Below are 91,784 nucleotides of genomic sequence, written 5' to 3' on the forward strand. Positions count from 1 at the left end.
GTTACGGAGTAACCCTAATACGATGATAATACGGGTAAAACTGGTCATCATCAGCAACATTGCGGGGATAAAACCCAGCAAGGTTAAAAACAGCAAAGTTTGAACGGGTAACGACCAAGATTGACCACCATCGGCTAATGTATGGCTGATCACGGCAGGTAATGCCGCAGAGGCAGATTGTGGCAGAACAAGTAACAGAGCGCTGATAATGGCAGCAGATTTTAAAGGTGACATAGGCGCTTCCGGTTACTGTTTTTCAGGTGCCACAGCGTTAGCAGCATCCTGTTTTTTCTTGAAAATCGACTGAAACGTTAACGGTTCAGAGGCAAAGTTCACTACATCGTTTTCCAATGGTGCAGGGTACTGGTGCAGCAAATTCACGAATTGTGATGTGACGCCCAGCACTAAATATTCGTTATTCACTTCCACCACGACAACGCGCTCTTTGCCACCGAGAGTACAACGACCTTTCACATTAATCAGTTGCTGCTTAACAAGTGGATTACGTCCAAACCCAAACGTTTTAAACAGCCACGCACCCAGCAAGATCAGTAAAATAATCCCACCAAGTGCGCCTGAAATCTGCGCTAAGCTATCATTTTGGTTGATAGCTTGTGCGGAGTGACCTTCGCTGTTGACGGTGCTGGTCAAAAAAGGTTTTTGAGTGTGCGCCGAATCAATTTGTGAAGGTGGTGTCTGCAAGGACACCTCGGTTTGTAAAGATACCGCTGTTTCGTCAGGCATTTCTAGCGGCTCAAGCGGCGCATACGTTCTGATGGCGTGATGATGTCAGTGATACGAATACCATAATTGTCAGACACCACGACCACTTCACCTTGAGCAATTAAATAACCGTTGATCAAAATATCCAGTGGTTCGCCTGCTAAACCATCTAAAGAAACCACCGAACCTTGAGACAGGCTCAGTAATTTTTTAATCGTCATTTTAGTGCGACCCAGTTCCACCGATAGGCGAACAGGAATATCCATGATCATATCGACATCAGATAACTGATTTAACGGGTTTTGTCCGTCGAAATTATCGAAATTTTGCATACCTGCGGAGGCGGATTCCGCTTGTTTTTGCTGTTCCAGCGCCTCAGCCCACAGATCCTCTTCATTGTGGTTGGTTGATGCATCAAGAGAATTCTTCGCCTCACTCATTGGTACTTTCCTCATCTAGAGTGTTTAAAACAGGATTAATCAAATGTTCCACACGCAGCGCATACTGGCCATTTTGGGTACCGTATTGACTGGTTAATACGGGTACGCCATCAACATTGACGATAAGACGGTCAGGTTTCTCGATAGGGAGGACATCCCCTTTTTGCAATTGCAGTAAACGAGAAATACGCAGCGGGATCTCAACCAAATTGGCAATCAGTTCAAGTTCTGAACGTTTTACTTGCGTGACTAAATTGGTTACCCACGCTTCATTTTCTTGATGCCCTTGCTCCATTGGTGGGTTAATTAACCGCTCACGCAATGGCTCAATCATGGCAATAGGAATACAGATACTGAACTCACCGACGGTATTACCAATTTCCACTAAGAACGGGGTCGTAACCACGATATCGTTCGGGGAAGTGGTGATGTTGGTGAATTTAACTTGGATTTCAGAGCGCACATACTCGACTTCAACGTCCGCAATCGGCTTCCACGCATCACGGTAAGCGCCTAAAGCCAGCTTCAGCATACGGTTGATAATGCGTTGTTCTGTATTGGTAAACTCTTTACCTTCCGAACGAACAGGGAATCGACCATCTCCCCCAAACAGGTTATCCACGGCGATGTACACTAACGCAGGTTCGAAAGTGAACAGTGCGGTACCACGAAGCGGTGGCATGTGGATCAAGTTCAGGTTGGTTGGAACTGGCAAGTTACGCGCAAATTCATGATAAGGTTCGATTTTGATGGCGCCAACCGTAATATCCGGGCTGCGGCGCAACATGTTAAATAACCCCATACGGAACTGACGGGCAAAACGCTCATTAATAATTTCCAAGGACTGCATACGTTCACGAAATACCCGACGTTGGGTATTCGGGTCATAAGGGCGAACATTGTCTTTGTCTTGGAGATCCGTTGATGGCTGGTTACTTGATGGCGCATCATCATTGAGTAGCGCATCAATTTCAGCCTGAGATAAAATATTATCGCTCATGGGTCTTACCGCAGAATAAAAGTAGTAAATAACACGTCTGAAATATCCTGATCAGGATCACCTGGGATCAGGGTAGGGGTAAGTGTCCCTTTAATATCTTTCATTAATTGCAACTTACCCTCGTTAGTACCCATATTTTTAGATTGCTGTTCTGACAGCAATAACAGTAGGCGGCTACGTACTTCTGGTAGGTATTCATGAAGCTGCTTACGCGACTTTTCATTCGCTAGACGTAAGGTGATGTGGATATAGAGCACGCGATCTGCCGCATTGTTTACCCCTGGTAGGTTAACGGTAAACGGTTCTAACTCCATAAAAATCGGTTGAGGCATATTTGGGCGTTTTTCTTCCCCATTTGCAGTCTCCTGCGCCTCTTGTTTTGTCGTCCACCAGCTGTAACCACCGAAACCTGCACCGGCTAAGGCAATGAGGGCAAACAGCAAAATTAACCCTTTGTTCGAACGTTTAGATTGATTGCGTGAAGACGACATGTTGCAAAATTCCTGTTGTAAATGCCAAACCCATACGGAGTTTTATACTTTATGATCTCTAGCATTATCCCTAGATTGGGAAGAGTTAAAGGAGTGAAAAACGAAACAAAAAGGCGGTAACTCGACGCTTTAGACTTGAAATTACCGCCATTAGATTATTTCTTAGGCAAAGGTGTTAATTCCGCCTTGATGTGTTGGCAATTTAACTCCACTCACGCTGGCATGAGATTCACTGATGCCCACCGCGCCCATTGATGAATGGGTTGGCTGAATTTGCCCATCATGTTGGCGAGATTGCTGATCAGCGTTTGATTGACCGCTAAAATTATCTTGCCCCACGGAGCCTTGAGCTAAATGAATACCACTTTCCTGCAATGCACTGCGCAGGACTGGCATCATGCTTTCCATCGCAGCACGAACATGGCTATGTGGAGAAACAAAGTGCATCACGGCTTGATTATCTTCGATACGCAAATGCACATTGAGGGAACCTAACTCTTCAGGATGTAAGCGAATTTGCGCTTGAGAAACCCCTTGGCGAGAGAAAAACAGCATTTGCTGGCTAAGTTGTTGCTGCCAAGCTTCAGTACCAAACGGCACAGCAAAGTTCATGGTTGGCGTTGGCATCGCAGGTGTTGCTGTTGGCATTGGTGTGGCAGATGGTGTTGCCATAATGCCTGCAACATGGGTTACCGTCGGTGTTGCGGTGTTGCTAAATGCGCCGCTTTCAGCTTGAACACTAAAAGCCCCTTTAGCGCTATTTTGCAGATTCTGGGTATTTTCAGCTGTCGCATTGGCGATTTGTGACAGAGATTCTGTGCTTGGAGCTTTTTTACCCAGCGATAGCGCATCTTGATTCAGATCTTTCGTTGGGATTGCGCGTGGATTATCCAACGCAAATAGAGCCTGATCGCGACGTTCACCCACTTCTTTTTTGCCCATTAAAGCGAGCGTCGGTTCATCGGCTTCCCCGGTGAGCTGCAATTGCGCTCCAGCCAAGGTTTTATCATCAAATGGCGTTACGTTACGTGCCACATCCGTCAGTTGTTGCAGCGTTTGTGTGAACGGAGTTGCAGAGGGTTTCTCCGCGCTGGTTTGCGGGTTAGCAGCTGCTTGAATACGCTCATCCATCGCTTGTTTTAATTGGCTGATTAAGGCTTGTTCATCGCCTTGTTTACCTGTTAATAGCTCCGCTTGCAGTGGTGATTGTGCATTAAGATCACGACGGAAATTCAGCTGTGCTAAGGTATTTTCAGCTTGTTGTTTTTGAGCTAACTGATTTTGAATGGATTCTTTTTCAGCTAACTGATTTTCTGTGGTTGCGATTTTGTCCGTTGCTAATGGCGCGTTAGTGGATTTTTCTGAGTTGGCTGTAGCTGCATCAGATTGTTTTTGCTCACTGATCTGTTGGTTCAAAGGCGTTTCGTTAGCACTGCCATTGAGCACAGGGGCGCTATCGCCGTTTTTTTCTGGCGATTGCTGGTTTTCAAGCATGGCCTGAAAAGGGACGGCAGGCGCTTGGTTTTCATCAATTTGCTTGTCTCGCGGCTGTTCCTTCGCGGTGTTAGCGGTAGGGGTGACCGGCAACAGGTTTGCATTGACGTCCATTTATTGGGTTCTCCGTAAAGTCGCGCGTTGAGCAAATTCATCCATCTGCTTTTGCTCTAAGCGATTTTGACGTTGGTTTTGCGTGTGTTCAGCACGCTGGATCAGGGTATCGAACGCATTGACGCGTTGCTGTTTTTCTTGCCAATGACGATTGGCGTCACTGACGCGCTGTTCCCAGAGTGTTAATTGCTGTTGTTGCTGCTCGATAGTCAGTTCTAAAGTCACAAGAAATTGCTGATAGTTCTGCCATTTGTCCGAGTCCATACCCGTGTGCAATGTTTGGTTTAATTTCTGCCGATATTCCGACTGATAGTTTTCCAACATGTGCAACTGCTCCGCCATTTGTGTGTGCGTTTGGCGAACTTGAGCAAGGACTTTAGCCGCTTCCTCTGAGGCATCTTCTGCTAAGCTCAGTAAGGTCGCTAATGCATGACTATTGGACATCGCATTCCTCGTTATTCATTGGGAACAACATGAGCCAGTTGTTCACAAGCGGTTTGATAATCACAACGTTCATCAATATCTTGCTGTAAAAACTTCGACATTCTTGGGTAATACTGAATTGCGGTATCGAGCATTGGATCGCTGCCCATGGCATAAGCGCCGACATTAATCAGGTCACGGTTGCGTTGATAGCTGGAGGTGAGCTGTTTAAAGCGCTGGATCTTACGATAATGTTCTTTGGCGATAAGCTCCGTCATGGCACGGCTAATGGACGCTTCAATATCAATGGCAGGGTAGTGCCCAGATTCTGCCAATGAACGTGACAGAACAATATGTCCATCTAAAATAGCGCGCGCGGAGTCTGCAATTGGGTCTTGTTGGTCATCCCCTTCAGTCAACACGGTATAAAAGGCGGTAATCGAGCCGCCGTTTTTCCCATTACCCGCACGCTCAACAAGGGCAGGTAATTTCGCAAAAACAGACGGTGGATAGCCTTTGGTTGCTGGGGGTTCACCAACGGCAAGCGCAATTTCACGCTGTGCCATACTGTAGCGTGTGAGTGAATCCATGATCAGCAATACGCTTTTGCCTTGGTCACGGAAATATTCCGCGATGCGGGTAGCGTAAGATGCGCCTTGCATCCGTAGTAACGGCGAAACATCCGCAGGCGCGGCAACGACAACGGCACGGTGTAGCCCTTCAGCACCTAAGATATTTTCAATAAAGTCTTTAACTTCGCGCCCACGCTCACCGATCAGCCCGACAACGATAATGTCTGCTTGAGTGAAACGCGCCATCATGCCAAGTAGCACGCTTTTACCGACGCCGGAACCTGCAAATAGCCCCATACGTTGACCACGACCGACAGTTAACAGCGAGTTAATTGCTCGTACGCCCACATCTAAAATATCGTGGATTGGCGTACGCTCCAGCGGGTTGATGGAAGGCGTGATCAGCGGCGCACGTTGTTTGGTTTCCAACGGTCCTTTGCCATCCAGCGGAGTCCCTTGGGCATCTAATACGCGCCCAAGTAACTCATTGCCGAGCGGGAGCAGGCGACTCGTTTGCCCGTCATCCCCAGAAGTCTGCGCATACACGCGCGCACCAGGGGAAATACCTTCGAGGTCGGAGAGCGGCATCAACAACATGCGAGGTCCGTTAAAGCCAACCACTTCGCAGACAACTTCGTCAGTGCCACCATTAATTATACGTTCGATATAGCAGGTGGCGCCTAAAGGCATTTTAATGCCTTCGGCTTCCATCACGAGACCGGTAATTTTGGTCAAACGTCCATAGCGGCGAACCATCGGAATGCCTTTCATGCGTGACTCTAAGTCATCAAGAGACGCTATCCAACGGCCGAGTCTCGCAGTCATGACAAGCTCTCCGGTGCATATAGACGGCATAATTCTTGCCAGCGAGTGGCGACCGTCATATCAATTTCACCATCTTCAGCGACCACGCGACAGCCACCCATATGCAGGCTTGGGTCAGCGACTAAGCGCCAGCCATTCAAGTCTAACAATGAGCCTAAGTGTTGTTCGATAAGCGCCACATGATTCGGGTTCACATGCAGTTCAGGCTGGCTCGCAAATATTGGTTTTTGTTGCATTAAATGGCTAATTTCTTCTAGCAGCGCGGTACCATCACACACGGTAGATTGCCCCAACACTTGTTTCGCAGCGGTTAGCGCGATTTGCAGTAATTTGGTAGTGACGACCGTGTCAAAGGTATCCAGCGAATAGTGAAATTCTGATAACAGTTTTTGCCATGTTTCAATCACGGGTTGCTGAAGGGCGAGGGCTTGCTCGCTCCCTTGCTGCTCACCAGAACGTAAACCTTCCGTAAAACCAGCTTGATAACCCTCTTTTTGACCTTTTTCAAAGCCTTGTTGGAAGCCCGTTTTCTGGGCATCCTCTTTGATGTTATCCAGCAGGTTTATCTGCTCGAGCACTTCTTTTGGCTCTAAGCAGGGGACTTTCGGCGTGTTCGGTTCAGGAACTTCATTCAACGGCGGGATAGCCGATGAATTCAGATCCCATTGATTAAGTTCCCGTAACTGCCAAGGCTGCCACTGCTGATTATTTTTGGATGTATTAGACATACACGTCGTCTCCACCACCAATCGCGATTTCGCCTTTTTCCATTAAACGGCGAACAATCATCAGAATAGCCTTCTGTTCGGTTTCCACTTGTGACATACGGACTGGTGCTCGAGATTCCAGATCGTCGCGAACAATCTCGGCTGCACGCGCTGCCATATTGTTGAGGAAATGGTCGCGCAGTGCTTGGTTGCTGCCTTTGAGGGCAATAACCAGCGAGTCGGTAGATACGTCTTGCAGAATGCGTTGAATGCTGCGGTTGTCCACTTCGATAAGGTTTTCGAACAGGAACATTTCGTCGATAATGCGCTGAGCCAGCTCACCATCGTAATCACGCATGGCATCGATAACGCTTTCTTCTTGCTGATTTTTCATCAGGTTGATAATTTCTGCCGCGGTTCTTATGCCACCCATTTTGCTGCGCTTGAGGTTCTGACCGTCCAGCAGGTTGTTCAGCACTTCGGTCAGCTCGGCTAATGCGGCTGGCTGAACGCCACCAAATGTTGCAATACGCAGCATAATGTCGTTACGTTGGCGCTCTTCGAACAGTTCTAAAACATCGGCCGCTAAGTTGCGTTTTAAGTGAACCAAAATTGTAGCGATGATCTGTGGATGTTCGTCACGAATAATATCGGCAACCGTTTGTGGCTCCATATAATTGAGGCTTTCGATACCAGAGGTGGTCTCTTGTTTCTCGAAAATATCTTCCAACAGGCTGGCAGCACGCTCTTCCCCAAGGGCTTTGACCAATACCGAACGCAGGTAGTCGTTGGTATTGATATTTAAGGCGGCAAACTGAATTGCCGACTCTTCAAACTCGGTGAGCACTTCCGCCAGTTCGTTGTTGGAGATTTGGCGCATGTTGGACACCGCCATACTCAACTGCTGAACTTCTTTGGGATTCAGGTGCTTAAACACTTCCGCCGCCTGATCTTCGCCGAGTGTCATCAACATTACGGCGCTTTTTTCTGTTCCAGTTAAATTCATTGGGATTTTCCTAACCACTGACGGATAACCATTGCCACGACTTGTGGGTCTTTCTCTGCCATTTCACGAATACGCTGGCTTTGAATTTCAGCGCTAACACGTTGACGAGTAAGACGGCGACGGGTTTTCTCGTCCATATCTTCACTAATTTCTTCTTCCACCACGAACGGCGCTTTGACTTGGGATGCATTAGCAATGGACATTTCAGCATCGATTTGCGCTTGTTGGGTTTTGCGATATTTCACCCACTGAGGTTTGATACCGAAGCGCCACATAAACCAAGCAATCAACGCGATTAGCAAGATTTTGCCGTAATCTAACGCTTGGCCAATCACTTGCGGGTTATTCAACAACGAAGGCTCTTCAACCACTGGCGTATCGTCAGTAAATAGGGAGTTCGTAATGTTGATTGAGTCGCCACGCTGCGCGGAATAGCCCATTGCTTCACGGGTCAGTGCATCAATTTGTTGCAACATTTCTGGTGGGAGCGGCTTCATTTCTGGGCCTTTCTCACCTTCTTGGGATTGGTAATTGACGATCACCGCAACAGACAGTCGGTCAACGACACCAATTTGGCGCTGTGTGTGACTGATTTTGCGATCCACTTCGTAGTTTGTGGTTTCATCACGCTGGGTATTGAGGGTGCCATTACGGGTATTCCCAGCAGTTTTCCCATCGGTACTTTCTTTATTAGCATCAATCGGTGCGCTCGGTGCGCTTACCGGTTGGTTCGATAATGCGCCCGGTACGCCACTTGGGCCACCGTTACTGTTTTGCAGGCTTTCGCTGTTCTGGCGAGAACGAACCGCAGCCGCATCAGGGGTTTGGTTTGGTTTGTACTCTTCAGAAGTCTGTTCAACTTTTGAAAAATCCATTTGCGCGGTGACTTGCGCGTGAATATTGGCACGACCGACTAATGGCGACAGAATATCTTCAATGCGCTCTTTAAGATGGGCTTCCATCTCTTTGGTCATTTTGATTTGTGCGCTGTTGGCAGATTGCTGGCTGTTGTCGTTGTTGGTCAGCAGGCGACCCGTTTGATCGACAATGATCACGTTGGCGGCGGTTAAGCCGGTCACGCTGCTTGAAACCATGTGGACGATAGCGCTAATTTGCCCTTCATCTAACATTCTGCCCGGTAATAAACCGACAGTGACCGAGGCGGTCGGCAGTTTTTGTTCACGGACGAATAAGGTTGGTTTAGGGATAGCTAAATGGACTCGAGCGCTTTGAACTGGGCTGAGAGATTCGATGGTACGAGACAATTCTCCTTCAAGGGCGCGCTGGTAGTTGATTTGCTCGCTAAATTGGCTGATACCAAATTGTTCTTTATCAAGCAGTTCAAAACCGGTATTTCCGCCTTTCGGTAGACCTGATTGCGCCAGTTTCAAACGTAATTCATGGACTTTATCGGCAGGCACAAGAATAGCGCTGCCGTTATCCGCGATTTGATAAGGGACGTTCATCTGGGTCAATTGACCGACAATATCGCCACCATCTTTTGCGCTAAGGTTACTCAGCAGCACACGATAGTCAGGGCTACGGAACCAGAGGAGCAGGGCGACAATAATAGATATCGCAGCAGCACCGGCAATAATTAACGGTATTTTCGGGTCGGCTTTGATGCTTTCGATCAGTGAGGCAAAACCTTTTTTGGCCTCCCCCGTATCTTTAGATGCGGTACTCATAAATATTCCCTGCTATGCAAACTAAACGGATGAATATACGTTTGGTGAAACAATCTTATTTCCCTCTTCGTAACCTCATTTTTTTACGCTGCTATTATTTATTGTCTTGATGCAATCTAATGACGGAATCAGCCTATAATTTTGGTGTTATTTATCGGCTTCAAGTAAAAAACGGTGTGGTAGGGTAGGCAAACTAAAATTCGTGACGGCAATTTTTTGCTCAATTTACCGTTCAACCGAGATTAACTGAAGAGAACAGAATGACGATTCAAGCGATTGAAGGGGTGGTTTCCCAATTAAATGTGGTGGCAACTCAAGCGGCACATAACACCAAACCCGTTGTCGAGCCGGTGGGTTTTGCCGATCACTTAGTGGCATCCGTGAACCAAATCAATGAAACCCGCGTGCAATCTGCGCAAAAAGTGCAGGATTTCACCCTCGGTAAGCCTGATGTTTCATTAAATGATGTGATGGTCGATATGCAAAAAGCTAGCCTGAGCCTGCAAATGGGTATCCAGGTGCGTAATAAGCTGGTGGCAGCGTACCAAGAGATTATGTCAATGCCGGTGTAATGTATTTATCTATTTGAATATTATGAATTAACTGCCTTGTCATTGCCTTTGTGGGGCAGTGATGGGGCATTTTTACCCAAAATAGCAATTTAGTTTACGTTATTTTCTGTCATCCTCGCTCTATCTACACCATGTATCCATCTTTGATGATGTGTATCCCATTTTCTTGACAATAAATGCAGGGTTAGCGCCCGTGTCCATCTATTTGGGTGCATTTTTTGTTGGTCGAACTCACCTAGTTGTGCTGTATGTATCGCCTTTATTTTCATTATCAGACTACAATTAGTTAAGATGACTAATTATATGGAGGAATGAAATGAAAACATTCGGCATCGTTCTTTTATTTCTAGGTATCGTTGTAGGTATACTTTCTTTTAATATGGATACAAGTATACCAACCGCTTATGGTGAAATAATCAATGATATAGGGTTGGCATTTGATCGCAGAAATTACATTATAGGCAGTGCATGCATTGCATTATTTGGTCTTTGTATCTTCTTATTTAGTAAAAAATAACCAGTATTGACTTAGTGGGTATAAAGCACTCAGCCCATCATGGGGCTGAGTGAATAGATTTTTAGCTTGCCTCTATTTTCTGCTGTTTTCCTAAGGCTATCATGCGTTTTTCTATTGTTGATAATTTTTATTCACATTTCTGAATATCAGCCATTCTATTATTATCACTCCTTGCTAATTTTAATATAACCATTTCACATTCAATATGAGGTAAATAGATAATATACTAAATTAGCATTTATTTTATAAATTCAATAATAGTGAATATTTTATGATTAATGAAATTAATAAAGAATTTGAGAATAATGATATTAATAAAGAAAGTGATGAGGATACTACAAAAAAAGGAGTGTTCTTTATATTAAATAGTAGTGGAGAAACAATTAACGCTATTGTGGTAAGTCATTATTCAGGGCTAAAAGGAAAGAAATCAACGCAAAAAATTGATAGATTACAAAATTTAGAAATGGCTGATTCTGGTTGTGAATTCATATATAAAATAATGTCAGGAAGTGATTCTGATTATTGGGATATAGACTTTAAGACACCGACAGGAAAAGTGATATCGTACAGAAAGAATGAATGTAACATCCGATATTGGGACAATGGCGTTGTTATTATTAATGTAATTAAAAACTTCAAGTTATATATAAAATTTTCAGAATCAGGTGGCTGTCATAGTTAACTTTTTAATAAAAATTGGAGGCAAATGAACAACGTAACAGAAAAGGCACTTTCAACAGACCATACTGGGTATTTCTATGTGATGAACTGTTCTTTGCAGGAACTTAAATCAGTGACTGTTACACATTCTACGGACTATCCTCATGAGATGCGTCATATTACAGCGGATTACAGTAAGATGAAGAATATGAGTACAAGTAAACTGGGATATCCATTTCCATATGAGACGGGTTTTTTATCTCACTTTGATTACTGGACTGTTGAGGTAGAAACAGCATCCGGATACAAATATAAAACCAATGACTATTTTCTTTGTAACCTAACTTACGATGATGATGGATTCGTATATATGGCTATTCTTCCTGACCTATCAGTTCATACTATGTTTTCTTATTCAACCGGGTGTGTAAATCATTTAATCAATAAATTTTAAAAATAGGATTCGCTTAATGAAGAGAAAAATAACTTTAGTAACTTGCTTATTAATTTCAAGCTTTTCTATGGCAAATCAAATTAATATAAACAAAGCATTTTCAGACAATTGTAGTACGTATCTAAACAAAGAAAAAAGAATATCAACTATCACGTTAGGTGAACAAGATGTCAATAATAAAAGGGCCTTTTTCACGATAACACTGCGAGATGGTGATACCAATACAAAGGAGATATCTGTATTAGAATCAGTTGGAAATGATTATGGTAAGGCAATGTTCCAACTCATGAATACGGCATACCTATCAAACTCAAATATTAAAATAACTGGCTGCTTAGCAAATAAAATTAGCGCAGCGTCGATATCCTATAAATAAAGGTAATTTATAGGATATCGCCAGAGGGTACTTGGATACCCTCATTATGCGTCAAGGGGCTTTATCCAGTTTTTTGACTAACCAGAGACCACTTTGCTTCATAGCGTAACCAAATAAAACACCCACAATAAGTGATGGAATAGTTAAGCGCCAATTACCTTGCGCTGCAAAGGTTGCACAGGCGCCGATAAAGGTTCCTGGAATATAGGCCAGCCACGATTTTTGGGCTTGAAAGCACATGATAAAAGCGATAATCGTGGTCACAAAGTAGCCTGCAAAATTAGGTAGGTCATGGGTGAGCTTATCGCTATGAATAATGACCAAACCCCAAGCCACACCACTGAGTGCGGTTAATGCAGTGACAAGCAATCCTTTTATACCTTCTTTGGGATAGGCAAAATACGCCGTGCAGCCTAAAAAGCCCGCCCAACTGATTAGCCCGAAGACATCAGCTACCCATGCCCATAATCCAGAAAGAATCGCGGTCGTTAATGAAAGAGAAAAAAGTAGTTTCACAATAATGGCTTTATGAATAAGTTAAGGTAATGAATTTGAGAAAGCTGAGCATTGTATAGAGGGATGTCAGGTGTTGCAATTAAATGATGAATAATAAGTGTGAAGAAAAGGTTTAATGTATGCCTAATAATGATTTGAGTGATTTAAATTTAATAGTAAGAAATTAAACAGTGGTATTGATAATTAATCGTTAAATAAAAATTAGCATCAATTTACATTGATGCTAATAAATATGACAAGAAGAATAAAGATAGTTATTGGTTCAATATCACCAACCGTAGGCAATACCGGCTCCGATAACGGCTCTATCAGAGTTATTCCAAGAAATAGAACTGCGCAGATTCAAGTTTTGCTTAACTTGATACTGAGCACCGGCTGCGATGGCGTTACCATTTTTAAAATTACCTAAGCCTAATCCGGCGCTAAAACGTGTGTTTGTGGTGTAAGGAATATTGGTCATTGCAGCAACTGAAGCAATACCAGCATTTGCATCACGAGCCGTTTGGTGGATTTTACTTTCCATTTGGTCAACTCGAGTATTTATTTGCTTGAGTTGTTGTGTTTGAAGTTTTTCTTGTTTATCGAGTTTATCAAAACGATCAATATTAAGCATTTGTTGATTACGTAAAATTAAATCAGCATGGGCTTTACTTTTTTGTTCCGCCTTTTCGATTAACTGGCTCGTAATTTGGTCATTTTCTCTAATGTCTTTATCAAGTTTTTCTATGGCTACATTCAGTTGCTGTGTGTCTTCTACATGTTTTTTGTTTGTATCATTAATTAATAAAGTTGTAATCGCTTCACGTCTAAAAATTTCATCGTCGACATACTTTTTATTTTTTACTTCACTACCATTGAGGTTCTTTTCTAGGTCAGAGATGGAACTTTGCAAATTTTTAATGGAATTTTCTTTTTCAGCTCTATTTTTAATATCATTTTTCTCTTGTTCGTTATTTTTGTGGTTTAAATTATTTACGGACGTATTTAATAAAGCAATTTCATGGTCATGACCTGCTATTTTTCCCTCTAGGTGGTCGAATTTACTTAGTGGAAAGCTTGATACAGGATCATTTGGTGTTAATGAATGAGTCGAAGGGATAAGATTGCCGTGATTCGGTTCTTTTTCTTTTAATTCAGGTATTTTTTTTATTAATGGTGAAGTAGTGTCAATAGCGTAAGTGATGACATCAACAATCGGTGTCATGGTTTTAGCCATCTCGGTATATTTATTAATATTATCACTAAATTTTTTATCACGTTCGATCTCAAGAATGTTTCTATTATCCTCATGTCGATGTTCTGGATAATCATACGGTGCATTGATAACATCTTGGTAGTCATTAGCTATTGCGAGTGACTGGGTGGATAAAGATGAGAGTATAGCGATACCAGCTGTACTAAGTAGTTTGTTTTTCATAACGAAATATCCATATGACGTAAAAAGAATAAACAACGAAACTTATATAAGTCGATGTCTATGATCGGGAAGGGAATAATAAGAGATATATTTTGGTGGGTAAAATCCGTTTTTATTTTTAATTAATTCGGGAAAATCGTGTTGGATGAAGATTAATACAATGGAATTGATGGTGGTAATATAGTGTAATTTCGGAGTGCTTTAAAGTAATTTAAAAATTAATTTTTACCAAGCTAATAACTAAGAAATAGGGGAATATTAAATAAATTCCCCAATAATTGTATGAGTTATTTTTTCACTTTATGGACGATATCAAAATATTTGGTTTTATCATCCTGTGATGGGTAGATGCGGTAAGTATACTCTTCCGGTGTCACAGTCACGTTTTCAACCACACGAGTAAACAGCACTTCACCTTTGTCATCTTTGGCCGTTAATGAACGGGTTTTACCATCTTCGCTGAATGACCAGTCACCCTGCATTTTAGGTGCACCCTCAAGGGTTAGCATCTTAAACGTGCCATCAGGGTAGTACTCTGCAAGCCCAAAGAAGTTTGCCACTTGTTTATCTGTTGCTGGCACGTCTTTTTTATCTTGATCGACAGCTTGAGTGGTTACCCAAACTTTATCAATCATAATCTCTTCATAGGCATTGGCTTTTTTGGCGCTAACAGCTTGCTTTGCAACAGGCGCCGTTGAGTTAGCTTGAGCCGTAAAAGCAGCAGTGGTGGACATCACAATCAGGGCGGCAATAATCGGTTTTAATTTCATAAGAACTCCATTTATTAAGATTAGAAATGTGAGTAACAAAATCGAACAGGTCTTCATCATTAATTAAACAGCGAGCAAAGCAAAGGTAAGAATTATGATTAAGTGTTAAAAACGTAAGCTTATGTTGGGTTATGTATTTAAAGAAAAGGGGGTATCAGCAAACAAAACTCGGCTTATCCCATGTAATTTTTCTGTTAAAAACAGTATTAAATAGAAAGTCGAAATAAAATTATAGCTAAGCTATCTAATCAGTGTTAATTCAGATTTATATTTTGGTCGGTTTACCATGTAAAATTTACAAATACTTGTTTATACGGATTGTCTTATTTTGATGAAATACATTGGATCTTACCTGTAGAACGGGGTTACACGGTGAATTTTCTGGTGATTTCAGGTGTGTTTTTTCTCAGATCATGTTATTTTTCTGTGAAAATTTCATATTCAAGTGACTTTGCCATTTTTTGCATCTTTTATACGTAAAAAAAGGGCGATACTAATTCTATAGACTTGAGTAAAAGTAATTGAATCAACAGGATTTTAGCTATGGCAGTAAGAGAAATTATTGAAATTCCAGATGAAAGATTGCGTATTCAGTGCAGTCCCGTTACGGATTTCGCAGCAGTACAAACATTGGTCGATGATTTAATTGAAACCATGTACAGCACTGATAATGGTATCGGGCTGGCGGCAACGCAAATCGCCGAAACTAAAGCCATTATGGTGATTGATATTTCGGAAGAACGTAATCAGCCAATGGTATTTATCAACCCTGAAATTATTGAGAGCGAAGGGGAGACTAGCTATCAAGAGGGTTGCTTATCCGTACCGGATGTTTACGCGGATGTGCCACGCTTTTTGCGTGTGAAGGTGAAGGCGTTTGACCGTGACGGCAAGGAGTTTGTTGTCGACAGTGATGAGTTTTTAGCGATTGTCATGCAACATGAAATTGACCATTTAAACGGTAAAGTGTTCATCGACCACTTATCCACGTTAAAGCGCAATATGTTGTTGAAAAAGCTTAAAAAGCAGCAAAGATTAAAACAGCAGTAAAAATTAAAGTAACAGCATTTCCCGTCTATTTTACGGCTTCCCGAGACCCAACAAGTGTGATTCGGGGAGCTGCTATTGTGTTCTTGGTGCCAATTGAGTTGTCCTATTAAGTTAAGCGTCAGGTGAACTGCCTGACACTTTACCGTTTACTCGAGAGGTTTAATAACCCTTGGAGCATCGGGTTGATCAAATTGGCCGTAGCTATTATTCAATACCTTTTGTTGGTCGAGCTGTTTGATTTCTTTACTTAAAAAATTCAAATGATTTTGTAAGTGTTCTTTTGTCACTCGTTCGTTTTCAATGATCTGGTGTAGTAACTGCACAAAGTCGTCAGTAATAGGTTGTTCTTGCTCATATTCTTGAGTCAAAGCCGTTAAATTCTCAACGGCAAGGACATATTCAGTTTCTCGGGAGATTAATGACTCCCATTCCCCTGATTGTGCGAGCGAAACTAAGTTTTCACTTAATATTAAGACATTACGATATATTTCAAGTAAATAGAGAGGATTTTTATTGTCCACCTGGTTATCTTTCATCCACATTTGCACCGATTTGCTGCCATGCAGAGGCGATATCGGAGAGTAATTGGTAAACTTCTTGGACATAAGTCACGTTGTTTTCTATGTTGGCGCGGAGCAATTGCCGCGTCATGTATTCATACAAACTCGCTAAATTTTCAGCAAGTTCGCCACCAGCCTCGTAATTTAGCGATTGTTTTAATCCCGTGTCAATGATGTCGATGGCTTTTGAGATTTCTTTACCCTTCTCAGCAATGTTTCCCTGCTCCATAAAAATCTCCCCCCGTTTTAGGGCACTTAAGGCCCCTTTAAACAGGATTTGGATCAGTTGATACGGGGTCGCATTGGCGATTTCACTCTCCAAACTGACCTGCTGATAGGCTTGATTAGCTTTACGTTGATACATGTGGTTAACCTAAAAGTCTGCCTAATGAACTGCTTGTGCTGTTCAGTGAACTCATCATCTTATCGAGGTTTTGGAACTGACGACGATAGATATCCATGGTGTTTTCAATTTGTTTATTGGTTTGCTCGATACGTTTATCGATGCTTTTCTTTTTCTTCTGTACGCCATCTGTGGCGTTATGCAACGTACCTTCTTTGCTATCTAAGGTCTCTTTTAAGAAATTAAAGTTTTCGGTCGCAAATCCAGTTTTTTCACCGTCACCCGCAAAGAATACTTTCACACTCGATGGGTTATCTTTTATGGCGTTATCGAGTTTTTTACTATCGATTTCTAACGTACCGTCCAGTTTTTGCTTAATCCCCATTTTATTCAGCAGGTTTAATTCGCCGCTATCTTGTGGGGTACGAACTTGGTTACGTAAGGTGCTTTGAATACCACGTAAAGTAGAGTCACCAATTAATGGACCATTGGTTTTATCCGGTGCTGTGCCTTTTTCGGTCGGGGTATATTTAGTGAGTTCTTTAGCTAAGGTTTGGAATTCATTATAGGCATCCACCCAGACTTTGATTTTCGCTTTAGCTGGCTCAATATCTTCCGAGATAATTAAATGGTCTGATTTGCCATCTTCACTCTCTTTTTTTAAAGATAGGGTTAAACCAGGGAACAGGTCTTTGGCTTCGTTAGTTTGCGACTCAAGGTCAAAACCGTCGATAGTTAATTGCGCATTCTGCGGTGGAACTTTTTGTTCCATACCACTACTGGCTTCATCAACAATCGTGACTTTACCATCGACTAAGGTTGACTCGACATTTAGCACTTTCGCTAATTTATCATCACCATCAACACTGATGCTCATACGGCTATCAGTACCTGCTTTTTTCGAGGTGACAACGAGGTGGTATTGGTTATCTTTATCTTTAATAACGGATGCAGAAACGCCTTTATCCGCTTTGTTGATGGCATCGGCAATTTCAACTAATGAGGTACTCTCATTATCGAGTTTGATAACAATCTTATCTTTTGCTTCTTTTTGAGACGGTTGGGTAATGGTGATGGTGCGTTCTTTTGCATCGCTACCCAGTAATTCTTTATTATCGCTATGACCTTTAGTGGCAATAGTTTGCGCCTTAGCCAGTTGGGTGACTTTAATATCATGTACGCCAGCAACTGCTTTACCATCGGTTTTTACATCAAAAGATTTATATTCACCACTCACTTTGGTGGTGCTGATATCTTCGTATTTCTTAAGATCTTCCGCCGCTTTTTTCAGTTTTTCTAATGAAGATTGCATCTTACCAAATGCACTGATTTGCGCATCATAGCTGGCTTTCTGTTGTGTCAGTGGGTCTAAGCGGCGTCTTTCCATTGCCTCTAATTGATCCATTTGCACATTTAAGTCTAAGTTAGCCCCGATACCGAGTGTGGATATGCCTGCCATAAATCTCTCCTGAATATAAACCCTGAAAATAAATTCGTATTTAGTCCTTTATCGGCGAATTGGGGAAAAATATTAGACTATTCGGCGAAATAATAATGGGGGGAGTTAAACCGTAAAAGGCAGGTAATTAGGCTTATTGAATAAAAATGATGAGGAAATTAACGATAAAAAAAGAATTTAATAAAAATTTTCGTGTAAAAAAAGCTGATTCCAGCGGGCTTTAGCCTCGAAATATGAAAGATTTTTATAAAAAGGGCTAAAGGGGTTTTTAGAGGCGCCGATAATGTTATTGCTGACAACATTTACCGAGTTAAGCCAGCGTGCTTAATCGACTATTAAGATAAAAAGGACATACATTATGGCACAGGTTATTAATACCAACATTCTGTCTCTGACTACTCAGAACAACTTAAACCGTTCACAAGGCGTACTGGGTACTGCGATTGAGCGTTTATCTTCTGGTTCACGTATCAACAGCGCAAAAGATGACGCTGCGGGTCAAGCAATCGCTAACCGTTTCACTGCAAACGTTAAAGGTTTAACTCAAGCAGCACGTAACGCAAACGACGGTATCTCTATCGCACAAACTGCTGAAGGTGCGGTTAACGAAATCAACGATAACTTACAACGTATTCGTGAATTGACTGTTCAAGCACAAAACGGCACTAACTCTAAGAGCGATATCGAGTCTATCAATAAAGAAGTTACCGCGCGTATGGAAGAGATCAACCGTATCTCTGAACAAACTCAGTTTAACGGCGTGAAAGTTCTTAGCGAAGATACTTCAATGAAAATTCAGGTTGGTACTAACGATTCTGAAACTATCGCTATTAACTTGAAAAAAATCGATAGTAGTGTATTAAAATTAGATAATTTCGATGCAAGTGCTAATGGTCTAGGTAAATCAATGAGTACTGCTGAAATTGGCGCGTTGAAAGGCCCTGATGCAAGTGCAAAACCAGTTACTGAAGCTGCTGCGAAAACTGCAATTGAAGCTTTGAAATTTGGCGGTAAAGATGTTGAAGGCGCCAAAGTTTATCAAAAAACTAATGACGATGGTACCGTTGATGGTAATAACGTATACGTCACAGGTAAGGTTGATGGTAAAGAAGTTACTTTTGCAACCACAATGACTATTGCGAATGGCACAACTGTTGCCACTGACCCATCAACAGTAACTTTTGGCACATTAGCTGAAGTGACCGATGTACAACAAGCTGAAATTGATGCTAAAGGTCCTCTGGGTACTTTAGACAAAGCATTAGCAACTGTTGATAGCCTGCGTTCAGACTTAGGTGCTATCCAAAACCGTATGCAGTCTACTATCAACAACCTGAACAACTCTGTTAACAACCTGAGCGCAGCACGTAGCCGTATCCAAGATGCTGATTTCGCGACAGAAGTTTCTAACATGAGCCGTGGTCAGATTCTGCAACAAGCAGGTACTGCAGTGTTAGCACAAGCTAACCAGGTTCCACAAGGTGTTCTGAGCCTGTTACGTTAATTCGTGATCGAGCTTTTTATTAAAGACCAGCTTTGCTGGTCTTTTTTTTGCCCGTTATACTTCGCGCCACAGCGTTGTTGACTTCAGTCGCTCACCCGAATCACGTACTCATGTACGCTCATCGGGATAATCTCCTTCGTCGCCTAGCTGCAACACGAATTATTTAGGGCGCGCTTTGGCATTGTTAAGGTCAAAAACAATGTCAAAGGCAAGGGCAAGGTCAAAAGAAAACGCAAAAAATAGACTCAAAAAATATTGGGCTCCATCAAATTTATTTAGGATAAAAAGAATAACGGCTGATTTAGTGCCTTACTCTGCGGATTGAAATTACGCGTAACACAGATAATGGCTACCTTTAGTTAAAACTTGAAGGGTGATTCAGGTTGTGAGTGATTTATATACTGCCGAAGGTGTCATTAATAAAAATAGCCTATGGGAGCGTTATTACCCTCTAATACGCCATGAAGCCCTGAAACTGCAAGTCCGACTTCCTGCCAGCGTTGATATCGATGACTTAATTCAAGCGGGTGGCATTGGGCTACTCCACGCATTAGAACGTTTCGACGCCTCACTAGGTGCCTCTTTTGCCACCTATGCCGTACAGCGGATCCGCGGATCCATGCTCGACGAGCTGCGTAGCCGTGACTGGGTTCCCCGTAGCGTGCGCCGCCAAGCCCGTGAAATGACCAAAGCCATTGGTGAACTTGAGCAAAGCCTTGGGCGCAGTGCCACAGAGCCTGAGATTGCCAAAGCGCTGGATATCGATTTGGCGGAATATCGCCAAGTGCTGCTAGATACCAACAATAGCCAACTGTTCTCCTACGATGAATGGCACGAAGTGCACGGGGAAAGCTGTGAGCCATCAATGGATGAAGATGATGGCGGTAACCCACTGAGTTTACTAATGGAATCCAGCCTGAAAGACCAAATCGTGGCGGCGATAGAACAATTGCCAGAGCGCGAAAAAATGGTGCTGACGCTGTATTACCAAGAAGAGCTGAATTTGAAGGAGATTGGTGCGGTGTTGGAGGTGGGGGAGTCGCGGGTGAGTCAATTACACAGCCAAGCCATTAAGCGGTTGCGCTCTAAATTGAGATCGTAGCTCGTCATACTTCGAACCACAGCGTTGTTGGCTGCTCTCAGCTACCCGAATCACATACTCATGTATGCTCATCGGGATATCTTCGCTTGCCGCCTAGCTGTGAATTCGAATTATTTAGAGCTATGGTTGGGTAAGGTCAAGGGAAAAAACCAAAACCAAGGTCAAAGGAAAAACCAAAGCCAAAGCAAAAATAAGGACGAAATTAAGAAAAAATAAAAACTAGCTTTTCATTTTGTCTAGAAAGCTTTTGGCGGAGATATGCCACGTGTTGGGGCAGGGAGTGAAGCCGAGTTTGGGGTAGGTGTTTTGGGAGTCGGGGGTGGAGCGAAAAATTAAATGACACTCGGGGGGCAATTCCTCGGCGGTTAGGCGCAGCAAATGCTTACCGACACCTTGATGGAGATACTGAGTATCTACCGCAATTTCAGAGATATAGCAGCAAAAACTAAAATCCGTGATCGCGCGAGCGAAACCCACCACCTGCTCATCCACCCAAGCACTGATCAACAAATCTGCATTATTTAACATCGAATCCAGCAACGCGACATCATCAGTGGGCACAAACGTATCCAGTGGAGATTGCTTCAATAAATTCAAAAAATCATCCACCGAAATCGAATGGTTCACTTTATAGGTGATGTGGCTATTCACTGGCTCCATGTCATTCCCTCATAAAAAAAAACGTTAATATAGTTTTAGCTCGAAATCATGAAAATTGCCTGTTTTTCTTTGTGCTTTTGTTTGAAAAAAGAAATAAGTAACGGTGAACTCCTTTTATGGATACTGTTTTGGATATCGTCCTTCCTATCAAAATAGGTTTATCCCCAATAATTTATGTCATTGTGGGAGCTACATGATGACAGTATTTTGATTTAACGCTGCTTTGATGTAATACAACATGGATGGGGATACATGAAAAAGCTGATTATCATCGTTAAATTTATTTTTTTATTTGGAATTCAAAATCAATACAGTCAAGGTGCAGGTTTACCCACAAATATAAATCGAGGAGACGTTCAGCAAGAGCAAAAAGAGCGACTTGAATCTGAATTTAATCAAAGAAATCTTCTTCAGCAGCAAAAAATTATCCAATATCAAGACAATATTATTGAAAAAGAACTTGATGCCGCATGTCAGTTTATTAAAACAATTCAATTGCAAGGGGCTAAGGCGATATCCCATAAAAATCTACGAAAAATAAATTTTCCTTATCAATCACGTTGCTTAAGCATAAATCAAATAAAAAACATTACGAATGAAATTACGAACATTTATATTAAAAAGGGTTATATCACTTCGCTTGCTTATTTACCTGAACAAGATTTAATTCATCAAATTCTTAATATTCAAGTGACTGAAGGGCGTATTGAATCTATTGATATTAATTCTCCTGAATCGAAAAAAACTCTCAACATTTAGTTTCTATGGTATTTCCAAAGCTAGTAGGAAAAATACTCAATTTACGGGATTTAGAACAAGGCTTAGAACAACTTAATCGATTGGCAACGGTAAAATACACACTAGAGATACAGCCTGGTATTCGTCAGGGTTATTCCCATGTAGTGATCCATGAACAGGCAAGTAAAATTCCAATAAGTTTGCGACTTAATCTTGATAATTCAGGAACCAATGAAACAGGGGCAGAACAGTTTTCTGGAACGTTGCTAGGGGACTCTTTAGTGGGCTTGGGGGAGCAATGGACGTTATCTGCAAATACCGATATTGACATGCGTTCTTCACACTACAGCCGGCATTTCGGGGTGAGTCTAAACTTTCCATATGGTTATTGGTCTTATCGTTATCAATTCTTTCATCAGCAATCATCGCAACTATTTACAGCGAATCATAATAAATACCCTTACAAAAGCAAAAATATACACCAACAATTTGATGCTAGTTATTTACTATATCGTGATACTTATCAACGGATAACACTACACGGTGGTTTAAAACATAAAAGAGTGCAGACACAGCTGGCGGGACAAGCACTAACTATTAGTAGCCCTACACTAGCGTCAATATTTTTTTCTCCTCAATATAGCACTGTAATTAATCAAGGTTATTTTACCTTAAATCCATCCATAGAATGGGGAACATCTGCTTTTGGTGCTGTCCCTGATCTTATTGCAGAAAAATCGCCTCGTAGCCATTACCGCAAACTCAATTTAAGTAGTAGTTACCAATATCCAATTAAAAATGATCTCAACTATTTAACTTCATTTTATAGCCAATATACCCCCGATAATTTATATGCGATTGAACGATTAAATATTGGTGGTCAGCACTCCATTCGAGGATATCAAGACCAATCTATAAATGGGAATAGTGGTTTTTATTGGCGTAATGAAATAAACAAACAGATTAATCATAAGTTTGGAGCGTTAAATCTTATTCTTGCTCTAGATTATGGCTACATTATTCCTGATAAGTATGAAATAGAGGGAGGGACCCTAACTGGGGGGGCTATGGGAATTTCCTACACAAATAATGCTCTTTCGGCATCGCTATTAATCAGTAAGCCTTTCTATTATTCTGCTGAAATAAATCCAAGCAAATGGTCGTTGTATTGGTCTATTTCATTTGATTTATAACGTTAGTTTAGGAGGAACTATGCCTAATAATATGATTTATGGGTTTAAGAATGCTATTTGTTATAGTCTGATTTTTATTTATTTAATGTTTCCCTTGCAGCCAGTGTGGGGGAATATAATTAAACCGAAAGATAAGAATATTCAAATTAATCAGCAAAAAAACGTACCGGTAATTAATGTTATTAAACCAAATAATGAAGGTGTATCTCATAATAAGTTCGAACAATTTAATGTGGGTCAGCAAGGGGCAGTTTTTAATAACTCCTTGACCAATTTCAATTCGCAGCTTGCTGGTCAAATTAGCGCCAATCCTAATTTAGTTGAAAAATCTGCGGAGCTGATTATTAGTGAGGTTGTAGGCCGTAGACATTCTCTGCTACTTGGCCGACTAGAGGTGGTTGGAAAGCCTGCGAATGTCGTGATAGCCAATCCTAATGGGATCAGCTGTGATGGATGCGGTTTTATTAATACACCAGCAATTACACTAACAACAGGGAAACCGCAATTAAACTCCTCAGGAGTCCTAAGCGCCATAGAGGTGCAAAAGGGTAACGTTATTATTGGAGCAAAAGGACTCAACGCACAAGGACAAACTTATGCTGATATTATCAGTCATGCATTGGTACTGAATGGGCAAATTAAAGCGAAAAACCTGTCGCTAACACAAGGGAATAACCGGGTTGATTTTCAACAAGGAACGATAACGTCAAGGAACAGTGAGGGGCAAACTACAGGCGTGGCGATTGACGCCAAAGCACTCGGAGGTATGTATGCGGATCAAATTCGTTTAACCAGTACCGCATCAGGTGTTGGTGTAAATTTAAGTCATATTGAAACCGCGCAAAAAAATCTGATATTAACCGTTGATGGAAAAATTACGGTAAATGGGAATATTCAATCAAATAATGACATTAATATCAGTAGCAAAGAGTTATTCGTCAATGAGAGCGCGAGATTCAATGCCAAGAATGATATTACGCTCGCGATACGGGATTTACAAAATAATGGAAAGGTGACGGCAGGTAAAGATCTACGAGTATTTGCTGACACAGTGAAAAATACGGGAGAAAACGCCCTCATTCAGGCAAAAAATAACCTTTGGATACAAAAAAATGCAGAGGGCGATTTAACTCACTCTATTGTCAATACATCAGGTGCAATTAAAACCCAGCAAGGGGATTTAATTGTTAGAGCAAAGTCATTGGCAAATACAAGAAAAACAAATGGATTATATTTTACCGCTCAAGGGAGTGATGACTCAAAATCTATTTTTGCTAATGATGTAGTGGGTAAGGAGTTTAAAAATCCGATTGTATTAAATCCAATAAAACAAGGTATAACGGATGATGGTGTCCTCTATTTTATGACGCACAATCATGATGTGCCTGTTTATGATTTTAGAACATGGGAAAACAACTATTTTGTTAATTCTGGAATTAATGACCCTAATAAAAATAGAGTGTTTTTTGAACGATTGCTCCACGGTAGTGTTCCAATATCATCTTTACCTATCATAAATTTAGGCAGTTATAAATATGCACATAGATCAATTGATAAAGCGGGTGAAATATCTTCGGGTAAAAATCTCTATATAGCAGCAAATAAATTAATTAATTATGGAAGTAAAATAAGCTCGAAAGATAATATGATATTAACAGGTGAAAATATCATAAATAGTAGTTTATTAGTTCAGAACCAGCATGAACGTTATTACCGATTTACTCCGAATGCAATGCGCAATGAACTAACATATACCAGTAGTCCAGCCATTAAGAACCAAATGATAGACTACAGTTTATCGAATTTTAGATTACCCGATGAGATTTTTGCATTACGCCAAATAGATTATCCAGTTTATGAACCGGCTAAGATAATTGCAGGTGGAAGCTTTACTGCTGATTTTTCAAAAAATGTCGATTTTAGTGATACGGTATACCCAAAGATTTTATTAGGTAATGGCTTTGTTAATGCGGTTATTAATAAGAAAGATTTTCAAAAATCTAAAGCTGGTCAGAGATACCCATCACATCGATATGCCTATTTTGATTACTACGATGATGAACCCATCATTGTAAAAGGAAAAGATAAAGAAGTTATTGAAACACAACACGATATTCTTACTGCAAAAAACATTCTTATTAATGGTGAGAATGTAAGAATTAATCACGGCATTAAGTCTGAAAAAGATACTTATATCTTCGCTAAAGAAAATATTGATTTAGATAAAGCTGAATTAAATACAAAAAATGATTTGGTTCTGTCTGCTGATAAGAGTATTGAAATTAGAAATCAGAGCCAAATAACAGCAAATGATATGCTGGCTAAATCCTCGAAAGGTAGTATTTTAATTTCAAATGATTATTATGTTAAACATTATGATGATAAAGGTTCTGAGCGAAAAGGATATGTAAATGTAAAAAATAATTTGCTATTGCAAGCAAGAGAAAATGCCATTTTCTTAGATGCAGTGATTAAGCCGTTAAACAAACTAAGTATCAGTTCGGGGGAGAATGTTCTTTTCTTAGAAAGCCATTTTAATGCTCCTAAAATTAGAGTTAAAGAGTTATGGGATAAGCAAGCATATAAAAAACGGTTTGATGATTTTTTCAAAAATAGAGGGGAAATTAAAACAGAGAAAGATTTACTGATTCAAGCAGGTAGTAATCTATATTCATCCGGATATAGCTTTCATTCAAATAATGATATTACATTTTTAAATGGCGCTAAGCTTTCAATTCGACCACGTTTTACCGCGCCAGAATTTAATTCATTCCTGTCTGATACTCTAAGTGGTTATTTTTCATCAGCGAACTTAAGTGAATTAACGCGAGTTTTTTCCCGCTCGGATATGGAGCAACTAACTCCGTCACTTTCTGCAAAAAAGAATCTCACGCTAATGAGTGCAGGGGATCTGGAAATTATTGGTGGAAAGCTTTCCAGCGGTGAAAATCTAACATTTTCATCAGGAAAACAGCTAACCCTTGATGCAATAGCATATTTCGCGTCTGATTTTCCAACACGAAGAGAATATGAAGAAAAAAGCTTAGTCACTCAGATTAAAAGTCAAAAAGATCTCATTTTAAGCTCTGGTGGTGATTTCATCAGCAGGGGGGCAACCCTTGATGCCAGTAAAAATATCACTGTTAACAGTGACAGCAATATTAAGTTTGAATCACTTGTAGAAAAAAGCCGAAAAAATAATACAGATAAACAGCATCAACATCGTTCTGAAGTTAATAGCGGAGGGGATTTAACCATACTCTCCAATGGAAGTACGTTATTTCAGGCGACAAAGCTAGCGAGCAAAGGCTCACTTGATATTGCTGCGAAAGGCGGAATTCTTTATGCGCAAGCGATGGTTGAAAGCAGCAAGTGGGAAGAAGAACGAGAGCATTGTAACCGGTTTTTAGGTATCAAATCGTGCTTCTGGGGTTCAACCTATGAAACTAAGTTAGTTCAAAGTGCCACCAATAAAGTGGCCGAGTTTTCAGCAAGTAAAGATATCAATTTATTCGCGAAAGATGACATCACGTTAGAAGCCACCCGAATTAATGCAGGTAAGAACGCCAAAATCACAAGTCAAACGGGCAAGGTGAATTTTAAAGCAGTCAAAAATGGTCATTTTGAGCAATTTCTTTCTCGTTCCAATGGATTTTTTATTACCCATCGAAATAAAGGATACAAAGAAGATACATGGGTAGCACCTTCTTTGCATTTCGGCAGCTCATTAACGGTAAATGCAGCTACAGCGGTAACGGCTGACGTTAAAGCAAAAAATGCACAAAGTTTAGAAAATACGTTGAATTTGCTGGGAGAAAGAGAAGGCACTCGATGGATTAAAACACTGAAACACCGCCCTGATGTGCAGTGGAATTTGGTTCAAGATGCCTATGACCATTGGGATTATAAAAGCCAGCAATTAAACCCAGTCGCATCTGCGTTGATTACTATCGCGGTGGTGGCGATGACGCACGGAGCTGCAACAGATTTCGCTGCATGGGCATCATCGGGCTATAGCGGTGTCACTGCATCTGCTATTTCAGGTGCAGCATACGGCGGGATGACGGCGCTTTCAACGCAAGCGGCGATCGCACTTGCTGAAAACCAAGGTGACCTATCTAAAACGTTGGATGCATTAGGTCGCAGTGAGACGGTTAAATCGATCATTGCCCAAATGGCAGTTTCTGGCGCACTCAGTGGCCTAGATACGCAAATGGGGTGGGGAACGGGGACAGGGAACGAAGCTAGATTACCTCTATTAAATGATGGGAATTGGAACAATGTAGCTCAACGTATTGCGGCACAATCTCTAGTGAGTTCAACCGTTAATACCGCTATTCAAGGTGGCAGTTTTACTGAGAATTTAAAAAGTGCATTGCTCAGTAATGTTGCCAGTCAACTCCATGCTGAAGGCGCAAAACTCATTGGTGATAACGGACAAATTTTAGGTCAATCCGGCAAAATGCTCAGCCATGCAGTAGTGGCTGGTGTTAGCGAGGAGATCAGTGGAGGGGATGCGAAAGGCGCTGTCGTTGGTGCTCTTGCGGCTGAATTAGCAGCAATATCGCTCGGTGATAATTTTATTGATGCCAAAGAATGGAAGAAAAAAGCCGATACCCAAGCGCAATTAGTGAAATTATTCGGTGGCTTTTCCGGTGCCGTTTTTACGGGGGAGCCTGGTGGCGTTTATAGTGCTGCGAACAGTGCTGAGAATACATTTCGGCATAATTATTTAGCCCATCATCAGCGTAAGTTGATGGAAAGAGAGCTTGCAGACGAACCCAGCGCACTGAAACGTGCTGCAATCCATATTAAATGGGGGCTCACCAGTAGCTCACAAGATGGGGCTTTTGCTGCTGGCGTGGTTTCTGGGGTTCCCGTTGAATTATGGGAAACCATTACAGATGTCGCAGGTGCCATCACCAATTATAAGGACACCCTCAATGGCTTACGTGCATTGCTTTCAAGCGAAACCATGTTTAGTGATATTGCGGAGGGAGAAAAGCAAGATATTCTGAATCGAATCAAATTGATAGAAACAGAATATGAAAAGGCAGGTGCTAGCGGAGCATTTAATGCAGGTTTAGAAACTGGGCAGTTAGTTACCAAAGTTGCAGGCTATGTTGTTGCTGTTAAAGGTGCGGCTAGTGTATCAGCCAATTCGGGACGTTATGTTAATGGCGTGTTGAATAGTAAGAATTCTTCACCTATTATTGATATTCGAGAAATTTATCGAATAGAACCTGACGGCAGCCGAACCTATATGGCTTTTGGTGATGGTATTTATAAGCAGGGATTCCCATTTGAGGATTATATTAGCACAGCACGTAAGCTTTCTTCCGCAGAACGCTTACCCAATAATTTCCCCGTATTTGATTATTTTACCGTGAATAAAGAAGCGATTAGCATTAAAACATTAGATACAGGGGCTAGTACTTATCAGAATCCTAATAGAATAAGATATAAATTAAATCAGTATATTGATAAAGTAGATAATTATAATGAAGGAGGGAGTTCTAGTTTTAATTTGGAGAGTGCAAATATAAGTAGCAAAACGATCGAGCTAGCAGTGCCAAGTACAACAAATATTGCTCAGTGGGATGCTATAAATAAATCAATTTTATATGCTAATAGTAAAAATATAAAATTTAATATTACGGTAGTAAAATAGGGAGGGGATACTCATGTATGATTCAGAAAGGAATATAGCAGTTCGCAGAAATGAACGATTTTATTTTATTTTTGTTTTCTCTGGGTATCACTTATTTATTAAGGATGATAAAGCGCCAGTATATTGCCTAGAAAAAGAAGTTTCAGATGAAAAGCTGGGGGAAACAATAAATTTAGCCTTTAGTCAATGTAGAACTATTCATCCATATGAAAATGAAGAATTTTATAATAAAGAAAAAATAAACGAAGACTACAAGTTATGGGTGAGTGAGCTTCTAACTAAATGTCAATTTAAAAATAAAAAAGCATTATTTTTACGAATGATGACTTGTAATTTAAAGAAGCATAACAATGAGATTTTAATAAAACCAATGTGGCATAAGAAACTAGAAATCTGGACGAGAGATGGCTTTACCGATGATGACAATATTATTTTACCCCAAACAGTGTCGAATGAAGAGTTAGGCAAAGCGGTAAAAGAAGGTATGTCCCGGTGCCGAAATAGTGTTTAGCATTATTTATTTTTAAATAATTAATGTACATTAAGCCTTCTTTTTCAGGGAAGGCTTGTCCTTTTAACGAAATAAGTTAAGTATTTTAAAAAGTTATCGAATAGAGCCTGACGGCAGCCGAACCTATATGGCTTTTGGTGATGGTATTTATAAGTAGGGATTCCCATTTGAGGATTATATTAGCACAGCACGTAAGCTTTTTTCCGCAGAGTGCTTACCCAATAATTTCCTCGTATTTGATTATTTTACCGTGAATAAAGAAGCGATTAGCGTTAAAACATTAGATACAGGGGCAAGTACTTATCAGAATCCTAATAGAATAATTAAGCAAATTAAGCAAATTAAGCAAATTAAGCAAATTAAGCAAATTAAGCAAATTAACAAATATACAGATTCAGTATTTGACTTCAAAGAGCATAAGTTATTAGCTTTTTATTTGGAAAGTAAAAATATAAAATCTAAAACAATAGAGTTAGCTGTTCCAGAAAAAACAACCATAGAACAATGGAATGCAATTAATACGGCGATCTTATATGGAGCTGAAAAAACATACTTATTAAAATTACCGTTGTTAAATGAGAGGTTAAAAATGATGGGGGAGATAGCCGAAGACGCACATGTTTCTATATACCGTAATGAGTATTTCTATTTTATCAAAACACTATCGTGGTTTAACTTACTTGTGTATGACTATACAGTACCAGTGTCTTATTTAGCTGTAGATGTTGATAATGTAAAATTAGGCGAAGTTATAAAAGAGTTATTGAAAAAGTCGAATAAATATGACATTAGAGCAAGTGAAACACCAATAAGCAGAGATGGTGTAATTAATGCTTATAATCAATGGGTTAAAGAAGCTTGCCATAAATGTAATTTAAAGACAAAACGTCAGTTTTTCAAAAATATGTCAAGTTGCAACATTGTATTTGAAAGAGGATTGTTTTTAATAAAACCTATGCTGCATAAAAAATTAGAACTTTGGTCTGGTGATGGTTTTACCGATGATGATAATATTATTTTGCCCCAAACAGTGTCGAATGAAGAGTTAGGCAAAGCGGTAAAAGAAGGCATGTCTCGGTGCCGAAATAGCGTTTAGTATCATTTTGTCCAGTGTATTTAATTTTTAATTCAACCTTCTTTTAGCGGACTTGCAAGCTTATTTTGTTGCGCTTTGTGACGGGATATGCTTAATGGTCGAGCCATTGGTAATGAAGACCTCTTAGATAGAGAAAAATTAAAAGTATAAATAATCACTATGGGTATTAATAGGCATTTAATCAATTGATTTTATATCTAATTATTCATAACTGCTTAATAAGCAATGAAATTTGAAAATTTAAAATATATTTAATACTCTTATGTGTAGTAAGTGCATATAATGCCAAATTATGCATTTACAGTAGGTATCCATATGTTTAAAAAGGTTATTGTTGTCTTTTTTCTTGTTTTCTGTGCTCCTTTTGGCTTTGCCACCGACTTGTCATTTAAAGAAAAATCACCCGTTGATCGCCTATATCATGAAAACTACCAAGGAATGGACTCACTGCGGGAAGAGCAGAAGTTCAAATTTGACCCGAAATTAAAAATTGCCCAGCAAGATCGTAGCTACCAATCGCTACTCGAACAGCGGGATGAAGATGAAAAATCCTTGCTCAATCACATCCGCCCTTGTGATATTAACCCGACGGCGGCAGGCTGTCCGGGGCATTTATCGTGGATGAACAACCCGCGCGAGCTTCAATCCATGCTAGAGCAAAAATATCAGAATGAATAATTAGTATTCTCTGGGTTGCAAACAAAAGGCGCTATTGGGCGCCTTTTGCATTGTTTAAATAATCAGCTTTCTATTAATTTCCTTCGGGAAAGGTCAATGTCGCCCCCGGTGCTTCGCGGCTTAAATGAATAAAATTCAAATGCTTCTCATATTGGTCGAGAATATCGCTGATCACCTGTTCTTTGGTGTAGTCCATTAAATCGTTAGCTTGGGTGCCTTCCCACAAGTAAGTTTCAAGGCGGTAATAGTGGGATTTACCGGAGCGAGCACGGTAGGTAAAGCTTGGCACCGTATAGCGACGAGGCCAAATTTGGTAGATAAAGCTTTGCTCTTCTTCTAAATCGACCACTAACTCTAAATGGTTAAGTCGCTCTTCTTCGGCAAGAGGGTGGATCGCAAATTCCACCTTAGCGCCACGTAATTCCAGCTCTTTCGCCACATCTTGCATCGCAGGAATACAGACTAAATCTAACATCCGTTGGGTATAGGTGGTGCCGGGGAAATTCATCACGCGTCCCAAACGCTGTTTCCATTTAATCGGCTCGTTACCGTACAGCGGCGCAGGGGCGTTGGTATTAATGGCACTGACGCGGCGATAATCTTCAAACCGCAATGACTTATACAGTCCTGCCATAATAAAGAAGATCACAAAACTAAACGGCAGCCCCATAATCACGGTGGTATTTTGCAGGGCAGGCACCCCATCGGTCATTAACATCCCAAGGGTGAGTAAACCAATAGCCACTGACCAGAAAATTCGCAGCCAATTAGGGGAATCGTGATTAATATCACTCAGTTTTGAGGTAAAATTCCCTAGCACTAACGAACCAGAATCCGCGGATGTCACGTAAAACAGTAACCCCGTAATGGTGGCAACGGAGGCGGTCAATCCAAAGCCCGGATATAACTCGAGTAGGGAATAAAATCCTTTTTCAGGCGCTTCTAATACTGTTTCGGCTAACGCTTTATTGCCATGAATAATTTCATACAGAGCGCTATTACCAAAGATAGAGAGCCAAAGTAGCGTGAAGACAAACGGGATTATTAGAGTGCCAATCACAAACTGGCGAATGGTGCGACCACGGGAAATTCGTGCCAAAAACAGCCCAACAAAAGGCGACCAAGCGACCCACCATGCCCAGAAAAACAGCGTCCAGCTATTCATCCAGTCAGTCGGTCTATCAAACGCAAAACTGTTCAAGGTCATCCCCATAAAACGGTTCACATAATCCCCGACGTTGAGTACCAGCGCGTTGAGCAGAAATTCAGTATCCCCCACAAATAAGATAAACAGGATCAGCCCCAATGCTAGCAGCACGTTAAGTTCCGAGAGAATACGGATCCCTTTATTGACTCCCGATGTGGCGGAAATCACCGCCATGATAACGGAAAGAAAAATCAGACCACCTTGTACAGTTAGCCCTTGGGGAAGATCAAACAGCACTTTTAGCCCGTAATTGAGTTGCACTACCCCAATACCGAGGGTAGTGGCGATACCGAAAATCGTCCCGAGCACGGCGGCAATATCGACGGTATGACCAATCGGTCCGTTAATTCGATTACCAAAAATCGGATATAGGGCAGAACGGATGGTTAATGGCAAATTATAGCGATAACTAAAGTAACCGAGTGCAATGCCCATCAAGGCGTACATTGACCAGCCCGTGAGTCCATAGTGAAACAGTGTCCACACCATCGACTGACGAGCCGCTTCAAGGGTTTCGCCTTCACCCGTTGGCGGTAACATATATTGAGTGACCGGTTCAGCCACCGAGAAAAACATCAAATCAATGCCGATGCCCGCGGCAAATAGCATCGCCGACCAGCTAAGCAAACTAAATTCCGGTTTGGATTGCTCCGGTCCCAGCTTGATATTCCCAAATCGTGAAGTTGCAATAAAAATCACAAAAACGATATATAACGTGGCGGCGAGTAAGTAATACCAGCCGAAGGTTTTTGACACCCAACCCAGTGTTGCAACAATCCATTGATTTGCGGTGTCAGTCATCAGGATGGTGAAAAAAGAAAACGCCAGTATTAAGGCGGCGGAGGTAAAAAAAACAACGTGATTAAGTTGGTCTTTCTGCCCATTTTTTGGACTTTTTGAATTTGTCATTGGCAGTTCCACAGTTTTATCTGGATGAAAATTTAAAATTAGATTATTTACTAACGTGTTGAATTATTAGTAAATATTTAAAATTTCACGGGTATCTCCTCGAGTTATTTGTAAATTAATTGTTGTAAACAATAGTTAATATTGATTGAACATTCAATTAAAAAATCGTTTAATGAATGGGTTCAATGGTCTTATTAGGTCTTCATGCCATGCCGAAAATAGGCGTTCAATCGATACGTAAACAGCAGTTAATTCAGGCCACTTTAGCTGTCATCAACGAAGTGGGAATGCAAGAAGCCAGCTTTGTGCTGATCGCCCGTAAAGCCGGGGTGTCTACTGGGATTATTAGCCACTATTTCCGTGATAAAAGCGGTTTATTAGAAGCCACCATGCGCCATATCCAGTATCAATTAGGGTTTGGTATTGCGATGCGGCTCAGATTATTGAGTGGTGAAAACCCTAAAGCGCGAATTCAGGCAATTGTGGAAGGGAACTTTGACTCCACCCAAATCAGTGAAGCCGCAATGAAAACGTGGCTGGCATTTTGGGCGAGCAGTATGCACCAACCAAATCTGAATCGCTTGCAGCGAGTGAATGAGCGTCGCTTATATTCAAACCTCAGCTATGAATTTGGGCGAACGCTAAGTCAACCTGTCGCACGCCGTGCCGCTAAAGGACTGGCTGCCTTGATTGATGGATTATGGTTGCGCAGTGCGCTGAGTAGTGAGCCTTTTTCTGTGAAGGAAGCGCTTAGTATCACTAACGAGTATATCGATATGCAACTGGCACGTGCAGGAGACCATTCGACCTAACTATTTTTCAAAGGAGACGTTATGCAACATCCACCGATTCATAAGCTTTACATTCATGGCGGATATGTCGACAGTTCACAACCTGAATGCGGGCAGTTTGAGGCAATCAACCCAGCCAATGGCGACGTGATTGCACATTTGCAATCAGCTAGCATCGACGATATTCACTGGGCGGTGGAAAGTGCAAAACAGGGGCAAAAAATTTGGGCGGCAATGACCGCGATGGAGCGCTCACGTATCTTGCGCCGTGCTGTGGATATTTTACGTGAACGTAATGATGAACTTGCCTATTTAGAAACCCTCGATACGGGGAAGCCACTTTCTGAAACGCGCTTTGTGGATATTGTGACGGGCGCGGATGTTCTTGAATATTATGCAGGCTTGATCCCCGCTCTAGAAGGGCAGCAAATTCCGCTACGTGAAACCTCGTTTGTCTATACTCGCCGTGAGCCGTTGGGGGTTGTTGCGGGGATTGGTGCATGGAACTACCCCATTCAAATTGCGTTATGGAAATCCGCACCGGCATTGGCGGCGGGCAACGCCATGGTATTTAAACCCAGCGAAGTTACCTCATTAACCGCATTAAAGCTGGCGGAAATCTACACGGAAGCGGGTTTACCTGCGGGGGTGTTTAACGTGGTCACGGGAATGGGCGGTGAAGTGGGTCAATGGCTAACAGAGCATCCTGATATCGCCAAAATCTCATTTACTGGCGGCGTCCCGACAGGGAAAAAAGTGATGTCCAATGCCTCTAGCTCAAGCCTTAAAGAGGTCACCATGGAGCTGGGTGGAAAATCACCGCTGATTATTTTTGATGATGCTGATTTAGACAAAGCCGCTGATATCGCCATGATGGCGAATTTTTACAGCTCCGGGCAAGTATGTACCAACGGAACGCGGGTATTTATCCCTGAAAACCTGAAAGCCGCCTTTGAAGCCAAAATCGCGGAGCGTGTTGCTCGCATTCGTATTGGCTCACCAACCGATGAAAATACCAATTTTGGCCCATTGGTCAGCTTCAAGCATCTGGACAATGTGCTGCGCTATATTGAGATTGGCAAAGCGCAAGGGGCGACCGTGTTATGTGGCGGTGAGCGTCTGATAACTGAGTCACTGGCAAACGGCGCGTATGTGTCACCGACGGTGTTTACTGATTGCACCGATGAAATGCAAATCACCCAAGAAGAGATTTTTGGTCCGGTGATGAGCATTCTAAGCTACCGCACAGAAGATGAGGTGATTGAGCGAGCAAATCACTCGATTTACGGTTTAGCGGCAGGAATTGTCACGCAAGATCTTGCCCGTGCTCATCGTGTTATTCACCAATTGGAAGCCGGAATTTGCTGGATCAATACTTGGGGAGAATCTCCTGCACAAATGCCCGTGGGCGGTTATAAGCATTCTGGTGTCGGGCGTGAAAATGGCCTAATGACGCTGCAAAATTACACTCAAATCAAATCCATTCAAGTTGAACTCGGAGAGTTTTCATCCATTTTTTAATCACTTAATTTGACTGAAACAGAGGAGATAACAATGGTCTATGACTACATTATTATCGGTGCTGGTTCAGCCGGTAACGTTCTTGCTACCCGCCTGACAGAAGATACTGATGTTACTGTGCTGCTCCTTGAAGCAGGAGGACCGGACCACCGGTTCGACTTTCGCACACAAATGCCAGCGGCATTAGCTTACCCACTTCAGGGGCGCCGTTATAACTGGGCGTATGAAACAGAGCCTGAGCCCCATATGAACAACCGCCGTATGGAATGTGGACGTGGTAAAGGGCTTGGCGGCTCTTCATTGATTAACGGCATGTGTTATATCCGTGGAAATGCCATGGACTTTGATGGCTGGGCACAAGTACCAGGGCTAGAAGATTGGGCTTATGCCAATTGTTTGCCTTATTTCCGTAAAGCAGAAACCCGCGATATTGGTGGAAATGATTACCACGGCGACCAAGGTCCCGTCAGTGTGACGACGCCAAAACCCAAAAATAATGTGCTATTCCACGCGATGGTTGAAGCGGGTGTTCAAGCGGGTTATCCGAGAACAGATGATTTAAACGGTTACCAGCAAGAGGGGTTTGGTCCGATGGATCGTACGGTGACGCCTAAAGGGCGTCGAGCGAGTACAGCCAGAGGGTATCTAGACCAAGCTCGCAACCGTAAAAACTTGACGATAGTTACCCATGCCACTACGGATACCATTGAGTTTGAAGGGAAAAAAGCGGTTTCTGTGAAGTATTATTTAGGAAACCATCAGCAAGTGCAGGTGGCGAAGGCGCGTAAAGAAATTTTGCTATGCGCTGGGGCTATCGCCTCCCCGCAAATTTTGCAGCGCTCCGGTGTCGGCCCTAAAACGGTGCTGGAGCAGTTTGAGATCCCTCCCATTCAGTATCTGGAAGGTGTGGGGGAAAATTTGCAAGACCATCTGGAAATGTACTTGCAATATGAATGTAAGCAACCCGTTTCCCTGTATCCCGCATTGAAATGGTTTAATCAGCCGATGATTGGTGCGCAGTGGTTATTTAAAGGTACCGGTATTGGTGCCAGTAATCAGTTTGAAGCGGGCGGGTTTATTCGCAGCAGTGAAAAATTTGCATGGCCAAATATTCAATTTCACTTTTTGCCAGTGGCGATTAACTACAATGGCAGCAATGCGGTGAATCAGCATGGCTTTCAGGCTCATGTGGGATCTATGCGTTCACCAAGTCGTGGTCGAGTGCAGATAAAATCTCGTGACCCGCATCAACACCCTAGCATCTTGTTCAATTACATGTCTTGTGAGCAGGATTGGGAAGAGTTTCGTGCAGCGATCCGCATCACAAGGGAAATTATGGCTCAGCCAGCGTTAGACCCGTATCGAGGCGAAGAGATCAGCCCCGGTAAGCACATTGTCACCGATGAGCAACTTGATCAGTTTGTACGAGAATGCGCGGAAACGGCGTTTCATCCTTGTGGAACGTGTAAAATGGGCTCGGATGCGATGGCGGTTGTCGATGGTGAAGGGCGTGTTCATGGGATTGATAACCTGCGAGTGATTGATGCGTCCATTATGCCGTTGATTATTACAGGCAATTTAAATGCCACAACCATTATGATTGCGGAAAAAATAGCGGACAAAATTCGCGGTCGAGAGCCTTTAGCACCCAGCCAGGCTCCCTATTTTAAAGCGGGTAGTCAGGCAGCTAGAGCAGGCTAAAACGTAGTTTATGGGTGACGTATTTTATGGGTGAGGGACGTCCTCACCCTTTGTGCTATTTATCCACAGTTAAGTTAGGGAAATGAGCTATGACGCTTGGAGTGAATAGGGCAAGGCAAGTATTCGAAATAAGACATAAAACAGATTTATACTTTTTATTTAATAAAGGGTAGTGTATTGAATTGAAAGGTTCATATTTGGATGTGTAATCTAAAATTTAACGCTATTGGTGTCAATCTGACAAAAAAATCCTCCAAACGAAGGAGGAAAATAAATATTAAGCGAGACTACTTATATAACACTAATTTTGTATTTACCAAAGCTGATCAGCTAATAAAAATGATCATAATTGCTATATGAAAAATGAATGTAAACCGAAAATAATATGGCAAGTATGAATATTAACGGACAGAATTAACCAGCCACTGTAAATAATTATCCTCAACTTGGTTAGGGTCTAGCCGAATTAATTCAGGAATTTCATAGGGATGAATTTCCTTGATTGCATCAAATAACGCTTGTTGATTACCAATTGTACTTTTTATCAGTAATAGAATTTCATTATCTTCCGTCACATTTCCTTTCCACAAATAGACTGATTTCATTTCTGGTAATAATGAAACACAGGCAGCAAGGTGGTTATTCAACAGGTATTGTGCAATTTTTATCGCACTTTCTTGGCTATTAGTTGTGCTTAAAACGATGCAAGGTTGTTGTTGGTTCTTATAATGATTATCGTCAAATGTCATTTCAATCTCCTTTATTTAAAGGGCTTATTTAAATGAGTAGTCTGATTCATTCTAGCTTAGCTGCCCATAAGAAAACGTAGCCACATAATGATACAAATAGAGAAGTGCGTTATTAATGTGGAGGTGATTATTACTTATAACTATTATCTTATTGGGTAATGAATTGGCTGCCCATGAGATAACAATATATTTACCTTAATAGCTTAGGGCTTGAGCTAAACAATTTCATTAATCAATTAGCCTGTTTGGTTTTTATCCGCTCTAATAAACTAAAGTAAATCTATTTACAAGGTGCTTTATTGCTATTCTTGATTAATTATGAGTAATTCGATTCAGCATTAAGTTTTAGATAGGTAAATATCAATAATTATTGAATTTTTGTATATTAATTGAGTTTTGGAAAATATTCTAATATTTAATCGCTTTAATCCGATGGAAGAGTTAGTGACGTTTTTACGTATAAATGTTACTCGTTTTTATTTTGCAGCCGCTTTTAACTCACTTTAAGGGAGTGTGACTGTTTGTGAATTTCAATTACATTTTGTTACATAATAGCTTGAAATTCATATGAAACTCAGTAACCAAATGATAACGATCAATATTTTCAGATGATTATTTGCTAACATCAACTGAGAATAAAAAAATATATATTGCACTTTCTCTGTCATTCCATCTCAAAAACTGTATGGATACCCTTATGAATAAACTGACCCCGTTAAAACCGATACCCACCTTAATCGCCGTCGCGATTACGTTAATTATCTGGTTTGCTATTCCTGTTCCTGAAGGTGTTAATCCGAATGCATGGCATTTATTAGCCCTGTTTGTCGGAACTATCGCCGCGATTATCGGTAAAGCGTTACCGATTGGTGGTGTTTCTATCGTTGCGATTTCATTGGTGGCCGCGACAGGCGTCACCAATCCAGAATCGACGAAAGGCGCGATTGCAGATGCATTAAGTGGTTTTTCCAATGACCTGATTTGGCTGATTGGTATTTCCATCATGGTCTCCATGAGCTTGAATAAAACGGGGCTGGGAGCGCGTATTGGTTATTACGTTATTTCTCTGTTTGGTAAAAAAACCATTGGGATTGCATACTCATTGGCTATTGCAGAAACCATTCTTGCACCGGTGACGCCAAGTAACACCGCGCGAGGCGGGGGAATTATTCACCCGATTATGCGTTCGATTTCAGACAGTTTTGGATCTAAGGCGGAAGACGGCACTTCAGGGAAAATAGGGCGCTACCTCTCTTTAGTGAACTACAATATCAACCCAATTACCTCTGCGATGTTTATTACGGCAACAGCACCGAACCCATTGATTGTGAGCTTAATTGTCAGTGAAGCGGGTAAAGGTAATGAGCTAACTTGGGGAATGTGGGCGATTGCGGCATTCGTACCGGCGATTGTCTCTTTGATTTTAATGCCACTGGTTATTTACTTCATGTATAAGCCAGAAATTACTTCTACACCGGATGCGCCTAATTTCGCCAAAGAGCGTTTACAACAATTAGGCCCGATTTCACTGCCAGAAATGATCACTTTAGGGGTTTTCATCCTGTTATTAATGATGTGGGCAGGGGTTCCTGAAATGCTGTTTGGTCCATCATTTAGCGTGAATGCGACGACGGCAGCCTTTATTGGTCTGAGCGTATTATTGGGCACTGGGGTGATTAACTGGGATGATGTCCTGAAAAATAAAGGGGCATGGGATACCGTTGTTTGGTTCGCCGCACTGGTGATGATGGCAAGCTTCTTGGGTAAATTAGGCCTGATTAAGTGGATGTCTGTCACAGTGGGAAGCTCCATTGATAGCATGGGAATTAGTTGGGTTTGGGGTACCTTAATTTTGGTGCTTATCTATGTTTACTCCCACTATTTCTTCGCCAGTACTACGGCGCACATTACCGCAATGTTTGGTGCGTTCTTTGCGGCGGGTCTCGCATTAGGTGCACCGCCAATGCTGTTAGGTTTAACCTTAGCATTCTCCTCATCCTTAATGATGTCATTAACTCACTACGGCACGGGTACAGCACCGATTATCTTCGGTTCGGGCTATGCCACACTGGGCGAATGGTGGAAAGCAGGCTTTGTGATGAGTGTGGTTAACTTAATTATTTGGATCAGTTTAGGGAGTATTTGGTGGAAATTCCTGGGTTACTGGTAATACCATTGAAGATTAACTAAAAATACTTATTCATCAAAAGCCGGAATTATCTTCCGGCTTTTTTATCCTCTATAGACTGTGAGTGAAATTATATCTTACAGGGCGAAAAATCATAAAATTTAAACCTTAAATTAGTGAATTCATTGAAATAAATAGGGCAATTAAATATTCAATGGAAACAAGCTTTTTTAATTTAAAGCAGCTATGATTAATACTAAGGTATGTTGTAGGGTTTTAATGTTAACCCGATATAAACGAAGATAAACAAAGATAAATAGGTTAAAAATGAAAAAGACAGCATTAGTATTGGGTATGGCGGGTATGATGGCATTGTTGTCAGCGTGTTCAGACGAGAAAAAAGAGATTGCAGAGTATCGTTCTGAGTTCGTAAACAACTGTGTAAAAGCAGCGGGCGAATCTGATACAGAAACCGCACAAGCTATTAGCGCAATCTGTGGCTGTGCTTACGATAAAACTGTTGAAAAATATGGTTTAAAAGAATTTAAACGTTTAGACAGCGAACTGCAAAAATCACCCGCCGCTGCGCCTGAATTCCAACAAACTATGATTTCATTTGTTCAAGAGTGTGCAACTAACGCGCGTTAATTGAATAGCTTTAGTCATTGTTAAATAAAGCCACGGTGATGAAAAATCCCGTGGCTTTACTGTTTTTAGGACTGGTTTTTAAATCAACGCTTATTTAAATAGCTGCTTAAATTGATGCGGAGCACAGCGTAAATATTGTGGTGCTACATTAATTTGTTCATTGAGCACACTGGCGGCACGCCATGGCCAGCGTGGCTCGTATAAAATACCGCGACCAATGGCAATAAAGTCAGCTTGCCCTGTCGCAATAATCGCTTCTGCTTGATGAGGCTCGGTGATCAGTCCTACAGCAATCACTGGCATATCGGTATGTTCGTGAATTGCTTGTGCCAGTGGCACTTGGTAATTTGGACTGACGGGGATCTGCTGCTTATCTGACAATCCACCGGAAGATACGTGGATATAATCGCACCCTAATTCTTCTAGCACCTCAGTGAGTTCAATCGATTGTGTCAAATCCCAGCCCCCGGCGACCCAATCCGTCGCTGAAATACGGATACCGACAGCAATATTTGGACTGACTGCCGCACGCACTTCACGAAATACATCCACTAAAAATCGAGTACGGTTAGCAAAACTGCCGCCATATTCATCTTGTCGCTGATTAGCGATAGGAGATAGGAATTCATGCAGTAAATAGCCATGAGCTGCATGAATTTCAATTAAATCAAAACCCGCTTGTTCAGCGCGTTTTGCGGAATCTACAAACTGTTGGGTGATTTCGTGGATCTCATTCACTGTGAGAGCCTTCGGTGGATAGCTGTCACCAAAAGGCAGGGCGGATGGCGCGACTGTTTGCCAACCATGCTGATCTTCTGGTGCTAAGTTTTGTCCACCTTCCCACGGTAGTGCGCAGGATGCTTTTCTGCCTGCATGGGCAATTTGAATCCCTAATTTTGCATTGGCAAAACTTTTGATGTTCGTTAACAGGGTTTTAAACGCCTGTGTTTGAGCATCATTCCATAAACCTAAATCTTGGTAAGTAATTCGCCCATCGGAATTTACAGCACTAGCTTCGACAATTACAAGGGAAGCGCCGGATAAGGCAAGGTTCATATAATGAGCCTGATGCCAAGGACTGATGAGACCTTCATGTGCAGAATATTGGCACATAGGTGGCACAATAATACGGTTAGTTAGCTGAACTTGACCTAAGTTAGCTGGTGAAAATAGGTAACTCATTCCTTTTTCCTTATAACGAAACTTAAGATAATTCTGACAGTATACAAAAAAAGGAAGAGCATTCTTGTGATAAAGCGGCAAATTTAGGTATTCAAAAAAATTTTTCGTTATAAGCAAGCTGAAAAAGCAATAACGCAAAGATAATTTTGAGGAAAAGAATAAAAAGTATAAATCTCTGCTTGCTATTTTTTATTATGCATAGAAGTACGAGGGATAGAATATAGATATATAGCAATGTGCCATTTCAAATCATGATAAATACTCGCTTAGTGTATCTCTCTTTGTTAACTCCATGATAAATCAAGAGCGATAAACTTAATTCGGTTTTATGGTTTTTATGGTGCTAATAGGTTTTCACTCTGAATTTCTATTCTATTCAATGATTTTATTTACCTTGAAATCAATATTGCCGCCGCAAAAAAATAATTTTCATCTTGCAACCTATATAGGGGCTTTATATAAGCAATGATTAACCCTGCGTAATATTAGTTTTATGTAAAAAGAGCCATGGAGATGAAAATAAAATTACAACTGTAAAAGTGTAGCTGATTTATTTTCAACAACGTGTATTAGCCTGTGAAAATATAATTCTAAAAAGGAAGGTCAATGTGTTAACAATTATTGGTATTTTAATCATCGTGACAATCGTCACTTTACTGATGATGGGTAAAGCTAGCCCAATTATTGCAATGTCTTGTATTCCTTTTATTGGTGCACTGCTCGCGGGATATTCCATTGGTGAAATCTCGGTCTTCTTCGAAAGCGGCATTAATAAAGTGGCAAAAGTGGCAGCGATGTTTTTGTTTGCCATTTTGTTCTTCAGCATGATGAAGGACTTACATATTTTTGACCCACTGATCCGCATGATGGTCAAAATGACCCGTGGTAATGTGATTATCGTCTGTATTATGACCACGTTGATAGCGGGGGTAGTGCACTTAGATGGCTCTGGCGCCGCAACGTTTTTAATTATTATTCCGGCATTATTACCGCTATACCGACAATTAGGTATGAGCCCATACCTAATGTTGCTGCTGATGTGCGCAAGTATGGGGATCATTAATATGGTGCCGTGGGGCGGGCCACTAGGTCGTGCGTCAGCGGTAACAGGCATTGATGCCTCTACACTATGGCAAGGCTTAATTCCCGTACAATTGATTGGTATGGGTGGCGCTGTGGTATTTGCCATCATTATGGGAATGCGTGAAAAGCGCCGTATTGATGCGGCCGCATTAAATGGCACTACACCGTATCAAATGGATTCACTGTTAGGTGAGAGTGAACAAATCGCAGATGTGGCTGATACTGTCCATAAACCTAAAAAGCCCTTAATTAATGGTGGATTGATTGTCGGGGCGATTATTTGTTTAGCATTCGGGTTACTTTCAGCACCATATGTGTTTATGATTGCGCTTTCTTTAGCATTATTAATTAACTATCCAAACCCCAAAGAGCAGATGAAGGTGCTTTCCCTACATGCACCTCAGGCGTTAGGTATGGTGGCAATTATTCTCGCCGCTGGGGCATTTTTAGGTATTTTATCTGATGGTGGAATGTTGAAATCCATTGCGATGGATCTGACATCAATTCTGCCAACGGAATGGGTATCAAAAATTCATATTTTTGTGGGTATCCTCGGCGTACCTATGGATATTTTCACCAGTACTGACGCTTACTATTTTGCATTGTTGCCAATTATTCAGCAGATTGCCGCGACGGCAGGGGTTGATCCTTCAGCGGTAGTGTACGCCATGGCGATAGGAAATAACGCGGGGACGTTTGTGAGCCCGTTCTCACCAGCCGCGTGGCTGGCGATGGGGCTGGCGGGGATTGATATGGGACGTCATTTGCGGTATTCGTTCGGGTGGATTTGGGTGTTCAGTTTTTTCACACTCGCCATCGGTGGGGTTTTAGGTCTCTATTGATCCGCTCGTCGTCTTTTGCGCTGTAGCGGTGTTGGCTTCGCTTACTAACCCTAGTCACATACTTATGTATGCTCCTAGGGATTAGCTGCACTCGCCGCCTTGCTACAGCACAAAATCCATAGAGCCAATGTTTGGGGAAACTAAGGAAAAACCTAAAATCTGGAAAGATAGAAGATAGGGAAAATAAACAGAAAGCGGTGAGAGTAAACAGTTGCTAAGTGGAACATTAATTATCGGACAGTGACTATATTGATGATGAGGGAATTATGTGAAGATGCCTTTATTATCTGAAACCTATAAGGCTCGACATGCGCAGACCTCTTTCTTCCTATCATCCTATCTTGTATTGGCTGCGTGTGAATCAAAAACGGCTACTTAGGCGCTGGCATTGGGCATTTTCAGGGCGAAAATATACCCGCAATTTGGCGGAGCAACCGCTGGAATACCGCTACCATAAACACACATCACGCCTTATCCGCAAGTTGGGTCAATCAGACCTTCGATTGCAGCATAACAAAGTGATAAACCTCGGCATTGCGATTGAAACGATGAATGGCGTCACTATCGCACCGGGGGAATATTTTTCATTTTGCCGCCTTGTGGGCAAACCTACTGCCAAACGCGGATTTGTGGAAGGAATGGAACTTTCCTACGGAGAAGCTCGCAGCGGAATTGGCGGAGGAATTTGCCAACTTAGCAATTTAATCCACTGGATGGCGCTTCATTCACCGCTGCAAGTTGTGGAGCGAGCCAACCACAGTTTTGACCCATTTCCCGATGAAGGGCGCGTACTGCCGTTTGGATCCGGTGCCGCTATTTTCTATAACTATATCGACCTTGTGTTGTATAACCCCACTCAAGCGACATTCCAGTTAGTGTTTAACATTGGCGAACACCAAATAGAAGGGGAGCTACTGTGTTCAGAGTCCCGAGAAAATAAATATCATATTTACCAACAGAACCATAAGTTTGTTCGGGAACGCGGCGTGATTTATCGTCATAATGAAATTTGGCAGCAAATCACCACCAAAGGGCAAGAGCCGCTCACACTTAGCGACCGCTGTTTATATCGCAACAAAGTGGTGGTGAAGTACCCACTGGATGAATCTCAATTGAGTGATGCGGGTTAATACGAGCATAATTAGGAATATGTTACTGGCTTTTACCTAATTAATTCGTTTAGAATCCCCCTCAACTAAGTTATTTCTTGCTGTTTTTCTGATAAAACACCCAAAATGAGGCCGTCTCGCGGACCAGATATGTAATACCAACACTTGATTTCTCAATTATCGCAGAGGCAAATCTTGCACAAGATTTGTTGTGTTTTGTTATTTCTGTAGAGAAAGCATAATGAATATGCAATCAAGGAAGTATGGTAGAACGTATCACTATCCGTTCTCACCGGGCACCACCAGCGACGATCGTATTAATAGCGATTGGTGGGCGCATATCCAAAATATTGAACAACTGGTTCATACTGAAAAACTCGATGGTGAAAATAATTGTCTGAATCGTCACGGCGTATTTGCTCGCTCCCATGGCGCTCCGACTCAGTCGGCATGGTCGCAACAAATTCGTCAACGTTGGCAATTAATTAAAGATGACCTGGGTGATATCGAATTGTTTGGCGAAAATCTGTATGCCGTGCATTCCATCGAATACCAACATATCGAAGATTATTTTTACGTGTTCGCCGTACGCCAAGGGGATTATTGGCTCAGTTGGGATGAAGTGAAGTTTTACGCCTCACTGTTTGATTTTCCGACCGTACCCGAGCTTCATTTGGCTATCGACAAAACGCTCACTGCCCAGCAATACAGCAGCGGGTTAATCGCCGCGGCAGAGAAAGATAGCCAATTTATTGCACGGGATACCCATACCGGAAAACCGTGCAGCATGGAAGGCATTGTAACGCGCAATCGCCAAGGTTTTGCCGTGGATGATTTTATGCAGCATGTTTTTAAATATGTGCGCAAAAACCATGTCAAAACCGATATCCACTGGAAGCGAAATTGGCAGCGCGCGAAATTAGCGTTTGAGATGCAAGGAGGTGACCAATGAGTTGGCAACTGACAAAACGGCGTGAATGGTCGCAACTTGCTGATCAGTTTGAATTTGTGCGTGATATGCATGGTGTTCCCCAAGATGCGCTGCACCATGCAGAAGGGGATGTGGCCATTCATACCCAAATGGTATTAGCGGCGCTGGAAGGGTTACCGGAATATCAGCAATTGCCCGAAGCGCAGCAGCAGATTGTCTGGACAGCGGCGCTTTTGCATGATGTGGAAAAACGTAGCACCACACGAGAAGAAGAGGGGCGGATTCGCTCACCAGGGCATGCAAAAAAAGGCGAGTTATCCGCTCGCAACATTCTGTTTCGTGAAGTGGAAACGCCATTTGCTATCCGCGAACAAATTGCCGCATTAGTGCGCTTTCACGGTTTACCGTTATGGTTGATGGATAAGCCTGACCCAGAGCGAGCCTTATACGCCGCCTCATTACGGGTCGAAATGTCCTTGTTGTGTATGTTAGCGAAAGCAGATGCTATTGGGCGTGAATGCGAAGACAAAGCGGATTTATTAGCGCGCATCGAGCTATTTGAACTGTTTTGCCGTGAACATGATTGTTGGGATCAGCCGAAAGCTTTCGCGTCATTGGCGGGACGCTTTCACTATTTCTACACTCAACGCGGCACACCGGATTATCAACCGTTTGATGAAGACGGTAGCGAAGTGATTATGCTATGTGGCTTGCCGGGAATGGGGAAAGACCATTTTATTCAACAACATTACCCTCAAACTCCGATGGTATGCTTGGATGAAATTCGCCGAATGCATAAAATCAGCCCAGCGGATAAAAATGCCCAAGGTTGGGTCGCGCAGCAAGCGAAAGAGCAGGCGAAAGTCTATTTGCGTAGCAAACAGGATTTCATCTGGAATGCGACCTCGCTAAGTGCCTCATTACGCGAAAGCATGATCAGCTTATTTGCCCGCTACCAAGCTAAGGTGCATTTGATTTATCTGGAAGTGCCGTACAAGCAGTGGCAGCAGCAAAATCGCCAGCGCAAGTATGCGGTACCGGAAAATGTGATGGAAAGAATGGCGGGGAAACTGGAAATACCGACCCCTGATGAAGCTCATCAAGTTTCCTATTTTATCAATGGTGAATTTTTGAGTGAGCGGGTGAAGTAAGTGTTATCATCCTGCCTCTGTCAAAGAGGCAGGACAATCAGTTCGCCATCAAGGCACAAAAACCTTCCCTTCAAATAATTTTCTGGCCGTGCGGATAATCGAGGCTTGTAGGCCTTCAGGCTTATCCGTCGGGTTACTTAACGTTACCTCAAATTTACCACTAAGATGTTCAATGGCAATTTTCTGCATATCCACATTTCCTTGAAGATAACGCTCGATAACGGTGCCTGAAATCACGCAGCCTGTGGCAATGGCAATCGCGCCCGTTACTGCTAGCGCGCCATGGCATTTATGGGGCATAAAATAGCGCACATTAATGGTGCCGCCGTGAATAGCGGGGGAGACCAAAATCGGTTTAGGGATCACTTTTTTGCTGACATCGCCTAACCCTATCAGTACACCAGCCCGCAGGCGAAGGTGCTCCAGCTTTTGCATAAACTCGCTATCGCCTTCAAGTTGCTCCGCCGTTTCATACCCCGTTTTATTCAGCTGTGGGGCATCGATAAGCACCACAGGCGTCGCCATATCGAGGCAAGAAACTTCAACACCATCAATGAGATCAACCATATTTCCGGTAGGAAAAAGTTTCCCTGTTTTGGTTCCACTGGCATTAAGAAAAGTTAAACCAACAGGGGCAGCCTGACCGGGAACACCCGCAATAGTTGCATTACCGTTATATTCCACTTGCCCATTAGGGGTTTGAATGGTGGCGTTGATAAAGGTATTAGTGTTGGCGTTACGCACCCTGACGGTGGTCACATCTCCGGTGATAGGTACTAACCCTTTTTCTAACGAGAATGACCCGACCGCACACAGAATATTACCGCAGTTAGGGGCAGTATCGACGATGCGCTCAGTAATGGCGACTTGTGCAAAAAGGTAGTCAACATCTGCATCTGGGTGTGTCGATGGGCTAATAATGGCCACTTTACTGGTTTGCGGGCTACCGCCACCAATACCATCGATTTGTAAAGGATGACCGGAGCCCATAATCGCTAAGATCAGTTCATCACGTTGTTGAATGTCGGTCGGGAGATTATTCGCGAGGAGAAAGACACCTTTTGATGTGCCTCCGCGCATTAATGTACAAGGAATTTGTTTCATCACGCGTCCTTTTTGAACGCCTTACCGTAAGAAAAATGGAGTGCGTTATATTGCACTCCATCTTTTTTATGGGGTAAGGGCGATTAGATTAAGCCCATATTGATAAGAATTTCCCACCAACCTAAACCAATAGTCATGTGAACTAATAAGCTGAGGAACGCGATAATCCCACCAATGACCCACCAAGAACGAATATCGTTATAGCCTGCACCGAAGACGATTGGGGCTGCCGCGCCTCCGTAATGGGTTAAGCTGCCGCCGTAAGCGTTAGAGAACAGTAGGCCCAGCGCTAACAGCATCGGCGGTGCGCCTGCGACCATACCAACGGTGGCAAAAACAGGTACCATCGCCGCCACATAGGCACCACCAGAGGCGAACAGGTAGCGAATAGCGACACTGATAAACATGATGACAAAGAACGCTAACATCGCTTGGTCACCGAAGGAGAGGTGTTCGCTCATCACATCGGCTAACCATTTGAAGAAGCCTGCTTTGGTGAGCACACCGGACATACCGATAATACCACCGTACCAAATCAGAGTGTTCCAGCCACCTTTGTTCTTCAGTACATCATCCCAAGTGACGACACCGAGGATCAGTGTTAATGCCATGACCGCAATGGCGACACTTGAGGCGCTCACACCGATTTTATCTGCGAATATCCAGCCTGATAACGCTAGCACAAAGATAATGCTGAGCAGTTTTTCACGCATGGTCATTGGACCTAAATCGGCTAAACCTTTTGCTGCGATCTCTTTGTTATTCACCTTTTTCAATTCAGGTGGATACAGTTTGTAGATAATCAACGGAGTGAGGATCAACATGATTAAGCCCGGCACGGCAGCGGCTAATGCCCAGCCACCCCAACTTAAATGGATACCCATAATGTCGGTCATCATCGCTAATGCTAGCGCGTTTGGTGCCATAGCTGTTAAGAACATATAGCTGGTGGTTTTGGTCACCATATACACGTTTACCAGCAAGTAGTGGCCTGCTTTACGGGGACTTTTTTCAGGATCAGACCCTAATGCAACCGCCACACTGTTGATGATAGGGAAGACAATCCCACCAGCACGCGCGGTATTTGATGGCGTTGCTGGCGCAATAATCAAGTCAAGGATAGCGGTGACATAACCCAGTCCAAGAGTGGTGCCACCTAATTTTCCAATAAGAATATAGGAGAGGCGCTTACCCAAACCGGTTATGACGAACGCGGCACTCAAGGTGAACGCGGCGAAAACTAACCACGTTGTACCGGATGAGTAACCACTTAGAACTTCGCCAACTTTGACGTCTTTAGTGCCTGTTACACCGATGATCACCGCACTGGCAGCAATCGTGGCTAACAAGATCACAGGCTCGGAATAAGGTTTTAATACCAGCCCCACAATGGCGGCAAGGTACAGACCAAATAACAGCCATGCAATACTCGGTAGCCCAGCGGGCGTCGGTATTAAGGCAATGATTATTGGAATGGCTATTAAAACTAATAGCTTCCATATTTTATCTTTTTGCATAGGCTAATCCTTCAAGAATATAAACTTTAAATTTCTTAAATCACATAAAACGAATATCTAAAATGTGTGGAAACCTATTTCTGGATATAGCGGTATCTTGAATAGTGTTATATTTTTAATAAAACTATTGGTTAACGCTTATTAACAGAAATGTTATTAATGATTGAAAAGCAAAATCAGTTTTTATTTAAAAATTATTTTCTCTGGTTTTAATTAATCATTTTTGTGATGTTTGTTCCTTTATTAATAAATATTTAAGTTGTTTTTATTTATGAAGCTAAATAAGCACTCGTAGGTAATCGCGCAAAAAACCACGTTAGAATTAATAAATCTGCACTGCCTCCGGGGCTTAAATTCTTTTCAATACACTGCAAGTCAAATTGTTGGACTTTGCTAAAATCCTGCTCGTCTTGGATCCCTTGCTGCAATAGGTTGCTTGCTTGTTGTTTTACCCACTGAAGCCCCGCTATGCCACCGCGATTGGCGATGTTGGTATCGTCATTGAGGCTCATCAGCAAAATCAGCGTATCGAGTAGGGCGATATCAGCCTGTTTACCCTCTGCCAGTTGTTTCAAATAATGGGGCAGTGAATGGGCTATCACCAATTGATAACCTTGTTCTGCTTCCCCTCGGGCGCCAGTGAATCCATATTGTTGGAATAAACGCTGCCCTGCTGTTGGGTGCTCCGCAGTCTGTTGCAGCTCAGCGGTTAATCCTTGGCACATGCCAGAAACGACTTGGCTAATTGCGCTGGGCGTAACTCGTTGCTGTAACCCGAATAAACGCCCCACCGCAGTGAGCACTAAACCTAATGAAAAAATTGAGCCTTTGTGGGTGTTTACGCCTTGGGTGGCGCGAAACATCGCTTTTTCACAATCGATACCGATACCGCGAATTTGGCGAAGTAGCTGGTTAATCGGTAATTGATAATGTTCATAACCTGCATGCAAAAATAGCGGAAAGAATTTTGCAATCGCATTGGCACTTAAATGAAAATCGGTCAGTGCCATATCTTTATGGGCACCAGTGTTGCATTTATCCACCAAGCCTGGTTTAGGGGTTAAGTTGACTTCAGAAAGCATCGCTTGCCAAGCCAGTTGGCTATAGTGATTTACCACGTCATCATTTAGCGTACGTTGCTGGCTAATTTTTTGCTGGAGCATAGGCTAACTCCTCAATACGACGCAAAATGTCTTCAAGGGAATGGCTGCGTTGGCGCGCGCACACCTTGGCTTCATTGTCACAAATCAAGCAGCGCCTAGTCGGTAAATTGAATTGGCTGCGAGAATATAAAACACCATTTGCATCAAAAACATCAAAGTCCCAAAGTCGGCCGACGGGGGATAATTCTTCCGCTTCCATTAAGGCTTTTTTGACCTCAAAGGCATCGGCATTGACGGCGACTAAACATTCCGGTCCGGTAGCGAAAGGGAATGATTGTTGTGATAAAAGTACCCACTGCCTGCATGAAGCAACTTGCTTAAGCGCATTTAAGCCTTGATTAAAAATGTCTCTGACCAGTTGATTGTCTTTAACCGGTCCCGGAAAAACGACAGTAAATGAAATCAAGGTTACCTGATGGAGACCAATCCACTCTTGCTGACGAGCCTGACGGGCATCACGGCTCGCCAGCAAGTCAGGTAAGGAAATGTCAAATTGCTCTTGGGTATCAGGCAGTGGGTAAAACATGTTCTACTCCTTCACTTGATGGACAACATCAATCACAGAACCGTCACGATAACGCACCACCGCCACTACTTTATCGGTAAACTCGATAGGGTTTGGTGTGCCCGTTAATAATTGGGCGCGTTCACGTAACCATTGAATAGAAACGGTTTTGATGCCTTGGCTTTCCAGTTGTTGCTTCAGCTCAGGGCGTGCTGGGTTAACAGCAATACCATGGTCAGTCACCAAAATATCGACGCTAGAACCCGGTGTAACGCAAGTCAGTACATCGTCCACCAACGTTGGGATGCGACCGCGCACTAATGGTGCGACGATGATAGACAGTTTTGCCGCCACCGCCGTGTCACTATGCCCACCGGATGCGCCACGAATAACCCCATCGGAGCCGGTTAACACATTGACATTAAAGCGAGTATCAATCTCTAAGGCACTGAGCACCACCACATCGAGCATATCCACCGAGGCGCCTTTAGAATCAAAGCAAGCATATTGGTTGGCACTGATTTCAATGTGATTTGGATTACGTGCGAGCGATTCTGCCGCTGCACGGTCAAAGCTTTGCACATCGAGTAACTTCTTAATTAAGCCTTTTTCATGAAGGTCTACGATGGTGGAGGTGATCCCGCCTAACGCGAAGCCTGCATGAATATGATGACGGCGCATTTTATCTTCGAGGAAGCGAGTAACCGCCAGTGAAGCCCCGCCAGTACCGGTTTGCAGTGAAAAACCTTCTTTGAAGAATCCTGATTTTTCAATCACATCAGCGGCGGTACGCGCTATCAATAACTCACGCGGATTGGAGGTCATGCGAGTGGCATCAGCACCAATTTTGTCGGCATCCCCGACACGTTTGACTTTGACAATGTAGTCCACTTCATCTTGCTTAATGCTCGATGGGTTATGTGGGTAAGGCAGAAATTCTTCGGTCAACATGACCACTTTTTTGGCATTTTCCGCATCGATTTTGGCATAACCGAGTGAACCGCAGCTCGCGTTACCCGTGTATCCGTTCGCATTGCCGTATTCGTCGCAAGACGGAACGCCGATAAATGCCACGTCGATTTTTAATTCGCCGCTATGAACGAGGTTGGCGCGTCCACCATGGGAGTGAACTTGTACAGGTTCTGCTAATTCGCCACGAGAAATGGCTTCGGCTAATGGACCGCGTAAGCCAGAGGTGTAAATCTTAGTGACGACGCCGTGGCGAATATGTTCAACCAGTGGCGAGTGGCAAGCGCTGAGTGAGCTGGATGCTAAGGTGAGGTTGCGAAAGCCCATTTCGGCAATCACTTGCATCACCATGTTGATGGTTAAGTCACCGCCACGGAAAGCGTGGTGGAAAGAGATGGTCATGCCATCTTTTAATCCTGAACGGCGGATAGCCACTTGCAGGTCATCACACAGTTTGCGGTTGCGTGGTTTTTGAACTTGCTGTTGAACTTTACCGATGTCTTTGAATTCACGCAGTAATGCATCGTCTTTAGGTGCTAAGTAGGCTGATACGCGAGCCTGACGCAATGTATTGGTTGTCATAATATTCTGCCTCACTCTTCCCGAATGCCTGATAATGCCGCGCGTGATAACACTAAGCGGGCTCTTTCAATTACAGGGCTGTCTACCATTTTACCGTTGAGGGAAACGACGCCTTTGCCTTCTCGCTCTGCGGCATCAGCGGCGTCCACGACACGCTGTGCATGGTCGACTTCTTTTTGGGTTGGGGCATACAAGTTATGCAGTAACTCAATTTGTCTTGGGTTAATTAATGATTTGCCATCAAAACCAAGCTGCTTAATGAGAGCGGCTTCTTTGAGGAAGCCTTCTTCATTGTTGGCGTCAGAATAGACGGTATCAAAGGCTTGAATACCGGCAGAACGCGCAGCTTGTAAAATGGCGCACCGAGCATAGAGGAGTTCAACGCCTTCTGGAGACCGCTCGGTGCGCAAATTGCGGACATAGTCCTCGGCACCTAATGCGATGCCTATTAATCTTGGAGAAGCGTGAGCAATATTGACGACTTGGGTGATCCCCATCGGGGATTCGATAGCCGCGAGTAACCCGGTGCTACCTTCTTCACGCCCACAGCTTTTTTCAATGCGTAGAATTTCGTTTTCAATATCAATAATATCTTGTGCGGTATCGGTTTTTGGTAAGCGCACAATGTCGGCACCACCACGAACGACGGCTTCGAGGTCAGCAACCCCATAAGCGGAGTCGAGGGCGTTAACGCGTACGATGGTTTCAATATCTTGATATAACGGGTGTTGCAGTGTGTGATACACCAGACGACGCGCCGTGTCTTTTTCTCGAATGGTGACAGAGTCTTCGAGGTCAAACATCAGGGCATCTGCTTTATAAATAAAGGAGTTACTGAGCATCGCGGCGTTGGAGCCTGGGACGAACAGCATACTTCTGCGAGTGCGGCTTTTTCTTTCCGGTGTCATTATTTATCCTCCCATGGCAGAGCATCGAGATCACAGGCGCGAGCCAGTAAGGCTTCGAGGCGAGCACGTAGTACGCACTCCAATGCACCTTTGTCATCCACCACAATTTCAGCGCCTTGAATATCGTATTTTTCAATCATTTCAAGCACGATGGCATTGATGGCATCACCAAATTGTTTTTCAACACTGCTGGTGATCTGCAATGAGACCTCGAGAGTGTCTTCAAGAGGCTCGATTCGTACCATGACATCACTGGATTCGAGTGTGCCGGCAACCGCTGCGTGTAGTATCTTCATATTTCACCTATAACTAATTCAAGCTTGTAGTGCGGGGGTAGGCGACGGTGTCTGCGCTGCTAGCATCTCTTGTAAATAATGATACGTGGCAGGAGGCACAATCGGCTTGATCGCCGCAAGATCTTTTTTAGCGAGCAGTTTTCGAACTTGCGAGGCGGAAACCGCCGTGCCGTCGATCACTGTCCGCGGGAATTCGACCAGTTCAATGGGTGGGAATGGCATTTCATCGGTTTCCAGCCAGTAGCGCATGTCTTGGTTATATTGGTTAGTGACTTGGCAAAATGGCTCTGAGCCGACGAAACGATGGGTAATTCCCAATGCCGGAGCAATATATTGGCGAAAAATCTTAATATCGATTTCTGTATAACAGTTGTTGGCGACAGTAATGTCTTTAATAAAATAACAAGGGAAGGTTGCTCGTGAAATAATGTATTCCGAACCTTTATGGATAGTGAGATTATTAATTCCTTTTGTGCCTTCTTCAATTAATTTCAGGCGAACTTTATACGGAAAACGGGAAGTATCTTCTTTGACAACAAATAAATGTAGCCAATCACAGTTCTTTGAAGCTTGTTCAATTAAATAACGATGCCCTAATGTGAATGGGTTAGCATTCATCACGATAGCACCAATTTTTTTCCCCGCTTTATATTGGGCTTTTAAACTTTTAATATAGCGATTTAAATAACAGCAGCTATTCTCCATTAAAACCATCACATTGGGCACAGTGGCAATGGTATGAAACCCACATTGATGAAATAACTCTTCATTTTGGTATTTGGTATAGATAAATAGGTGAGTGGTATTATTTTCATAAGCGAGGTTCACCAATTCAGTCGCTAATTTTAAAGCTAAACCTTCACCACGAACTTCATCGCTAATAGCAACGCATTTAATGACATTCTTCGCGAGACCACCACAGGCAATTAACTTTTCGTTACGTGTGATCGTAATAAAGACGTCAACGCTGGCATCAATGTCTAAATCATTCTCTTTTAAAAACTGAGTGATATCATTGAGTTTTCTGTTCTCATGACGTTTTACTTGGTTAAACGTTATGTTGTCGAACATAATGGTATCCTGCATCTCATTTAGAGATGTATTAAAAATGTTGCTAATGTTAAAGTTAATTAAATAAATATTTTTGGCTTACCGTTAATTACCTAAGTTCTCAATTTTTATTTAATTATCCTTTTCAATATTCATATTAAATACCCTGCATATAATATATTTGACCTATTTCATGTTTCTAAAATGAGTTTGTATTTGTTTAATGGTTTTAATGTTTTTAATTGAGAGTTATGAATTTTACTCAGTGGTTTTAATGTTTTTAATTAATATTATGTGCATTACTAAGCGGACTACGTTATCTTTTATCTTCGTTATTGGTATTTTGACGTGTAACAATAATTTTACTTTTTAGCGAGTTATAGAGAGACGAGATGAAAACAGAGTTTTCACAGATCCCATTTAAAAAAGGGAATATTTTTTCATTCTCTGGAAGAGTCTTTCTTCTATTGTTACTGGCTTCCGTGTTATTGACGTTTGGGTTAGGTAAATATTTTACGGATACCACAGAAAACCGCATGATGGCGAACATTCGCGTGCTCGCAATGAGCCAAGCAAAAATGATCGCTTCATTGGATGGCATCGTCAGTTCTGTAAAAGATAAAGATATTCCTAAGCTAAAAGTTATTGCCGATAAGCTCAATCAAGATTCCAGCTATGACTATGTCGTTATTGGCGATGAACATTCCGTTCGTTTATATCATCCGAATAGTGAAAAGATTGGCTACCCAATGCAATGGAATAAACCGGGGGCGCTAGAAAATGGCGAAAGCTATTTTATTAAAGGCGAAGGCTCCATGGGGAATGCGGTACGTGCAAAAACGCCTATCTTTGATGAGAACGGTAAAGTCATTGGCGTTGTTTCCATCGGTTATCTCACTACCAAAATAGATACCTCATTAGCGGAGGTATTTGTACAAACGTCCGCAACATTTTTAGGGGTGTTGGTGATTTTGTTATTTCTCTCTTGGGCATTCGCCCGATTAATTCAGCGGCAAATGCTCGGCATGGAACCCGAAGAAATAACCCAATTAGTGTTGGTGCAAAAGGGGATTTTTGATGCGGTGTTTGAAGGCATTATTGCCGTTGACCGTTATGGGAAAATTATCAATATCAACCATAATGCCAGAAAAATGTTAGCGCTGAGTGAGTCGGCAAAACAGTTAATCGGTAAACCGATTTCTGACTATGTTTCTCCTGCAGGCTTTTTCACGAAAGAAATTGCGAAAAATCATCATGATATAGTTTGCGAATTCAATGGGTTGAATGTGATAGCTAGCCGAGTTGCTATTATGGATGGTGAGTTGCTGGGGGGCGCGGTGATCAGCTTCCGTAGCCAAAATGATATTGAATCCTTAAATGCGCAGCTTTCTCAAGTTCGCCAATATGTGGATAATTTGCGTACATTGCGCCACGAACACTTAAATTGGATTTCTACATTAAGCGGCCTGCTGCAAATGAAAGAGTACGACCAAGCCTTAGCGCTAATTAAGGGGGAGTCGGAATCTCGGCAGCAATTAATAGATTCCCTGCGAGAACAATTTGCAGATAAACAAGTGGCCGGATTGTTATTTGGTAAATATCACCGTGCGCGAGAACTGGGGCTGCAGCTTATTTTTGTGCCAGGTTGCCAACTCCGTGAATTACCTAACTCATTAAATAGCACGGAACTCTGTGCTGTATTAGGAAATTTATTAGATAATGCCTTCGAAGCCAGCTTAAAGAACGAAGCGGGTAATAAACAGGTAGAATTGTATATCTCAGATGAAAATAATGAGATTGTGATTGAAGTTGCTGATCAAGGATGTGGTTTTCCCCTTGAGCTGCAAGATAAATGGTTTGAACGCGGAACAACAACAAAAACGGATGCTGTCGATGGACATGGGATAGGGCTATTTTTGGTGGCTTCCTATGTTAATCGATGTAATGGGGCGGTGATCATTGAAGATAATCAACCGTATGGTACTGTATTCTCTATTTTTATACCGAAAGTGAAGACGCAAAATGGCTAAGATAAAAATCCTCATTGTCGAAGATGAACTGCTCCTTGCGGAGATGCACGCGGAGTACATTAAAGCTTATCCTGCTTGTGACAAAGTCTGGCTTGCGGGCAATCTTGCAGAAGCAAGAAAAATGATTGAGTACATGAAGCCTGACTTGATTTTGTTGGATAACTATTTACCTGACGGGAAAGGGATTGATTTAGTTCATGAACTGCTTCAGGAACGCAATGGTGCGGATATTGTGTTTACCACCGCCGCCAGTGATATGGAGACAGTCTCTGAGGCTATTCGCCTCGGTGTATTTGATTATTTGGTTAAGCCGATAGCGTATGAGCGTTTAGGGCAAACGCTAGATCGCTATATTCAGCGTAAAGCGGTTTTGCAGGGCGCCAATAAAACCAATCAAAGTCAGATTGATGATATGTTTAATACTTATGCCCGCGGTGAGAGTAAGGAAGAGCTACCGACGGGAATTGATGCCATTACGCTTGATAAAGTGCTCGCGTTATTTGCGGTACCCGATGCGGAATATACGGCAGAGACGATTGCAGAAACGATAAAATTAAGCCGCACTACTGCCCGCCGTTATTTAGAGTATTGTTTAGCCCAACGTAAGATTGAAGCAGAAATTGAATATGGCAAAGTCGGGCGCCCCCAGCGGATATATCGGGGTAGTCATTAGTTGCTGAAGGTAGACGATTGAAGTCTGCGTGAAGATGTTTGCGCCAATGTCCCAAAAGGTTGTTATGAACGTACTGATCCTTGGCGCTCGTGCGCCGGCCTGTCTCGAATGGGCGCGAGCGTTTAATGAGGCAGGATGGACTGTCAGTGTCGGTGATTCGCTCAGTCAGCCGCTGAGCCGCTTTAGTTGCTCCGTGCAACATTATGTCCGCCTGCCGGAACCTCGACAGAACCCGACTGCTTGGGTTGAAGCCCTTGCGACGGCGATCGAAAATCAACATATCGACCTGCTACTGCCCACTTGCGAAGAAGTATTTTACTTGGCTTATGGCCTTGAACGATTGCAGCCGTTGTGTCGGATATTAACCAGTGATTTCCCAATGCTGCATCGTTTGCATCATAAAGGGGATTTTGCAGCCATGACGAATGGCTGGCCTGTCGCTGCCCCTGAAACCCATTTACTGACCGATAATCAAGCATTGCTCGCATTCGCGGATGATGCTGCAAATTGGGTGTTCAAACCCGCGTATTCACGCTTTGCCTCACAAACTTTGATCCGCCCGCCAGCCCAACAACTAAATAACGTGCAGCCCACTCAAAGCGAGCCTTGGGTTGCACAGCGATTTATCGAAGGGCAGGAATTTTGCAGTTTTAGTGTTTTAGTTGACGGTGAGTTGCGCGCCCACAGCTGTTATCACCCGCACTACCGAGTGGGTCGCGGTTCTGGGATCTATTTCCAGCCAAGTACACCGGAATCTGTACGCCAATTTCTTGAGCATTTTGGACGAGAGACAGGTTATAACGGGCAAGTAGGGTTCGACTTTATCGAAGATAAAAATGGTTGTTTCCATGTGCTGGAATGCAACCCGAGGGCGACCAGCGGTGTGCATTTGTTCGACAATCAACGACAGTTATTAGTGAATAGCTTGAGTCATTCACTTAAGCAGGTTCTTGAGCCAACATTAGAGCCTCGAATGATCGCATTGGCGATGTTGTTATTTGCTGCGCCACGACGTGCTCTGAGCCCGACGTTCTGGCGTGATTATACTGTCGCTCGCGATGTTATCGTGCAAAAAGGTGACTGGTGGCCGTTAATAGCACAAGTCGGGAGTCTCACGGAAATCGTTGCTCGGGCGGCATCTCGACGCTGTGGGTTATTAACGGCGTCCACGGCAGATATCGAATGGAACGGCCAGCCGCTAGACGAGCGTACACCATGAAATTATTGTTCGAAGATCAAATTATGAGTGAGAGCGCCAGCCCGAATGACAGCTTGGCTCGGCGCTATGTCCGCGCTTGTACCAGTGAGTGTTTGATTGGCAATGTGAGCACGAAAATGGCGTTGCTCGATACGGGAACGCAGCAATTTCCGGTCAGTATCACGGACGGCAACGAACCTGACGACAACTGCTATGTGGTATCTCCTCAAACAGCCTACAGTGGTTACGCCCGTGAAGAAATCAAGCGCCTCGGACGCCCCTATCTGACTTGGCCGTTGAAGCTGCTGACTCAAGCCGTTGAGTGCCTGCTAAATGTGGGAAAGATCAACAAATTGGTGCAGGTAAACAACTGGTTGCTATCGACCAATCTTTATCCTAATGATTGGGATGTCACTGAATTGCCAGCGATTACTGCGCTGCTGAAACAAAACTTTCCTGAGCATGGCATTGGCTTTCGTTCGCTCAATGATTTTAGTAATCGTAAGTTACGCCAATGCCTGCAAAGCCATGGTTACCTGAGTATTCCTAGCCGGCAAGTCTATTTATTTGATGGTCGAGCAGGGGAGCAAGCGCCGTTTCTCAAACACCATAATACTCGGCTGGATGCCACTTTATTACGACGCAGCCGGTATGCCGTCGTACTCGGTAACGAATTGAGTGATGACGATTTCAAAAGAATAGAGCATCTTTATAACCTGCTTTATTTGGATAAATATTGTACGTTGAATCCCCATTATAGTGCGCAATGGATGCAGCGGGGACAACGTGAGGGGTGGCTAGAAATTCGCGCTTTACGTAATGCAGAAGGGCGTATTGACGGCGCGTTGGGTTGGTTTTCATTTTCCACTGTGATCAGTACGCCAATAGTGGGCTATGACACCGCGTTGCCCCAAAGGCTTGGATTGTATCGACAATTGACCCGTCTGTGCCTGCAAGAAGCGGCTGAGCGTCGTCAGGTGCTGAATTTTAGCTCTGGTGCGGCTGAATTCAAACGCTTACGAGGCGGTAAACCGCAGATCGAATACAGCTTGGTCTACATCGCCCATTTATCTTGGGGACGACGCCTTGTATGGAAGGTGCTGAGTTTTCTGTTACATGGTATTGGTGTACCGATGATGAGGAAGCTAAAACTGTGAAGTCGTTTGAACATCAATGGTGGCCTGTGGTTATCAGTGACACGTTGCGAAACCAACCTGTGGCGTGCCAGTTACATGACACGCCGCTGGTGTTATTTCGCGACAGTGACGGGCGTGCTGCTGCGCTACCCGATCGTTGTCCGCACCGCTTTGCACCATTGAGCGCGGGTAAAGTATGTGATGGGCAGATTGAATGTCCTTATCATGGCTGGCGGTTTTCCGCCGACGGGCGATGTACCCGAGTGCCCGGTACCGACCTTGCGGCGGGAAGTAAGCCGTTGCTCGAGAGTTTTCCTTGTTGTGAAGCTCACGGGCTAGTTTGGGTTAGCCTTAGCACTGAGCGCCCGCAGATCCCACCAGCTGCGCCCTCCGATAGTTTGCAGAGAGTCGATACATTTTGGATCACGGATGACGTGCAGTGCTCGCTGCAAGATGCCGCAGAGAATTTTCTCGACGGTTTTCACACGCATTTTGTTCACTCTGGCTGGATCCGTCACGATAGGCAACGGCAACAAATTAGTGCCCGAGTTCATCCACTGACAGATGGCGTCGAAGCGGTGTACAGCGAAGAGGGTAAACAGTCAGGGTGTATTTCACGACTGTTTGAGCGTGAGCGTGGAATCAGTATGGGGCGCTTTCGTCTGCCGTGTCTGGCAGAAATTGAGTACCGCGACCGCAGTGACGAGCTCAATCTGCTGGTTAGCGCTTGGCTAGTCCCTTGTGGAAATGACCAGTTACGCTTGTTTGCACGGATTGCCACTCGACGCGGCAAGCTTCCGGCAGTCATCAAACGTTATGTCTTAAGCAAGTTATTCCGCGTGATCCTCCGTCAAGACCGCCAAATATTGGAGAAAGTCAGTGCCAATAAAGTGCGTTTTCAAGGAGCCTTACCGACACCGCTGGATGGCGAGCAAGATCTACTCGGTCCTAGTATTCGCCAATTACTTGCAGATGGTGAGCCACTGATGTTTGAGGAGAAGGAGTTCTATTTTCGGCTTTAAGTCGCTGCGAGGAATATTGCCCAGCTTTCCGGTTTAACTCGCCAAGCCATTGCTTTACTTAAAGACGGCTCTCGTGGCAAAGGGGATTTCCCTTGTCCTATCCAGCGTATTAGTGGCCAGTCACCACTTTGGGATTGGTCAGAAGTGGCCAAATGGTTGAATGATAGTGGTCGTCTTGATAGTAAAGGCGTTCAGGCTCGAGAGCAGTTGGTGAGTAACGCACACACATTGAGCAAGTGGAATCTTGCGTTGAGAATGAGGGCATTTGGAAATATTAAAGAAATAGAATCCATCGCGTATTCACTTATTTCATAATGTTTTATCTTTGAGGACGTTACGATGACCACTTTTTATCAACTGACAGCAACAAGCCTTGGCGGGCAGCGCATGTCTATGGCGGACTACGCGGGTAAGGTAGTTTTAGTTGTAAATACAGCCAGCCATTGTGGCTTTACACCGCAATATGAAGGTCTTGAAGCACTCTACAAAAAATATACAGATCAGGGTTTGGTCGTGCTGGGTTTCCCCTGCAATCAATTTGGGAAACAGGAACCCGGCGGTGCAGAGGAAATTGGGCAGACCTGTTACATTAATTACGGTGTGAGTTTTCCGATGTTCGAGAAAATAGACGTCAATGGAAGCGCAGCGCACCCAGTATTTCGTTATCTGAAGAGTGAGCTACCGGGGCTGCTGGGCGGTCGAGTTATGTGGAACTTCACTAAATTCCTGATTGGACGTGATGGTAAGCCAATTAAGCGCTTTGCACCGTTCACGACCCCTGAAAAAATGGAAGCGGAGATTGTTGCGGCACTGGAAATTTAAGCGCTCGGTACTTTGAGTTATTTCATGCAGATAATCTTAGGGCTATTTCCCTTTCCCTGCATTCTGCAACTCATTTTCCATAATCATCACTTTCTTCTGGGCGCGCTCGTCGCCTTGTTTAGCTGCAAGTCGATACCAATATAAGGCTTTCGCATCATCTTGCGGTACGCCCATTCCATACTGATAACACGCTCCGCTGGCATACTGAGCATCACGGCTGCGCTGGTTGGCGGCCTTGATAAACCACTGGCAAGCTTTAGCTTGGTCGGCAGTGATACCATCACCTCGTGCGTAAATTAACGCTAAATTAAACTGGGCGGAAACTTCCCCTTGCTGAGCGGCGAGGGTGAGCCACTTAATGGCGGAAACGGTATCGCGTTTGGTGCCTTGACCTGCCAAGTAGAGCATACCGAGGCTATTTTGTGCGGGGGAAAATCCTAACTCCGCAGAGCGCGTAAAATACTGAAACGCCGCGGTGTAATTGATTTTGTCATACATTCCCGTTGCTGCTTGATAACCTAATAAATAGAGCGCTTGCGGCTGATTTTTTTCAGCTAGAGCGAGGTAGATTTGATTGGCTTTTTGAGGGTCTTCATCTCCGACGACACCTTTTTCATACCAATAAGCTAAAGTTAGCTGCGCTGCGGGCAACTGTTGTGCTGCGGCTTTTTCTAGCCAGCTTAATGCTTGTTGTGGATTTTTCTCCAATAGGTTTGGGATGCCCTCTAAGGTATATTCTGCCATATTCATTTGGCCAATAGGGTCACCAGCATTGGCTGCCGCTTCCATCCAATGCAGCATCTCTTTGGGATTTTTACCAATGCCAGCCCCTTGCTGGTACATCAACGCTAGGTTGATTTGTGCTTTGGTAAAATGTTGGCTAGCGGATAGTTTATACCAGTACACCGCTTTATCGAGCTGACCATGAGACTGATAAAACATGGCTAAATTAAACTGAGCTTCCGCTTGCCCGCTATCGGCTAATTGTGTGAGCGTTTTTTCATCCACGACTGAAGAGGGTGCAACAGGAGCCACCGTTTTTGCATGACTCAAATTAATGAATAATGAGCAAAGGATGATGAGGGGGAGAGTAAACTGTTTCACTGAGCTTCCTTGGGATGAATTTTAGCCATTTATTCCTAAAGGGTAGGTTAACGGGTTGCAGCCAGCGACGCAATTGCCATTCTTGCTATTCTTAAAATTATTTTTATACATTAAATGATTATAAATCATGATGTTATAAAAAAGATTAAAAATAATTAAAAAAAAGATGAACCTTTTGAGGCTATCAAGGGTCTTAATTACATATATATCACTGTTTGCTTGTGTAAACATTCATATATTTACCCTCAACATTCATTTCTTTACATGAAGTAATGCAATAATGCATCTATGTCGTGTAGTTTGAATTAGTAGTACGATCCTTAATAGAATGCATTATGCCCAGTTTTAGTCGCTGGGCTTTTTTTTGCATAAAATACGACTCTTCCTACAAATACCCCTTTATTTTTATCTCACTCCGTTATTTTGTTCGATAAATAAACAAGCAGTAGTGACGTCAATAAATAATCACCTATCTAAATTCATTTTCTATTCAGTTTTTATTACCACCAAGACGAAATATCCTCAGGGTGCTGCGCGGTATGTTTGTGGTGTTTATAGGGTGTTACTCTGCGAGTAAAATGATTAAAGATAGAACAATATGCTTAACATATAGTGAACAAGTGATTATTTAATGGGCGATAATAATTTCATGATTTTTTAAAAAATTGAAGTTAATCACGACATGCATCTATAAGTATGGTAATTAATGCTGGCTAATTTATTAGTTTTGGTGCATAAATAGCATATATTGCTTAACTGATTATTCTGTTTGGCTTGGCATATATTCGCTGTAATGCTGAATAAATAATCAAATATGCTTTAACTCATTGAATTTTATGTTCGCGATTCATAAACAATATTTACACACAGTTTTGTTTGTTTTGAGGTCAGGGATTGATACTCCTCCTACCAAAAGTGAATCTTCTAAAGCTTGAATTCTTGAGACCATAACAATGCGAGGGTGCAGACAGCGTCCCGTGGTTTTTTTTGCATACGTACAGGTTGTATTAGAGGTAACTTGTGTCCACAACAAATAACAAAGAGGAAGTCAGTCTTAACGCGTTTAAGCAACCTCGTTCATTCTATCTCATCTTTTCTATCGAACTCTGGGAACGTTTTGGTTACTACGGTCTTCAGGGGATCCTCCCAATCTATCTCAGCCAAGTGCTTGGCATGTCGGAAGCGGAATCTATTACGTTATTCGCGGCATTCTCTGCACTGGTTTATGGCTTCGTTGCCATCGGTGGTTGGTTAGGGGATAAAGTTTTAGGGACTAAGCGTGCGATTGTCCTTGGTACGGTAGTGCTGATTGTCGGTTATGCGTTCGTTGCGTACTCTGGGCATGATGTGTCGATGGTTTACCTCGGACTTGCTACCATCGCGGTAGGTAATGGTCTGTTTAAAGCGAACCCATCATCATTATTATCTACCTGTTATGACAAAAATGACCCACGTTTGGACGGTGCATTCACTATGTACTATATGGCCGTTAACATTGGTTCATTCTTCTCAATGCTGGCAACGCCATGGTTAGCGAAACATTACGGCTGGGATGTTGCATTCTCCCTCAGCGTAGTGGGCCTGATCATCACCTTAATTAACTTCTACATGTGCAAAAAATGGGTCGCAGATCACGGTTCAAAACCTGACTTCGCGCCTGTTGTTATCTCCAAATTACTGATGACTATCGTCGGTGTGGTTGCACTCATTGCGATTTCAAACTGGTTACTGCACAACTTAGGCATTGCGCGTGCGGCACTGGCGGTGATCTCTCTGGGTATTTTAGTTATCTTTATCAAAGAGATGATGGCACTCAAAGGTATTGCTCGTCGCCGTATGGCAGTCGCGTTGATCCTGATGCTCGAAGCGATTGTTTTCTTCGTACTGTATAGCCAAATGCCAACCTCACTGAACTTCTTCGCACTGCATAACGTGGAGCATGAAGTTTTCGGTTTCGCGATTGAGCCTGCTCAGTATCAAGCCTTAAACCCATTATGGATCATGATTGGTAGCCCAATTTTGGCGGCAATCTATAACAAAATGGGCGATAACTTACCGATGCCACATAAATTCGCTATCGGGATGTTACTGTGTTCTGCGGCGTTCTTAGTGCTGCCATTAGGAGCAAAATTCGCGAACGAAGCGGGTATTGTTTCTGTTCAATGGTTAGTTATCTGCTACGGTTTCCAAAGTATCGGTGAGCTGATGATTTCAGGTCTGGGTCTGGCGATGGTGGCACAGTTAGTTCCACAACGTCTGATGGGCTTTATCATGGGCGCATGGTTCTTAACTAACTCTGCTGCGGCATTTATCGCGGGTTATGTTGCTTCTATGGCGGCTGCACCTCAAGGCGAAATCACCAGCAAAGTTGAATCACTGGCTGTCTACAGTGATGTCTTTATGAAGATTGGTCTGGTAACGGGTGCAATTGCTATTGTGATGGTATTTACCGCGCCGTTATTAAACCGTATGACGCAAGAACAGCATTAATTTGTTCTGTCAGTGATAAAATTGAAAAGGGCGATAAAAATATCGCCCTTTTTTAATGCATGATTATTCAAAGCATCCGCTATTTAAAATACCGATTACTAATTAACTTCATGGAGCGGTTATGGCCGTTGACTAAAATGGTGCTCGCGCTGCGGCTATGCAGATCATTCGAGATACCATTCATCAGTACTGTTGGGGTGATAGCAGTTGCCGAGAAAATTACATCGGACGTATTCACCATCATATCCAATGTTAAAATCTCTCCAATTTCGATACCCATCTGCTGGCAACGAATCGCTTCTTGCGCCGCTAACAGTTTATTTTGTTCGGTGTCTTCTTTGGCCTTATTACGAGGAACAAGGCGCGCTTGCATGTCTCCACCTAATGCGCGGGCAATGGCTGCACTAATGATGCCTTCTGGCGCACCACCGATACCATACATCATATCAATAGGGTGCTCTGGTAAGATTGTTAGCAGTGATGCAAGAACATCGCCGTCAGGAATGGTGATGACGTTGGCGCCAAAGTTACGGATGGTTTTAATAATATGCTGGTGGCGAGGTTTATCGAGAATGGCAATGTTAAGCATGGAAATTGGCTTATCCAATGCCGCAGAGAGAAACTCGAGGTTTTTCTCTAATGGATTTTTTAGGTGAACGGCATCTTTTGCTGCTGCGCCGACGACCATTTTTTCCATATACATATCGGGGGCTTGCAGCAATGTTCCTGTTGGTGCGGCCGCTAAAACGGCAATGGCATTGTGCTCATTACATGCCACCATTCGGGTGCCATCAATGGGGTCGACCGCGATATCTAAATGATGTTCACTAGATTGCTTGCCGACTTGCTCACCAATATACAGCATTGGCGCTTCGTCAATTTCTCCTTCGCCAATTACGATTTTTCCATGAAAATCAATTTCATTGAGTCGATTTCGCATGGCTTCAACCGCAGCGTTATCCGCTGCATTCTTATCTTGTTTCCCTACCCATTCAAACGCGGCAATGGCGGCAACTTCCGTCACTGACGCGATAGCAGATGCGAGTTCATCGCTAATTTTCATTTTGGTGTTATTCCTAGGGCTAAAAAATTATCGCGCCTATGATACGATTTTTGTGATCAACTTGGTAATTTTTTGGCGAATAAAACGGCGTTTTATTGAGGTTAAAGCGGAAGGTTAAGGGATGGAAAGGGCGGAGCGAACTCCGCCTGTTGACATATCAAAGACGCATTACAGCATTTCGACGATGGTGATCCCGCCAATAATTGAAATCAATGCCGCAATGGTACTGAGTAATACGGTTCCCGCAGAGGTTTCAGTATAGGCTTTATTACTGATAGCTAACGCAGGTACCGCCGTTGCCGTCGGTAACACACCGATAATAAATGCCGCTTTTAATAAATCACTTTGTAACCCTAATGCGAGGCCAGTTCCAAGAATAAGCGCCGCCTGTACAAAGTTTTTCACAAAAACGTTAAAGATAATTTCTTTATTGATTGTGAGTTTAATACCGGAAAGTAATAAACCGAGGAAGAAGAGGGCCACACCACCTGCTGTTTTCCCGAGTTCATTGACTGAGTTTTGTAGGATTTCAGGTAGTTTTACGCCACAAATTGCCAGAATTGCCCCTAAAACAGGCAGGAAAACTAATGGCTGAATGACGGCTTTACCAACAGACTTCAGAATACTATTGCCATTCGCTGATCCGCTGATCATTAATAAGGTAAATGGAATGATGATGATGGTATAGATTAAGTTACCGAGAACCATGGCAATTAAACCGGATGAACCGACAGTTGCCAGTAAAACTGGTGGCCCACAGTACGCCATATCTGGGAATGAAACAGACAATGCTTGCATCGCAGCATCGGTTTTATTGTGACGGAAAAATACTTTACCGACCACAAAACCAATGACATAGGATGCAATTAACCCGACTGCTAGTGCTATCAAGTAATCCACATTCAGTAAAACTGAAGGAGGGGCTTGAACGGCAGCAAGGAATAATGCAAATGGTAAGGCGATTTTGACAACAAAGTCGGCAAACGCTTGCGAATATTCCCGTTTCACGAAGCCATATTTACCCGATAACCACCCTACGGCAAGACCGAGTACGATGGGACTTAGGGCTTCAAGTATTATGTGTAATAACATAGGTATTCCTTTGCGTTATTTAGGACAATACATATTTTTTAAATATATCGATAAAAGACAGTCGTTATTTATTAAATAACTTATTGGTGAATTTGTCTATAAATTAATAACATAATCACACGAAAATACACCTATTATCTGCATATTTTTCCTAATAAATAAAAAGTATCAAAAATGGATTATTGAAATTAATAAGTTATTAATAAAGTAATAGGGGATTCAGTGGTGAGAAAAATAATTATTTGAAAATGTGTTTTTCTGGTCTAAAAAATATTAAAAATGTACTATCATTTTATGATAGTTAAATAATAAGATGATAGAATAGATTAATCCGTGAATACTCTTAAAAAGAGTTATTTTGTAACAGTTTGTTACCCACTGTTGGCAATTTAGTTATTCGTCTCTAAACTAGGACGATTATTGAATAATGTCGATTGATACTGTGTATTCTAAGATCCTGTTAACTAATCTTGGGTTACTGGCATTGGATTAAAGAAGGAAACCTATTTGTGGATACATGGATACTCCTAGGGCTCATTTTAATTGCGTTTGTGATAGTTGCCCCTGTGCTAGCTATCATTGCGATTAATCGTACTGGTCGAATGCAATACCAAATTAATCAGTTGAACCAAAAGGTTGCCTCGTTAGAAGCCGAAATAGCTCGTGATAACGGCCTTCAGCCTGTTCACTCTATTGACATGGATGAAGAAAATCCAGTATCCCATCAAGGTGATATCCAACATCATAAGTATCAAGTGGATACACTTGAAATTGCAATCCAAGATCTTCAACACCAAGCACCTCAAATTATGCCGCAGCCAGCGGCAGTGTCCAGTGACAAACAAGTTAATGCAGTTAACCCGATAGCCGTTAATCCAAATCGTTTTGATAAGCCAAAGCCAAGTCAGGCGACATCATCTCAGAATAAAACAGATGATAAATCCATTTTTGCCCATTTCTTCACGTGGCTAGTGACAGGTAATCCGCTGGCGAAGATAGGAATTTTATTATTATTTTTAGGTGTTGCCTATTTACTGAATTACAGCGTACAAAATGAGATTATTTCGCCTGAGCTAAGGCTTGTCTTCAGCGCTGCGGGTTGTTTAGTTTTACTAGGTACAGGTTGGTGGTTACGCACGAAGAAAGCGTTATTTGGCCTGATATTACAAGGCGGCGCTATTGGCTGCTTGTACATTACTGTTTTTGCCGCTTTCAAGTTATACACCATGATCCCCTATGGGTTTGCATTTGCGGCGATGCTAATTATCTGTTGTGCAAGTATTGGGTTGGCATTATTACAGCGTACGATTAGCTTAGCAATTTTAGCGTCGTTAGGGGGTTATTTAGCGCCAATATTACTGTCCACTGGGGGCGGTAGCCATATTGTTTTATTCTCCTATTACTTAATGTTATCGATAGGGATTTTAGTCATCAGTTTCTGGCAAGCATGGCGCCCGTTAAATCTAGTCGGCATGTTTATGACTTATGGCGTGGCAATATTATGGGGAATGGACAATTATCATTATGATTATTATCTATCATGCCAGCTATTTATTATTGCTAACTTGATTGTATTCAACGCATTAACTCAGTTATTCGCCTTACGTTTCGAACATAATAAACAGCTCGTTGTTGATAACACGCTATTATTTTTCCCTCCATTAATGAGTATTGCCTTGCAATTTGCTATTTCGGATGGCATCGGATTATTGCCAGCATTTATTTCTCTACTTATTGGCTTACTGTATCTCATTGCCAGCTTACGACTTCATAAACGCTTTAATGCTGCGGGTAAGAATATGGCTCTAGGTAATATCATTATTGGGGCTAGCTTCGTAACGTTGGCAGTACCGCTTGCCTTGTCATTTGGATGGACGACGATTGTTTGGTCATTACAAGGTTTCGCTATGCTGTGGTTTGCCCTCAATCAAGGGCATAAAAAATTAGCGTTGCTCTCGTCATTGCTTATTGCGGTTAGCGCTTTAATCATATTAAGCGACTATCCATATTACTATTGGAGCGATAATGTTATTTACATGCTGCCGAGCCTGATAGCCGCTTGTTTCTGTGCTGGCGGGTTATTTCATGTGCGCCAGAAAGATGCGAGCTATTTTACCGCGCTCAGTTATGCATTTTTGCTCCTTGGGTTATTAGTTTGGTTTGCCTGGGTGCCTGAATTTACTGATATGCTGTCATGGAACAGTGAAACGGAAAGCTTAATTATTTTGGCTGTGGTGCTGATCTCAGCATGGTGCTGGCGTCTTGGTGGTCAAAAAATCAATTGGATACCATTAGTTTTATGCCAGTTCTCATTATGGGCAGTGGCTTACTATTACTTAACATTAGATTTTATTTATGCAGAAAATCCGATGGGGCGTGGGGAAGGCTCGCTGATTTGGCCTGTGATCTTGGGAAGTTCAGTTCTGTATGTGATGCACGCTTATCGTACCCAAAACTTGTATATTCGACGTGGAATGCACGTTGCCAACCTATGGTTAATTATTGGTTTTTGTGCGACGCAAGTTAACTGGTTTGTGGCTAACCTTCCGTGGGGAATGCACGAACTGGGTTACTTCATCTACATTATGTCGATAACCTTAGTGGTATTGATTCTCTACTGGTTGCAACATAACAAATTTGTACCAATGCGCCGTAAAGGCTTGTTGTATTGGTATAGTCTATTACCACTTATGGCAGTGCTGGCGGTGCTTTCATATTGGTCAAATTTTGAAGATGGCAAACTCACGTTTTGGAGTTACGTCCCATTAGTTAACCCGCTAGATGAAGCGGGACTGTTTAGCATTGCAGCGCTGTTATTGATGCGCAAAGGTTTTATCGAGAAGCTAAGAAAAATAACGCCTATTGAAATTGGGGTAGTGAAAGGTTTAATGGTGGTGATCATTGGATTAGCTATCTTCTGGTATAACGGCATCATTCTTCGTACGACAGCTGATTTCGCGAATATTCCTTGGAATGAGAATATCTTATTTGATTCGCGTCTCGTTCAAACGGTTCTTTCCATTAGCTGGGCCATAGCCGCACTATTCTGCATGGTGATTGCGGCCGTGAAGAAAAGTCGAACATGGTGGTTTGGTGGTGCAGCGATTTTCGCTTGTGTGATTGCAAAACTATTTCTTATTGATGTGTATGGGCAGGATGGTATTTCCCGTGCGGTCTCCTTTATTGCCGTGGCGGTGTTGATCTTGGTTGTGGGTTATTTCTCCCCATTACCACCAAAGCATAAAACGGACATTGAGGTACAGGATAAATAGAGATGAACTGCATGAAAATAGCCGTGAAAAACATAACAACATTATGTGCATGGGGTGCTCTCTTTTCCTCAATATGCTTATTATCGTTTGGAAGCTATGCTAGCGATTCTAAAGCCAATGACCTTAGTGCTAATGATTCTAAGCAAGCAAGCCCCTACGATTTTTATCAAGGAGAAGAGCTTACCACTCCGGATAGAAGCAGCCCGTTCTACTGGTTAGAGTTACCCGCAGCTGCCTATATGGGATCTGCGTATCCAGATACGCTGCAAGATATTCGTATTTTCAATGGAACAGGGAATGAAATTCCAACGGCGTTATTTTTCGATACCAATAAATCTGTTGCGACGACCAATGTTAAATTTAATTTTCAACGCTTAGTCACTCGTGCAGATAATGTGAACCCTAACGATGATGCTCAATTTGATAGCCAATATATACTGGTGGAAGCTGAGCCAGGTAAAACAACCCGTATTGAATTGCCGAATTTACAACGAAAAGATAAAACCAATTATCAGGCCTATTTACTGACGCGTGATCAACTCAAAGACAGCGGGGTTTTATCAACTTTAGATTTAGGTTGGGCTCAGAATAATCAGGACTGGCAAGCCAAAGTTTTTGTTTATTACAGTACTGATAAGAAAAACTGGGTAAATATAGCGTCGAATCAACCTGTCATGAGCCTGAAATTAGACTCAGGCGTTGTGGCGAGTAATACCATTGAATTATTAAGAGGGGAAAGTACTGGCCCCGTCGCGCCATACTTGATGTTAGTAACAGTTAGCGCGCCAGAGCATGAAATTCCACTTCTTCAGTCTGTGACTGGATTGCAGTATGTGATGAACTCTTTCCATCGTCAGGAATCTTTCCTCTTTGAAGTGACGAACGATGGTATCACGCGAGAGCAAGTGATTTATCGCTTGCCAACACCGCAACCATTGAATGAAATCAGCATTAAGCTACAACAATCAAATCGCGTGGTACCGCTGAAAATAGAATATATTGCCAATAGTGATGAGGAATGGAAATTGTTGGCGAATGTGATGGTTTTCAACCAAATCAATGATGGTGATAAAGCGAGTAATCCGAATTTAATGATCCACGATAAGCAAATTAAAGGACTCAGAATCACTGCATTAAAAGGCAGCTGGGATGAGTTGCCACCTACGATTTATGGGTTGCGTGATGCCGTGAATTTGATTGTTAATATACAAGGAGCTTCGCCTTATTTGCTTGTGTGGGGAAATAAACAAGCCACCTTAGATAATGTTAACTACACTCAACTTATTGGTAAGAATGAAAGTGTTGAAAACGTGATGGAGGATTTCCCTGAAATCACAACGACAGGTAAAGTATTGGAATTAGGTGGTGTGGAGAAAAGAACCCAAGATAAGCCCGTGGAAGAAGGCTTAGATTGGATGACTATCGCATTATGGGTGTTACTTGTTGTCGGCATTTTCGCGCTGCTTTATTTCTGCTGGTATCTTTTCAAAGAGGTTGGGTCATCAAATAAATCCAACTCAGACGATCTTTAATTAAAAAAGGAACCTTAGGTTCCTTTTTTTGAATCTAGCTGCATCAATAGAGGACTGGATCATGCCTAAAGGACAATGTTTATGTGGGTCAGTTAAACTGACTATCAATCACCCTATCGATACCGTTCATGTTTGCCATTGTGGCATGTGCCTAAAATGGAATGGCGGTCCCGGAATGACCATCGGCTATGAAGGTGAGCCTGAAATTGAAGGTAACGAGTTCATTACCCGTTTTGCTTCATCGGAATGGGCTGAAAGGGCTTTCTGTAAGCAGTGTGGTACTCATCTATTTTATCATTTACATTCGCCGTCAACGTATTACATTTCAGCCCCGCTATTTGAAGAAAGCAAAAATGCTAAAATGGGAACACAAATTTATATTGATTGTAAGCCTAGCTATTATAATTTTGTTGAAAAGACGCCAATGCTAACTGAGCAAGATATATTAAACTTGTTCGCCAATAAATCCTAAATGCCAATCTTATAGCAGGTATTATTACCTGCTATTTATCTTAAGGTAATCTAAACATTCATTTGTAATGTCAGCGTCAAAAATTTCAATTATAATTAAGTTATTCTATTTTGTTTTTTTACATAATGTTGAAAGGTTATGCTTAATCTAAGGTAAATGGAAAAAGTAAATTATCTATTTTAAACGTAGAGAGAGTAACCCGAGGAATGATTAATGAATAATATGAAAGGAATGCGCCATGCGAGTAATATCGCTTGGGTATTACAATGGGTTCTTAACGCAGGTTTAATTGTGCTTGCTGGGGTGCTGGTTTTCTTCTTGGCAAAAGAAACATTTACGATGGCATCGTTGATGTTTGGAGGGGATCAAGAGGCTAAAGCGTATGAGCTTTTAGAAGGAATTGTCATTTATTTTCTGTATTTTGAGTTTATTGCTTTGATTATAAAGTACTTTATGTCAGGTTATCATTTTCCATTACGCTATTTTATCTACATTGGTATCACGGCCATTATTCGCCTCATTATTGTTGACCACAGTGATCCGATGACTACGCTGCTGCATGCTGGTGCTATTTTAGTTTTAGTTATTGCTCTTTTTATTGCTAATACTGAAAAACTAAAACGAGAATAATAATCTTTAGATTAATTTATCAATCACGCTAAAGGGAATAATAATCATTTCTTTTAGCGTGAGCTTAAATAAATAAAAAAATGACTTAAGCAATATAAAGCGAGAGTAAACATAAGCTAAAATAAAATTTCAGGTAGTTGGATTTAGAATAAAACTAATAATATAAGCATTATTAACTAGAATGATTGTCTGCTTTTCATTCTGTTAAAATAAAGTAAGAAAGTGTTTTACTTTTCTAAATGGGTTATTTACTGTGATGAAGTTTCTATTCTAATAACATAAGTAACTTGCAACTATGACAACTAAAACACTACCTCAGAAAAAGGGTTTTTTAAATCGTGTTGAGCGCATCGGTAACGTTATGCCAGATGTGACAATGCTATTTGTTTACGCCCTAGTAATATGTTGGTTTTTATCCTATCTACTCTCATTTGTAGATTTCAGTTATCACCATCCTATTTCTAAAGAAAAAATTTCCGTTATTAATATGTTTCAGTATGAAGAAATCATATTATTTGTGACATCAGCGGTTAAAAATTTTATTAATTTCCCTCCTCTCGGAATAACAATTGTTGCCACCTTAGGTATTGGGATTGCAGAAAGTAGCGGCTTTATTAATACAGCGCTGAAAAAAATGCTTTCTTTTATTTCACCTAAAATGTTGACTCCAACCGTTGTGTTCGTCGGGATCGTTTCTCACGTTGCTTCTGACTCAGCCTACGTTATTTTGATGCCAGTCGCGGCAATGATGTTCTATGCTAGTGGTCGCCATCCTTTAGCGGGTATTGCAGCGGCATTTGCCGGTTTAGCGGGTGGATTCACTGCAAGTTATACGCCATCGATTATTGACCCAATCATGCAGAGCTTTACGCAAGATGCCGCGCAAATGTTAGCGCCAGGCTACAGTGTCAACGTGCTGTGTAACTATTTCTTTAGCTTGGGCGGAACCTTCGGCGTTATTTTTACTTGTTGGTTTATCACCGAAAAAATCGTTGAGCCGTGGTTAAATAAAAACGCGCCAATCACCAAATCTGACGTTGATACGGATGCTGAGCAAGATTTAGGTAAAATCACACCACAAGAGCATCGCGCATTTCGTGTTGCTGGGTTAATGGTGATTGCATTAGGCGTAGGGTTATTTGCGCTGTTATGGCCTGAAAATTCACCACTACGTGGTCCAGACGGCAGCTTAACCAGCCCTAAAGCCCCGATCATGCAGATTGTTGTGCCATTATTGTTCATCTTCTTTGCACTACCGGGCATTGTGTTCGGTTATATGACCAAATCTTTCACCTCGACCAAAGATGTGGTTAAGGCGATGGAAAATATTACCAAATCACTGATCCCATTTATTGTGTTTGCTTTCTTTGCGGCGCAATTCCTGTATTCGTTCCAACACTCTAACTTAGGGACATTATTAGCCTTATCGGGTGCGGAATTACTGCGAACTTTAGATATGCCATCGGGAATGACGGTATTTGGGGTGATTTTATTAACTGCCGTGTTAAATATCATGATCACGTCAGCGACCTCAAAATGGGCGATTATGGCACCAGTTTTAGTGCCAATGTTAATGGCAGTCGGAATTTCGCCAGAATTAACTCAAGCAGCATTCCGTGTAAGTGACTCTGCGATGAACGTGAGTACACCAATGTTCCCGTTCTATCCGCTGATTTTAATGTATTGCCAAAAATATTATAAAAATGCAGGTATCGGAACCTTATGTTCCATGATGATCCCATTCACCATCGGTTTATTAATTACCTTAACAGCAACACTGTATCTGTTCTGGGCATTCGATATTCCAATCGGTTTTGACAGCGGTTATACATGGCAGCCTGTACAATAAGTAAAAGGTATGAGAAATGAAAGAATTAGGTAAGAAGTTAGAAGAACGTTTTTATCGTTATGTGGCCATTGAAAGCCAAAGTGATGCAGCGAGCTCTGTTGTACCGAGCACAGAAGGTCAGCGCGAACTGGCAAATCTTCTGGCAAAAGAGTTAGAAAGCTACGGCTTGAAAGAGGTGTATGTTGATGAACATGCCATTTTATATGGAATGCGTCCAGGTAATAAACCGAATGCCCCTAAAATCGGGTTTGTGGCTCACTTAGATACTGTCGATGTAGGTTTATCTCCGGTGATCAAGCCACAAACATTAAGGTATGAAGGTGCTGATTTATGCCTGAATGCGCAGGAAGATGTGTGGTTTAAAACCGCTGAACACCCAGAAGCTACAGCTTATGTGGGTGATGAAATTATTTTCAGTGACGGAACCAGTGTTTTGGGGGCGGATGATAAAGCGGCCATTACGGTTGTCATGGAGCTGATGGATAAGCTGCAAAATGCAGACTTTGACTGTGGCGATATCTATGTGGCGTTTGTGCCAGATGAAGAAATTGGTCTTCGTGGCTCCAAAATCATGGATCTTTCTCGTTTCAAAGTGGATTTTGCTTACACCATCGATTGCTGTGCACTCGGTGAAGTGGTTTTTGAAACCTTTAATGCGGCTTCTATTGAAGTGGAAATTAAGGGGATCACGGCTCACCCAATGTCAGCGAAAAACGTATTGTTAAACCCAATTCGTGTGGCACATGATTTTATTGGTTGTTTCGATCGTTTTGATACGCCGGAACACACTGAACACCGTGAAGGCTATTTCTATATTACAGATCTAGCCGCAAACCCGAACGAAGCGAAAATCAAAATGGCGATCCGTGATTTTGACCGCCCAAGTTTTGAAGCCCGTAAGCGTTTCATTGCTGAAAGTATTGAACTGATTCGCACTCGTCATCCACGCGCGAAAGTGGAGTTCAAAATTGATGATGTGTATAGCAATATCAGCGATTCCATCGGTGAAGATCGTACTGCGGTAGATATTATTCTCGAAGCGTTAAAAATTCATCATATCGAGCCAAACATCATTCCAATGCGTGGGGGCACTGATGGTTCAGCGCTGTCTGCTCGCGGAATTGTGACGCCAAACTATTTTACGGGTGCGCATAACTTCCATTCTCGCTTTGAGTTTTTACCAATAACTTCATTCGAGAAGAGTTATTTAGTGTCTGAAACGATTTGCCGCCTTGTTGGGCAAAAGTAGTTCACACCTGATTTAGCTTTAGTTCGTTAAATGAAAGAGTATTAAAACAGATAGCTGCTAATTATTTAGCGGCTATTTTTTTGAAATTAACTTATTCAAGTTTTAAATATTACTTAATGAATTATTACTGGAACAATAGTTTTAAATTTTGATTTAAAAAGAAGATATGACTTATTGATTTTTTCATTTATTATCCTCCCATTATGGCTGCAAGTAATAGGAGAGGTATTTGATTAATATAATAATTATTGATGATAGTAATATTTCGATTCGAGGTATTGAAGCGATACTCACTCGAAATACTCGCTATAAAGTTGTCGCAACGTTTCCTTCTTTAGACCCCGTGATCACGTGGAACCGACAAAATAAAGCAAATATTATTTTGATTAATCGGGAACATTGCCATTTTGATTCATTAAAAACTTTCACGACAATCCGCCGTACTCAACCTGATGTTGGGCTCATTATCTTCAATATTCGTCATAATGATATGTTTGTTGTGAAAGCGTTGGATATTGGCGTTTTTGGCATATTGAGCGCCAGTATTGCAGAAGAAGAGCTTATTGAGGCTCTGCAGATAGTGAATGCGCGTCAACGAATTATCTCTCCTGACATTGCTCAACAGCTAGCTTTACAAAGATTAAATCAACGTGAACAGTTAGATATATATGAATTGCTTTCCGCAAGAGAGCTTGAAATTATGCTCATGATCACAAGAGGGCTTCCGGTTAAGCATATTGCGGAGTCATTATCTTTAAGCCCAAAAACGGTAAATACCTATCGATATCGAATGTTTGGTAAACTTAATATCTGTAGTGATGTAGAATTAACACATATAGCAATCGGTTATGGTTTAATCACCGCAAAACAGGGTTCATCAGGGTGGAACAACAGTTTGATCCAAAAGTTTTCTTAAAAACAGTCACAAACCAACCCGGCGTTTATCGTATGTATGACGCTGGGGGAACCGTGATTTATGTCGGGAAAGCGAAAGATCTAAAAAAAAGGTTATCGAGCTATTTCCGTGAGAATGTCGGTAGCCGCAAAACAGAGCAACTCGTCAAGCATATCGCCTCTATCGATGTGACGGTAACCCATACCGAAACTGAGGCGCTACTGCTAGAACATAATTATATAAAGTTGTATCAGCCTCGTTATAACGTATTGCTACGCGATGATAAATCTTATCCCTATATTTTTCTGAGTAGCGAAACACATCCCAGAATTTCCAGTCACCGTGGCGCGAAACACGGGAAAGGGGAATATTTCGGTCCGTTCCCAAGTTCTTATGCGGTGCGTGAAACGTTGGCGGTGATGCAAAAACTGTTTCCCATCCGCCAGTGTGAAGATAGCGTTTACAGAAACCGTTCAAGACCTTGTTTACAGTACCAAATTGGTCGCTGTTTAGGACCGTGCGTGAAAGGACTCGTGACGGATGAAGAATATGACCAGCAAGTCAACTATGTGCGTCTGTTCTTAACGGGTAAGGATAAGCAAGTTTTGACTGGGTTGGTCGAGCGCATGGAAAAAGCGAGCCAAGAGCTGCGCTTTGAAGATGCCGCGCGTTTTCGTGACCAAATTCAAGCCGTGCGTGCGGTCACAGAAGAGCAATATGTGTCAGGCGGTGATGATGACCTCGACGTTATCGGAGTCGCATTTGATTCCGGTTTGGCTTGCGTTCATGTTCTATTTATTCGCCAAGGAAAGGTTTTGGGCAGTCGAAGCTACTATCCAAAAATTCCGGTGGGGACTTTATTAGAAGAAGTGGTTCAAACCTTCTTAGGGCAGTTCTATTTACAAGGTAGTGAAAACCGCACATTGCCAGGGGAAATATTAATTGATTTCCCATTGACGGAAAAAGAGTTGCTGGCGGAATCATTGTCTGGGATTGCGGGTCGTAAAATTAATATTCAAAGCCAGCCACGAGGCACCCGAGCCCGTTACTTAAAATTGGCACGAACCAATGCTTCTATTGCGCTATCTACCAAACTGGCGCAACAATCGACGATCCAACAACGCATGGCTGCGCTGTCAAAAGTCGTGAATATAGAGAATATTTCCCGCATGGAGTGTTTCGATATTTCTCACACGATGGGCGAGCAAACCGTGGCTTCCTGCGTGGTGTTTGATAAAACGGGTCCCGTGAAGTCAGAGTATCGCCGATACAATATTACGGGGATCACGCCTGGGGATGACTATGCAGCAATGCACCAAGTGCTAACTCGGCGTTATGGTAAACATCTGGATGAGAGCAAAGTTCCCGATATTATCTTTATTGATGGTGGTAAAGGGCAGCTGGGGCAAGCGCGGGATGTCTTTGATTCCCTTGAGGTCGATTGGGATAAAAACCATCCTTTATTAATTGGGGTTGCTAAAGGTAGCGACCGTAAAGCAGGGTTGGAAACGCTGTTTTTAAAACCTGAAGGTGAAGGTTTTGCGCTTCCCCCTGATTCGCCGGCATTGCATGTCATCCAGCATATTCGTGATGAGTCGCATAACCATGCGATTACGGGGCATCGCCAGCGCCGTGCGAAAGTGAAAAATACCAGTGCACTTGAATCTATCGAAGGCGTAGGGCCAAAACGTCGCCAAATGTTATTGAAGTATATGGGGGGGTTACAACCTTTGCGTAATGCGAGCATAGAAGAGATCGCAAAAGTGCCCTCGATCTCATACGCGCTGGCAGAAAAGATTTATAATGCATTGAAACAGTAGGTATCTTAGGGCAACATACTAAGGTATCCGTCTTGGACAAAGAGTTAGTGAGCGCGATGAAATTAAATATACCAACGTGGTTGACCTTATTCCGTGTCATCCTGATACCGTTTTTCGTATTAGCATTTTATCTTCCTGTCAGTTGGGGACCTTTCGCTTGTGCGCTGATCTTCGTGATTGCCGCTGTAACGGATTGGTTCGACGGATTTTTAGCGCGTCTATGGAAGCAAACGACTAAATTTGGTGCTTTCCTCGATCCTGTTGCCGACAAGGTTATGGTTGCAACCGCTTTAGTCTTAGTGACTGAAAGTTACGATGTTTGGTATGTCACTTTACCTGCAGCAACCATGATTGCTCGTGAAATCATTATCTCTTCACTCAGAGAGTGGATGGCAGAAATTGGTAAACGTAGCAGTGTGGCAGTTTCTTGGATCGGTAAGTTCAAAACTACCGCGCAAATGATGTCGCTGGTGGGCTTATTATGGCGTCCAAATCCGCTGATCGAACATCTGTCTATCGCTCTTTTATATGTGGCTGCAATTCTGACTTTCTGGTCAATGTTCCAATATTTAAAGGCTGCGTGGGGCGATTTGAGCGAAGCGTGATCGAAATGATTGAAAAAACAGCGAACGATCCAATTATTTCAATAATTGTATTGACTCGATAGGTGAAATCAGTAGAATGCAACGCATCGAACGGCAACGTGGTTTACGAAAATAAATAAGTAAATCAGCCAGTTTGAGAGCAGAAACTGAAAAGTGAAGCTTAAGCGGGAATAGCTCAGTTGGTAGAGCACGACCTTGCCAAGGTCGGGGTCGCGAGTTCGAGTCTCGTTTCCCGCTCCAAATCTTGAAAAAGACTAGGGTGTAAGGCGCGTTAGCAAAGCGGTTATGCACCGGATTGCAAATCCGTGTAGCTCGGTTCGACTCCGGGACGCGCCTCCAAATTCTAGCCCAGGTGGTGAAATCGGTAGACACAAGGGATTTAAAATCCCTCGGCTGTAAGGCTGTGCGGGTTCAAGTCCCGCCCTGGGCACCATATTCAGTGAATGGAGCAATAAGTTCATTTTACTTTAAAGATTTAAACTAGTTAGTTAGTAAAGTTAACAACTAGATATGCAGTAAAGCAGTATTAAAAATTTGGCCCAGGTGGTGAAATCGGTAGACACAAGGGATTTAAAATCCCTCGGCTGTAAGGCTGTGCGGGTTCAAGTCCCGCCCTGGGCACCATACAAAACTTCACTGAGTTTATCAGTAAGTTAGGAAATGAAGAAGCCACCCATTGGGTGGCTTTTTTGCGTTTGAATATAAAAATAATTATCGTTTTTCAATGGGTTCTGCGAATCCAGTTTTTTGTCATTTTTCTCCCATTTTTATCAAGATACCGAAAGACTAAGTAAAAATAAGTAAGTCAGACCCATCCCACCTTGAACTGTGCCAATATCAGCGTTTTAGAAAAAGGAGAGGGTGATGTCTAATATGAAAACTGAAATTGTGGTTGTCCGCTTAACGAAGCATGAGCGTGCGATGTTAGATGCGATAAAAACTACACCATTACTTGCTGATTGGTTGAAAGCGCTCGCTTTTTCTCAAGTAGAACAGCACGAAAAGAGTCAAAATCCTAAATAAACTGGTCTGTTCACTATGTTTCTTGCCTATACATCTTAAGTATAAGGTGAATATCAGGTATATTAGTGTTCGATTGTAAGCTACCAAGAAAAATTACTATGATTATCAAACCTAAAATTCGTGGTTTTATCTGCACTACAGCTCACCCAGCAGGCTGCGAAGCCCATGTTCGTGAGCAAATTGCCTATGTGAAATCTCGTGGTGAACTGAAAAATGGACCGAAAAAGGTTCTGGTAATTGGTGCATCCACTGGTTATGGTCTGGCTTCTCGCATCAATGCGGCTTTTGGCAGCGGTGCAGCGACCATCGGTGTTTTCTTTGAAAAGCCGGGCAGTGAGAGCAAAACAGGTTCCGCAGGCTGGTACAACGCCGCTGGTTTTGACAAAGCAGCGAAAGAAGCGGGTCTGTATGCGAAAAGCATCAACGGTGATGCATTCTCCAATGAATGCCGTCAAACGGTAATCGACTTGATTAAACAAGATTTAGGTCAAATCGATTTAGTGGTTTACTCACTGGCTTCCCCAGTGCGTAAAATGCCTGAAACGGGTGAAGTTGTACGTTCAGCATTAAAACCAATTGGCGAACCGTACAAATCTGTTGCGCTGGATACTAACAAAGACGTGCTGATCGAAGCCGTTGTTGAACCTGCCAACGAGCAAGAAATCGAAGACACCGTGAAAGTGATGGGCGGTCAAGATTGGGAATTGTGGATGAACGCATTAGCGGATGCGGGCGTTCTGGCTGACAATGCACAATCTGTTGCTTACTCCTATATCGGTACTGATTTAACTTGGCCAATCTACTGGCACGGTACATTAGGAAAAGCGAAAGAAGATTTAGATCGCGCAGCGCATGCTATCAACGAAAAAATGGCACAGAAAGGCGGTTCTGCACACGTTGCTGTACTGAAATCTGTGGTCACTCAAGCGTCTTCAGCAATTCCTGTCATGCCTCTTTACATCTCAATCGTGTTCAAAATCATGAAAGAGCAAGGCATTCATGAAGGTTGCATCGAGCAAATTCAACGTCTGTTCGCAACGAAATTATTCAGCGGTGAAACACCAGAAACTGACGAGAAAAACCGTCTGCGTCTGGATGACTGGGAACTGCGTGATGATGTGCAAGAAACTTGTCGTCAAATCTGGAAACAGCTTAACGACGACAACATCAATGCACTGACTGACTATCAAGGCTACAAAGCAGAATTCTTACGTTTATTCGGCTTTGGCTTAGATGGCGTTGATTACGAAGCAGACTTAAGCGGCGAAGTTAATTTTGAAGTGAAAGAATTAGTTTAATAGATAACTATCTATTTCGCTGAAAACCCCGAGCGCTGGTAAAACGGTTCTCGGGGTTTTATTTTTTGAGCTCTAGGATAATAATGATCAAATTGGCTTTTCGTGGTGAGCCTCAAAAAGGGAGCGCAGGGATGTTGATTGTAGAAATGTTAAGTACCGGTGATGAAGTGCTGCATGGCCAAATTGTTGATACCAATGCGGCTTGGCTAGCGGATTGTTTGTTCCAGCAAGGATTACCGCTGCATAGCCGTACAACAGTCGGTGACTCTCTTGATAGCTTAGTGGAAACATTTATCGAACGTAGCCATCATGCAGATGTGGTTATTGTTAATGGTGGGTTAGGCCCAACGAGTGATGATCTCAGTGCCTTAGCGGCTGCAACCGCTGCGGGTGTACCACTTGTTGAGCATCCTGAGTGGATTGCGGTAATGGAAAGCTATTTTACTGCTCGAAAACGTGAAATGCCGGCTACCAATCGTAAGCAGGCCATGTTACCCGCCAATGCTGAACTTATTGATAATCCTGTGGGAACCGCTTGTGGTTTTGCGCTGCATCTTAATGATTGCTGGTTCTTTTTTACACCGGGCGTCCCTTCTGAATTTAAAGTCATGGTTAATGAACAGATCATTCCTCGTTTACATCAAAAGCTTACGTTGCCAGAGCCACCAATTTGTTTGCGTCTAACCAGTTTTGGTCGCAGTGAAAGTAGTCTTGCAAGGCAGTTTGACCCACTTGAATTACCAAAAGAGTGCGTGTTGGGTTACCGCTCTTCAATGCCAATCATTGAATTAAAATTGACAGGTCCAGCGAGTCAACGCGATGCGATGGAGCAAGTTTGGCGAGTCGTGAAAGCGGGTGTTGGTGATAATAAAGTCTTCGAAGGAACCGAAGGTATTGGCGCGTTAGTACGGGAAGCGCTTGAACAACAACAGCTTTCGGTTGTGACTCACGAACAGTTCAGCGCGGGTTTACTCTATTGGACATTGAATGCAGCAAAAGTACCTGTTACTCAAGGGAATATTGAAAAATCGGCAGAGCATTCAGATTTGGCCACATTAGTCCAAACTGCAAAAAATAGTCGGTCGCTAAATCAGCGTGAGATTGGTTTAGTGGTTGGTAACTATCATGAAGGCGTGTTATCTCTAGCGCTATCTACACCAACGGGCAGTTATGCTCAGAGCGTAAATTATTTACCTCGTAATCACTCAGAATTCGAAAAACAGCAGGTTAGCGTGATGTTAATGTTGGATATGCTATCCCGTTGGCTAGAGGGGCGGCCAATCATTGGAGACTATGAGTGGTTAGAGCAAATTCAAGTGATGGAAGTTAACTAAAGTAATTAGCGTGCTGCTAGTATTATTTGTAAAACCACCCTCAATGAAAATGGGGTGGTTAGTCTCAGTTATTCAGAGGGGGAGATAGTTTCAATCATAAAATTAAGCCCAGAAATCCCTTTTTCACAGGCTTTATCTTGAAAAATGGATGGGGCTTTTTCAATTTTACGTTTTAATGCGGCAATTTGATTGGCATAAATATCTGCGCCTGCAATATCTGGGTTATCTTTTAAATATTCGATAAACACATCCACATTCTGATAAAAATAGTCACAAGGTTTATCTGTGACATCAATCTTAGACAGATCTTTTAAAGATTCAGGTAATATATTATCTTTGGCCAACTCAATATATTCACCGTCTTTCACTTGTTGAATTGCGTTATCCACCTTCGCTTTTAAATTAAATAGCATCACGGCGGCAGAGATCAGTGCAATGAGTAAAACAGCATTGGCGGCTAAACTAATACTCAGTAAATATTTTTTCATTGGCTCCCTCAAATTAGTCTCAATAACCGATTAATAACGCAAGAAATTTAAATTTTCTACTTAATAATCTAGCAGCAATGACTCTAGCTGTAACTAAGACAATCCTTGAAGCTTAACAAATCATCACTTATTTATTTTATGCCGTTTTGTGCTTTTCAATAATGGAGTACTTTAATGGGATGAATTGATACGTTATGATCATACCAATTTATATGCATTAGATAATTTATGTTAAGTCGGATTTTTAGCACGTTATTTAACGAAATGCTGAATACGTGAACGGCAGTTAAAAGGAAACTCAATGGACAATATCACGATTAAAAATGTTGAAGAGATAGAATTAATGCGAGAATCTGGCCGATTACTTGCCAGCGTTTTTAAAATGTTGGATGAGTTTATCGTTCCCGGAATATCCACGATGGAAATTAACGACAAAGTCGAAAGCTATATTGTGAATGAACTTCAAGCGCGCCCTGCCAGTAAAGGACAATATGGTTATCAATATGTTCTAAATACATCAATTAATGAAGTTGTTTGCCATGGTGTGCCAAAAATCGATGAAATTTTAAAGCCAAAAGACATTATCAACGTGGATATTACCCTTGAGAAAAATGGCTTTATTGCTGATTCAAGTAAAATGTATGTGATGCCAGAGGCTTCCCCGCTTGCCCGAAAATTAGTGAAAGACACCTATAATGCAATGTGGGAAGGGATTAAGCAGGTAAAACCGGGAGCGACGTTAGGTGACATTGGTTCTGCTATCCAACATCATGCGGAATCAAACGGTTATAGCGTCGTTCGCGAATATTGCGGGCACGGCATTGGTCGAAAAATGCATGAAGACCCGCAAGTATTACATTATGGAACCCGTGGACGCGGTGTAGTTCTAAAGGAAGGGATGACATTCACCATTGAGCCGATGATAAACCAAGGTGGCATGAAAATAAAAACCAAAAAGGATGGTTGGACGGTCGTGACGCGAGATAAAAAGCTTTCAGCGCAGTCGGAACATACCATTTTGGTCACTAAAGATGGTTATGAAGTACTGACCCTGCGAGACGAAGAACGCTAATCCGACTTAGCTATAATTCAATTTAGTTCTAATACTGTCTACTTCTTATACTGCAAATCGCCATATTCACTATAAATAAAATATGGCGATATTTTTCATTAAGTTAAATTGAATGCTTACATTCTGAAACTATTCATTTATTGATGCCATTTTAACTAGGGTTATCGTTATTGGATAACAGTCCTGAAGCTTATTACTAAAATACCCACCAAAAAGGTAATTTACATAGATATTACGCATTTGATCGTGTTATATATCGGCAAATAAATTTTTCTGGTGCCACGCATGTTTAACCTCTCTGAGTTAATTAACGATACGCCCATTGATTCTATTCTGTTATTTATTATCACCTTCGTTTTATTAATTATTTCTGCTTATATTGGGAAATATATTTTTAAACGCCGCAGTGCTCATGAATAACTGGCGGATGATGAGGCGAAAATTATTTTAGGGGCGATTTTGTCGCTATTGGGTCTGTTGATTGGTTTTGTATTATCGATTTCTATCAATGGTTAAACAACCGCCAACAAACAGAAGAAAACGAAGCGATTGCGATTGGTAATGCCTATCAGCGAGCACAATTACTCAGTGGTGATGAGCGGGTGGAAGCCTCATTGCTTATTCAACAATATCTTGAAGCGCGTATCGAATTTTTTAAATCGGGAGTCAGTGATGAAAACAGCCAATGGCGGATGGCATCACTGACTAAACAAGGGCAACTTTGGGAAATTGGTGTGAAGCAGGCTCAAGAATCGCCGAACCCTGTGGTCTCTTCGGTTTTATCGGCATTTGGTGATTTATATGTTTCTCAACAAAAAACTATGGCGAGCTGGCGACATCAAATCCCGAATGCAGCTTGGTTCTTACTGATATTTTTCGCTGTCTGCTCGAATGCCTTGATAGGCTATAACATTCGGGGAACAAAAGGTAAAAATTGGCTCATTGTTATTTTGCCATCTTTGACGACATTGGCACTGTTTATGATTGCAGAAATTGATATCCCGGGAGAAGGGGTGATCCACGTTACGCCAGATGATTTACTTTTATTGCAGGATTTCTTATTTAAGGATGGTGCTTGGCTGGGAAAGTAAGTTAGGCAGTGCAGAACGAAGGAAAACCCTCTGAGTATAAGCTCAGAGGGTTGAAGGATTATCGAACAATAATACCTAATAAAATTCCGATAGCGCCGAAGTCAGCATCACTAAAGGTCGTATTTGCAATACCGATGTCGCCGAGGACAGGCAGTAAGAATACCGGTAAGAAGGTAATTAACAGACCTTGAGCAAAGGCACCAAGGATTGCACCACGGCGTCCACCCGTTGCGTTACCGAATACCCCAGCCGCCGCACCCACGAAGAAGTGTGGTACAACACCCGGAATAATGACCGTCATGTTCAGCGCATACAGAACAAACATGCCTAATACACCCGCTGCAAAGCTGCTTAAGAAGCCAACTAATACCGCATTCGGCGCGTAAGGGAAGACCACTGGGCAGTCTAATGCAGGTTTTGCATTTGGCACCAGTTTGTCAGAGATCCCTTTAAATGCAGGAACGATTTCGGCAATAACCATGCGCACACCTTGCAGAATGATGTAAACACCCGCTGCGAAAGTAATGGATTGCATCAACGAGAACATGAACCAGTTTTTACCACCGCTCACTTCACGAACAAAATCACTGCCTGCAAACAAACAAGTAATGATAAAGATAATGAACATAGTGAACGAAATCGCTACTGGCGTATCACGCAGAAACAGTAAGCTTTTTGGCACATTCATATCTTCAGTAGAATGTTCTTTATTACCAAATTTGCTACCGATAAAACCCGCTAACACATAAGAAATAGTGGAGAAGTGACCAATTGCCACATCATCAGAACCAGTGACTTTTTTCATGTACGGGTGTGCGATCGCAGGGAAGAACACCATACAGAAACCCACTATCAGTGAACCAACAGCAACGAGCATGGTTCCTTCCATACCTGCGGTCGCTAAGATAACCGCAATCATCATAGACATGAATAAAGTATGGTGACCTGTCAGGAAGATAAATTTCCATGGGGTCAGGCGAGCAATCAATATATTGATTAACATCGCAAAGAACATGATCATTGCCATTTCACGACCGAAGCTTTTTTGTGCAATAGACACAATCGCTTCGTTGTTCGGCACGACACCATTGATACCAAATGCGTGTTGGAAAATTGCGGAAAAATCACCTAAAGAACTGACAACTAACCCTGCACCGGCACCTAAAATCACAAAACCCATGATAGTTTTGATGGTGCCTTTAATGCATTCAGTGACAGGTTTCTTTTGGGCAATCAGACCGATAAGTGCAATCAGACCAACGAGCACCGCCGGTTCAGAAAGCACATCTTGCATCAGAAAACGAAAGAATTCCATGAAGCCTCCGGTTACATCGCGCCGAGTTTCTGTAAAGCCACGCTCAGACGTTCTTTCATCGCGACTTTATCAATCATATTTTCCAGAGCAACAATTTCGCCGCCAACTTGTTGAGCAACTAATTGCTCCGCGATATCGGTGGTACCGACAAAAATATCACTCACAGTGCCTTTTGCAGAGCCTAAGTCAACGTGGTCAACATCAGCCGCAACTTGCAGATCTTTTAAAATTGTCTTGATGCTCATTTCCATCATCAGACTTGTACCTAAACCATTTCCACAAACAACAGTGATTTTCATAATATTTACCTATGACTCAATTATTCATATTTAGCGATGATATTAAGGATGTCATCTACGTTTTCTGATTGCATGATGCTATCAATATCTTCTTGGTTATCAAAAAGTTCAGCCAGTTTTGCAATCGCGCCTATGTGGCTGTTGCTGTCTGTTGCTGCAAGAACAATCAATAACTTAATTGGATCGTTACCTTCTGAACCAAACTCAACCCCTTGTTTGATGACCGTTAAACCGAGAGATAACTGGTTAACTCCGTCTTCAGGGCGGGCATGTGGCATTGCAATGCCAGGACCTAATACATAGTAAGGGCCGATTTTTTCGTGGGATTGAATGATGGCATCAATATAGCGAGGTTCGATGAACTTATTATTAATTAAGGGATTACAGGCGATTTTTATCGCATCACGCCAGTCATTGGCGCTGTCAACCACCTGAACCACATTTGGGGTTAATAACGTAGTTAGCATTGGCTTGGCTCCTGGTAAAAAAGAAATTTTATTAGATGTTTTAGTAATGGAATGAATAGTAGTGATCTATGGTAGCGCTATCTAGCTGAATTATTCATTTTCGTGATAGCGCTATCATTTTGGCTAAATATCGTTAATAAAATCATTTTTAGTGCATTTGGCAGTTAATTAACAAATCGGAGCTGTGATAAGTTATCGTCGTTGAATAATAAGTTTAGACGAAACAAAGTAATTTCATGCAGAAAACCCGAAAAAGAAAGAATACAGGCAGAGTCACATTACAAGACGTCGCAAAATATGCGGGGGTCGGCTCAATGACGGTATCGCGCGCCTTGCGGACACCGGAGTTAGTCTCGGATAAATTGAGGGAGAAAATCAATGAAGCTGTTGAGGAGCTTGGCTATATTCCCAACTCCGCAGCGGGCATTTTGGCATCAGGTCAAAGCCGCACAATTGCAGTGTTGATCCCCTCATTACGAGACAATGCAAGTTCAGTTTTTCTGCAAGCTTTACAAGAAGTCTTGAACAAAAATAATTATCAAGTGGTGATTGGTAGTCACGATTATCAGCATAAAAAAGAGTCTGAGGTGCTACTCACTCTATTGCAAAGTAGTCCAGCTGCATTGGTGATTTTTGGCGCAATGAATTCTGAAAGTGCTTTGGGGACTCTGAATAATTTGCCGATCCCCGTTATTAATGTGACAGGGGATCCTGCTCATCGTTTTACACTCAATATAAAAAATAATTTAGGGGAAGCCGTCAGTTTCCTAACGCATTATTTATTGCAAAAAGGCCATCAGCGTATTGGTTATATTGGTGCTCAGATGGATAGCAAAATGCAGGGGCAGCAACTGAGTGGCTGGAATAACACTCTGTTAAAGCATAACTTAAGTGCTGAGCAAAGCATTACGACGCCTTATGTGGCGACCATGGACTTTGGTCGGCAGGCGATTAGCGAAATGTTGACCCGTCAACCAGAATTAGAGGCCGTGATTTGTAGCCATGAAATGATAGCCTTAGGGGTCATGTTTGAGTGTCAGCGGCGGCTAATCAAAATTCCAAAGATGCTGGCTGTGGTGTGCGTTGAAGGGTCGGAAAATTGCGATCATATTCATCCATCGTTAACATCTGTGCGCATTGATTACAGTAAAATGGCGCGGGATACCGCGAAAAAACTCTTAAAATGGTTAGGGGATACTGAAGAAAGCTTTGCCGATGTTCAGGATGAAATTGTCTTCCCTTATAAATTTGAGGCAAGGCAAAGTGGCTAGAAATCACCGTATTTGTTGCACTACATTGTGTTTCTGGTCACAGAATCACGTAAAGGTTAAAAGTTATTTTTAATCTCGAAATAAGAATGCCGTAGAGGTCACTTTTTATTTATCTTTCTGTGCTAATTTCCTCATTATATCTATCGTGCATGTTCGGATTTTATGCAGAGATAGATTCTTTGTTTAACTTGAATATCGTTATTACACAGGGGATAAGTACATTATGAAATCAATAAAAACACTCGTATCTGCCGCTATTTTAGTTTCGTGTGGCGCGACAGCCGCAACAACAGGTTCTGAAGTTTTAATGGTGCAAAATGGCGGAACGCCGAATAAGGTGTATTCTGCGAATAAACCAATGATCAAAGTTGCTACTTATAATATTGGTAAAAATGAGCTAGCTGCTGATGTCGCTAATTTAGATGAATTGAGTAAAGCGATCGCTAAGATTGATGCGGATGTTATTGTCTTAACTGAAATTGATAATAAAACTGCGCGCAGTAAGAAAGTGAACCAATTAGAGGAAATTGCCAAAGCGAACAAAATGGATTTTGCATTTGGTAAGGCACTTGATTTTGATGGTGGTGAATATGGCGTAGGAATTTTATCAAAATATAAAATTGAGAAATCCCAAGTCGTGAATTTACCATCTGGCGGAGCAGAGCAACGGGTGGTGTTATTATCACAAATTACAAAGCCTGGCTTTGATTCCCCCATTATTATCATGGGAACTCACTTAGACTGGCAGAAAGATCCTACCATCCGCATTGACCAAGTTCGCCATATTCTAGATGCGACGATTGGTGATACAGAGACAGGCTTTGATAATATTGCCGCCTCTATAAAAATTCTCGCAGGAGATTTCAACTCAACCGCTAAAGAGCAACCTATTCAGGAAATTAGCTATTTTTGGGATCCTGTTGAGAAAAAAGGGGTAAATTATCGCACATGGCCTGCTGTTAACCCAGCCATAGACATCGACCATATTTTTACCTATAAAGGTCAGGAATGGGATGTGAAAACCATGACAATTCCAACAGATAGTAAAGACTTTCAATGGTCAAAAGTCAGTGACCATTTGCCGGTGATTGCAGAACTTGAGCTGCAAGAACAGTAAGTTAATGGGATAACCAACAGACCTCCATTTGAGGTCTGTTTTTGTTCGAAGGAGTTACTTCAGCAGTAATTTTTGACGCTGGATATAACGAACCTGGGCTATCCCTAAGTACTCTTCAATGGCGGCATAGATGCGTGAGCTTAATGCGTGAAAATCCGCTTCACTTTCTAAGGCGGGTTTAGTTAATGTAATGAATTCATGCATAAATTCTTTAATTGTTGAGAATTTATCGGCGACGTTTTCATAGTAAAATTGGTAAACATAGGACTCTTGAGAATGGCTGAGTTCGGTATTATCTTTGATGTTGTTGGTTGCCAGCAACAGTAGTTGTGTATTTGTCATGATGGGTCCTATTTTTGTTTTTTTGAATAGTACACAAGTTACTATAAATCTTTTATCAAAATTAGTCGGATAATTTTAGTTTTTGGTTTTTAAATTAACCCTAAAATTGTATTTTCTATTATATCATTATGTTAGCAATTTATTTCTTGGAAAGAATATTGAAGGGTGAAAGTCATAATTTAACCCCTATAATTACTAATGAAATTCTATCATATTAAAAAATATAAAAATAAATATCTCATCAGATGATCTCTCTGGTAAATCTTAGCTTTCCCTTGTTTTCTGCGTGTAAGGAGCATGTTTTCGATGTTCTATATCATGTGTTAGTACGTCT

At 42.3% G+C, this 91,784-nt stretch carries 81 protein-coding genes, 4 tRNA genes and 2 pseudogenes (1 of these 87 running past the window's edge); 50 read left to right on the forward strand and 37 right to left on the reverse strand.

Translation table 11 applies throughout. The annotated features are described in order from the left end of the window. From fliP to fliF, 11 genes are all read right to left on the reverse strand, one after another. A protein-coding gene (fliP, locus tag GKR48_RS13610; protein WP_154628466.1) for a flagellar type III secretion system pore protein FliP crosses the window boundary here: on the reverse strand, positions 1-234 show its 5' end (the start). It extends 510 nt beyond the left edge of the window; only the first 234 of its 744 coding nucleotides appear in the window; it begins with the start codon at positions 232-234; the stop codon falls past the left edge of the window. Between the two features lie 12 nt (positions 235-246). After that, the gene (locus GKR48_RS13615) at positions 247-744 is read right to left on the reverse strand and encodes a FliO/MopB family protein (RefSeq protein ID WP_154628467.1); all 498 of its coding nucleotides are present in this window, start codon (positions 742-744) and stop codon (positions 247-249) included. Positions 745-746: 2 nt separating this feature from the next. Further along, entirely contained in the window at positions 747-1,163 is a 417-nt protein-coding gene (gene fliN, locus GKR48_RS13620) for a flagellar motor switch protein FliN (protein WP_036951399.1), read from the reverse strand. Next, positions 1,156-2,163: a flagellar motor switch protein FliM gene (gene fliM / locus GKR48_RS13625; protein WP_154628468.1), complete on the reverse strand. Its 1,008-nt coding sequence runs from the start codon at positions 2,161-2,163 to the stop codon at positions 1,156-1,158. Before fliM ends, fliN begins: the two co-directional genes overlap by 8 nt. A gap of 5 nt (positions 2,164-2,168) precedes the next feature. Further along, positions 2,169-2,654, reverse strand: a complete 486-nt coding sequence (gene fliL / locus GKR48_RS13630; RefSeq protein ID WP_154628469.1) for a flagellar basal body-associated protein FliL — start codon at positions 2,652-2,654, stop codon at positions 2,169-2,171. A 162-nt stretch (positions 2,655-2,816) separates the two neighbouring features. Beyond that, on the reverse strand, positions 2,817-4,262 hold the full coding sequence (locus GKR48_RS13635) for a flagellar hook-length control protein FliK (RefSeq protein ID WP_154628470.1): 1,446 nt from the start codon (positions 4,260-4,262) through the stop codon (positions 2,817-2,819). Next, on the reverse strand, positions 4,263-4,706 hold the full coding sequence (fliJ, locus tag GKR48_RS13640; protein WP_154604154.1) for a flagellar export protein FliJ: 444 nt from the start codon (positions 4,704-4,706) through the stop codon (positions 4,263-4,265). A gap of 11 nt (positions 4,707-4,717) precedes the next feature. After that, the gene (gene fliI, locus GKR48_RS13645; RefSeq protein WP_154628471.1) at positions 4,718-6,082 is read right to left on the reverse strand and encodes a flagellar protein export ATPase FliI; all 1,365 of its coding nucleotides are present in this window, start codon (positions 6,080-6,082) and stop codon (positions 4,718-4,720) included. Continuing rightward, positions 6,079-6,810 (reverse strand): flagellar assembly protein FliH, encoded by a 732-nt coding sequence (gene fliH, locus GKR48_RS13650; protein WP_154628472.1) that lies wholly within the window; start codon positions 6,808-6,810, stop codon positions 6,079-6,081. Before fliH ends, fliI begins: the two co-directional genes overlap by 4 nt. After that, the gene (gene fliG / locus GKR48_RS13655) at positions 6,803-7,795 is read right to left on the reverse strand and encodes a flagellar motor switch protein FliG (protein WP_006657530.1); all 993 of its coding nucleotides are present in this window, start codon (positions 7,793-7,795) and stop codon (positions 6,803-6,805) included. The genes fliH and fliG overlap by 8 nt, the downstream gene beginning before the upstream one ends. Next, entirely contained in the window at positions 7,792-9,483 is a 1,692-nt protein-coding gene (fliF, locus tag GKR48_RS13660) for a flagellar basal-body MS-ring/collar protein FliF (protein ID WP_132494667.1), read from the reverse strand. The genes fliG and fliF overlap by 4 nt, the downstream gene beginning before the upstream one ends. 260 nt (positions 9,484-9,743) lie before the next feature. On the opposite strand from fliF, the gene fliE reads away from it, so the two are divergent. The 5 genes from fliE to GKR48_RS13685 all read left to right on the forward strand — a co-directional run bounded on the left by fliE (position 9,744) and on the right by GKR48_RS13685 (position 12,065). Further along, positions 9,744-10,055 (forward strand): flagellar hook-basal body complex protein FliE, encoded by a 312-nt coding sequence (gene fliE, locus GKR48_RS13665; RefSeq protein WP_036951378.1) that lies wholly within the window; start codon positions 9,744-9,746, stop codon positions 10,053-10,055. A gap of 316 nt (positions 10,056-10,371) precedes the next feature. Further along, entirely contained in the window at positions 10,372-10,572 is a 201-nt protein-coding gene (locus GKR48_RS13670; RefSeq protein ID WP_006657533.1) for a hypothetical protein, read from the forward strand. Between the two features lie 271 nt (positions 10,573-10,843). Further along, the gene (locus GKR48_RS13675) at positions 10,844-11,257 is read left to right on the forward strand and encodes a hypothetical protein (protein WP_154628473.1); all 414 of its coding nucleotides are present in this window, start codon (positions 10,844-10,846) and stop codon (positions 11,255-11,257) included. 24 nt (positions 11,258-11,281) lie between these two features. Continuing rightward, on the forward strand, positions 11,282-11,689 hold the full coding sequence (locus GKR48_RS13680; protein ID WP_154628474.1) for a hypothetical protein: 408 nt from the start codon (positions 11,282-11,284) through the stop codon (positions 11,687-11,689). Positions 11,690-11,705: 16 nt separating this feature from the next. Next, positions 11,706-12,065, forward strand: a complete 360-nt coding sequence (locus tag GKR48_RS13685) for a hypothetical protein (RefSeq protein WP_154628475.1) — start codon at positions 11,706-11,708, stop codon at positions 12,063-12,065. A gap of 51 nt (positions 12,066-12,116) precedes the next feature. On the opposite strand, the gene GKR48_RS13690 is transcribed toward GKR48_RS13685, so the two are convergent. The 3 genes from GKR48_RS13690 to GKR48_RS13700 all read right to left on the reverse strand — a co-directional run bounded on the left by GKR48_RS13690 (position 12,117) and on the right by GKR48_RS13700 (position 14,768). Then, positions 12,117-12,581 (reverse strand): DUF1097 domain-containing protein, encoded by a 465-nt coding sequence (locus tag GKR48_RS13690; protein ID WP_272689322.1) that lies wholly within the window; start codon positions 12,579-12,581, stop codon positions 12,117-12,119. A 268-nt stretch (positions 12,582-12,849) separates the two neighbouring features. Further along, complete coding sequence (locus GKR48_RS18190; protein ID WP_230088680.1) at positions 12,850-13,998, reverse strand: YadA-like family protein; 1,149 nt, start codon at positions 13,996-13,998, stop codon at positions 12,850-12,852. Between the two features lie 287 nt (positions 13,999-14,285). Beyond that, positions 14,286-14,768 carry a DUF4822 domain-containing protein gene (locus tag GKR48_RS13700; protein ID WP_154628476.1) on the reverse strand — a complete coding sequence of 161 codons (483 nt, stop codon included), beginning with the start codon at positions 14,766-14,768 and terminating at the stop codon, positions 14,286-14,288. Between the two features lie 543 nt (positions 14,769-15,311). On the opposite strand from GKR48_RS13700, the gene def reads away from it, so the two are divergent. Then, positions 15,312-15,818, forward strand: a complete 507-nt coding sequence (gene def, locus GKR48_RS13705) for a peptide deformylase (protein WP_154628477.1) — start codon at positions 15,312-15,314, stop codon at positions 15,816-15,818. Positions 15,819-15,964: 146 nt separating this feature from the next. Here def and fliT read toward each other — a convergent pair whose 3' ends face one another. The 3 genes from fliT to fliD are packed head-to-tail and all read right to left on the reverse strand — an operon-like array spanning position 15,965 to position 18,180. Beyond that, the gene (gene fliT, locus GKR48_RS13710) at positions 15,965-16,354 is read right to left on the reverse strand and encodes a flagellar protein FliT (RefSeq protein ID WP_036951364.1); all 390 of its coding nucleotides are present in this window, start codon (positions 16,352-16,354) and stop codon (positions 15,965-15,967) included. Next, positions 16,344-16,742, reverse strand: coding sequence for a flagellar export chaperone FliS (gene fliS, locus GKR48_RS13715; protein ID WP_006657543.1), 399 nt, complete (start codon positions 16,740-16,742; stop codon positions 16,344-16,346). The genes fliT and fliS overlap by 11 nt, the downstream gene beginning before the upstream one ends. Positions 16,743-16,746: 4 nt before the next feature. Next, positions 16,747-18,180 carry a flagellar filament capping protein FliD gene (fliD, locus tag GKR48_RS13720; protein WP_154628478.1) on the reverse strand — a complete coding sequence of 478 codons (1,434 nt, stop codon included), beginning with the start codon at positions 18,178-18,180 and terminating at the stop codon, positions 16,747-16,749. 358 nt (positions 18,181-18,538) lie between these two features. On the opposite strand from fliD, the gene GKR48_RS13725 reads away from it, so the two are divergent. Both GKR48_RS13725 and GKR48_RS13730 read left to right on the forward strand, forming a co-directional pair. Continuing rightward, positions 18,539-19,684, forward strand: a complete 1,146-nt coding sequence (locus GKR48_RS13725; protein WP_154628479.1) for a FliC/FljB family flagellin — start codon at positions 18,539-18,541, stop codon at positions 19,682-19,684. Between the two features lie 385 nt (positions 19,685-20,069). After that, positions 20,070-20,786 carry an RNA polymerase sigma factor FliA gene (locus tag GKR48_RS13730; protein WP_039861494.1) on the forward strand — a complete coding sequence of 239 codons (717 nt, stop codon included), beginning with the start codon at positions 20,070-20,072 and terminating at the stop codon, positions 20,784-20,786. A gap of 219 nt (positions 20,787-21,005) precedes the next feature. Here the strand turns inward: GKR48_RS13730 and GKR48_RS13735 are convergent, their stop codons facing one another. Beyond that, positions 21,006-21,446, reverse strand: coding sequence for a GNAT family N-acetyltransferase (locus GKR48_RS13735; RefSeq protein ID WP_154628480.1), 441 nt, complete (start codon positions 21,444-21,446; stop codon positions 21,006-21,008). A gap of 252 nt (positions 21,447-21,698) precedes the next feature. Here GKR48_RS13735 and GKR48_RS13740 point away from each other — a divergent pair, with 252 nt between their 5' ends. The 6 genes and pseudogenes from GKR48_RS13740 (at position 21,699) to GKR48_RS13765 (ending at position 31,333) form a co-directional block, all read left to right on the forward strand. Next, on the forward strand, positions 21,699-22,205 hold the full coding sequence (locus GKR48_RS13740) for a POTRA domain-containing protein (RefSeq protein ID WP_154628481.1): 507 nt from the start codon (positions 21,699-21,701) through the stop codon (positions 22,203-22,205). 5 nt (positions 22,206-22,210) lie between these two features. Next, entirely contained in the window at positions 22,211-23,377 is a 1,167-nt protein-coding gene (locus GKR48_RS13745; protein WP_154628482.1) for a ShlB/FhaC/HecB family hemolysin secretion/activation protein, read from the forward strand. Between the two features lie 19 nt (positions 23,378-23,396). Beyond that, positions 23,397-29,048, forward strand: coding sequence for a DUF637 domain-containing protein (locus tag GKR48_RS13750; RefSeq protein WP_154628483.1), 5,652 nt, complete (start codon positions 23,397-23,399; stop codon positions 29,046-29,048). Between the two features lie 13 nt (positions 29,049-29,061). Beyond that, the gene (locus GKR48_RS13755) at positions 29,062-29,559 is read left to right on the forward strand and encodes a contact-dependent growth inhibition system immunity protein (RefSeq protein WP_154628484.1); all 498 of its coding nucleotides are present in this window, start codon (positions 29,062-29,064) and stop codon (positions 29,557-29,559) included. Positions 29,560-29,728: 169 nt separating this feature from the next. Next, positions 29,729-30,655, forward strand: a pseudogene (locus GKR48_RS18195) (contact-dependent growth inhibition system immunity protein); the annotation flags it as partial. Positions 30,656-30,970: 315 nt separating this feature from the next. Further along, positions 30,971-31,333, forward strand: a complete 363-nt coding sequence (locus GKR48_RS13765; protein ID WP_225575016.1) for a hypothetical protein — start codon at positions 30,971-30,973, stop codon at positions 31,331-31,333. A gap of 73 nt (positions 31,334-31,406) precedes the next feature. Here the strand turns inward: GKR48_RS13765 and GKR48_RS13770 are convergent, their stop codons facing one another. Beyond that, positions 31,407-33,449 carry a choline transporter gene (locus GKR48_RS13770; RefSeq protein ID WP_154628486.1) on the reverse strand — a complete coding sequence of 681 codons (2,043 nt, stop codon included), beginning with the start codon at positions 33,447-33,449 and terminating at the stop codon, positions 31,407-31,409. 209 nt (positions 33,450-33,658) lie between these two features. Here GKR48_RS13770 and betI point away from each other — a divergent pair, with 209 nt between their 5' ends. Genes betI through betA form a run of 3 tightly spaced genes read left to right on the forward strand, consistent with a single transcriptional unit; the run spans position 33,659 to position 37,462 of the window. Next, positions 33,659-34,261: a transcriptional regulator BetI gene (betI, locus tag GKR48_RS13775; RefSeq protein WP_154628526.1), complete on the forward strand. Its 603-nt coding sequence runs from the start codon at positions 33,659-33,661 to the stop codon at positions 34,259-34,261. Between the two features lie 21 nt (positions 34,262-34,282). After that, entirely contained in the window at positions 34,283-35,761 is a 1,479-nt protein-coding gene (gene betB, locus GKR48_RS13780) for a betaine-aldehyde dehydrogenase (RefSeq protein WP_154628487.1), read from the forward strand. A gap of 33 nt (positions 35,762-35,794) precedes the next feature. Beyond that, positions 35,795-37,462 (forward strand): choline dehydrogenase, encoded by a 1,668-nt coding sequence (gene betA / locus GKR48_RS13785; RefSeq protein ID WP_154628488.1) that lies wholly within the window; start codon positions 35,795-35,797, stop codon positions 37,460-37,462. 401 nt (positions 37,463-37,863) lie between these two features. Here betA and cutA read toward each other — a convergent pair whose 3' ends face one another. Then, positions 37,864-38,211: a divalent-cation tolerance protein CutA gene (gene cutA / locus GKR48_RS13790; RefSeq protein WP_154628489.1), complete on the reverse strand. Its 348-nt coding sequence runs from the start codon at positions 38,209-38,211 to the stop codon at positions 37,864-37,866. Between the two features lie 697 nt (positions 38,212-38,908). Between cutA and GKR48_RS13795 the strand changes: the two genes are divergently transcribed. Together GKR48_RS13795 and GKR48_RS13800 are read left to right on the forward strand one after the other, a co-directional pair. Then, positions 38,909-40,381 (forward strand): anion permease, encoded by a 1,473-nt coding sequence (locus GKR48_RS13795; RefSeq protein ID WP_036951333.1) that lies wholly within the window; start codon positions 38,909-38,911, stop codon positions 40,379-40,381. Positions 40,382-40,666: 285 nt separating this feature from the next. After that, complete coding sequence (locus tag GKR48_RS13800) at positions 40,667-40,987, forward strand: lipoprotein (protein WP_036951331.1); 321 nt, start codon at positions 40,667-40,669, stop codon at positions 40,985-40,987. 90 nt (positions 40,988-41,077) lie between these two features. Here the strand turns inward: GKR48_RS13800 and GKR48_RS13805 are convergent, their stop codons facing one another. Beyond that, entirely contained in the window at positions 41,078-42,169 is a 1,092-nt protein-coding gene (locus tag GKR48_RS13805) for an NADH:flavin oxidoreductase/NADH oxidase (RefSeq protein WP_154628490.1), read from the reverse strand. 608 nt (positions 42,170-42,777) lie between these two features. On the opposite strand from GKR48_RS13805, the gene GKR48_RS13810 reads away from it, so the two are divergent. From GKR48_RS13810 to GKR48_RS13825, 4 genes are all read left to right on the forward strand, one after another. Continuing rightward, a complete protein-coding gene (locus tag GKR48_RS13810) occupies positions 42,778-44,094 on the forward strand; it encodes a CitMHS family transporter (RefSeq protein WP_336431168.1) in 1,317 nt (438 codons plus the stop codon). 308 nt (positions 44,095-44,402) lie between these two features. After that, positions 44,403-45,224, forward strand: coding sequence for a VanW family protein (locus tag GKR48_RS13815; RefSeq protein WP_154628492.1), 822 nt, complete (start codon positions 44,403-44,405; stop codon positions 45,222-45,224). A 220-nt stretch (positions 45,225-45,444) separates the two neighbouring features. Beyond that, entirely contained in the window at positions 45,445-46,155 is a 711-nt protein-coding gene (locus tag GKR48_RS13820) for an RNA ligase family protein (protein ID WP_154628493.1), read from the forward strand. Continuing rightward, the gene (locus GKR48_RS13825) at positions 46,152-47,285 is read left to right on the forward strand and encodes an AAA family ATPase (RefSeq protein ID WP_154628494.1); all 1,134 of its coding nucleotides are present in this window, start codon (positions 46,152-46,154) and stop codon (positions 47,283-47,285) included. The genes GKR48_RS13820 and GKR48_RS13825 overlap by 4 nt, the downstream gene beginning before the upstream one ends. Positions 47,286-47,333: 48 nt before the next feature. On the opposite strand, the gene GKR48_RS13830 is transcribed toward GKR48_RS13825, so the two are convergent. From GKR48_RS13830 to citC, 8 genes are all read right to left on the reverse strand, one after another. Then, complete coding sequence (locus GKR48_RS13830) at positions 47,334-48,389, reverse strand: 4-oxalomesaconate tautomerase (RefSeq protein WP_154628495.1); 1,056 nt, start codon at positions 48,387-48,389, stop codon at positions 47,334-47,336. 83 nt (positions 48,390-48,472) lie between these two features. Then, positions 48,473-49,906 (reverse strand): anion permease, encoded by a 1,434-nt coding sequence (locus GKR48_RS13835; RefSeq protein ID WP_154628496.1) that lies wholly within the window; start codon positions 49,904-49,906, stop codon positions 48,473-48,475. Positions 49,907-50,175: 269 nt separating this feature from the next. Continuing rightward, positions 50,176-51,069 carry a triphosphoribosyl-dephospho-CoA synthase CitG gene (gene citG, locus GKR48_RS13840; RefSeq protein WP_154628497.1) on the reverse strand — a complete coding sequence of 298 codons (894 nt, stop codon included), beginning with the start codon at positions 51,067-51,069 and terminating at the stop codon, positions 50,176-50,178. Further along, positions 51,050-51,595: a citrate lyase holo-[acyl-carrier protein] synthase gene (citX, locus tag GKR48_RS13845; RefSeq protein ID WP_154628498.1), complete on the reverse strand. Its 546-nt coding sequence runs from the start codon at positions 51,593-51,595 to the stop codon at positions 51,050-51,052. Before citX ends, citG begins: the two co-directional genes overlap by 20 nt. Positions 51,596-51,598: 3 nt before the next feature. After that, positions 51,599-53,125, reverse strand: a complete 1,527-nt coding sequence (citF, locus tag GKR48_RS13850) for a citrate lyase subunit alpha (RefSeq protein ID WP_154604125.1) — start codon at positions 53,123-53,125, stop codon at positions 51,599-51,601. A gap of 11 nt (positions 53,126-53,136) precedes the next feature. Beyond that, entirely contained in the window at positions 53,137-54,033 is an 897-nt protein-coding gene (gene citE, locus GKR48_RS13855) for a citrate (pro-3S)-lyase subunit beta (protein WP_154628499.1), read from the reverse strand. Continuing rightward, positions 54,033-54,329: a citrate lyase acyl carrier protein gene (citD, locus tag GKR48_RS18200; protein ID WP_036951301.1), complete on the reverse strand. Its 297-nt coding sequence runs from the start codon at positions 54,327-54,329 to the stop codon at positions 54,033-54,035. Before citD ends, citE begins: the two co-directional genes overlap by 1 nt. Before the next feature lie 18 nt (positions 54,330-54,347). Continuing rightward, positions 54,348-55,400: a [citrate (pro-3S)-lyase] ligase gene (gene citC / locus GKR48_RS13865; RefSeq protein WP_181478437.1), complete on the reverse strand. Its 1,053-nt coding sequence runs from the start codon at positions 55,398-55,400 to the stop codon at positions 54,348-54,350. Positions 55,401-55,771: 371 nt separating this feature from the next. Between citC and dpiB the strand changes: the two genes are divergently transcribed. The 6 genes from dpiB to GKR48_RS13895 all read left to right on the forward strand — a co-directional run bounded on the left by dpiB (position 55,772) and on the right by GKR48_RS13895 (position 62,260). Beyond that, a complete protein-coding gene (gene dpiB, locus GKR48_RS13870; RefSeq protein WP_154628500.1) occupies positions 55,772-57,409 on the forward strand; it encodes a sensor histidine kinase DpiB in 1,638 nt (545 codons plus the stop codon). Continuing rightward, positions 57,402-58,082, forward strand: coding sequence for a two-component response regulator DpiA (dpiA, locus tag GKR48_RS13875; protein WP_154628501.1), 681 nt, complete (start codon positions 57,402-57,404; stop codon positions 58,080-58,082). Before dpiB ends, dpiA begins: the two co-directional genes overlap by 8 nt. 46 nt (positions 58,083-58,128) lie before the next feature. Continuing rightward, on the forward strand, positions 58,129-59,301 hold the full coding sequence (locus GKR48_RS18205) for an ATP-grasp domain-containing protein (protein ID WP_230088681.1): 1,173 nt from the start codon (positions 58,129-58,131) through the stop codon (positions 59,299-59,301). After that, the gene (locus GKR48_RS13885; protein WP_154628502.1) at positions 59,298-60,437 is read left to right on the forward strand and encodes a hypothetical protein; all 1,140 of its coding nucleotides are present in this window, start codon (positions 59,298-59,300) and stop codon (positions 60,435-60,437) included. The genes GKR48_RS18205 and GKR48_RS13885 overlap by 4 nt, the downstream gene beginning before the upstream one ends. Then, positions 60,434-61,438 carry a Rieske 2Fe-2S domain-containing protein gene (locus GKR48_RS13890; RefSeq protein WP_195848256.1) on the forward strand — a complete coding sequence of 335 codons (1,005 nt, stop codon included), beginning with the start codon at positions 60,434-60,436 and terminating at the stop codon, positions 61,436-61,438. The genes GKR48_RS13885 and GKR48_RS13890 overlap by 4 nt, the downstream gene beginning before the upstream one ends. A gap of 339 nt (positions 61,439-61,777) precedes the next feature. Next, positions 61,778-62,260, forward strand: a complete 483-nt coding sequence (locus tag GKR48_RS13895; RefSeq protein WP_154628504.1) for a glutathione peroxidase — start codon at positions 61,778-61,780, stop codon at positions 62,258-62,260. Between the two features lie 42 nt (positions 62,261-62,302). Here the strand turns inward: GKR48_RS13895 and GKR48_RS13900 are convergent, their stop codons facing one another. Then, positions 62,303-63,364, reverse strand: a complete 1,062-nt coding sequence (locus GKR48_RS13900) for a tetratricopeptide repeat protein (protein ID WP_272689572.1) — start codon at positions 63,362-63,364, stop codon at positions 62,303-62,305. A gap of 1,020 nt (positions 63,365-64,384) precedes the next feature. On the opposite strand from GKR48_RS13900, the gene dtpA reads away from it, so the two are divergent. Continuing rightward, complete coding sequence (gene dtpA, locus GKR48_RS13905; protein ID WP_336431169.1) at positions 64,385-65,854, forward strand: dipeptide/tripeptide permease DtpA; 1,470 nt, start codon at positions 64,385-64,387, stop codon at positions 65,852-65,854. A 79-nt stretch (positions 65,855-65,933) separates the two neighbouring features. On the opposite strand, the gene glpX is transcribed toward dtpA, so the two are convergent. Then, positions 65,934-66,911: a class II fructose-bisphosphatase gene (gene glpX / locus GKR48_RS13910; protein WP_336431172.1), complete on the reverse strand. Its 978-nt coding sequence runs from the start codon at positions 66,909-66,911 to the stop codon at positions 65,934-65,936. 174 nt (positions 66,912-67,085) lie between these two features. After that, the gene (locus GKR48_RS13915) at positions 67,086-68,009 is read right to left on the reverse strand and encodes an AEC family transporter (RefSeq protein WP_154628506.1); all 924 of its coding nucleotides are present in this window, start codon (positions 68,007-68,009) and stop codon (positions 67,086-67,088) included. 509 nt (positions 68,010-68,518) lie between these two features. Between GKR48_RS13915 and GKR48_RS13920 the strand changes: the two genes are divergently transcribed. The 16 genes from GKR48_RS13920 to GKR48_RS13995 all read left to right on the forward strand — a co-directional run bounded on the left by GKR48_RS13920 (position 68,519) and on the right by GKR48_RS13995 (position 83,988). Further along, complete coding sequence (locus GKR48_RS13920; RefSeq protein WP_336431170.1) at positions 68,519-71,281, forward strand: DUF2339 domain-containing protein; 2,763 nt, start codon at positions 68,519-68,521, stop codon at positions 71,279-71,281. 2 nt (positions 71,282-71,283) lie between these two features. Then, positions 71,284-72,813 carry a DUF3999 family protein gene (locus GKR48_RS13925; RefSeq protein WP_230088682.1) on the forward strand — a complete coding sequence of 510 codons (1,530 nt, stop codon included), beginning with the start codon at positions 71,284-71,286 and terminating at the stop codon, positions 72,811-72,813. Between the two features lie 61 nt (positions 72,814-72,874). Then, positions 72,875-73,285, forward strand: a complete 411-nt coding sequence (locus tag GKR48_RS13930; protein WP_154628508.1) for a GFA family protein — start codon at positions 72,875-72,877, stop codon at positions 73,283-73,285. Between the two features lie 222 nt (positions 73,286-73,507). Then, positions 73,508-73,915: a phosphate-starvation-inducible protein PsiE gene (gene psiE, locus GKR48_RS13935; RefSeq protein ID WP_442959385.1), complete on the forward strand. Its 408-nt coding sequence runs from the start codon at positions 73,508-73,510 to the stop codon at positions 73,913-73,915. A gap of 295 nt (positions 73,916-74,210) precedes the next feature. Continuing rightward, on the forward strand, positions 74,211-75,764 hold the full coding sequence (locus GKR48_RS13940; protein WP_154628510.1) for an AbgT family transporter: 1,554 nt from the start codon (positions 74,211-74,213) through the stop codon (positions 75,762-75,764). A gap of 16 nt (positions 75,765-75,780) precedes the next feature. Beyond that, positions 75,781-77,013 carry a peptidase T gene (pepT, locus tag GKR48_RS13945; protein ID WP_154628511.1) on the forward strand — a complete coding sequence of 411 codons (1,233 nt, stop codon included), beginning with the start codon at positions 75,781-75,783 and terminating at the stop codon, positions 77,011-77,013. Positions 77,014-77,242: 229 nt separating this feature from the next. Continuing rightward, entirely contained in the window at positions 77,243-77,929 is a 687-nt protein-coding gene (locus tag GKR48_RS13950; RefSeq protein ID WP_154628512.1) for a LuxR C-terminal-related transcriptional regulator, read from the forward strand. Beyond that, positions 77,896-79,728, forward strand: a complete 1,833-nt coding sequence (gene uvrC / locus GKR48_RS13955) for an excinuclease ABC subunit UvrC (protein ID WP_336431171.1) — start codon at positions 77,896-77,898, stop codon at positions 79,726-79,728. Before GKR48_RS13950 ends, uvrC begins: the two co-directional genes overlap by 34 nt. A gap of 56 nt (positions 79,729-79,784) precedes the next feature. After that, entirely contained in the window at positions 79,785-80,333 is a 549-nt protein-coding gene (gene pgsA / locus GKR48_RS13960; protein WP_006657588.1) for a CDP-diacylglycerol--glycerol-3-phosphate 3-phosphatidyltransferase, read from the forward strand. A gap of 164 nt (positions 80,334-80,497) precedes the next feature. Next, positions 80,498-80,573 (forward strand) — tRNA-Gly (locus GKR48_RS13965). A gap of 25 nt (positions 80,574-80,598) precedes the next feature. Next, a tRNA-Cys gene (locus GKR48_RS13970) sits at positions 80,599-80,672 on the forward strand. A gap of 7 nt (positions 80,673-80,679) precedes the next feature. After that, a tRNA-Leu gene (locus GKR48_RS13975) sits at positions 80,680-80,766 on the forward strand. Positions 80,767-80,870: 104 nt separating this feature from the next. Beyond that, positions 80,871-80,957 (forward strand) — tRNA-Leu (locus GKR48_RS13980). Between the two features lie 240 nt (positions 80,958-81,197). Beyond that, positions 81,198-81,356, forward strand: coding sequence for an MbeCy (locus GKR48_RS13985; protein WP_154604110.1), 159 nt, complete (start codon positions 81,198-81,200; stop codon positions 81,354-81,356). Positions 81,357-81,454: 98 nt separating this feature from the next. Next, a complete protein-coding gene (gene fabV, locus GKR48_RS13990) occupies positions 81,455-82,654 on the forward strand; it encodes an enoyl-ACP reductase FabV (protein WP_154604109.1) in 1,200 nt (399 codons plus the stop codon). Between the two features lie 131 nt (positions 82,655-82,785). Then, positions 82,786-83,988: a nicotinamide mononucleotide deamidase-related protein YfaY gene (locus tag GKR48_RS13995; RefSeq protein ID WP_154628530.1), complete on the forward strand. Its 1,203-nt coding sequence runs from the start codon at positions 82,786-82,788 to the stop codon at positions 83,986-83,988. A gap of 68 nt (positions 83,989-84,056) precedes the next feature. On the opposite strand, the gene GKR48_RS14000 is transcribed toward GKR48_RS13995, so the two are convergent. Then, positions 84,057-84,476, reverse strand: coding sequence for a DUF5339 family protein (locus tag GKR48_RS14000; protein ID WP_154628513.1), 420 nt, complete (start codon positions 84,474-84,476; stop codon positions 84,057-84,059). 301 nt (positions 84,477-84,777) lie between these two features. On the opposite strand from GKR48_RS14000, the gene map reads away from it, so the two are divergent. Together map and GKR48_RS18210 are read left to right on the forward strand one after the other, a co-directional pair. Beyond that, the gene (gene map, locus GKR48_RS14005) at positions 84,778-85,548 is read left to right on the forward strand and encodes a type I methionyl aminopeptidase (protein ID WP_154604106.1); all 771 of its coding nucleotides are present in this window, start codon (positions 84,778-84,780) and stop codon (positions 85,546-85,548) included. A gap of 285 nt (positions 85,549-85,833) precedes the next feature. Next, a pseudogene (locus GKR48_RS18210) lies at positions 85,834-86,639 on the forward strand (bestrophin-like domain). 58 nt (positions 86,640-86,697) lie between these two features. On the opposite strand, the gene GKR48_RS14015 reads toward GKR48_RS18210, so the two are convergent. From GKR48_RS14015 to GKR48_RS14025, 3 genes are read right to left on the reverse strand one after another with little or no spacing between them, the layout of a single operon-like run. Beyond that, a complete protein-coding gene (locus GKR48_RS14015) occupies positions 86,698-87,954 on the reverse strand; it encodes a PTS ascorbate transporter subunit IIC (RefSeq protein WP_006659411.1) in 1,257 nt (418 codons plus the stop codon). 11 nt (positions 87,955-87,965) lie between these two features. Continuing rightward, complete coding sequence (locus tag GKR48_RS14020) at positions 87,966-88,253, reverse strand: PTS sugar transporter subunit IIB (RefSeq protein ID WP_006659412.1); 288 nt, start codon at positions 88,251-88,253, stop codon at positions 87,966-87,968. Positions 88,254-88,273: 20 nt separating this feature from the next. Continuing rightward, positions 88,274-88,720, reverse strand: a complete 447-nt coding sequence (locus tag GKR48_RS14025) for a PTS sugar transporter subunit IIA (RefSeq protein WP_036953691.1) — start codon at positions 88,718-88,720, stop codon at positions 88,274-88,276. Between the two features lie 236 nt (positions 88,721-88,956). On the opposite strand from GKR48_RS14025, the gene GKR48_RS14030 reads away from it, so the two are divergent. Both GKR48_RS14030 and GKR48_RS14035 read left to right on the forward strand, forming a co-directional pair. Then, on the forward strand, positions 88,957-89,991 hold the full coding sequence (locus GKR48_RS14030) for a LacI family DNA-binding transcriptional regulator (RefSeq protein WP_154628514.1): 1,035 nt from the start codon (positions 88,957-88,959) through the stop codon (positions 89,989-89,991). A 223-nt stretch (positions 89,992-90,214) separates the two neighbouring features. Further along, positions 90,215-91,108: an endonuclease/exonuclease/phosphatase family protein gene (locus GKR48_RS14035; protein WP_154628515.1), complete on the forward strand. Its 894-nt coding sequence runs from the start codon at positions 90,215-90,217 to the stop codon at positions 91,106-91,108. A 54-nt stretch (positions 91,109-91,162) separates the two neighbouring features. Here the strand turns inward: GKR48_RS14035 and GKR48_RS14040 are convergent, their stop codons facing one another. Beyond that, positions 91,163-91,450 carry a hypothetical protein gene (locus GKR48_RS14040; RefSeq protein ID WP_154628516.1) on the reverse strand — a complete coding sequence of 96 codons (288 nt, stop codon included), beginning with the start codon at positions 91,448-91,450 and terminating at the stop codon, positions 91,163-91,165. Between the last annotated feature and the right edge of the window lie 334 nt (positions 91,451-91,784).

It is taken from the genome of Providencia sp. wls1943 (assembly GCF_009706275.1).
Lineage (GTDB): Bacteria > Pseudomonadota > Gammaproteobacteria > Enterobacterales > Enterobacteriaceae > Providencia > Providencia zhijiangensis.

Coding starts and splice junctions, on each gene's coding strand:
- GKR48_RS13615 (WP_154628467.1), bottom strand. CDS start 744: ATGCCTGACGAAACAGCGGTATCTTTACAAACCGAGGTGTCCTTGCAG.
- fliN (WP_036951399.1), bottom strand. CDS start 1,163: ATGAGTGAGGCGAAGAATTCTCTTGATGCATCAACCAACCACAATGAA.
- fliM (WP_154628468.1), bottom strand. CDS start 2,163: ATGAGCGATAATATTTTATCTCAGGCTGAAATTGATGCGCTACTCAAT.
- fliL (WP_154628469.1), bottom strand. CDS start 2,654: ATGTCGTCTTCACGCAATCAATCTAAACGTTCGAACAAAGGGTTAATT.
- GKR48_RS13635 (WP_154628470.1), bottom strand. CDS start 4,262: ATGGACGTCAATGCAAACCTGTTGCCGGTCACCCCTACCGCTAACACC.
- fliJ (WP_154604154.1), bottom strand. CDS start 4,706: ATGTCCAATAGTCATGCATTAGCGACCTTACTGAGCTTAGCAGAAGAT.
- fliI (WP_154628471.1), bottom strand. CDS start 6,082: ATGACTGCGAGACTCGGCCGTTGGATAGCGTCTCTTGATGACTTAGAG.
- fliH (WP_154628472.1), bottom strand. CDS start 6,810: ATGTCTAATACATCCAAAAATAATCAGCAGTGGCAGCCTTGGCAGTTA.
- fliG (WP_006657530.1), bottom strand. CDS start 7,795: ATGAATTTAACTGGAACAGAAAAAAGCGCCGTAATGTTGATGACACTC.
- fliF (WP_132494667.1), bottom strand. CDS start 9,483: ATGAGTACCGCATCTAAAGATACGGGGGAGGCCAAAAAAGGTTTTGCC.
- fliE (WP_036951378.1), top strand. CDS start 9,744: ATGACGATTCAAGCGATTGAAGGGGTGGTTTCCCAATTAAATGTGGTG.
- GKR48_RS13670 (WP_006657533.1), top strand. CDS start 10,372: ATGAAAACATTCGGCATCGTTCTTTTATTTCTAGGTATCGTTGTAGGT.
- GKR48_RS13675 (WP_154628473.1), top strand. CDS start 10,844: ATGATTAATGAAATTAATAAAGAATTTGAGAATAATGATATTAATAAA.
- GKR48_RS13680 (WP_154628474.1), top strand. CDS start 11,282: ATGAACAACGTAACAGAAAAGGCACTTTCAACAGACCATACTGGGTAT.
- GKR48_RS13685 (WP_154628475.1), top strand. CDS start 11,706: ATGAAGAGAAAAATAACTTTAGTAACTTGCTTATTAATTTCAAGCTTT.
- GKR48_RS18190 (WP_230088680.1), bottom strand. CDS start 13,998: ATGAAAAACAAACTACTTAGTACAGCTGGTATCGCTATACTCTCATCT.
- GKR48_RS13700 (WP_154628476.1), bottom strand. CDS start 14,768: ATGAAATTAAAACCGATTATTGCCGCCCTGATTGTGATGTCCACCACT.
- def (WP_154628477.1), top strand. CDS start 15,312: ATGGCAGTAAGAGAAATTATTGAAATTCCAGATGAAAGATTGCGTATT.
- fliT (WP_036951364.1), bottom strand. CDS start 16,354: ATGAAAGATAACCAGGTGGACAATAAAAATCCTCTCTATTTACTTGAA.
- fliS (WP_006657543.1), bottom strand. CDS start 16,742: ATGTATCAACGTAAAGCTAATCAAGCCTATCAGCAGGTCAGTTTGGAG.
- fliD (WP_154628478.1), bottom strand. CDS start 18,180: ATGGCAGGCATATCCACACTCGGTATCGGGGCTAACTTAGACTTAAAT.
- GKR48_RS13725 (WP_154628479.1), top strand. CDS start 18,539: ATGGCACAGGTTATTAATACCAACATTCTGTCTCTGACTACTCAGAAC.
- GKR48_RS13735 (WP_154628480.1), bottom strand. CDS start 21,446: ATGGAGCCAGTGAATAGCCACATCACCTATAAAGTGAACCATTCGATT.
- GKR48_RS13740 (WP_154628481.1), top strand. CDS start 21,699: ATGAAAAAGCTGATTATCATCGTTAAATTTATTTTTTTATTTGGAATT.
- GKR48_RS13745 (WP_154628482.1), top strand. CDS start 22,211: ATGGTATTTCCAAAGCTAGTAGGAAAAATACTCAATTTACGGGATTTA.
- GKR48_RS13750 (WP_154628483.1), top strand. CDS start 23,397: ATGCCTAATAATATGATTTATGGGTTTAAGAATGCTATTTGTTATAGT.
- GKR48_RS13755 (WP_154628484.1), top strand. CDS start 29,062: ATGTATGATTCAGAAAGGAATATAGCAGTTCGCAGAAATGAACGATTT.
- GKR48_RS13765 (WP_225575016.1), top strand. CDS start 30,971: ATGTTTAAAAAGGTTATTGTTGTCTTTTTTCTTGTTTTCTGTGCTCCT.
- GKR48_RS13770 (WP_154628486.1), bottom strand. CDS start 33,449: ATGACAAATTCAAAAAGTCCAAAAAATGGGCAGAAAGACCAACTTAAT.
- betI (WP_154628526.1), top strand. CDS start 33,659: ATGCCGAAAATAGGCGTTCAATCGATACGTAAACAGCAGTTAATTCAG.
- betB (WP_154628487.1), top strand. CDS start 34,283: ATGCAACATCCACCGATTCATAAGCTTTACATTCATGGCGGATATGTC.
- betA (WP_154628488.1), top strand. CDS start 35,795: ATGGTCTATGACTACATTATTATCGGTGCTGGTTCAGCCGGTAACGTT.
- cutA (WP_154628489.1), bottom strand. CDS start 38,211: ATGACATTTGACGATAATCATTATAAGAACCAACAACAACCTTGCATC.
- GKR48_RS13795 (WP_036951333.1), top strand. CDS start 38,909: ATGAATAAACTGACCCCGTTAAAACCGATACCCACCTTAATCGCCGTC.
- GKR48_RS13800 (WP_036951331.1), top strand. CDS start 40,667: ATGAAAAAGACAGCATTAGTATTGGGTATGGCGGGTATGATGGCATTG.
- GKR48_RS13805 (WP_154628490.1), bottom strand. CDS start 42,169: ATGAGTTACCTATTTTCACCAGCTAACTTAGGTCAAGTTCAGCTAACT.
- GKR48_RS13815 (WP_154628492.1), top strand. CDS start 44,403: ATGCGCAGACCTCTTTCTTCCTATCATCCTATCTTGTATTGGCTGCGT.
- GKR48_RS13820 (WP_154628493.1), top strand. CDS start 45,445: ATGAATATGCAATCAAGGAAGTATGGTAGAACGTATCACTATCCGTTC.
- GKR48_RS13825 (WP_154628494.1), top strand. CDS start 46,152: ATGAGTTGGCAACTGACAAAACGGCGTGAATGGTCGCAACTTGCTGAT.
- GKR48_RS13830 (WP_154628495.1), bottom strand. CDS start 48,389: ATGAAACAAATTCCTTGTACATTAATGCGCGGAGGCACATCAAAAGGT.
- GKR48_RS13835 (WP_154628496.1), bottom strand. CDS start 49,906: ATGCAAAAAGATAAAATATGGAAGCTATTAGTTTTAATAGCCATTCCA.
- citG (WP_154628497.1), bottom strand. CDS start 51,069: ATGCTCCAGCAAAAAATTAGCCAGCAACGTACGCTAAATGATGACGTG.
- citX (WP_154628498.1), bottom strand. CDS start 51,595: ATGTTTTACCCACTGCCTGATACCCAAGAGCAATTTGACATTTCCTTA.
- citF (WP_154604125.1), bottom strand. CDS start 53,125: ATGACAACCAATACATTGCGTCAGGCTCGCGTATCAGCCTACTTAGCA.
- citE (WP_154628499.1), bottom strand. CDS start 54,033: ATGACACCGGAAAGAAAAAGCCGCACTCGCAGAAGTATGCTGTTCGTC.
- citD (WP_036951301.1), bottom strand. CDS start 54,329: ATGAAGATACTACACGCAGCGGTTGCCGGCACACTCGAATCCAGTGAT.
- citC (WP_181478437.1), bottom strand. CDS start 55,400: ATGTTCGACAACATAACGTTTAACCAAGTAAAACGTCATGAGAACAGA.
- dpiB (WP_154628500.1), top strand. CDS start 55,772: ATGAAAACAGAGTTTTCACAGATCCCATTTAAAAAAGGGAATATTTTT.
- dpiA (WP_154628501.1), top strand. CDS start 57,402: ATGGCTAAGATAAAAATCCTCATTGTCGAAGATGAACTGCTCCTTGCG.
- GKR48_RS18205 (WP_230088681.1), top strand. CDS start 58,129: ATGTCCCAAAAGGTTGTTATGAACGTACTGATCCTTGGCGCTCGTGCG.
- GKR48_RS13885 (WP_154628502.1), top strand. CDS start 59,298: ATGAAATTATTGTTCGAAGATCAAATTATGAGTGAGAGCGCCAGCCCG.
- GKR48_RS13895 (WP_154628504.1), top strand. CDS start 61,778: ATGACCACTTTTTATCAACTGACAGCAACAAGCCTTGGCGGGCAGCGC.
- GKR48_RS13915 (WP_154628506.1), bottom strand. CDS start 68,009: ATGTTATTACACATAATACTTGAAGCCCTAAGTCCCATCGTACTCGGT.
- GKR48_RS13925 (WP_230088682.1), top strand. CDS start 71,284: ATGAACTGCATGAAAATAGCCGTGAAAAACATAACAACATTATGTGCA.
- GKR48_RS13930 (WP_154628508.1), top strand. CDS start 72,875: ATGCCTAAAGGACAATGTTTATGTGGGTCAGTTAAACTGACTATCAAT.
- psiE (WP_442959385.1), top strand. CDS start 73,508: ATGAAAGGAATGCGCCATGCGAGTAATATCGCTTGGGTATTACAATGG.
- GKR48_RS13940 (WP_154628510.1), top strand. CDS start 74,211: ATGACAACTAAAACACTACCTCAGAAAAAGGGTTTTTTAAATCGTGTT.
- pepT (WP_154628511.1), top strand. CDS start 75,781: ATGAAAGAATTAGGTAAGAAGTTAGAAGAACGTTTTTATCGTTATGTG.
- pgsA (WP_006657588.1), top strand. CDS start 79,785: ATGAAATTAAATATACCAACGTGGTTGACCTTATTCCGTGTCATCCTG.
- GKR48_RS13985 (WP_154604110.1), top strand. CDS start 81,198: ATGTCTAATATGAAAACTGAAATTGTGGTTGTCCGCTTAACGAAGCAT.
- fabV (WP_154604109.1), top strand. CDS start 81,455: ATGATTATCAAACCTAAAATTCGTGGTTTTATCTGCACTACAGCTCAC.
- GKR48_RS13995 (WP_154628530.1), top strand. CDS start 82,786: ATGTTGATTGTAGAAATGTTAAGTACCGGTGATGAAGTGCTGCATGGC.
- GKR48_RS14000 (WP_154628513.1), bottom strand. CDS start 84,476: ATGAAAAAATATTTACTGAGTATTAGTTTAGCCGCCAATGCTGTTTTA.
- map (WP_154604106.1), top strand. CDS start 84,778: ATGGACAATATCACGATTAAAAATGTTGAAGAGATAGAATTAATGCGA.
- GKR48_RS14015 (WP_006659411.1), bottom strand. CDS start 87,954: ATGGAATTCTTTCGTTTTCTGATGCAAGATGTGCTTTCTGAACCGGCG.
- GKR48_RS14020 (WP_006659412.1), bottom strand. CDS start 88,253: ATGAAAATCACTGTTGTTTGTGGAAATGGTTTAGGTACAAGTCTGATG.
- GKR48_RS14025 (WP_036953691.1), bottom strand. CDS start 88,720: ATGCTAACTACGTTATTAACCCCAAATGTGGTTCAGGTGGTTGACAGC.
- GKR48_RS14030 (WP_154628514.1), top strand. CDS start 88,957: ATGCAGAAAACCCGAAAAAGAAAGAATACAGGCAGAGTCACATTACAA.
- GKR48_RS14035 (WP_154628515.1), top strand. CDS start 90,215: ATGAAATCAATAAAAACACTCGTATCTGCCGCTATTTTAGTTTCGTGT.
- GKR48_RS14040 (WP_154628516.1), bottom strand. CDS start 91,450: ATGACAAATACACAACTACTGTTGCTGGCAACCAACAACATCAAAGAT.